This is a genomic window from Bacillus sp. KS1 (genome assembly GCF_020075515.1).
GTDB lineage: Bacteria > Bacillota > Bacilli > Bacillales > Bacillaceae > Bacillus > Bacillus velezensis.
This window is the reverse complement of record NZ_JACAWW010000022.1, coordinates 1-115,343: the sequence shown is the minus strand read 5'-3', so window position 1 is coordinate 115,343 and position 115,343 is coordinate 1. Positions and strand designations below refer to the sequence as shown.

The following is a 115,343-nucleotide window of genomic DNA, read 5'->3' as shown; positions in this document are numbered from 1 at the left end:
TCCAGTTTTTCGGAATGGTGAAATTTCGTATCCGTTCCTCTCGTTAAACCGATGACGTTCACGCCGTCCTCGACCGCTTTAATGACGACAAAATCACTTGAATGCTTTGAATTCATATCTGCACCCTCTATCATTATTAATCCGCACGTTTAATATGTTCTAACACTTCGGAACGCGCCGCTGCGTCATCTTTAAAAATGCCTCTTACAGCGGAAGTCACTGTTTTTGCGCCCGGCTTTCTTACGCCCCTCATCGTCATGCACATATGCTCAGCTTCGACGACAACCATGACGCCGTGGGGATCTAAGGTCTCTACGATGCTTTCTGCAATCGTTGAAGTGATGCGCTCCTGCAGCTGCGGGCGTTTTGAGACGGCTTCCACCGCCCGCGCCAATTTACTCAGGCCCGTCACTTTGCCGCCGCGCGGAATGTAGGCAATATGCGCTTTTCCGTAAAAAGGAACAAGGTGATGTTCACACATGGAATGAAACGCGATATCTTTTACAAGAACAAGCTCCTCATGGTCTTCTCCGAAAACGGTTTTAAAGTGTTCTTTCGGGTCTTCATTTAATCCCGAGAATACTTCCGCGTACATTTTTGCCACGCGTTTCGGCGTATCTAAAAGCCCTTCCCGGTCCGGGTCTTCTCCAATCGCCTCTAAAATCTGGCGAACCGCCTGTTCAATCTGTTCTTTATTAACTTCTTTCATTGTCTGTGTCCTCCACCATTGAATACATTTAATTTCGATTCTAGCACATTTGCCGCGCCAAAAGCAAAACGAAAGTCCTGCCCGGTGACCGAGGCTGCTTAAATATGAAAAGCCCCTTTATCAAGGGGCTTTTCTGTGAAGAAACAAAGTGTATGTATCAGATGCATACACGATCTATATTCACAATTATTTTCCTGCAACAGCGTCTTTAAGAGCTTTACCTGGTTTGAAAGCAGGTACCTTGCTTGCAGGGATTTCGATTTCTTCACCTGTTTGCGGGTTACGTCCTTTACGTGCAGAGCGCTCGCGCACCTCAAAGTTACCGAAACCGATCAGTTGGATTTTATCACCGTTTTTAAGTGCATCTAAAATCGTATCAAAAACAGAATCAACTGCTTTTGTAGCGTCTTTTTTAGACAATTCGCTTGCTTCAGCAACCGCATTGATTAGTTCTGTCTTGTTCATGCCTTTCACCTCCTCCCAAAAGGGTATCAAATCAGCAGTTTATTATCATTTCTTCACAGTTCAGCCTGATTCTAAACCTGTCTGATAAAAAATCAAAGCAGGGAAGAACAGACAAGTAAACGGCTTTTCAAAAGAAAACAGACACTTTGAGGAATGTTTGTCCAACAAAGTGAAGATTTTCTGTATGTAGAGTAACACATATAAAAAGCCATATCAAGCATTTTAAAGCCTCAATCCCTTGCTCGTCAAGGTTTTCACGTGTTTTACCGAACAAATATTCCTTTTTTTGCTTTTTTCCTCCTAATCCTTGATTGATTTCCAGTATCTAAAAAGAATAAAAAAAGACCCCCCGTTTCAGGAAGAGGTCCTTCAGCTTACAAAATAATGGCGATCAGGCCGCCTGAGCCTTCGTTAATAATTCTCTCCAGCGTTTCTTTCAGTTTATATCTCGCATTTTCCGGCATGAGTGACAGTTTTGCGGAGATTCCTTCTCTTACGATAGAGCTCAATGATCTGCCGAAAATATCGGAGTTCCAGATAGAAAGCGGATCATCTTCAAAGTCCTGCATTAAGTAGCGGACAAGTTCTTCACTTTGTTTTTCCGTCCCGATGATCGGCGCGAATTCACTTTCCACATCCACTTTGATCATATGAATGGACGGAGCGACCGCTTTGAGCCTTACTCCGAACCTTGATCCCTGTCTGATGATTTCCGGTTCATCAAGGCTCATATCGGCTAAGGCCGGGGCGGCAATGCCGTAGCCGGTCTGTTTCACCATTTTCAGCGCATCTGATACCTGATCATATTCTTTTTTCGCGTGGGCGAAGTCCTGCATTAATTCAAGCAGGTGGTCTTTCCCGCGGATTTCAACACCGACAACTTCTTTTAAAATCTGGTCATATAAATGATCCGGCGCATACAAATCAATTTCTGCGACACCCTGGCCAAGTTCGATTCCGGCCAGACCGGCGCTTTCAATAAACTCAAATTCACTGAAGTGGCCGACAACCCGGTCGACATCGCGCAGGCGTTTAATATCTTTTACGGTTTCTTTCACTGATTCCTGGTAGCTCTCTCTGAGCCAGTGATTTTCTTTCAGCACCATGACCCAGCTCGGAAGGTTGACATTGACTTCCAGTACAGGGAACTCGTAAAGCGCTTCTCTGAGGACGCTTAACACATCTGTTTCCCGCATGCTTTCAACACTCATGGCGAGGACGGGAATATCATATTTCGCGCTTAATTCAGCTCTGAGCGCTTCTGTTTCCGGGTGGTACGGTTTTACCGAGTTGATGACCATAATAAACGGTTTGCCGACTTCCTTCAGCTCGTCGATGACTCTTTCTTCCGCTTCCACGTAATCGCCCCGCGCAATATCGCCGATTGAGCCGTCTGTCGTAATGACGACCCCGATTGTGGAGTGTTCCTGGATGACTTTTCTCGTACCGATTTCCGCTGCCTCATGAAAGGGAATCGGTTCTTCGTACCAAGGTGTATTGATCATTCTCGGGCCGTTTTCATCCTCATATCCCTTCGCCCCGGGAACCGTATATCCCACACAATCCACAAGACGAATGTTGACATCAAGTCCTTCCGCGACATGAACGGACATGGCTTGATTCGGGACAAATTTTGGTTCTGTGGTCATTATCGTTTTTCCTGCTGCGCTTTGCGGAAGCTCATCCTGCGCCCGCGCTCGATCGGCCTCATTGCTGATATTCGGGAGCACCACGAGCTCCATAAATTTTTTAATGAATGTAGATTTCCCTGTACGGACAGCGCCAACGACTCCTAAGTATATATCGCCCCCTGTTCGTTCAGCGATATCCTTGAAAATATCGACCTTTTCCAAGTGATCCCCTCCCGGACTTCCTATCCTTATCATTTTTCATTCACCATTCTCCAATCAAATACAGGACACTATATGTGTATGACGTTGTCCTATTTCAATATGACATCTTTAGAAAATTTTCAGGCAGTCTTTTCTATCAAAATCAAAAAAACCTTTCTCCCTATTTGTATGCGCGGGAAAAAGGTTCATTCCTGTTTCGTTTGACTTTCTAAAAAAACGGGTTCCTGTTTTTCATTTACGGTGTATGTGACTGAAAAGGCCGGGACGAAAGGAGTCTCTTTCCATAAAATATCCTGAATTTCCGCGCCCGGTTTGATTTTCTTTTTGTTTTCCTTCAGGCAGCGGGCGAGATCGACGCGATAGTCGGCATAGATTTCTCCGTCAGCGCCGATTAAAAGCGGCAGAGACGTGCCTGAAACCGGACTTTTGACTGAAGGAGAGTCTTTCATGCCGAGCTTTTTTTTATTTAAAGTGAACAGCCCTTTTGAAACGGCGTCCTCATAGGGAGGATATGTATGCTTTTCCTGATACATTTTGACACGCAGCTTCATGTCGCGGATTGCTTCCGCCATTTGGAGATCGACCAGCTTGACGGTCGGCTTATGTTCCACATCGACAAGCACGTATTGGTACATTCCCCCGCTTTCATAAGCTGAGGCCGGCGGCTCCTCTATGTATCTGGGCGCGAGCCGCTTAAAATCTATCGGATATTTTTGATAGAGCGGTGTTTTCATATCTTTTGTCTGAATCGGCAGAAGCCCGCCGTTCGCCTTTTTAAATTCATCCACTGCCGCTTGCACCTGCTGAAGCTGATGTTTGTAAGATACTTTATTTTCAGTTTTTTTCGCTTCAGGGTACAGACAGCCGGACAGCAGAAGCACCGCCATTGCCGTTATGACGGCCATTTTTAACTTATGCATTCCGCGCCCCCTTTCGGCTTTATTCATTGACAGGCCCGCTGAAAACGACCATTAACACGATCAATCCCGAGATGAGCATGCAGGCATAAGCGAGTGAAGAAACCGCTGCTTTTATCAGTTTGTTTTTCACTTTGTACCTGCTGACATAAATAGAGGCCACCGCAACAAACATTAATCCCATAGCACCAAGCGCAAACCACATTTTCATCAATGCCACACTCACGTTCGTGCCCCCCGTCCCATCATTGTAAGCGTTATATTTCATTTTAATATACAAATGTTGAAAAGATCAACAGGTTTTCCATCTATTGAAAAAACAAAAAAACCGAAGCAAAGAGGGGGACTTTGCTTCAGTCAAGTTGACTATATTCACCTGTACGTCTGAGATACACTCTCTTGGACTTCGATGCTATAGTATGCGTAGATGCGTACGTCTGCATCCTCTTCTGCCTAAATCAGCAAATGTTTTAAGCGATTTCAGCCGGAGAGTTCTGCGTTTTGGACTTTCGTCACTTCAGAATATGCTGACGGCATGGTATTGTCACTTCACCCGGTTTTCGAATGTGTTGACCAAGTCTTCCATCTCATGGGTTTTCACTCTGGCCATTAAGGATTCTACGGCTGTTTCTACCTTCTGCCCGTTAAATAATACTTGGTGAAGCGCCTCTGTGATCGGCATTTTCACTTGGTATTTTTGAGACAGCTGATACGCAGCTTTCGTCGTCCGCACGCCTTCAACAACCATCCCCATCTTATCCAGGACAGCTTCCAGCTTGTATCCTTTGCCGAGCAGGTTGCCGGCGCGCCAGTTTCGGGAATGAACGCTTGTACACGTCACGATTAAATCGCCGACGCCAGTCAGGCCGGAAAAGGTGAGCGGATTTCCGCCCATCTTTGTGCCGAGTCTGGCGATTTCAGCAAGACCTCGGGTGATTAAGGCCGCTTTTGCATTATCTCCGTATCCCAATCCGTCTGTAATCCCCGCTGCAAGAGCGATGATATTCTTTAACGCTCCCCCTATTTCAACACCGATCATATCCGGATTGGTATAGACGCGGAAATGCTGGTTCATGAATAAATCCTGAACCGCTTCTGCAGCCTTGATATTTTTTGAAGATGATGTAACAGTCGTCGGGTGTCTTAATCCGACTTCCTCAGCGTGGCTCGGCCCTGAAAGCACGACGATGTCTTTTCTGTACTCCTCAGGCAGCTCCTCTTCCATTAATTCTGAAATGCGGAGAAGCGAATCCGGCTCAATTCCCTTGCTGACATGAACAAAAATCGATTGTTTCGGGATGTACGGCAGAGCCTTTTTCAGCACTTCCCGAATGGCTTTTGTCGGAACTGCCACAATGATGAAGTCAGCTCCTTTTAAAGCCTCGCTTAAATCAGCTGTACCGATGATAGAACTTGATAGCTCCACCCCCGGCAGGTAATCTTTGTTTTCATGCAGTTCGTTGATTTGATCGATCAATTCGGCACGGTGTCCCCACATCATGACTTGATGTCCGTTATCAGCCAGCACTAAAGAAAGTGCAGTGCCCCAGCTTCCCGCTCCAAGCATTGCCACTTTTTTCATCTCTGTATCACACCTTTTTATTTTCTTGCTCTTGCAAATATTTTAATTGGCGTACCTTCAAATCCGAAAGCATCCCGGATTCGGTTTTCTAAAAAGCGTTCATAAGAAAAATGCATCAGTTCCGGATCGTTGACAAAAACAACGAAGCTCGGCGGCTTAACAGCGACTTGAGTCGCATAGTAAATTTTCAGACGGGAGCCGTTGTGCGTCGGAGTCGGATTCATGGCGACCGCATCCATGATGACATCATTTAAGACATTTGTCTGCACGCGGAGAGAGTGGTTTTCACTCGCTTTAATAATCGCAGGCATGAGTGTATGAATCCGCTTTGTCGTCAGTGCCGACATAAACAGCACCGGCGCATAATCGAGAAATTGGAAATGCTCCCGAATATTCTGTTCAAATTCTTTCATCGTGCGCTCGTCTTTATCAACGGCATCCCATTTGTTTACGATAATGACGACGGCTTTCCCGGCTTCATGGGCGTATCCGGCGATCCGCTTGTCCTGCTCAAGGATGCCTTCTTCTGCATTAAGCACAACGCCGACGACGTCTGAGCGGTCAATGGCTTTTAACGCCCGCAGCACACTGTATTTTTCTGTTGTTTCATATACTTTACCCTTTTTTCTCATTCCCGCCGTGTCAACGATTACAAATTCCTGCTGATTGTAAGTGAACGCCGTATCCACTGCGTCTCTGGTCGTTCCGGCTACGTTGCTTACGATAACCCGCTCTTCGCCGAGCATCGCATTGACAAGGGATGATTTTCCGACATTCGGGCGGCCGATCAGGCAGAATTGAACGACATCATCACTGTACTTCGTCTCCGGAATGTTTTTAAAATGCTCGGCACAAGCATCGAGCAAATCTCCCAATCCTAAACCGTGTGTGCCCGAAATCGGATACGGTTCTCCAAAGCCGAGCGCATAAAAGTCATAGATGTTCGCTCTCATTTCGGTATTATCTAATTTATTAACGGCTAATACGACCGGTTTTTTCGTCCGGTACAGTATTTTTGCCACCTCTTCATCCGCAGACGTCACACCTTCGCGGCCGTTCACCATAAAGATGATCACATCAGCCTCGTCCATGGCGATTTCAGCCTGCTGGCGGATCTGTGTCAGAAACGGTTCGTCTCCGATATCAATTCCGCCCGTATCAATCAGGTTAAAATCATAATTCAGCCATTCCGCCGAACTGTATATCCGGTCCCGCGTCACTCCGGGGGTATCTTCTACTATTGAAATTCTTTCACCCGCAATCCGGTTAAAGATTGTGGATTTTCCCACATTCGGTCTTCCGACAATGGCTACGACAGGTTTACCCATAGTACCCTTCCTTTCAATCCAGCCGCTTACATTTTCACAAAAAATTGTTCAACCGGTTATTAAAAATCATCTTCGCTATGAAAAGAACCCTTCAAACAGAAGGGCTTAACTCATTTATTATATCAGTTTTCACTGAGATCACAATGTATTCTTCAAAATGTTTCGCATTCATGTAACAGTCTCCGTCTGTTTTCAAGACATTTTCGTCGCTCCTTTGCCCTGCTTTTTGCTTTTTTGGCTGATGCGCGCCGCAAGCTGTTCATATGTAGTCAGCCCGACGAGAAGAATCACTCCCGCCGAACAGCCTGAAAGCCATTTATAATCCCCGACGGCTGCCGCACCCGCAATATTGCGGATGACCGCAGCATACAATAGCTCCCCCTGGCACATGCCGAGAACAAAAAGACAAAGCCTCTCAGGGAACCGCCCCTCAACGGAAAGCGTAATAACGGTAAGCAGTATAACCGCCGCCCATTCAGGTTTTATGATAAACCAAACAGGGTCATATAATGCAAAAAGAAAAATAAAGCCGTACGCCGCAGCCGCCGTCAGATGAATCACAATATTACGGAGCCGTTTATGCATGCCGAGGCTTCCCGCATAAACAAATGCCGCAGCAAAAAACATGACATATGCCGCGTTCAGCGTAAAATAAGCCGTAATCTGATGTATGCTTGCCATCATATTAGTCAAAATAAAGACTGATACGTAAAAACGGCTTTTTGTTTTGGCAAAAATAAAAGTCGCAAGTATCCATAAAAACCACATTGACCAGTAATAATAAAACGGTTCCATAATCGCTCCTCCTCTGATCAGTATGGAGCGGGAACGCATTTTTTAAACCAATTATACCTGAAAGGAGCGGATAAGGATGGGAAAAGACAGACAAGAGAAAAAACTGAAAGCCTCCCGCCGGGTGGAATCTGATCGCGATGATTCGATTCACCATAAAGGAGCGACAAGCCTTGAGCAAAACGGGGAATTCCGAAAAAGAAAATCGTAAAAAACAGAAAAAGGCATGCGGGTCCGCATGCCTTTTAACGTCTGCTGAAACGGGATGTGTCAATTCCCCGTTCAGAAAGCCAGTGATGTGTGTCACCTTTTATGACCAAAGGCGCCTTTTGCAGTTGGGCAACCGATTGGCATCCGAGGGCGGTCATAATCATTTTCAGCTCTTGTAAAAGCGCCGTCATCTCGTCAAACAGGCCCTCTTCTCCTTTAGAGGTGAGAGCTTTCAGGAAAGTGCCCGCCATTCCCGCGCTGGAAGCACCGAGGGCAATCGATTTGGCGACATCCAGAGCACTTTGCAGCCCGCCGGATGCGATAATTGATTGATCAGCGGAGAGCGAATGGATTTCCGCTAAGCTTGCAGCAGTGGAAATTCCCCACGCATTAAAAAATTGAAGCGCCTTCTCTCTGCGCATGTTTTCGATCTTAGAGAAATTTGTACCGCCGTATCCGCCGGCATCAACTGCTGCTGCGCCAGCCTCAAATAACTGCCGTGCCGATTCCCTGCTCATTCCGAAGCCGACTTCTTTGACAAAAACGGGCACTCCCGCTTCCGCCGCAATCCGCTCAATACGGCCGAGAGCGCCAGTAAAGCTTCTGTCACCCTCTGGCATGACGATCTCCTGAATCACATTTAAATGAATCTGGAGGGCATCTGCTTGAATCATATCAACTGCCCTTTTCGCCTGCTCGGCATCCGCCTCACTGCCTAAATTGGCAAATATCAGCCCGTCCGGATTCTCTTTTCTGACGATCTCGTAAGAACACCGTTCGGAGGGATCTTTTAAAGCTGACATTTGCGAACCGACAGCCAGCGGCATGCCGGCTTTGCGCGCGGCTCTTGCCAGCGATCTGTTAATTTCGTATGTAAGCTGTCCGCCGCCGCCTGTCATCGCATTGATAAAAATCGGCGAACTGCTTGTGAGTCCGCCGATTTTCGTTGATATATCCACTTTTTCCAATGCTAGGTTCGGTAGGCTGACATGAACAAACGTAATATCATCAAGCCCCGTTTCCCGGTTTTGGCCGGTAGACAGCGCATGATTTATATGTTCTCTTTTTCGTTCTGCTCGTGTCACGTTTTATCACCAATTTATTTTAATTTATTAAGCTTGTCTCCGATTAAATCGCCAAGCTGGAAGCCGGTGCTCGGCTCTTCTTTCGCCTGGTATTGGCGGAAGTCCTCTTGATCGGCTTTCGGCGCTTCTTCAAGCTCACGCATGCTTAAGGAAATGCGCTCTTCGCTTTCGTTCACGTCAAGCACTTTCACTTTAACAGTCTGTCCTTCTTCAAGCACTTCATGCGGCGTTCCGATATGTTTATTGGAAATTTGCGAAATGTGCACAAGTCCTTCCACGCCCGGAAGAATTTCAACGAAGGCGCCGAAGCTTACAAGGCGCTGCACTTTTCCTTCAAGCACATCTCCCTGCTTTACCTTTTCGCCGACCTGGCTCCAAGGTCCCGGCAGCGTTTCTTTAATAGATAAAGAAATACGCTCGTTATCGCGGTCTACGGACAGTACTTTCACTTTTACGTCCTGACCTTCTTCCACCACGTCAGACGGTTTTTCGACGTGTGAATGAGACAGCTGCGAAATATGAACAAGCCCGTCAATTCCGCCGATGTCGACAAATGCGCCGAAATCAGTCAGACGCTGCACTTTTCCTTCAAGCACGCTTCCAACCTCAAGCGTTTGGAGAAAATCATGCTTTTTGGCTGTCTGTTCTTTTTCCACTACAGCCCGGTGTGACAGAATCACCCGGTTTTTATCACGGTCGAGTTCAACGACGATAAGAGAGAGGGTTTTCCCTTTATAGTCAGTGAAATCCTCGACGAAATGAGCTTCGACAAGTGATGCGGGAATGAAGCCGCGAACGCCGATATCAACGACGAGACCGCCTTTCACCACATCTTTCACTTCAGCTTCAAACACTTCTTTTGTGTCGAATTTTTTTTCAAGGTCTTCCCAAGCGCGGTCAGCATCAACGGCACGTTTAGATAAAATCAAAGCATCGTCTTCCACTTTTGTTACTTTCAGGTCAAGCTCGTCGTCAACTTTTACGACATCCGATGCTTTCTCTACATGAAGACTTGATAATTCACTGATTGGAATGATTCCGGACTGTTTGACATTGACAATTTCGACATCTACATGCTTGTCCTCTACCTTTGTCACAATCCCTTTTACTACATCTCCAACCTCTGGCACTTGAACATCAATTTGATTCATTTCCTCTGTCATTTGAATAACCTCCTTGGTCCAAACCTACACAGCTTAATTAATACGGTTTGAAAGCTGAACATGTGAATGTCCGCTTTTCAGCCGAATATGTATTAAAGAATCATCCAAAAAAGATTTTGAATGATCAATAAAAAGTTTTATTAGTATTAACTTCTAATAAATGGACTGGTTTGTCAAGCAATAACATCTTGTCTTTCGAAAAAAATTATAAAGCGCTCCGCCCGAAGTTAACGTGATTTCTGTTCGACGATCTCCAGAATTTTTCCTGCGACTTCGGCAATGCTGAGCGACGTCGTATCGATTTCAATCGCGTCTTCCGCTTTGCGCAGCGGGGAAACTTCCCTCTCTGAATCGAGTTTGTCGCGTCTGGCAATTTCTTCAATAAGCGTCTCGTAATTCACGTCATAGCCTTTTTTCTTATTCTCTTCATATCGGCGCTTCGCTCTTTCCTCTACGGACGCGAGCAGAAAAATTTTCACTTCGGCATCAGGCAGCACGTGAGTACCGATATCACGGCCGTCCATGACGACACCGCCTTTTTCTCCGAGCTGCTGCTGTCTTTTGACCATTTCTTCTCTGACGCCTTTATGCTTGGCGGCGATTGATACTTGGTTGCTGACTTCGTCTTTACGGATTTCTTCTGTCACATCTTCTCCGTTTACCAGAACGATTTGTCCTTCCGGAGCGGATACAAGCTCAATTTCCGTACGCTTCAGCAGCTCTGTAAGCGCGGCTTCATCGGTTAAATCGGCATTCTGCTTGAGCGCCGTATATGTAATGGCACGATACATCGCTCCTGTATCAATGTACACATATGATTTTCTCTCAGCCACTATTTTAGCAACGGTGCTTTTTCCGGCAGCGGCCGGCCCGTCGATCGCAATTGATAATTTCTTGTCCATAATCTCTCTCCTTGCTCTTTACTCCTCTATGGATTGTATCACGAACTGCCGGAAAAGGGGCGAAAAAATTGAGCTGATTTACCGCTTTACCGTTTCAATCCATTCTTTTTTCTCCATTTTATCAACTCCCTCATATTTCACAGCTTTCGAAATATAAGGTTCAATAGGCTGATAATGAAGCAAAAATTGCACCGCGCCCAAAATGATAAGCTGAATGCAGACCAATTTGACCAGCAGACGTTCAAACGTTTTCATACACGCGCACCTCCATTAGGATTAGTATGGAAAAGTGCGCTGCTGTTTATTCCGACAGACTGTTTCTTCTCTGCTGCAGCTGCGCGCGCATGCAATATTGGAGTAAAAGCTGCTGCGCTGCGGGGCCGATTTCTGTAAATTCAAGCGTCATTTTTTGTTTATCCGCCTTTTCATCATAAAAAATCCGCTGGGTAAGAGCCTCAGCCGTTATATCCGCCTTATTTTCCTTGCCGGGAAGAGAAAATGAGACATACAGCTTTTCACCTGGTTCCGCGGAAATATGCTCAGGCATCACAACAGCGATTCCGCCGGCGCTGATATTAGAGGAAACCGTTTGGAAAGCGGTTTTTTTCGCTTCCATTTTGACGGATACATCCAATACTGCGTCTGCACGGACGTATCGGCGTCTTTGAATCCGCTTCATTTCCTCCTGAGGGGGGATGTCCAATCCGATCATCGGGATGGGGTCTTTTTTCTTTCCTTTGATTATGCTTTTAAATTGATACGGCACTTGGCCATCCCCCATAAATTCCGCTGTTATTTCCAATCCTTTGTGCAAAAAGACCGTCCGTCCCGAATCCAGATCGACGGGATATGAGATGTGCAGTTCGCCGTTTTCAACGCTTACTGCTTTGCTCCTCGCTTTTTTGGGCTCATTGTTCTCTATGTATTCAATCCAAATATAATCTCCGACAGCTATCATGGGCCTTCACTCTTTCATTATTTATGCTTTTATTAAAGCATGTAACGAAAAAAAGGAAAAGACTTTTAGTCCTTTCCTCCTTTATTTTTATAGGTCTTTATATATAGGTTCTGCACTTTTTAACTTTTCTATTTTTTCCTCTTTTCCGTCGTCCGCATTAATGAACATTTGATACGTGTCTTTCCCGATCGTCCCGAGCATTTCGTAGCAAAGCACTTCCTGACCGAGTTCATTCGTGATCAGCGCCTGCCGCGTCTCCCGCACTTCAACATTTTTATTCAGCTTCGCTTTCGCTTCATCAGCTGACAAAGCGGGAGCCGGAATCGTTCTCGTGCGGTGCGCCGCCAGGTAATCACGCGCGGAAAAACCGACGACTTCACCATCATCCAGCGCCACTTTCATTCGGATGGCTTCCGGATAAATGCGGACATTTTTCTCCACGGGGATAAAAGAAAAGACGCCGATGTTATTATATTGCGCGCTTTCATCAATTTCGAGGCCTTTTGTTTCATATCCATTTTTCTTTAAAAACGCGACGGCCCGGTTAGATGCTTCATTGAGGCTGATCTTTTGTTTCTTCACGGCCCGTTTTTGAATCAAATAAACCGGATGTCCGCCTTTTTGGGTAATATCCATATAGATAAAAGACTTGTTGTCGGCGTCTTTCATGCGGATGCTGTATACGTCCCGATTCGTCTTCCTGCCGCTTTTGACCACTTTAATTGAATAATTATGATCAGGCGCAAACCGTTGCGCGATTTTGACCGCTTCTTTTTCCGTAATTTGTTTTCCTTTCAGATGCGTAAAACCTTTTCGTTCTGTATTTGCTCCCGTAAATGTGGGGCTGATGCTGTCTTCAGAAAAAGCGCCTACATTTTTTTCGACTGTTTTAAAGCTGTCAACGATCGTATTATCGCTTTGTTTTTTGTCAGAGGCGAGCGCCATCTCAACATCCATCCACCGTAAATTTTTGCTCATGACGAGATGCTGAACGCTGCGGAGCTGGTTTTGAATGTTCTCCGCCTGTTTGTACAGGCTGTTCAGTGTTGTATATTCTTTCTTATCAAGCGGTTTTTGGTCTAAATCCCGGACGGATGTTTTATAGCTGAAATCTCCTATGTTGGATAAAAACTCCTCCGTCTTATTAAAAGGCATAAGAGTCAAGGGCAGCTGGCTCACATTGTTATGAGCTTCAGATGTTATTCTCCATACATCAATGAGCGCCGGAGACAGAGATTTTTTACTGTTCATCGCAAGCGTCGTCCCGATTTTGTCGTGAAGCTGATCTACATGGTACGTCAATTCATGAAAAGCCCTTTGATAATTATTTTCCGCATGCAGAAGGACCGCATCTTTTTCCTGATGCTCTTTATATCCCCAATATCCGGTTGCGGCAATCACGACACCGAGAATAGCGATAATGATTCCTCTAATCATGTTAACACCTCATTTTTCGTACTTTTACTCACAGAAAATGTGTTTTCCGATTCTTTTTATCTGCGGACGTCCCCAAATCCATTTGCTTGTCGCCGTATCAGGATTGAAATAATAAATCGCGTTTTCAGAAGGGTCCCAACCGTTGATCGCATCAAGAACCGCTTCTTTTGCTCTTTCATTCGGCTGCATGTATATTTGGCCGTCGGCAACGGCGGTAAACGCGAGCGGTTCGAAAATGACACCGGCCACCGTATTCGGAAATAACGGGCTTTTAATACGGTTTAAAATAACCGCGGCGATGGCAACCTGTCCTTCAAACGGCTCACCGCGTGCTTCCCCGTACACAGCCTGCGCCAAAAGATTGATGTCGTTGTTTGAGAAACCGCCAGGCATATTGGCCGCTGTCGTATTTTGCTTTTGATTTGACTGACCGCCTGTATTGTTTTGCGGCTTTTGAGCAGGCTTATTCGTTCCCGCAGCCGGCTTCTGCGTTCCGGCTCTCGGTTTTGTTTGGTTTTCCAATGGGACGTTGCCATAATGAGTGAACGTATTCCCTTTTTGGATCTGCTCCATTACATATTCACGGTAATATTTTGATTTAGAGATCAGCACCTGTTTGGTTTTCGCGCCGACGAGGCCGTCAACCGGCTTCATGCCGAATTTCTCCTGAAAATTCCTCACGGCCCAGTATGTGGTCCAGCCGTAAACACCATCGATTTTCCCGTTATAAAATCCGTTATATTGAAGACGGGCCTGCAATTCTATAACATCATCACCCGTCGCGCCTCTTTGAATCACTTGATTTGAAAACGCATGAACCGTTTCATGATGATCGAATAAAGCGGCGGCGAAAGAAAATAGAATGAGACATGCCATAAAGGCTCCTTTGCACTTCATCTCTTCAAGCCTCCTACTGCAAAATTTAAAGTGTACCCGTATTGTCTGTCACGAGGTTATTTTTATGCACGTTTCCTTCTTATCCCCTGTCAAGGCATAAAAAAGAAACCGCACGCGACGCGCGGTTTCTTCACACTTGGATCATATTGACGGAGCGTGCTTTTTTTGCCTTTCGCAGCCCGAACCACCATAAAAACAGCATAAACGGCAGCATATAATATACCCAATGATTGAGGGCGGTAAGAATAAAATCGTAAGAACCGTGCAGACATGAAGGCACAGTCAGCGAAATCACAAGCCATTTGACACGGGCTTTTTTCTGCGAAAAGCGGGCTTTTCCGAGGTAAAATCCCATAATCACTCCGATCAGCGCATGGCAGGAGACCGGCAGAAGCGCCCTTATGAAAGCATGCTCAACACCGTGGCCGAATAAATACAGAATATTTTCAAGCGTGGCAAAGCCTAAAGACACACTGGCCCCGTAAACGATTCCGTCATAATGCTCATCAAAATGAGCATGCGGGTACACACTGATCATCAGAACGAACCATTTCACCGATTCTTCCAGAAATCCCGAAGACAAAAACGAAACGAAAAAGCTTCCTCCCCCCACATGCTCTTTTTCAAGAACATATTGGATAAACATGGTCGGAAACACAAGGACAACCCCGAGAAAAAAAGACCTCAGCACCATATGTACGGGTTCATTGTCATACTGATCTTTTAAATAAAAATAGCTTAACAGCGCAATGCCGGGAGCAATTCCTGCAGAGATGATTGCAAACATCAGGCAACCTCTTTCCTTTATATTCCTATATCTATCGTACCATGTTGTTCATATTTTTACATCTTTCAATTTTTTTAAAAAAGAGCATATGAATGATCATATGCTCTCTGCACCCAGCCGTTTTGATATTTCATTTGCGATCAAGCCGCCGTGAAAACGGCCGTTCTCGATAAAAATTTCGTTGGCGTTATTTCCAGCCGCAATGACTCCGGCGATAAAAACACCATCAACATTTGTTTCCATCGTTTCTTCCCGGAAAAACGGCCGGCCTGATTCAGCATCAATCTGCACACCGATTTTTTCGAGGAAACCGTGATCGGGATGGTATCCCGTCATGGCAAATACGAAATCGTTTTTCAGCCGGACCGTCTCATTTCGGCCGGAGCGGAAAATGATTTCATCTTCCGTCACTTCTTCAAGACAAGCGCCGAATTCCATCCGGATTGTGCCGTTTCTGACGAGGGCCTCAAACTCAGGCAGAATCCACGGCTTGATGCTCGGGGAGTACTCATGTCCTCTGTAGAGCACCGTGACGCGCGCACCGGACTTCACCAGTTCCAAAGCCGCGTCCACACTTGAGTTTTTCCCGCCGATCACAGCAACATCTTTATCAAAATAAGGATGGCCTTCTTTAAAGTAATGAAATACCTTAGGAAGCCCTTCACCCGGTATGTTCATATAATTCGGATGATCGTAATATCCTGTCGCAATGATACAAAACGGAGTGAGATAGCGGTCTTTTGATGTCTCTACAAGAAAACGGCCGTCTTCCTGTTTCGTTACGCGCTCCACCGTTTCAAAGGCGTTTACGCGCAGCTCTTTTCTTCTGACAACCTCTCTGTAGTAAGAGAGAGCCTGTATTCGGACCGGTTTTCTGTTTTCCGTAATAAAGGCGACATCGCCGATCTCCAATTTTTCACTTGAACTGAAAAAAGTTTGGTGGGTCGGATAGTTATAAATGCTGTTTACGACATTCCCTTTTTCGATCACAAGCGCGTTCACGCCAATTTGCTTCAGATGTATAGCCGCCGATAATCCGCAAGGACCTCCGCCTATTATAATTGCTTTTTCTTCTGTCATGTCCTTCAACTCCTGCGATTGGCATTTCCATCATAAGTTTCCACTCATATAAAAAATCTCCTATATTATCATAGGAGATTTTTTTTGTTTATGCAAACGATTGGTTTATATCCAGCCTCTGAAACGCGAAGCCTCCGCCATTTTCCGCACGCCGACCATGTAAGCCGCAAGCCTCATGTCAATCCGGCGGTTTTGGGACATTTCATAAATATTATTAAACGATTTTATCATCATATTTTCCAGTTTTTCCTCGACTTCTTCTTCACTCCAGTAGAAGCCCTGGTTATTTTGAACCCATTCGAAATAAGAAACCGTTACACCGCCGGCGCTCGCCAGAACATCGGGAACCAGCAGCGTTCCTTTGTCTGTCAGGATTTTCGTTCCTTCCAGTGTCGTCGGTCCGTTTGCCGCTTCTACAACGATTTTCGCTTTGATGCGGTCAGCGTTTTCTTCTGTAATTTGGTTTTCAATCGCCGCCGGGACAAGTATATCACAGTTCAGCTCAAGCAGCTCCTGATTCGTAATGGTGTCATTGAAAAGTTTCGTCACCGTTCCGAAGCTGTCTCTGCGGTCAAGCAGATAATCAATATCAAGACCGTCCGGATCGTAAAGGCCTCCGTACGCGTCAGAAATTCCGACAACTTTCGCGCCGGCGTCATGCATAAACTTGGCCAGATAGCTGCCCGCGTTTCCGAAACCTTGTACGACGACGCGCGCGTTCTGAATATCGAGACCTTTTTTCTTGGCCGCTTCTTTTATGCAGATGGTGACGCCTTTTGCCGTCGCTGATTCCCTGCCGTGGGACCCGCCGAGTACAAGCGGTTTTCCCGTAATAAAGCCGGGTGAGTTAAATTCATCAATTCTTGAATATTCATCCATCATCCAAGCCATAATCTGTGAGTTTGTAAATACGTCAGGTGCCGGGACGTCTTTAGTCGGTCCGACAATCTGACTGATTGCTCTGACATATCCCCTGCTCAGCCTTTCAAGCTCTCTGAATGACATATTTCTCGGATCACAAACAATTCCGCCTTTACCACCGCCATAAGGAAGATCAATAATTCCGCATTTTAAACTCATCCAGATGGAAAGTGCTTTCACCTCTTTTTCAGTTACATTCGGGTGAAAACGAATGCCGCCTTTTGTCGGACCTACGGAATCATTGTGCTGCGCACGATAGCCTGTAAATATTTTCACAGACCCGTCATCCATCCGAACAGGAATTTTAACCGTTAATAATCTGAGCGGCTCTTTCAGCAGTTCATACACTTCTTCTGGATACCCCAATTTTTCCAGAGCTTTATGTATTACGGTTTGGGTTGATTTTAATACATCATGTTTGTCTTCTTCATTATGACCGGTGAATCGATCGGCTGCCATTTGAGTTAACCTCCTAAAATCTTCTGTTTCTCTCATGCTCCCTTTCAGTGACTAGTATACACCTTCAATATCTCCGTGCATAGAAGAAAGACAATGATTTTTCCATTATTTCGCTTAAAAAAAGACGGCCGCTGAAAACAGCTGCCGTTTCAAATCTTCTTTATGAAAAATGTTTCTGGATGGTCTCCACAGCATTGCCGTCCATGATGAGTTTTCCGTACTCATGGAGCCTGTAAATCGTAATTGTCGCCGGGTGTCCGTATTCAGCCAGCACCGCGATGACGCCTTCGGCGGAACGGGAGCCGAGGTCTTCAAGGCTTACATAGTATTGGTTCTCATAGTGGTAGACGGTGCCGCCGGTAATCCCGATTCGGTGAAGGCTTCCGGCAAGCTGAATGATATCTTCAAACGAATGAAACTGATAAATAATATCCGGGCTTTCGTCAAGTTTGACCTGCATCTCGATATAATCATCGTCATATTCGTCATCTTCTGCGTCCGCGTCATGATTTTTCGTTACAATCACAACCATGCCTTGTGCCTGAAGAGAATATACTTCCACCGCGATCGGACCATTCGCTTCAAAGCCGAGCTCTGTATTTGCTTCATTCATCATATCTTTAAATAACTGGTGGACTTTAAACGAGTCCTTCCAGAGGTCTTCTTTTGTCAGTCCCCGATCAGTCAGATCGTCGAGGGTTAAAAAGATTTTAATCTTATTATAGTTCAGACGCTCAAGCCGCATAATGTTCCCTCCTGCCTCTTCTTGCACACAAATCATATAACACAGTATATGAATAAATGAGTCATAGGTTCTTAATTTGTTATCAGTTTACACCGTGTACAGCGGGAAGACAAGCAGAATGCCGTTTTTTATCACAGCGGCCGGGTTTGTTTCAGGAAGACGGCTCATCCGGTCCGCACAGCGTAATCATATGCGTCTCCGGTTTCGCCCCGAGCCTCAGCGGAACTTTTGTCGTCCCGTAGCCGTTGCTGATCAGGTAATGCGCTTTTTTTACCGTTCCCGTCCCGCCCAATTCGTACGGCCCGAACCGGCCGAAACGGATTTGGCCGCCATGCGTATGGCCGCTGAACACAGCGTCAATCCCGTCTGACTCCCTCATCTGCTCATGGATGTCGGGGTTATGGCAAAGCAGGAGGTTTACTTTGTCGGCATCCGTATATCTGATTGCAGAATCGTAATCATCCATCATCATCCTGATATCATCCACGCCGCAGATCGTAACGGTTTCCCCTTTATAAGCAAACTGAACCGATTCATTTCTCAGCGGGATCACATTGTATGCCCGTAAAAGAGAGAGCAGTTTTTGCTGGCTGACCTCGTAATCGTTATTCCCCCACACATACATGACAGGCGCGAGAGCCGTCAAACGTTTGATGTTTTCTTCAATTCTGGCGTAAGGAACTCCGCCCTCCGCCAAATCACCGCCGAGCAAAACGGCATCCGGCTTATAACCTGCCGCTTCGCGGAGAAGCTTTTCATCAATTAAACGGCGGTGCACGTCAGATATAAAGAAGATGGTGAGCGGCTTCATCCCCTTCATTTTATCAAGCGTAAATGTATGTGTTTTCAGATGGCTGCCGCTTGCCGTTTTGTACATAACGGCCGCCATAACCGCAGCCGCTCCCGCCAATGAGCCGAGAATTCCCGCTGTAAGCTTCATAAACGCACTCTCCATTCTGTCATTGTCTTACATTAGACGGACAAACAAAAAAAGACGTTTCTATCCTTTCCGGAAAACGCCTCATTTTATTTGCTTTCAAAATAAAGATTGATATCATACCGATGTTTCATCAAGTGAAAAACAGATTCTCTCGCCCTCCATTTTTCAGGCTGGGGCCATAAATCCGTGCTTTTTTGGATAATTTCACATCTCAATTTATGAAATTCACCCTCAGCTTTTTCTTCCTTTTTTTTAAAATAATAAGAAGTGCAATACGCAAAAGCGGAAGCCATAATCCAGCACAAGTAAACCGTATGGCCTAATATTTCCTGCAGAATCAGCTGCGGAGAGGCTTGGGGGGCATTAAAGCTTTTAAACATCAGCAGTATGCACATCAGGGAAAAACAAACGAGGGACGCCCACTGCCATCTTCGGCATTGCGCGGCATAATTTTCGTATTTTAATTTCCGTTTCACCAGCGCCTGAAGCATTTGTTTCGTCGGTCCGTCAGCAAATCGGTCTAATTGCTTCCATAAAGAATCCATGCGCTTCACACCTTGTCCGTTTTCATTGGTACACTATATGAAAAACGCGGTGAAAACATGCATTTATTTTAATCAGACAGCGGAATGTTCAGAACCTGGCCGGTGTACACGTCGTTTCCGTTTAATCCGTTGTAGCTGCGGATTTTTTCTTCGCCCGCCCGGCTTTTATAATATTTCATTGAAATGCGGTAAAGCGTTTCTTTCGGCTGTACAGTATGCTGTACGGTCCGCACTTTTTTCGGGACAGTCCCGGCTTGATCACTCGCGGCAGCCGGAGCCGCTTTTTCACGGACAGCCGGCGGAGACTGCTGTTTTGTCTCCGCGTATTCGGTGTCTGTCGGCTTTACTTGTTTTTCTGAGGGCGTTTCCGTTTTTTCAGGTGTTTTTTCACTTGGTTTTTCACTTGGTTTTTCTTTCGTTTTTTCAGATGCAGCCGCTTCTTTCTTATCTTTGTCGTCAGACTTTTTTTTCGGTTGTTCTAAAAGAGCGGTTTCTGACGTTTCTTTCTGAGCGCCTTTCGGAATAACGGCAGGCGCGCTTTCACTGTGGTCTATGAAGACATCTTCATAGTCCTTCGGGTCAAATCTGCTGCTGTTCGTCATATAAAGAAGACCGAAAAAGACACCGATTGTTACGATAATGAACAGGACGGTCAGAAAAGTGAACAGCGGCGTTTTTGTTTTGGTTTTTTCCTTCACCTGCTCTTCCTTTTTTTTACGCTCCTCTTTTACAGATTGTCTTGTCGGGAGGCTGTCTTCAAGATATTCAATTTGTTCATCCGCGGCCGCGGCAACCTGCTGCTCGGCACGCAGCTGAGCTTTTCTTCTTTCAACTCTTGACATTTCCGTCATGCAAACCCCTCCTAACATATTGAAAACGGATCTGACAGGCAAATACCGCATCAATAATAAAATGCGCTGTAACCGGAACGAATAAATTGCCGGTCCATTCATAGATAAGCCCCAGCAAAAGACTGATGCCCGCAACCATCATAAACAGAAGCCACTTCGCCAAGTATCTGAAATGAAGCACCGTAAAAATGAAGCTGGCGGCCCACAAGCCGATATGTGTCTGCAGAACGCCTCTGAACAAAATCTCTTCGCTGAACGAAATGAGAAGCGTCAAAAACAAAATGTGCAAAACCGGCCTGTTCTTAAAAAGCAATACATTAATGCCGCCGTCATCATATAAATGCGAAGGACACCATTTCATCACCGCCAGATCGGCAAAAATGACAAGGACAGCAAGAGTTACACCGTACCATATGATATTATCGTCACGTATATGCCACAGCTTTAAAAAATCGTGAATGTCGGTAAAAAAGAAAAAGCCGATAACAGCTGAAACCGCCAATATGAGCAATTGGGTGGCATACAGCTGCATCACAATCTCCCGGTCTGAGAGCTGCCGGATCAATTCGCTTTGCCGTCTCAGCTGAACTCACCCGCAGACTCTGAACCGAAAATCCGGCCTAATTCCAGCTTCCAATCTTCAAACCGTTCCATATTTTTACGTTCTCCTTTTTGCTCGTACGGAGCCAGATCAAGTCCGCAGCTGCTGCAGCATTGTCCGGTTTGACCTTCAGGCTCATACGGTTCATCAAAATAAGACAGCAGCGCTTCTCTTATACATTCTTTCCGCTCTAATAACGCTGAAAAACGATTCATTTTACGCAGCTTCTTTTCCACGCGGTATGTCAGTTCTTCCTGCAGCTGCTCTTTTGTTGTTTTTCCTTGCAGATACAGATGGACGGCCGTTCGCGCCTGTGTTTCCTGGACGCCCTTATTGATCAGAACGTCCCGAAGCTTTCGTTCATCACCCGTACCGGCATCCCGTATGACGGCCAGAATACCTTCCAGGTCATAATCAGACAGGCTTTCTGTCTGAATAATCTGCTGCTGAAGCTCGGTATCGCCGGGCGCCCTCAGCAAAATACTGACACTCGGGCTGCCGTCGCGTCCCGCTCTGCCGATTTCCTGCATAAAGGCCTCAGCCGTTTGGGGAGGATAAAAGTGAATGACAAAGCGGATATCTGACTTATCCACACCCATACCGAACGCATTGGTACAGCAGATGCAATCAAGCTGGTTATGGATAAATTGCTGCTGGATCAAGATTCTGTCCCCTGTATCCATTCCGCCGTGATAATAATCCGTCCGCTTTCCCGTTTTTTCATTCAGCTCAGCCGCAAGCTCTTCCGCCCATTTCCTGGTCGGACAATATATGATACCCGGGCCTTCAAGCTTTTCGGCAAGCTCCGTGAGCCTGCTTATTTTCTCGGCATTATCCGCCAAATGTTCTGCCGCCAGGAGAATATTCGGCCGGTTGACTGAATAAAGATGACGCACCGCATGCTCAAGTCCGAGCACATCCGTCACGTCTCTGAGTGTTTCTTTTGTCGCTGTTGCGGTCAGCGCCAATACAGGCGGCTTTCCGAGTGCCTGCCTGAAAGGCCCGAGCTTCGAGTAATCAGGCCTGAAATCATGTCCCCATTCTGATATGCAATGAGCCTCATCAATAACAAATAAACTGACCGGAACGTTTTTCAAACGGTTCAGTACATAAGGTGAAGAAAGGGCTTCAGGGGACATATAGAGAAATTTATACCTGCTGATGTTGCTGAGAATAAAATGCCGCTCTGCGGAATTCAGCATGCTGTTTAATGCAGCAACCCGCTTTTCTCCTTTCGCTTTCAGCTGCTGCACCTGATCTTCCATTAATGATAGGAGCGGCGAAATAATCAGCACCAGCCCGTCCATCATGTAACCCGGGAGCTGATAGCATAATGATTTTCCCCCGCCGGTCGGAAGCATGGCGATCGTATCTTTTTTTTGGAGCACGCTAGTCATAATCTCTTCCTGCCCTTTTTTAAAGGAATGCAAACCAAAATACTTGGATAAAGCTTTATGCAGCTCAGTCATGCTGATTCACCGTCTTTGCCAGCGCCAGCCTGATCTGGAAATAGCTGAAGCGCATCTGCATTCCTTCGCGAATCCGTTTAATTTTATTCGTTTGATGCTGTTTTGCAAATGCCGTTATCATACGCTGTTCCTCTTCAGAAAGATACTGTTCTATAAAAAATGCAGGCTGATGCAATGATATTTCTACGATATGATCTTCGATTGTGGCAGTTTTTAAATTTCTGACCGCGGCGATCCGTTCAATCGGAAACCCTTTTTCCAACAGCTCAAAGGTTTTTCTGGCAGACTGCGTCAGCGCGCTTTCCGCCTGCAGATCGGACAACAGCTCGCGCAGAGCGGGATATGCACATTGCGGAAGCGATTGAATAACATAATGTACCGCTCCCCAAAACTGGACGGACACATACCATTCATCTTCGTTCAGCTGGAGAGCGAGCTGCTTATTCGTTTTGCCGATTCTGTTGAATGAAGTTAAAGAATAGACAAAAATAAGCGCCTGCCGTTCACTTACGCCTTGCAGAAGCTGAAACAGCGCGTCATGCATTTGGACGGAAAGCTCTTTAGCATCTCTGTTTTTCCGCATGAACCGTTTGACCCATCTCAGCGTCTGCACATCGTTGGTAACCGGGATATATTGACTGCATTGATGCTCTTTGTTTGACAGGACTTGAATGAGCAGGGAAAGCCGCCTCCACAGGGTGACGGCAGGCGTTTGATAATTCGCGCCGTGGCAGTGCTTCGGCCAAGGCCGCTCGGCAAACGCCCGTTCAAGCCTTTGAACGCCGCGCGCAGTCACTTTCCACGTTCCCTCTTCTTTTCCGGCTGTGATGTATGAGCTTTCGGTGAGTTTATGCAAAGAAGACGCAATATCGCCGCGTTCACACTGTGAAGCCATGCCGAAATATTTAGCGATCTGAAATAAGCCGGCATCCTGAATGGTTTGAGACGACTTTTTTCCTTTTAATAAATGAAACACAGCACTCGGAGTCCGTTCGCCGTCTATTTTGTCCAGACAGTCGAGAACCACGATATCAAAGTAGTTTATCGCCAATCTAAACACACCTACATTTCTTCTGTGACAAGTTTCGTTTTTTGGTTCTTTTTATTTTAACAGATTTTCATATAAATTTGACGTTTAAAGTCATCTTTTAGGGGGAAGTGCTAAAGAGAATCCCTTATGTGATAAGCATTCTCAATCATTTTTCTGTTGAAATTTGACACTAACATCATTACAATAAGTAAGAGGAATAGGTGTTATATTTAAAAATATATAAGGTAAACCATTTGTTCCAACACGAACAATCTGGGAGGTTTTATTCATGGCAAAGTACACAATTGTAGATAAAGATACGTGTATTGCATGCGGCGCCTGCGGAGCTGCGGCACCAGACATTTATGATTATGATGATGAAGGCATTGCGTTCGTTACGCTTGACGAAAATAAAGGCGTCGTCGAAGTTCCGGAAGTTCTGGAAGAAGATATGATTGACGCATTTGAAGGATGCCCTACTGATTCAATCAAAGTTGCGGATGAACCGTTCGAAGGCGACCCGCTGAAATACGAATAAAAAAGCCCTCCCCGTGAGAGGAGCTTTTTCGTCCTGAATAAGACTCCGGCTGTTATCGGCCGGAGTCTTATTTTTTGCCGATCAGCACAAACAAAAAAGCGTCCGGCTGTTTTCACAGAGCGGACGCTTTCAGTCTTTATTGTGTTTGGATGCTGCGTTTTTGTTCAATCCAAGGTTTCAGCTTCGTAAAGATGAACGTAAAGACGATGGTGATGATAATGCCTTTTACAATGTTAAACGGCAGAATTCCTGCGACAACCGCCGTTTTTAACTGGCTGTTTGACAGTGCCGGTGAATGTAAAAACCAAGTATACGCGGGCAGGATAAGAATATAGTTCAAAATACTCATCAGCACGGTCATCGCTGCGGTTCCGGCCAGCAGGCTCACCGCAAGACCTTTTGCAGAATTGAGCTTTTTAAACATAAACGCCGTCGGCAGAATAAACAGCGTGCCCGCGATAAAATTGGCTGCCTGCCCGACAGGCACGCCGGCCATGCTTCCTTGAATGATATACTGCAGAATATTTTTAATCGCTTCAACCGCAATCCCCGCCGCAGGCCCGTAAACCAAAATGGCGATAATTGCAGGAACGTCACTGAAATCAATTTTCAAATAATCCGGCAGACCCGGAAACGGGAAATTTAACAGCATAAGCACAAAAGCAATACTGCTAAGCATACTGATGACAACTAATTTTTTTACTTTCACAATGCTCTCTCCTTTTCGATCAAATCTCTCGAAAAGAGGAAAGGTTCTTTTGCGCCCCAATAAAAAAACCGCTTTTGTTAAAAAGCGGGAGCTTACTAAGGCTTGGCAAAGAAACGTTTGATATAAGCATCAAAACGTCTGCTGAACCTCCATCTTCTCCCATCCAGACTATACTGTCGGCTCCGGAATCTCACCGGATCCTGCCGCCGAAGCAGCTCGCGGGCTTAGAGCATGATGCTCATCACCGCCGGTAGGGAATTTCACCCTGCCCCGAAGATTGATCTTATGAATTTATTCACATTATATATGATCAAATTGCAATTGTATAGAGAACTGCTCAAATTTAAATAAAATATTGGGGAAGCCCAATTTAAGCTGATTCAGCGGTTTCCTTTTCTCCTTTACTGCGTCAATACACATTGACACTCTATTGAGAATATGATAAATTATCAGATATTTAGTCAGCTAAACTAGGAGGAAATCTAACAATGTTTCGAGTTTTGGTCTCAGATAAGATGAGCAATGACGGCTTAAAGCCGCTGATGGAATCAGACTTTATAGAAATTGTTCAAAAAAACGTCGCGGATGCAGAAGATGAATTACATACCTTTGATGCCCTGTTAGTCCGCAGTGCCACGAAAGTAACCGAAGAATTGTTTAAAAAAATGACCTCTTTAAAAATCGTCGGCAGAGCCGGTGTCGGCGTAGACAACATCGACATTGATGAGGCCACAAAACATGGGGTTATCGTGATAAACGCGCCGAATGGAAACACCATTTCAACGGCAGAGCATACATTCGCGATGATTTCTTCATTAATGAGACACATTCCGCAAGCCAATATCTCAGTAAAATCTAGAGAATGGAACCGGACGGCTTTTGTCGGGGCGGAGCTCTACGGAAAGACTTTAGGCATTGTCGGTCTGGGCCGGATCGGAAGCGAGATTGCCCAGCGCGCCAGAGCGTTCGGTATGACGGTTCATGTATTCGATCCTTTCTTAACCGAAGAGAGAGCCGGCAAAATCGGCGTAAACAGCCGGACATTCGAAGAAGTGCTTGAAAGCGCGGATATCATTACCGTCCACACGCCTTTAACAAAGGAAACAAAAGGACTGCTTAACAGAGAAACCATTGCCAAAACGAAAAAAGGCGTCCGTCTTATCAACTGCGCAAGAGGCGGTATTATTGATGAAGCGGCGCTTTTGGAAGCGCTGGAAAGCGGCCATGTCGCAGGCGCTGCCCTTGACGTGTTTGAAGTGGAACCGCCAGTTGAATCAAAGCTTCCCGACCATCCGCTGGTGATCGCCACACCTCACTTAGGCGCTTCAACGAAAGAAGCACAGCTGAATGTCGCGGCACAGGTTTCTGAAGAAGTGCTGCAGTTTGCAAAAGGTCTGCCTGTCATGTCAGCGATCAACCTGCCTGCGATGACGAAAGATGAATTCAAAAAAATCCAGCCTTATCACCAAATTGCTGATAAAATCGGAAGTCTCGTATCACAATGTATGAAGGAACCCGTCAAAGATGTTGCGATTCAATATGAAGGCACCATCGCCAAACTTGAAACATCATTTATTACAAAAAGCCTGCTGTCCGGTTTCTTAAAACCGCGTGTAGACTCAACGGTCAATGAAGTGAACGCCGGCGGTGTAGCAAAAGAACGCGGAATCAGCTTCAGCGAGAAGATTTCCTCCAATGAATCAGGATATGATAACTGCATCAGCGTAAAAGTAACCGGAGACCGGAGCACATTTACGTTAACGGCTACGTATATCCCTCACTTCGGTGAACGAATCGTTGAACTGAACGGCTTTAATATTGACTTAAATCCTGCCGGCCACCTCGTTTATATCCAGCACCAGGATACGACTGGTGTAATCGGACGCGTAGGACGCATCCTCGGCGATAACGATATCAATATCGCTACCATGCAGGTAGGCCGTAAAGAAAAAGGCGGAGAAGCCATTATGATGCTTTCTTTTGATAAACATTTAGATGATAAAGTCGTCAATGAGCTGACTTCAATTCAGGATATTGTTTCCGTTAAACTGATTGACCTTCCGTAACCAACAAAAAACCCAAAACATTCATATGTTTTGGGTTTTTTACGTTTAATGGCTTGGAAGCGGATTAGGCGCGGCAGGCACAGCGATAGGTTTTGTCACATCATAATTACCGATTTTCTTTGTATGCGCATGTGTGAACAGCACCTCAGAATAACCGAATTCCTTCGCAGTTAACAGAAGCCCTTCGATCATTAAAATCCCTTCCAGCGAATCTTCAACCGTATGTTTTTCGGACAATTGAATCCGCAGCTGCTCGCCGTCTTTCCTTTCCGATACCGATGCAATCGCATCTGCTTCTATAATGCTCGCGGTCTGTGAGCCTCCGTCTGTTGTCTTCATCCCGTCAATAGCCTGATATACTGAATAATAGGTTTGTTCAGACGGGATGAGATACTCTTGTCCCAGACTGTCGCTGTAAGAAAAATACGCCCGGTTTGTCTGTTTATGTACGGACATCTCAGCGGAAATGCCGTAAGATTTATAAAAATCCTGTCCGGCTCCGTTTTGAACCTTTTTCAATTTAATCCGCTCGTAAGGACTCCATGTCAAAGTCTCTTTCAGCATCTTTTTCAATAAGTCAGCATCGGCAACTGATTCGATAGAGAACCGTCCGTTTACCTGCACAAGCAAGTCCTTCTTATCCGCCGTTACCTGCACACCGTCCAAAAGGTTCGGCACAGACAGGAAGGATTCGGGCACTTCTAGGTTTTCCGCTTCGGATAAAGCCTCTGAAACCGATTCATCCGGCTTCTTTTTTTCAAAACTGACCGGAATGACGGCGGATGTTTCTGAATCGGCAAATGCCAAGGTAATGTAATTGTTTTTGTTTTGGTTTGAGACGACGAACGTCTTCTGATCCGGCGGCTTGACAGAAGCTGACTGACTGGCTTTTTCAGTCTGGCGGCTGTCAGCGGTAAGATCACCGGAAGATTTGTTTGTCATCAAGTGAGGAGATATAATCAGAGCGATGCACAATGCGCAGACGCCGGCTGCGGCGGGGCCGATCCAGCTTCGGGCCGGTTTTTTCCTGTACGGTTTACCTGTTTCAATATTCCGGTAAATGGCCTCGGGTGAACGATGATCTCTAACCGCCGGAAGTTGTCTTAACAACTCCTCTACTCTTTCTTCGTTCCAATATGACTTCATCATCCATTAGCTCCTCCCTCAAAAGCTCCATCTGTTTCCGAAGTATTTTGAGCCCTCTGTGTTGGGTCGTTTTGACTTTGCTTTCCGAGAAGCGGAGAGCGGCGGCTGTTTCCTGAATGGAATATCCCTGAATAAATCTCAAGATAATAACAGCTCTTTGATCAATGGTGCAATGATCAAGCGCGGTATAAATTTCCCGGACGTTTTCATGCTGTACGGCGAGTTCGTCCGGAAGCAAATGCTGATCTCTGACATCTTGTGTATCCCAATCAAACGTACCCATAATACGCTGTCTGATCGTCTGCTGCTTGCGGAACCAGTCAATCGCCACATGGCGTGCGATGGATAACAGCCATGTTTTTTCACTGCTTCTTCCTTCAAATGTATGATAGGAATTCAAGACGCGGATATACACTTCCTGCGTCAAATCTTCAGCCTGCGACTTATCTTTTACCATATAAAATAAAAATTGATATAAATCTTGATGGTATGCATCATATAATATCTGAAAGGTTTCTTCCATGGGAAACCCCTCCGTTCACTTTTTTGTCGTAAAAATGCGTTGAAAAGTTACATTACAACTATATTACGAGAAACTGGAATTTGGAAGGGAATTTATATTAACATATTCTTAAATTTTTAAAGGAGAAACAAATAAAAAACACCCGCAGAACATGCGGGTGTTTCGTATGGAACAAGATTGTTCGTCAATTTCAGACGTCATCCTGCACTTTTGTCGGAATATAAAATGTAAACGTCGTCCCTTTGTCGATGCTGCTGTGAACCGCAATTGAGCCGCCGTGGGCTTCCACGATATTTTTTACGATGGCGAGTCCGAGTCCGGTCCCCGCCCTGCCTCTTGTTCTTGCTTTGTCCGCTTTATAAAAACGTTCAAAAATAAAAGGCAGGTCTTCTTCCGGTATTCCAGAGCCGGAATCTTTGATATCGATTTTCAGTCCGTCTTTTACGGTCTGAGCCGCGATATGAACGCTTCCGCCTGACTCCGTGTGGCGCAGCGCATTATCTATAAGGTTGGTAAACACCTGTTCCATTTTATCTTCGTCAAAGACACACTCCGGCTGAGACACCGAGATGTCTTCTGTGAGCGAAACGCCTTTTTCCTTCGCTACCCCGGAAAATTTGCGGGAGATCTTCTCCAGAAATTCATGCAGGTTTACCGTTTCATAGTGCAGGCCCGTATGTCCGGATTCCATTCTGGCCAAATCCAGCAAATCATTGACGAGCCGGCCCATGCGAAGAGATTCATCATAAATGATCTGCGCGATTTCTTTTTTCTCCTCTTCGGTGCTTGCAATGTCGTCCACTATTGCTTCACTGTATCCCTGCAGCATAGAAATCGGGGTTCTGAGCTCATGACTGACATTGGCAATGAAGTCTTCACGCAATTTATCGAGCCTGCGCTCTTCGGTCATATCACGGAGCACGGCCACGGCGCCGCGGACGTGTGATTCCGCATAAAGAGGCGACATCAATAAAACCCATGACCTTCCTTGAAGCGTCATTTCAATCATTTGCTCTTTTTCTGTGTTCACTGCATTTTGAAATAGCTCTTTTGCTTCAGGGGGAAGGTTATCTCCTTCTTTAATGTTCATGTTCTGCTCATAATACCATGCCTGCAGAAAACGTTCGGCCGGCGGGTTGGTCACCAAAATGGTGCCGTCGATATTAATGGTGATGACCCCGTCTGCCATACTGCTTAAAATATTGGACAGCTGTTCTTTTTCCTGATTCAGCGCGTTAATATGGAAATTGAGCTGCCGTCCCATCTGATTAAAGGCAATGGCCAGTTCCCCGATTTCATCTTGGGTCAGAATCGGAATTTTTGTATCAAACTTTCCTTTCGCCAAGTCTTGGGCGCCTTCCCGCATTTTCCGAAGGGGATATGTCACCCTGCTGGATAAAAAGAACGCGAAAAACGTTGTCAAGACGATGGCAATGCCCGCCGCAAGAAAAATATAGCGTGTTGTATGTTTCGTCGTATCTTTGACGGCAAGCAGCGATTGGGATAAAAAGACCATGCCTTTTTTGCCGTCTTTTTCATACGGCACTCCGACGATCAGCCGTTCGTTATCCGAACCGGCATTGTTGGGGACCGCACGTTTGCTTACTTTTTTGCGGTCTGTCAGCGCCTTGTGCAGATCCCGGTCATGTTTGATCTGCTCTAATGTAATAGAGGATAAATGATTATCGTCATTGGGCGAATACCAGACATGCTTATCATCCTGAATGATCGCGATGCTCGTTAAATTGTCCGCCAGTTCCCACGTGATGGATCTGGCAAGCGGCTGGTCTTCATGATTTTCTATTATGACCGCAATTTTATCGGCAAGCTGCGTTAAATCTTTTTCCGCTTCTTCAACGTGGTAATTTTCTATAAATTCCAGAAGCAGCACCGTTAAAATAAATAAAACAATTAACACGAGTGAAAGAATGGTAAACCAAAGCTTTCCTACTACGCTTTTCCAAAACTTCATTCAGCGCCTACCTCAAATTTGTATCCGACTCCCCATACGGTGACGATTTTTTTCGCCGCTCCCGGGGACACTTTATTTAATTTTTCACGGAGCCGTTTGACATGGGTGTCCACCGTTCTGAGGTCTCCGAAAAATTCATACTGCCACACTTCTTTTAAAAGCTTTTCCCTGTCGTACACTTTGTCCGGTGTTTTCGCCAGGAAGTACAACAGTTCATATTCCTTCGGCGTCAGGCTCACCTCCGTGCCGTCCGCAGTCACCCTGTGAGCATCGTGATCAATGGATAGATGCGAAAAGACGAGCACATTTTTTGTCGGGGTATTGGCTGTCAGATAAGATGTTTGGGAAGCCCTTCTTAAAAGCGCCTTTACCCGAAGCACCACTTCTCTCGGGCTGAAAGGCTTGACGATATAATCGTCCGTACCCGCTTCAAACCCCTGGACGCGGTTGGCTTCTTCCCCTTTTGCCGTCAGCATGATAATCGGCGTCGCTTTTTTTTCTCTGAGCTGCCGGCATACTTCGATTCCGTCCGTTCCCGGCATCATTAAATCCAAGAGCACCAGATCATAATCTGATGCCAGCCCCATTTTAATGGCCTCGTCGCCGTTTTCCGCTTCTTCAATCACATAGTTTTCCCGTTCAAGGTACATTCTTAAAAGGCGTCGAATTCTGGCTTCATCATCTACTACTAATATTTTAGTTTCATTTGTTTGATCCATCGTTTTCCCCCTGCTTTCCTTCTGTTACTTTCATTTTAACAAACTGTGCGGCAGCTTGAGAACTGTATCGGCTTTTTGCATCTATGCGTACGAATGAAGTCCGGCAAGCACGAGATTCACAAAAATCAAGTTAAACATAATAATGGCGAAGCCGATGACGGCAAGCCACGCGGACTTTTCGCCATGCCAGCCTCTTGACAGCCGCAAGTGCAAATACGCTGCGTAAAATAAAAAGGTGATCAGCGCCCATACTTCCTTCGGGTCCCAGCCCCAAAAACGCGTCCATGCAAGCTGCGCCCAAATCATCGCAAACACAAGCGCGCCGAGTGTGAATACCGGAAAACCGATGGAAACAGCGCGGTAGCCGACTTCATCGACCAAGTCCAGATTCACATTTTTGACGAGCGGGCTGATAAGAGCGCTGATTCTCTTTCTGAATATCAGCCTGAGGCCACCGTATAAAACGAGACCTGCGCCAAACGACCAGATCACCGTATTGACCTTTCTGCCTGAAAAAATGGCCGGAAGCTCAATAAGCGGCTTCATTGCGCCTTCCGTAAGCAGTTCTCCCTCATGCGGGCCGACAAGCGCAGGCATATCATATATCATGACGCTTTTGGCTTCTTTTTTATCCACCCAATTAAATTCAGCTTTGTAGTCCGCCAGCCGGAATGCCGACGTGACGGCGATAAATGCCACGGTCGTCACGAGTATAAACATGATGACTTCAATCCAGAACGTTTTTTTGCCCGGTCTGGATTGGTCGACATGCTTTAACAGGAAAATGACGCCGGCTACAAAACTGATCGCAAGAATCGCCTGCCCGAGCGCCGCCGTCGTGACGTGAATGTACAGCCAATTGCTCTGCAGTGACGGAATAAGCGGCGTGATGTCTGTCGGAAACATGCTTGCATATGCGATAAGCAAAAGCGCGATAGACAATGTGAACATGCCTAATGAAGGCAGTCTGTAAATAAAGTAAATAATAATAAAAGCGAGAACAAGCATCATGCCGAATGACGTCGTAAATTCAAACATATTGCTGACAGGCGCATGTCCGCTTGCCGACCATCTCGCAATGAAGTAGCCGAGATGACAAAGAAATCCGAAAATGGTTAACGTGATTCCGATAGCCGACCAGCGGCCCTTACCGTCCTTAGCACCTTTTGTTCCCCGGATGGCGCCGCCGAAAACCGGGACGGCAATTAAATAAATCAAAAAGGCAGCATAAAGAAAATTTGCGCTCAGCTCCGCCATGACACCACTCCTTTTTCACTAGGCCTGATTTTTGGCCAATTCTTTTTGATCGGCCGGCTCTTGAATCCCGGTCCCGCTAAGAACAAATTCGATATCCTTTTTCAGACCGAACCAGTTTTTGTTCGTATGTCCCGCCACAAGCACTTCATGATCACCTGTTTTGATCCAGATCCTTCTGTGCTGCCAGTACATTCCTTGAATGACGCCGATCATAAAGATCGCGCCGCCGACGGCAAGCACCCATAAGGTTAAGTCTTTTCTGACGGTGAGTCCTGTAATGTTTTTCGTTTCCACATGGTCGAATTTTAATTTGTACTTGTTACTTTCGGAACCTTCAACAGTCTGCTGAATCGCAACAAAACTTTTCTCCCCTTTCGGCTTGTCAGGAGCCGTGATTTTAAAGACAAAAGCCGGATTGTTAGGAACCTTCGTTTTCGTGCTCGGTTCTCCGTCCTTGTTAAAATAAAAATCAGGAAGATAACTGGCGATCTGCACTTTGTAACCGTTACCAAGATCATAGTCCGTGTCGGGATCAAGAAGATTGATCTTCAGTTTGCCGAATGACTGTTTTGTTTTTTGGTCGATCAGCTGAAATACCATCTGATCGAGCTGGTTTTCTTTATAGTCCACCTGATACACAGAATAGGAGTCAAAGCGAAGCGGTTCATTGACGCGGATATTGTTTTCTTTGACTCTTTTAAGCTTCGGCTTTTCGCCGAATACAATGTCGCCTTCCCTCTTGTACAAAACCGCGTCCGTTGTGAAGGATTTGGCGACTTTGCCGTTTCCGGCTCTGTCAATGGCGTCGGCGAATACTTTTTTCTCAGTGTCTTTGTTATATGTCTGCATCGTGAACCGGTTGTTTTTTAAGTAATACTTGCCATCAGTACCGGGGATCTGAGCGGTTTCGCCTTCACGGACCCAGAGCGTTTCATCGACATACATACCGGGTACAAATCTCAGCATGGCTCCGATCAGAAAAATGATCAGACCGATATGATTGACGTAGGGCCCCCACCTTGAAAAACGGCCTTTTTCCGCCAGAATGCTTCCCTCTTGTTCTCGCACTCTATAATGCTTTTTTTTCAATCGTGTTCTGAGGCTATCAGCCGCATCCCCGCTCAGCTCGGTTTCTGTCCGGCTGTATAGACGCTGCCTCTTCAAAAAGACCGGATTCCGCCGAACTCCTTGATTTTTCAGTGCCCTGTACAAAGGAATCACCCGATCCAGGCTGCAGATGACCAGTGATATGCCAATGGATGCGATCAGGAGCATATACCACCATGAGCCGTACAGGTGATGAAATCCCAGCAGATAATACAGTTGGCCGATTATGCCGTACTGCTGTTCATAATATGTATCCGGCTGGGCGCCCGGCGGCAGATAAGCTTCCTGCGGAAAAACCGTGCCGAAAGCAGACGCCGCCAGAGTAATGACGATCAGCCATATTCCGACTTTTACGGAAGAAAAGAAGTTCCATACCTTATCTACGATTGTTTTGTTATATGTTTGCGAACGCCTTGCGCTGCCGTCGTACCGCATATCCGCAAGCAGCGATTTTTGATCATCAAGCGGCTTCCCGCACGACTCGCATAAAACCGTCCCGGCTGGATTCACGTGCCCGCATTCACATTTGACCTTTTTCATGAAGACGCCTCCGGCTTAATTAAATTCATATAGTCATGAACCATGCGTTCTGTCATCGTGCCGGTCACCACTTTCACGACGTTTCCGTCGGGATTGATCAAAAATGTCGTCGGAATAGGTGATACGCCGTACGCGTCCAGCACTTGCCGGTCAGTATCGAGCGCAACCGGGAAATTGACGCCGTATGTTTTCATAAAATTATGTACTGCAATCTTTGATTCGCCGACATTTACCGCAACCACCTCGACACCGAGGTCTTTAAAATGCTTGTATTGATTCTCCATGTAGGGAAATTCCTGCTTGCACGGCTCGCACCACGTTCCCCAGAAATTCAGAAAAACGCCTTTTCCTTTTAACTGACTCAGTTCTATGAGTCTGCCCTCTGTATCTTTCAGCGCGAAATTCGGGGCTTTGGACCCCTCAGATATACGCTCGCCGTTTGTGTAAACAGCATTATAGATGGTATATCCGAGCGCGCAGAGTAAGATGAGAAGGATGCCGGTCCGAATGAATAAACGCCGCCGTTTTTTGTTCATTGTACACTGCTCCCCTCCCCTGCCTGCAAATCCATTCAATTATATCATCAACACGTTTTGTAATTTTTGAAGGTTATGTGAAAATTAGAAAGCGTTTTTACCGTGTTCAGCTAAAGCCCGCAGCCTTTTCACCTCATGCGGCGACAATTCTCTTGCGTCTCCTGTGCGCAGGCCTCTTAAATCTAAAAATGCGTATTCTTCACGTTTTAGTTTCAGCACGTCATGACCGATCGCCTCGAACATGCGGCGGACCTGTCTGTTCCGTCCTTCATGAATCGTCAGCTGAATGATGCTCGTCTGCTTTCTTTTGTCCAGGGAAAGCATTTTCGCTCTGGCCGGCGCCGTCTTGCCTTCTTCAAGCTGAATGCCGCGCTCAAGCTTTCTCAGAAGTTCCTTGGAAGGAATCCCCTTCACTTTGGCGACGTACGTCTTATCAATTTCGTATTTCGGATGCATGAGTTTGTTGGCAAACTCGCCGTCATTGGTCAGCAATAAAAGTCCGCTCGTATCATAATCAAGCCTGCCGATCGGATAAATGCGCTGCGGCACTTCTTTGAAGAAGTCGGTCACCACTTTCCGCCCTTTGTCGTCATCAGCTGCTGAGATCACTCCTCTCGGTTTATAAAGCAGAAAGTACACGGGTTCTTCCCGCTCCACCTTTAATCCGTTTACTTCAATCTGATCAGAACCGGTCACTTTTACGCCGAGCTCTGTTATTACTTTTCCATTCACCTTTACTTTTCCTTCTTTTATCAGCTCTTCCGCCTTTCTGCGTGATGCCACGCCGGCATGAGCAATAACTTTTTGCAGTCTTTCCATGTCGTTCACCTCAAGTATAATCTTACTTTTTTCCCCCTGAACAAACAAGCTTTTTCAAGGAGAGTTATTTTGATATATAAAAAGCGCCTGATTTCAGGCGCTTCCAAATAATAACGTAACTATGATGATTGATGCAACCACCCCGATCAAATCAGCAAGAAGACCAACCTTTAAAGCATCCCCCATTTTTTTGATGCCGACCGCCCCGAAATACACCGTCAGGACATACAGCGTCGTGTCAGTCGATCCCTGCATGACCGAAGCCAGCCTGCCGATAAATGAATCAGGCCCGTACACGGCGATCAGATCTGTCGTCATGCCGAGCGCCGCCGTCCCCGAAATCGGGCGGATCAGAGCAAGCGGCACAACTTCTGCGGGAATGCCGAGCGCTGTAAAGAAAGGCTTGCACACCCCCATGACAAAATCCAGCGCGCCCGAGGCCCGGAATACGGTAATCGCCACCAGCATCCCGACCAAATACGGAATGATGGAAAACGCAATCTCAATTCCTTCTTTTCCGCCTTCAACGAATGATTCATACGTCGGCACTTTTTTGATCGTGCCGTATATCAATATACCGGCGATAATAATCGGAATCATGGCTAAAGACAGCCAATTCACCATTTCCATTCGCTTACCTCCCTTTTCTTTTGCGGCGGTACCAGAAGTAGCGGTCAATGAAAATCGCGCCGATTCCCGAAATTAAAGTCGCTAAGATGGTCGGCCCGACGATATCGGTCGGTGATTTCGCCGAGTAAGCCATGCGCACGGCAATGACGGTTGTCGGTATCAATGTAATACTCGAAGTATTTACCGCCAAAAAGGTAATCATGGAACGGCTGGCCTCAGACTTACCTCCATTCAGCTTTTTCATCTGCTCCATGGCTTTAATGCCGAGCGGTGTCGCCGCATTTCCCAGTCCGAAAAAGTTTGCCATGAGATTTGATAAGATGTACCCCATCGCCGGATGATCAGGGGGAATATCGGGAAACAGCTTAGAGATAAACGGGCGGCACATTCTGCTGAATATATCCAAAAGGCCGGACTGCTCGGCTATTTTCATCAGGCCGAGCCAGAAGACGAGCACGCTCATTAATCCGAACGAGATCGTAACCGCTTCTTTCGCTCCTTTAAAAACAGCTTCATTCACATCCTGCAAGGTACCGTTAAACATCGCAAAGACAAGTCCGATTACCGTCAGACATACCCAGATTAAATTGACCATGACGAACCGCCCGCCGCGCTCATAAACAGGCTCGTAAACGTCTCAATGAAATGCTTTTTCGGTTTTTTATGGCGCTCGTTTTCATAATAGACGGGAATCTTGGCGATCACTTTCCCATCATGCATAACAGTCATCCGGCCGACGACATCAGGAATGAGAGAGGCGTCCTTTTTCCAGGCTTTTTTCGGTTTTATTAAGGTTGTGCGGATTTTTACATCGTCGATTTCATCCTCTTTTAATAAATATTTGACATCCCGGGCAATAAAAGCGTGTTTTCCGTAAAACGTCTTTTTCAGCTTCGGGATGCCGCCTTTTTTAGCGACGACATAGGTTTTATAGTGCTCAAAGACATAATTAAACATATTCATATGGTCATCCCAGTCATCCGGATCATTTATGGTGACCGCGATGAGATCCGTTCCGTCTTTTGAAGCCGTCGAAACGAGCGTCCGTTTCGCGATTTTTGTGTAACCCGTTTTTCCGCCTGTGCTGTAACGGTAGAGCCCAGTCAGAAGCTTGTTTTTATTTTTCCATACCCGGTCCATCGTTTCTGCCTTATACACTTTTGTGCCTGAAACGGTCCGGTATTCCTTGATTTTCATCGCGTATTTAGTCAAAAGCGCCATGTCATACGCCGTTGAATATAAATTTTCATGGTCGTCCAGTCCGTGCGGATTTTGAAATTTTGTATTTTCCATCCCGATTTGCTCGGCTTTTTTGTTCATCATAAATACAAAACCGTCAAGGCTTCCGCCGACATATTCAGCTATTGCTGCAGCGGCGTCATTTCCTGATCTCAGCATAAGCCCGTATACAAGATCTTTCAGCTTTACTTTTTGTCCCGGCTGAAGATAAATGGCTGAGCCTTCCGTTTTTACGGCATTCGGGGAAACCGTCACGGTCTCTTCCATCTTTCCTGATTCAATCGCCAGCACCGCCGTCATGATTTTCGTAATGCTTGCAATCCGCCGCTTATGATGTTCATCCTTGGCGAATAACACCCTGCCAGATGCTCCGTCGATTATAATCGCGCTTTTTGCGCTGACATGTATTTGGGCATGTGCCGTATTGCCGTCTGTAATGGAAAAAAGAATAACAAAAGTCAAAAGAAATACGGCAGCTTTTTTGAGAAAGCGCATGAATGCTCACGTCCTTGTTGTGGGTTTGTACAAGTTTATGCGCATGTCCATGACTTATGAATACCAATTGCATCACTTTCACATAAAAAAACTCTCCCAAAAGGAAGAGTTTTTATCTGACTGATGCCATATTTGAGCCTGATGCTTCATATTGCGCTAATTCTTCCCGCATGCGCAGAAATTCACTGCTGAGCGAAAGCAGAAGGCTCCGCAGCGAGTCCGGCACTTGCTGGTAGAATTCAATCGCGCTTTGGCCTGTATAAGCGGCGCGGCTGTTTTCGTACCATGTATCCTTTTTCGGCATGAAAAACTCTTCCACGCACTGATGATACACTTTATACAGCGTTTTTTCCGCTCTCACCTCATGAAACGGCTCCTGCATTAAAAGCCGCCTGCAGGCTTCCTGGGCGCCTTCGCAAAAGACGGTCATCCTCCTCAGCACACTGAGCACGTCGCGGCAGTATGCCTCATCCGCCTCTCCTTGAGCCCGCATCTCCGGCAATGTTGTATGATTTAAATAGCTGCTGACCATCGTGACAACCTCGGCTAAAAATTCACCAGTTTCTTCAGTATGGGCCCTCACAATCGAATTTCCCATTTCCGTCCGTTTCCTTCCTCTCTTGTACGTCGTCATTTGCGTCATTCATCAATGGCCTTTCCCTACTATCGTATGATGAAAAACGATTATTATTTAATATCCTCAAAAGTTTGGTTGAAGTTTTCAAAGAATAAATCGGCTTCCTCCTGGAGAACGTCTTCCTCCGCATTTTCAGGAAGCGGCGGGAGCTCCTCCAATGTTTTTAAGCCGAATTGTTCAAGAAATACCGGTGTCGTGCCGTATAAAATCGCCCGGCCGGGACCGTCGGCGCGGCCCACCTCACACAGCAGCGCTTTTGACACGAGGCTGTGCAGAATCCGTTCAGACTTCACGCCCCGGATATCTTCAATTTCCGCCCGTGTGATCGGCTGCTTGTACGAGACGATCGCCAGCACTTCCAAAGAAGCCTGTGACAGCCCTTTTGACGGCACTTCGATTAGTTTTTTCAAATAAGGCACGAATTCTTTTTTCGTTCCAAGCATATACGTATCCGCATATTCAGTAAGCTCGATGCCTCTGTCGTCTTCCTTGTACTGAGCGGCCACTTCTTCCATGATTCCGGCCAGTTCCGCTTCTTCTATTTCAAGCACCGTCACCAATTGCTTTTTGGTCAGCCCTTCATCACCCGCCGCATACAGCAAGGCTTCCACAATCGCTTTCCAATTCACGATATCAAGCGCCATGAATGGATTCACTCCCCGTAATGTATATATCTGAAAAGTTTTCTTCCTGTTCAATGATAATCTGCTGATTTTTCATCAGTTCCAGGACTGCTAAAAACGTCACGACGAGATGGTCCTTTTGCCGAGAAGGAAAAAGCTCCGTGAAGTTTATTCTTCTCCCCGCCGTTTTTAAGCTTTTTACGATTTCGTTCATTCTGTCTTCAATCGGTATTTCCTGTCTTGTAATGGTCGTTTCTTTCGGCCGCGTGATTTTTTTACGCTGAAGCACCTTTTGAAACGCGCCGATCATGTCATAAACGGTCACCGACAGTTTCTGCTCGGTCTGTTTGATTTCTTTTGCATACTCACTTAAATCACTCGGCGGCTTTGTAAATGACTTTTGTCTTTCTTCTTCCCGCTCTTTTAAATCCTTCGCAGCGGTTTTATACTTTCTATACTCAATCAGCTTTTCAATCAGCTCGTCCCGTGGGTCTTCTTCTTCAAGCATTTCGTCTTCAAACAGCTCTTCCTCTTGTTTCGGAAGCAGCATTCTGCTTTTAATGCTGAGAAGCGTCGCCGCCATGACCAGATATTCACTGGCGACATCAAGTTCAAGCTCTTGCATTGTATGTACATATAATAAATATTGTTCAGTAATGGTTGCCACGGGTATGTCGTATATGTCGATTTCAAGACGGTTAATCAGATGAAGCAACAGGTCCAATGGGCCTTCAAACGTATCAATTTTCACTTGATATTCTACCATTATCTCACCATTTTCAATATCACTCTCATTGCCGGAAAAACTGGCTACCCTTTAGTATAATCCACCGAAATGCTCTCGTCCAATACTTTTATATACGTCCTCCGTTATTTAGAAAATACTGAAAAAGAAGATATACGCCTATACCTTTAAAGGCGGATGCACATATGATAGCCGTGTAAACTTGAAACAAAGGGAGGCTGATTTCACATGAGCGGAGCTTGTTTCGGCGGAGGTTTTGCATTAATTGTCGTTCTGTTTATTTTGCTCGTTGTCGTAGGAGCATCTTACATCTGCTAGTTCCTCAGGCTTCAGGCACCAAGCCGCTCTTTTTTCCTTTTCATAGCGCTGTGGTACACTGGTTTTAGCATAAAAGGAGGAAGCGGCTTGTATCCTAAAGCTTATATCGGCTTTTTGGCCGAATTTCACGCATCAAGAGATTATTTTGAGTGTCATGAACTGTTAGAGGAATATTGGAAAGAAAGCCCGGCTGAAAAGCGGAGCATTCATTGGGTCGGCCTGATTCAGCTTGCCGTCGCTCTGTATCACCAGCGCAGGGGAAATGAAGCTGGGGCGAAACGGCTGATTGCCAACAGCTTACGTATTCTCCGGTCTGAAAAGCAGGCGGTCTGTTCTCTCGGTCTCAGCCATCCGAAGCTGATTGAGCTGATAGAAACGCTGGCAGACGATATAGAAGCGGGCCAGCCTTATAAAAGTGTTATGCTGCCGATTACAGATGAAGCCCTGAAAGAAGCGTGTCTTGCCGAATGCCGCCGAAAGGGCTATACATGGGGGCAAGAAGGCGTATCAGATACCTTTCTTATTCATAAACACCGCCTGCGGGACAGGACGGATGTCATTAAGGAACGCGAACGGGAAATTGAGAGAAGAAAAAAAAGCAGAGGCTGACAGTCAGCCCTGCTTTTTCTATATCAAAACAGCTCCCGAAACCGTGAAGATTCCGGGAGCATTTGTCAGTTATTATATGAGATATCCTGATCTTTTTGATGTTGACAGCGTTCAAAAAAGCTTTGCGTTAATTCATTCGGAACGAGTGCCTCCGTTTTGAACAGACGTTTTAAGGCGTCCATCATTTGCTTTCCGATTCCTTGATGGCGGTGAGAAGGATTCACGCTGATATGCCGGATTTCAACTTCTGAGTCCTTTTTTTCGACTCCGATCGCTCCGACGATATCTTCATCCTCTTTCCAAAGAAAGAGCTGGCGGCCAGTATCCGTTTCATAGTCCTTTATTGTCTGCTGAAGCTGCTTGAGATCTTTTTCATTCGGCATAAATGACAGAAGACCCATCGCAATCTTTTCAAACGATTTTTTATAACGAATTAACATAAAAACCCCTCTGTATCCAAAATGTCCATTCATGTCCTATCAAACGGATACATAAAGGCGATCCGTTTCCTCACATTATATCATTTTCGCCGCTGTTTTAAACGCTTTTCAACAAATTATTCAAATGAACGGTTTAAGTTTGCCATTTCAATGGCAGATACCGCGCAATCCGCTCCCTTATTTCCTGCTTTTGTTCCGGCTCGTTCGATGGCCTGCTCAATGGTTTCAGTCGTCACGATGCCGAAGATAACCGGGACGCCCGTCGCCGTTCCCGCCTGGGCAATGCCTTTTGCCGCTTCATTGCAGACATAGTCATAATGCGTTGTCGCTCCTCTGATAACCGTGCCGAGCGTAATGACGGCATCGTATTTTTTCGTTTCCGCCATTTTCTTTGCCGCAAACGGGATTTCAAACGCTCCCGGCACCCAAGCGACGTCAATGTCGTTTGATTCTACACCGTGGCGAAGCAACGTGTCTTCCGCTCCGCTTAACAGCTTGCTCGTAATAAATTCATTAAATCTGCCGACGACGATTCCGATTTTAAGTCCTGTTCCTACTAGGTTTCCTTGTATGATATTCATATGTTATCCATCCTTTTTTGTGAGATTTGTTTTTAGAAATGAAGCAGATGTCCAAGTTTTTTCATTTTGGTCTGTAAATATTGCTTGTTATGCTCACTCGCTTCCATTTGAAGCGGCACCCGTTCTGAAATGCTGAGACCGTATCCTTCGAGGCCGGCGATTTTCCGGGGGTTATTGGTTAAAAGTTTCATATGCTGAACCCCTAAGTCGCGGAGAATCTGGGCGCCGATGCCGTAGTTGCGCAGATCAGGCAGAAAGCCGAGCGCTTCGTTCGCTTCAACCGTGTCATACCCTTGTTCCTGCAATCGGTACGCCTTCAGCTTATTGATTAAACCGATTCCTCTGCCTTCCTGGCGCAAATACAATAGAACGCCGCGGCCTTCTTCAGCAATTTGCGCAAGCGCGGCATGAAGCTGAGGTCCGCAATCACAGCGATGGGATGCAAACACATCGCCCGTCAGGCATTCTGAGTGCACTCTGACAAGAACGGGTTCGCTGTTAAACGGGACATCCCCCATGACAAAGGCGAGATGTTCTTTTCCGTCAACCTCGTTTGTATATCCGTAAACCCTAAACGTGCCGAAGTCAGTCGGCAGCGTAATATCAACTTCTCTGTTCACAAGTGTCGTAATGTTGTAACGGTACTCTATTAAGTCTTTTATCGTAATCATTTTCAGCTGGTGGCGTTCGGCGATTTCGGCTAACTCCGGCACTCTGGCCATTGTGCCGTCTTCATTCATAATTTCACAAATGACGCCCGCTCCCTGAGATCCGCAGGCTTTTGCAAGATCAACGGCTGCTTCCGTATGGCCGGCCCGCTTCAGGACGCCTCCTTTTTTTGCGATTAAGGGGAAAATGTGGCCCGGACGCTGAAAATCGTCAGACACAGATTCTTCGTTCAACAGCGCCTGAATGGTAAAGGAGCGTTCCTGCGCGCTGATGCCCGTTTTTGTCAGCCTGTGGTCAATACTGACTGTAAACGCGGTCTCATGTGAGTCCGTATTATGATCGACCATCGGGTGAAGATCCAGCCGGCCGGCGATGTCTTCAGACAGCGGCGTGCAGATCAGGCCTCTCCCATGGGTCGCCATAAAATTAACCACTTCCGGCGTGGCATGCTCAGCCAGCGCTACGAAATCTCCTTCGTTTTCTCTGTCTTCATCATCGACAACAATGATGACTTCACCTTTTTTCAGCGCCTCTAACGCCTCTTCTATCGGATGAAACATATCGATCTTCCTTTCTAAAAGCCGTTCTCGCTTAAAAAGGCTTCCGTGATAGTTTGATTGCTTTTCGTTTGTTCTGTTTTGTGCAAAAAGCGGTATAAGTATTTGCCGATCATGTCACACTCAATATTTACGGTCGATCCGACTGTTTTCGTCTGAAAAATCGTTTCTGAGATGGTATGCGGAATGATGGATACCGTTACGCTTTCGTCTGATAAACCGAAAATCGTCAGGCTCACGCCGTCTACCGTAATTGAACCTTTCAATACGAGTGTTTTTGTCAATTCCGGCGAAAGTTTTAAATCGTAATAGACCGCGTTGCTTTTTTTCTCGATCCGCGTAATTTCCGCCGTTCCGTCCACATGCCCTGATACAAAGTGGCCGCCGAACCGTCCGTTGGCGGACATCGCTCTTTCCAGGTTTACTTTACTGCCTTTTGACAAGCCGTTCAGCGAAGTGGCTTTCACTGTTTCCGGCATGACATCAACCGTAAATTGATTGTCAGAAAATCCGGTTACGGTCAGGCAGATGCCGTTTACCGCAATGCTGTCGCCAAGCTTCACATCACTTGTCACTTTTGAAGCGGCGATGGTTAATGCCATGGAAAGGCCTGTCTTTTTGATTGCTTGGATCGTGCCTGTTTCTTCAACGATTCCTGTAAACATCGTCACCATCCTTTCCATCTTTAGGTATGGCCGTCAGTTTTATATCCGGCCCGATTTGGGTGATTTGTGTGAATTGTAAATGGGGGACATCTTTCATTGATTGAAAACCTTCACCGGAGATCAAGCTGGGAGCAAGCGTTCCTCCGATTAATTTAGGGGCGAAATAGAAATGAAGCTCTTGGAAACAGCCTTCCTTGACAAAACTTCCGTGTACGGATGCTCCGCCTTCCACATAAACGGACATTATGCCGTTTTCAGCAAGAATGCTGAGCACCTCAGGGACGTGAATGCGGTCTGTTTCCAGCGGAATAACTTTTATTCCGAGTGCGGTCAGCCGGTCTTTCTTTTGCACGTCTGCACCTTTGGCCGTAAATATCCATGTCGGCGCAGCGCCGTCAGTGAGCACATTTGCCGTTTCAGGAATGGTCAGCTTTGTATCGAGAATCACTCTGACCGGCTGCTTCACCGCATCGGGAAGCCTGCAGGTCAGGCTCGGATTATCAGCTTTGACTGTGCCTGCTCCGACAAGAATGCTTTGATGCGATTTCCTGTATTGCTGGGCATCAAGCCTTGCCGCCTCTGATGTAATCCATTTGCTGTCACCGGTTTCAGTCGCTGTTTTCCCGTCAAGGCTCGCGGCCGCTTTCAAGGTGACATACGGAAGTCCGGTCCGCATGAAGTGAAGAAACATTTTATTCAGCTCTTCTGCCTGCTGCCTGAGAAGTCCGGTTTTCACTTCGATGCCCGCTGCTTCCAGCATTCCGATGCCTTTTCCGGCTACAAGCGGATTCGGATCTTTTACAGCGATGAACACCCTTTTTATCCCCGACTTTATTATCAGTTCGGCGCATGGCGGTGTTTTTCCGTAATGGCTGCAAGGCTCCAGCGTCACATACAAATCGGCGCCTTTTGCGTGTCTGCCGGCCATATTAATCGCGTGAACCTCGGCATGCGCTTCTCCGTATTGCAAATGGGCGCCCATTCCGACGATCTGTTCGTTTTTGACGACGACAGCGCCGACAAGAGGATTGGACTGTGTCTGTCCTTCACCGCGTCTGGCAAGTTCTATTGCCGTATTCATATAATATTCTTCCATCATTATCCCTCCCTTCTTCCACGCAATTTGGCGTCAAAAAAGCCCCGAATGTTTACACAGTTCGGGGCTTTGCCAGTTTTAATCCATAGGAAATAAGACTATACAGTAAGTTTATTTTTTGCATAGCTTCTCTCATCCTTCTCCCATCCAGACTTTCACTGTCGGCTTCAGCTTTTCACTGAATCCACCGTATACAGATGCATACGGGTCACGGGCTGTAAAGCGCAAAACGCCTTATTACCGCCGGTCGGGATTTTCACCCAGCCCCGAAGGATACAATCAATATTTTTTTGTCCTTATCCGCTATTATAACATCCTTTGCGGCAGGCGCAATGAATTTGCACCTAATTATTCAGAAAAATAAAAAGCGCCCTTTTCTCATAAAAGGCGCCTTTATTTATTCGTTCACTTTGACGACCTTCAATAAGCCGTCAATCCGGTTTGATTTGCTGAAATACGCTTTAATCTTATCTCCCTTTTTCACATCGGAGAGATCCTGCTTCAGCTTGTCGCCGTTAAAAATGATTTTTGTGCCGTTTTCTGCCGTACCGTGGTACTCAGTTCCTTCGATTTTCGTAATTTTATATGTTTTGACTGTATATTCTTCTTTTTCCTGGGACAGGGTTTGTCCGATTGCAGTCGGCACGTCTTTCAGTTCAATATCGTTTATGACCATATAACCGCCCGCTAATAACAGCAGCAGTACAAGTAAAATGGCTGCTTTTGTTTTAATTCTTCCCATTTTTCTACCTCCAGCCCGTATCAATCTATTCATTACTATGTCATATTCCTTTTGTTCATGAATAGAAAACCGTTCTTCCCTGCGTGAGTTATTCATATAACGTTTCATAAAGGGAAGATGTTTCATGTATCTGTAAAACTTTCTATCTATTAAATAGATATACGAATTTATGTTCTGTTTTTGAGGGTGGAAAGATAAATTTATATAAAAAAAGCAGTTTTCCTCATGAAGAAAACTGCCTGTACGGTTTATTTCGTCTTGCGAATTTCGTTAAACGGGAAGAAGACGAATTTTGATGTGCCCGCTATTTGTTTTTTCGTAAAAAGACCGAGGCCGTTGCGGCTGTCCATAGATTCTCTGCGGTTATCACCCATGACGAAATATTTGTCGTCCGGCACCTTCACCGGGCCGAAGTCTTCTGTCAGCCGGTCATAGCCGTCTTGCTTCGCCTTGTGCTTGTTTGCCGCTAAATACGGTTCGGACACTTTTTTGCCGTTGATATACAGCTGATCGTTTTTCATTTGCACCGTGTCGCCGGGGAGTCCGATAATCCGTTTGACATAGTGTTCATTTTCTCCGTTCAGCACGACGATCTGGCCGCGTTTGAAGTCGCTTATGTATTTGACCGTCATATTGACAAAGATTCTCTCGCGGTCATGCAGCGTCGGATCCATTGATCTTCCATCAACGAGATAAGGGGCAAATAAAAAGTTTCGGATGAGCAGTGCCAGAACGACAGCGATGATAATGGCTTTCGCCCAATCAAGTACGGCGCTTTTTTTAGAAGTTTTTTCTTTTTCTGATTTCAAGTGATTTCCTCCCATTAGCCATGGTCGTTTTTATTTTACCATGAATCCCTGCACAGAGGGCAAATAAGCCCCGCACCTCATCCATTTTTTTCATTTTATAAGCCGGATCTGCTGATTTTACGGTATTTCACGAAGCTTCCGATCCGCCAAATGCACAAATACACAAAAGCAAGTTCCATCGTTAAAACGGCGAATTCCGCAGCGTCAATGTTTTTGAAATATTGGCTGAGCACGATACGGATCGCAATAATCGCGATAATGACATATTTAAAGTTTTTATTCCGCTTGGAGTAGACAAAGCCGTCTTCCCGGATTTCATAGGCGGTTTGCGACAGCATGATGACGCCGAATACCGCGCCTAACAGTCCGGCGATGGCGAGCTCCCAAAGAGCGGGAAAATGAAACGGCTTTCCCGGGATATTCATGAGCTGGCTGATGCTGAATGTGAAAATGACGGCGATAATCAAAAGCGGGAGAATGATGCCGAAGCCGCCGCCTTTAATCGGCCTGTTCCCCTTTTTCACCCTGAACCAAATAATAAGTGCGAGAATAATAATGACAAATAAAACGGTTGCCAATTGAATCAACGTTTCTACCTCTTTTCATTGTTGTAATCGGTCTTTATCACTATACCAGAGGAACTGCTATCGTTCATATATGTATTTTTTCATGATTTACACATGAGAATTTTCATATACATAAAAAAACCCGCCTGAAAAAGGCGGGTTTTCCGTCATTATCCTTCTACACGGATTTCTTTCATTTTGTCTCCGTTAGACATGTTTTTCGCATGCTCTAAACCGCTTGTCACTTTTCCGAATACAGTATGAACGCCGTTTAAATGCGGCTGCGGCTCATGTACGATGAAGAATTGGCTTGAACCCGTGTCTTTACCGGCATGCGCCATCGATAAAGAACCGGCTTCGTGCTTATGCGGATTGCCTTCTGTTTCACATTTGATCGTTTTTCCGCTTCCGCCCATGCCTGTCCCAGTCGGATCTCCGCCTTGGCTGACAAAGCCCGGAATCACGCGATGGAAAATAACGCCGTCATAAAAGCCCGTATTCGCCAGGTTTTCAAAGTTAGCGACTGTATTAGGCGCTTCATTCGGATAAAGTTCAAATTCGATTCTGCTGCCGTTTTCCATTTCGATGTAACCAGTTTTCATTCTCATTCCTACTTCCGTATTGTTTTTTGTCAAAGCCTTCTTCAATATGAATTTCAATTGTAAGCCGGCTTTCTTTTTGATATTCTTTTGAAGGAAGAGGCCTCTGCTCTTCTTTTCGCGGCTATTATACCACACCTTCAGCCGGAAAACGAATCTCCCCGCTTCCGCAGAAAGAAAATGAAACCAGAACAGCTTCACAGCCGTCTATGTATCGGAACTGCTTCACGCAGGCCCTCACAAACCGCTTCAAAACGGCATTTGTGAAAAGAAGGAGGTTAACCGCTTTGAAAAAAATGTGGATTGGATTGCTGGCGGCGGCCGTTGTATTGTGCACAATACCGAAAATCAGCCTGGCCGATGCCGCAGTCGGAGATGTCATCGTCACACTGGGGGCGGATCTGTCAAACGAAAACCGTCAGAAAGTGCTTGACGAATTAAATGTCCCTGATAACGCGACAAAAGTGACGGTCACGAATAAAGAAGAACATGAATATCTGGGAAAATATATATCGAATGCCCAAATCGGCACAAGAGCCATCTCTTCATCATCCATCACGGTGGCAAAGAAAGGGTCCGGGCTTGACGTTAAGACCCATAATATCGATTCCATCACGGATGAAATGTACTTAAACGCCCTGATGACAGCAGGAGTGAAAGATGCGAAAGTATACGTGACGGCGCCGTTTGAGGTATCAGGCACCGCAGCATTAACGGGAATCATCAAGGCATATGAAGTCTCATCAGACAAAGCGATTTCAGAAGATGTAAAACAGGTCGCCAACCAAGAGCTTGTTACGACATCAGATCTCGGGGATAAAATCGGGGATAAAAACGCCTCCGCGCTCATCGCAAACATTAAAGATGATTTCGCGAAAAACGGTGTGCCCGATACAAAAGAAGGAATCGAGAAAAAGGTCGATGATGCGGCTTCAACCCTTAACATTACACTGACTGACGCTCAAAAAGACCAGCTCGTTTCATTGTTTAATAAAATGAAAAATGCCAAGATTGATTGGGGCCAAGTCGGCAGCCAGCTCGATAAGGCAAAAGACAAAATCACGAAGTTCATTCAATCCGATGAAGGCAAAAGCTTTGTTCAAAAAGTCATTGATTTCTTCGCTTCGATTTGGAATGCGATCGTGTCTGTATTCACAGGAGACAGCGGATCAAGTTCTAACAGCTGAATGCAAAAAGAGACCGGACGCCATTGTTCCGGTCTCTTTTTTATTTATTGTTTGACCCCCGTCTTAAACGGCAGATCCAGTTTTACAATGTCTTCATAAGTTTCCCTTCTAATGACAAGATGCGCTTCGCCGTCTTCCACAAAAACGACGGCGGGACGCGGAATGCGGTTGTAGTTGTTAGCCATGCTGTATCCGTACGCTCCCGTGCAGAAAACGGCGAGAAGATCGCCTTCTTTCACTTCCGGAAGATCTATATCCCAAATGAGCATATCACCGCTTTCACAGCACTTACCCGCGATGGATACCGTTTTGTCGTGGTGTTCTCCGATTCTGTTTGCCGATACGGCTTCATATTTCGCCTGATACAGCGCAGGACGGATATTATCGCTCATGCCCCCGTCAACCGCTGCATATTTACGGGTGCCGGGCACTTCTTTTTGCGAACCGATGGTATAAAGCGTCGTTCCGGCGTCTCCGACGAGCGAGCGTCCCGGTTCAATCCAAATTTCCGGAATGTCAAAAGCGTGCAGCGCTGCGTTTTCTTTTACCGCTTCGATAATTTTTTCCACATAAACGGCGGGATGAAGAGGTTCATCCTCCTCCGTGTAGCGGATCCCGAAGCCGCCCCCTAAATTCAGCACTTCAGAGACAAAGCCGAATGATTCTCTCCATTCATTCAGTTTTGCGAAGATTTTTTCTGCGGCCAGCACAAAGCCCGCCGTATCAAAAATTTGTGATCCGATGTGGCAGTGAACACCGAGAAGGCGGATATGGTCTGACTGTAATACTTGTTCAATCGCCTTTTCTATTTGCCCGTTATGCAGATCAAAACCGAATTTGGAATCTTCCTGTCCCGTCGTAATATAATCATGCGTATGCGCCTCTACCCCCGGAGTGATGCGCAGAAGCACATCCATTGTGCGCCCTGATTTGCGGCACAGTTCCGCGAGTAAGGATATTTCATAAAAATTATCAACGACAATGCAGCCGATTTGATGATCGAGCGCCATTTTCAACTCTTCTTCGCTTTTGTTATTGCCGTGAAAGTGAATCCTGTCAGCCGGAAAACCAGCCGCAACCGCCGTAAACAGCTCTCCGCCGGATACAACGTCCAATGAGAGCCCCTCCTGCTCAGCGAGCTGTATCATCGCAACGGAAGAAAACGCCTTGCTCGCGTACGCGACCTGCGCCTTTAAATCCGCATCAATGAATGCCTGTTTAAAGCTTTTAGCGCGCTCACGTATTAAAGCCACATCGTAAACATAAAGAGGCGTGCCGTAATGCTCCGCTAAATACAGCGCGTCCACACCTCCGATTTCCAAATGACCTAGTTTGTTTTGTCTGCTTGTGCCATGTAAGAACAATGCTCATTCCCTCTTTCTGATCCGCATATGGGTGAAAAGGACAGCTTCTTTTGAGCTGTCCTTATACAAGTCCCGTATAAGTTAAGACATACAATATCATAATCTTCTGTCGGTTTCAATGCGATTATGAACCGCTTGGCTGCCTTTGACGGTCTTTCGGGTGAACAATGCTCGGCCTGACTTTCGCTCCCGGCACTGTCGTCCGGACGAGCACCTGCCACAGCGCCTTGCCGTTAAACGGTAAAAACGGCCATAAATACGGCGTATGAAACGAGCGGATATTCGCCATTATGATCAGCAGCAATGTAAAGCCTATCACAAAGCCTTTCACTTGGAAAATGGCCACGAGCACCATTAAGATGAGGCGTATCATTTTATTGGCGAGACTGAGCTCATAGCTCGGCGTGGTAAATGATCCGATGGCGGCGATCGATACGTACAGAATCACTTCTGCTGAAAACAGCCCCACCGCTATGGCGATTTGACCGATCAGCACCGCCGCAATCAGACCCATGGCGGTGGATAAAGCGGTCGGCGTATGGATCGCGGCCATCCTGAGAAACTCAATCCCCAAATCGGCCAAAAAGATTTGCAGAATGATCGGGATATGCGTATTTTTATTTAAACCGATAAAATCCAATCTTTCAGGCAGAAGAGACGGTTCAAGAACAAAGAGGAACCAGATCGGAAGCAGGACCGTTGAAGCGATAATACCGAAGAACCTGATCCATCTTAAAAATGTTCCCACTGAAGGCGCCTGCCTGTATTCTTCCGCATGCTGAACATGGTGAAAAATCGTTGTCGGCGTTATGATCACGCTCGGTGACGTATCAACGACGATGATGACGTGCCCTTCCAAAATGTGATTGGCGGCCACATCCGGCCGCTCCGTGTATCTGACCATCGGAAACGGGTTGTAGCCCTGTTTGACGATGAATTCTTCCACCGTTTTATCAGCCATCGTCAATCCGTCAATGTCAATCGCATTCACTTCGTTTTCGACGATGCTGACAAGGTCCGGATCCGCGATGTCTTCTATATACACAATGGCAAGATCGGTCTTAGAGCGCTCGCCGACTTTCGTAATTTTGACGCGGAGCCTTTCGTCCCTGATTCGTCTTCTGATCAATGCTGTATTAATGACGATATTTTCGATAAAACCGTCTCTTGCTCCGCGGACGACCTTTTCCGTATCCGGTTCTTCAGGTGTGCGTCCGGGGTAACTTCTGACGTCAACGATAAAGGCGAAGCCCGCGTCTTCAACGATAACGGCGACAAGTCCGGAAAGCACCTGATCCGTTACTTCGTCGAGCGTTTTGACTTTTTGGACCTGCTGATTGACAAGCCTGTTTTCAACAACGTCAATCGCTTCATCCGCATTCTCGTCATAATTATTGATGTCGACGAGCTGTTCCATTAAATGAACGATAAACAAAGTATCGGTTAATCCGTTGACAAAGTAAATCTGGACTTCCCGGTCTAATACTCGAACTTTGCGGACGCCGACATCATAGCTCGTTCCCATACCGACGCGGTCTTTAAAAAATTGTTCATTTTTTCTAGGATCCCGGTACACCTTGATCATGTTTTCCGGTTTTTCCGGCATGGCTTTCGCTCCTTTCTAAAATGAATTCGACCGCCTTCATCGTGATCGGCGAGCCTTTGGATATGTCATCTTTTCTCCCCATCTTTCCTATGTCGCCGATGCCCACAATGAGGGGAACGTCCAATTTATCCAGACAATACACCGTATCTCCGTTCATTCTGTGCTCGTCCATTTCTCTCATTCCGGTTTTATCGACGCCAAACTCCGTCACTTCTCCATCACGGTCAATGGAGACATCGACTTTCGTCCATTCAGCCTGATGGGTCTTAGAAGCGACCGCAATCACCCCCAGCACTTCAACGTCCTGATGTGAGGCGACATATTTCAGCGCCGTTTCGCCCGGCCCTTCCCCTTGCAGGCCTGAATCGTCAAACATGACAAACACCGGGTCATTCGGCGCGGCTTTAATCAGCTGAACAAGTTCGGGCCCGCTTCTCGTTGACGGATTGCCCTTTGATTGGGAAATACACCGTCCGCCTGCTTTTTCCGCTGCATATTCAATTGTTTTGGCGGCGTATACGTCCCCGTCTGTCACAAGAATGACCTTCCGTTTCGTCATCAGGCATTATCCTTTCGGTTTAAAAATAACGGCTACAAGAAATGCGAATAAAATCGCTGAAGATATACCGGCGGAAGTAAGTTCAAAAATCCCCATGGCAATCCCGATAAATCCATGCTCGTGAGCTTGATGCATGGCGCCGTGCAATAAGCTGTGACCGAAGCTGACGATGGGAACCGTCGCGCCCGCACCCGCGAATTCGATAAATTTGTCATATATTCCGAACCCATCTAACAAGGCGCCGATGACGACAAAAGTTGTCATCACATGGGCGGGTGTCAGTTTAAAAATGTCAAGCAGCAGCTGACCGATAATGCATATGATTCCCCCGCAAACAAAAGCCAACAGATATTCCATTTATGATGCACCTCCCGCCCGCTCAAATACCACACCGTGCGCGATGGTCGGAATGGTTTCCTTCTGCTGGATCATTGTCGGACTTAAAAGCGCTCCTGTCGCGACAACGAGTACCCTGTTTAGAGTCCCTGCTTTTAATTGATTAAAAATATGTGTGTACGTAACAAGCGCAGAGCAGGCGCAGCCGCTTCCGCCCGCAAACACCTGCTGGTCCGGCGTATAGATGAGAAGACCGCAGTCATCGTGTTTCGTTCCCACGGGATAGCCTTCTTCTTTGAGCAAATCTTTCACGATCGGCGAGCCGACGCCTGAAAGGTCACCCGTTAAAATCAGATCATAATCATCCGCCGTGCGGTTTAAGTCCTGCAGGTGCTGTTTGATTGTGTCGGCGGCAGCGGGCGCCATGGCGGATCCCATATCGAACGGATCTGTTATTCCGAGGTCGCTTACTTTTCCCACTGTTGCGCTTGTAATCTTGATATCAGAAGGGTTTTGGCTGATGATGACCGCCCCGCCCCCCGTGACCGTTGAAGTGGCGGTATCCGGTTTTTGCCCGCCATACTCCGTCGGATTGCGGAATTGCCGTTCTGCCGTCGCGTTATGGCTGCTCGTGGCTGCGATCGCTCGGTTCGCAAAACCGCCGTCAATGAGCGCGGATGCGACGGCAATCGTTTCCATTGAAGTCGAACAGGCGCCGAACAGACAGAGGAACGGAATTTTCAGATGTCTGGCGACGTAGTTGGCGGTCACATTTTGATTTAAAAGGTCCCCCGCGAGTAACAAATCAATATCGCTCTTTTTCAAATTCTGTTTTTGCAAAGCGGAGTTGATGGCATCTTCCATTAACTGACGTTCCGCCATTTCCCAGTTTTTCTGATTGCAGTGCATTTCATCGTATGTCTTATCAAACAGCGAACCGAGCGGGCCGTCTTTTTCTTTCGGTCCGGCGGCCGTCCCCGCCGAATTTACAAATAACGGGTTTTCAAATACCCAGGTTTGCTTTCCGGTCAATTTCATTTTTTCTCCTCCTACGAAAACAGTTTTTCACAAGCAAACCGTATCAGACCTACGATATAGGCTGCCACGACGCCGAATACAATGACGTTTCCCGCCAATTTAAACATGTTTGTCGCTACCCCGAGCACGAGTCCTTCACTTCTGTGTTCCAGAGCGGCGCTTGTCATACTGTTTGCAAAACCCGTCACCGGCACGGCTGAACCCGCTCCGGCAAACTGCCCGAGTCTGTCATAAATGCCGAATCCGGTCAAAAGGGCGGAAATTAAAATAAGAGTGGCGGCCGTCGGGTTGCCCGCTGTTTTTTCATTAAAATTAAAAAAGTGGATGTAAAAGTCTTGAAGAGCCTGTCCGATCAGACAGATCAAACCGCCGATCAGAAAGGCTTTGACGCAATTCCAAACATATGGCGGTTTCGGCTGATAGTCTTTCACTTTTGTTTTGTAATTTTCTTTTAAGTTTGTCACGTCGGTTCCTCCTTATGAATGATGGATAAAATACAGCCAATGAAATAAAGAGCCGGCTATTTTGCCGAACACAATGGCCATCAGCAATATGATGATTTTGCTGCCGAAGCCGATCCGTTTGGCAAGAATGGGAAGCACATTAAGCACTTCTGTAAGCGCGGCGGCCAGCATGCCGACAAACATACCGGCCAAAAGCCCGACCGGAACGGCCAGCCATTCAGATAAAAAAAAATGATTCATATTTAAGGTTTCCCAGCCGCCGAACACAGCTCCTGAAATAACAGCTCCTTCGTAGGCCTGTACAAAGCGCATTGTTTTTGTCAGCTGCATAAGGCGGGGGACGATTCCCATAACGGTTAAAAAAGCCACAAAGCCCGCACCCACGGTCAGCCCTCCGCCAAGCCCGACAAATATAACGAAAAGAATGCTAACGATCATGCAGATCTTTCATCGTCTCTTCATTTTCGTGCATTGCGACATAGTGATCGAGATCAAGCTGATAATTAAACATCTCGACTTCCAGCGGGCTTGGCTCTTCATTCAGGCGTTTTTTGAAGATGTGATTAAAAAAGACGATCATACCGAGACCGAGGCCGATGCTGTATGGAATCTGAAGCAGATACGGATATTCATTCCGTTCGCCCGTTATGATTTCATATAAGGCGATATGAACTTCTCTCATACTGACATCTTCATGAAAATTCATAATGGCAAGACATGAACCGATAAAAAGCAGGAGCCAGACACCGACAAATAAAACGGCTGACAGCTGCTTTTTTTGGTAATGGATTTCCACTATCGTTTCAGCGCCGCCGACGGTCTGTACATCAAGAGCGGGAAAAGCGGTATGAATGGTTTTCAGCACTTTTATGATGTCCAGCACGACGATATTTTTGTCTTTTTTCGTGACCTTATACAGCGGCAGTGCCGACAGTTTTTTTTTCAGCTTTTGCTGTCCCGCGATCTGCGCGGCGTCGCCGATTGTGATGATATCTCCGGTATGAGCCTTCACGCGGTGGCGAAGTCTGAGAAATATTCGTCTTTCCATCTTGCATCACCATCTTTCGGGTGGTTATATATGTAGTATGTGGTTCACTTTTGTTCTCATTCATCAGCGGCAAAAGACCATAATTTACCACCGATGCACAAATAAAAAAAGCCGGCCCGTAAAAGGTCAGCTTTCCGTATGATCCATCTGCACTTTAATCTGCTTTAATATTTTTTTCTCCAGCCTCGATACCTGGACTTGGGAAATCCCGAGCCGTTCGGCTACTTCCGACTGTGTCTGATCTTTATAATATCTCAGATAGACAATGAGTTTTTCCCGTTCTTCCAAATCACTGATCGCTTCCTTGAGAGCGATTTTGTCAAACCACTTCTCTTCTGAATGATCGGCGATCTGATCAAGCAGGGTGATCGGGTCTCCGTCATTTTCATACACGGTCTCATGAATGGATGAAGGCGCCCGCACCGCTTCCTGCGCAAGCACCACATCCTCCGCATCAATTTCTAAATGATCCGCGATTTCCTGGACGGTCGGCACTCTTCCGTATGTTTTTGACAGTTCATCTTTCGCCCGGCGTATTTTATTGCCGAGCTCTTTTAAAGACCTTGATACTTTGACGGTTCCGTCATCGCGGATGAAGCGCTGGATTTCTCCGATAATCATCGGCACGGCATAAGTTGAAAAACGGACATCATAGGACAAATCGAATTTATCAACGGATTTTAACAATCCGATACAGCCGATCTGAAACAGATCGTCCGGCTCATAGCCTCTGTTTAAAAACCTTTGAACGACGGACCACACAAGACGCATGTTTTTTTCTATGAGGAGGTCTCTTGCCTGCTGGTCGCCCTCTTGGCTCTTTTTGATTAATTCTTTGACTTCATGGTCCTTGAGCTGCGCGTTTTTGCTGTTTTTCTTAACCTCCACATCCATAACAAATCTCCTTAATTACAAAGCGCTTTGCTTTTTGATAGGTGTTTTGTTAAGCGTATCGTTGTTCCCATCTCCGGCGAGGAATCAATCGTGACATCATCCATGAAGTTTTCCATAATGGTAAAGCCCATTCCGGAGCGCTCAAGCTCGGGTTTTGTCGTAAAGAGCGGCTGGCGCGCTTCCTCAAGATCCGTGATCCCGAGGCCTTCATCACGTATGGTCAGATAGACGACATGATCCTCCAGCGTAACGGAGATGTACACCTTTCCGTCGCAGTTTTCTTCATAGCCGTGGATGATTGCGTTTGTTACCGCTTCTGATACGACGGTCTTGATTTCCGTCAGCTCATCCATCGTCGGGTCGAGCTGTGCGATAAAAGAAGCAACTGTTACGCGCGCAAACGATTCGTTCTGACTGAGGGCTGAAAATTCAAGATGCATCTCGTTTTTCATGATGCCACCCCCAACGTTAAAAGCGCTTTTTGTTCTGATTGTTCGAACCTGATGATTTTAAACAGGCCGGACATGTCAAACAGACGTCTCACCGCGGGCGAAATCGCGCACACGACCATTTCTCCGCCGAGCTGTTTAATTTGTTTATAACGCCCTAAAATCACGCCGAGGCCGGAGCTGTCCATGAAGGTAAGATCTTCAAGGTTCAGCACGATGTGACGGATGCTGTCAGCCTCCAGCGATTCAGTAACCTTTTGTTTTAATGATTCTGCCGTATGATGGTCGAGTTCACCTGTTAATCGAATACAAAGCACGGATTCTTTGACATGAAAGTCAATTCCAAGGCTCATGCTCATTCCTCCTTGATATGATCGGATAATGAGTGTTTCGATTTTCGGGAAAGCAATTCCTTCACTATGACAAAACTAGTGCCCGTTCGCCACGATTATTTAAATTTTGTCCAATCTCCCATCGTCCGCTTCAGAAAAGTGAGAAAACCCGCTTTTTCCATGTCGTCTTTTGCCGTGACCGGGCTTTCGACGAGCACCTTTCCGTCTTTTTTCAGAACGAGGCTGCCGAGCACCTCTCCTTTTTTAACCGGAGCCGTTACATTGCCGTTGATTTTCACTTCTTTTTTTACTTTGTCCATGTTCTCTCCCTTTTTGGCCAGAAGAGAAATCGGCTCAGATGTGGTCAGCTTGATCAGTTTCTTTTTTCCTTTTTTCACTTTTACCGTTCCGACGATTTGATCCCGTTTGTACAGCGGGTGTGTTTTGAACTGGCTGAAGGCGTAATCAAGCATTTTGGTTACTTGGGCATTTCTTTCTTTCGGAGTGCTGGCTCCGAAAACGACAGCAATGACCCTCATATTTCCTTTTTTAGCGGTGGCGGTTAAACAATACTTTGCTTCGCCTGTAAAGCCCGTCTTCACGCCGTCTACACCCGGATAAAATTTGATCAGCCGGTTTGTATTGACGAGCCAGAACTTTTTGTCTGTATTTTCTCTTAAATAATCCTCATACGTTCCCGTAAATTGAGTGATTTTATCATACTTTAATAATTCCTTCGCCATTTTCGCCATGTCATAAGCAGAGCTGTAATGGTCTTTTTCGGGCAGTCCCGTCGGGTTTTTGAAGGAGGTATCTTTCAATCCCAATTCTTTTGCTTTTTTGTTCATCCGGCTGACGAAATCCTCTTCTGAACCGGCGATATACTCCGCCATTGCGACAGATGCGTCATTTCCGGAAGCTATCGCAATTCCTTTGAGCATTTCTTTTACCGTCATTTCTTCTCCGGGTTCAAGGAAAATCTGTGATCCGCCCATGGACGCGGCATGTTCACTCGTCCTGACTTTATCGCTCATCTTTATTTTCCCTTTGTCAAGCGCTTCCATGATTAAAAGCATGGTCATGATTTTTGTCATGCTTGCCGGCGCCAGACGCTCCCGGCTGTTCTTGTTATAAAGAATGCTTCCCGTATCGCGTTCAATCAGCACGGCGCTTTTGGCTTCATGAGCGAGCTCCGATGTATGTTTTCCGTCCGGCTTTGCAAAAGCGGACGGTGCTGATGCCGTTAATAAAATGCCAATCAACAAAGTGGATATAAGACGTTTCATCTCCAAAGCCCTCCATTTCATAATCCTTTTTATTTTTTCCAAATCCGGTGGTTTTATACGCCTCATCTGGAAAATGTTTCGTGTTGAGGGCACAAAAAAACAGCTGCTTCCTAGGAAACAGCTGTCTGATGCTGACTTATTTTTGAGAACGTGCGACTACGGCTTTTACAAGCTTCAAAAAGCCGCCTTTTACTTTTTCCGTCATTTCCATTACTTCTTCATGGGATAACGGTTGGTCAAGAATACCTGCCGCCGCGTTGGAAATGCATGAGATGCCGAGCACGCGCATCCCCGCGTGGTTGGCGACGATGACTTCCGGCACGGTCGACATGCCGACAGCGTCAGAACCCATCGTTCTTAAAAACCGAACCTCAGCAGGCGTTTCGTAAGACGGCCCCGTAACAGCTGTATACACCCCTTTTTGAACAGGAATGCCCAGCTCATCGGCCGTTTTTTCAGCCAAGCTTGACAGCTCTTTGTCATAGGCTTCTGACATGTCCGGGAATCTCGGTCCGAATTCAGCTTCGTTCGGCCCGATTAACGGGTTGGTGCCCGTAAAGTTGATGTGGTCTGTAATAATCATCAGATCGCCGGCGCGGAATTCAGTGTTGATACCGCCGGCTGCATTCGTCACGACGAGAGATTCAACGCCGAGCGCCTTCATCACGCGGACGGGAAATGTGACCTGATCCATTGAGTAGCCTTCATAGTAATGAAAGCGGCCCTGCATCGCGATGACCTGCACACCTTCAAGCGTTCCCATCACAAGCTGGCCGGCATGGCCTTCTACCGTTGAGACCGGAAAATCAGGGATCGTTTCATATGTTAGCTTGACAGCCCCTTCAATTTCATCGGCCAATACGCCGAGCCCTGACCCTAAAATCAGACCGATCTTTGGTGTTTCTTTCACGTGTTCTTTAATAAATGCAGCAGCACGTTCGATTTTTTGTTTCAAAAAAAGTCCCCCTACTGTAATCTTGATAAAAAGCTTTTTCCGTATTCCGGCTTTTCCGTTTTGAAATTATCCGCAATGGTTGCCCCGATATCGGCAAATGTATCCGCAAGCGGCAGCTGTTCAGTGTGCTTGTGCTTTTTGCTGTACACAAGAAGCGGCACATACTCCCTCGTGTGATCCGTGCCGTGATGGACAGGATCATTGCCGTGATCCGCAGTGATGATAAGCAGATCGTCTTCTTTCATTTTCTCAAACACTTCCGGAAGCCTCGCGTCGAATTCCTCGAGCGCTTTTCCGTACCCTTCCGGATCGCGGCGGTGTCCGTACAGCGCGTCAAAATCAACGAGGTTGGCAAAGCTCAGGCCCGTGAACTCTTCACCGAGCGTTTCAATCACTTTGTCCATGCCATCCATATTAGATACCGTGCGGCGGGAAGATGTAATGCCTTCTCCGTCATAAATATCAGAAATTTTGCCGATGGAAATGACGTCTAATCCGCTGTCTTTCATTCCGTTCATTACCGTGCGGCCGAATGGTTTGAGCGCATAATCATGACGGTTCGGCGTGCGTTTGAAGCTGCCCGGTTCTCCGACGAACGGTCTTGCGATAATCCGGCCGACCATGTACTTCGGATCAAGCGTCAGTTCTCTGGCCGTTTCACAAATGCTGTACAGTTCGTCAAGCGGAACGACATCTTCGTGAGCCGCAATCTGCAGTACGGAATCTGCTGATGTATAAACGATCAGCGCACCCGTTTCCATATGTTCTTTTCCGAGCTCGTCCAGAATCGCCGTGCCTGAAGCCGGCTTATTTCCGATGATTTTCCGTCCTGAACGCCGCTCAAGTTCCTGAAGAAGTTCATCCGGAAATCCTTCCGGGAACACTTTAAACGGTTTTTCAATGTAGAGGCCCATAATCTCCCAGTGCCCCGTCATCGTATCTTTCCCGTTTGACGCCTCCTGCATTTTTCCGTAGTACGCAAGAGGGTGCTCCGTTTTTTCCACGCCCTTAATGTCTCCGATCAGTCCGAGACCGAGCTGCGCCATATGGGGCATATGTAAGCCGTTCATGTGCTCTGCGATGTGTCCGAGCGTATTTGCGCCTATATCATTAAAATCGGCGGCGTCCGGCGCTTCACCGATTCCGACAGAATCCATTACGATCAAAAATACCCGGTTATATTTGTATTCAGACATCATAAAAACCTCCTTTTCTTCCATCTGTCCATTGTAGCTTACAGAGGTCAGACAACTCAAGTATAAACCGTTTACATTCTTGTTGACAATGCCGATTCAAATAATTAGAACCTTCTCTGTATTCCGCCAATCCGGCAAAAAAGCCGCGGCCCCTCTGGCAGCGGCTCCTAAGCACGCGGATGATACTGTTTGTACACGTCCTTCAGCCTTGTTTTCGTCACATGCGTATAAATTTGCGTCGTGGAAATATCGGCATGTCCGAGCATCTCCTGCACGGCGCGCAGATCCGCGCCGTTTTCGAGCAGGTGCGTTGCAAAAGAGTGCCGAAGCGTGTGCGGTGTCAGCTCTTTTTTAATCCCCGCTTCAAGGGCGATTTTTTTCAGGTTTTTCCAGAATCCCTGACGGCTGATCTGCCTGCCGTGATGATTCAGAAAAAGCGCTTCGGTTACGTTTTTCTTTAATAATTTCCCTCTGGCTTTTTCAATGTATGCTTCTATCGCATGAGAAGCGGCTTCACCAATCGGCACAATCCGCTCTTTCCGCCCTTTTCCGAAGCAGCGGACAAATCCCATCGTCAAATGGACGTCGGATAATTTCAGCTCGATCATCTCGCTGACCCTGATGCCGGTCGCGTACAGCAGTTCAAGCATGGCTTTATCCCTGAGACCGAACGGGCTGTCAAGCTTAGGCGTGTCCAATAACCGCTCAACTTCGTGAAGCGCCAATACTTTCGGAAGCGTCCGCTCTGTTTTTTGTGTTTCAATATGTACCGAAGGATCTTTATCCGCGGCTTTTTCCCTTAACAGAAATTGATGAAAAGACCGGATTGACGCCAAATGCCTCGCAGACGTCTTGCCGGATTTTCCGGAGTCCTTTATATGCTTTAAATATTGAATAATATGAAGACGGGTCACATCATTCCATGAAGTGATCTGAAGGGTTTCAGTTAAGAAGAGAGAATAACTTTTCAGATCACGCTCATAGGACATCATCGTATTTTGGGACAGCCCTCTTTCAACCCTCACATAATGGATGAAATCCTTAATTTGATCCTTCACTCTTGATCTACTCCCCGTTTTGGTAAAAAAAGATCAATCGGCCGAACCAGCCGTCTTTCTCCTCATGTTCCGTTTTGGCCACTTTGACGGCGGAGCCTTCCGGTTTATCGTACCGATGATAGTTTTCATACTCTGAATTCACCCATATCATAGCATAATAGAACAGCGCGGTAAAACCTGTGAACAGAATAAACACTTTGATCGTATCCGCGGCTGTTTTTAGGAATCTGCCCATCTTTCGATCGACCCTTTCTTTTGGCGGCTGTTAGTACACCTTATGCCAATTTCAAAGGCTTTTATACATAAAAACAGCAAAAAACCCTTTCCTGGCAGAAAAGGTTCGTAGGCTTTTACTCTGTTTCATCCCCGCGGCAGCGGTGGCAGATTCCGTGAAAAGTCAATCTATGATCTTTAATTTTAAATTTCCAATCACGTTCAATCACTTCTTCAACGTCTTCAAGCAGATCTTCTTCAATTTCATCGACGGCTCCGCACTCCATGCACACCAAATGGTGATGAAAGTGAGCCGCGCCTTCTTTGCGAAGGTCGTAGCGGGATACGCCGTCCCCGAAGTTAATTTTATCAACGACTTTTAGCTCTGTTAATAATTCTAATGTACGGTATACTGTAGCGAGACCAATTTCAGGAGATTTCTCTTTTACGAGGAGGTATACATCTTCTGCGCTTAAATGGTCTTCTTCGTTTTCAAGCAGCACTCTTACCGTTGCTTCCCGCTGTGGCGTAAGCTTGTAGCTTGACGAGTGCAGCTGCTTTTTAATTCGATCAATACGGTTTTCCATGTCTTTCCCTCCTACGCCGCATTCCATGACTCATTATAACAAAATACGCGCAGAGTTCCAACTATAATTATTATAAACTGATAAATAAAAGTATTATTTTGTGATAATCATTCTAAAATATGCGTGATGACAGCTTTTCCATAAACAGCGGAGACACGTACGCCTCGAGCAGCGAAGCGATGACCGAGAAGAAAACGATGAGAATCAGCACGAAGGCGTAGCGTCCGAACCATTGGATCGGCGCGTCATGAAGGCTGCGTTTGACAAACAGCTGCCGGATCAGTTTCAGTGAAAAAGCGATGGAGCATGTCCCCATGATAAGATATGCCGGAATGAGAACGATGTTTTGCGGCAGAACCGAAATAAATGACAGGAAAAACCCGTTCATCCCCATTTGATTCACTAAAAAACCGACCGTGAAGCCGACGACGATTCCTTTTAAAAACACCATAATGAAAATAACCGGAAGACCGATCACGGAAATACCGAGGATCCACATCAGCCCCAAATATTTTACATCATGAAAGACGGCCTGCCAAAACATTTCTGAAGCGCCGGCATGTTTTCCGTCAGACAGCTGTCCGAAAAACTTGCTTAAATAGTAATACAAATCTTCTTTCTGCGTGATGGTCATGCTGTTGACGATGATTGCCCCGAAAATGACCCCCATCAAAAACAAGACGAACACAAATATATAAAGTGACAGATGATCCTTTACATGGCGAAAAAACAGTTCTTTGTACGATTGTTTTCTCATACCGCTTTCCTCCCGCTAATCTATTGACTTGATTTAGTAGATTGTATGAAAGAAAAGAGAAAACATGACAGAGAAATCATAGAAAGGCGCGAGATTCCGGCATAAAAAAGAACCCCCGTCATCACTCCGGTGATCATAGGGGTTCCTTTTTTTATGCTTTATTCTTTCAAGCCTGTCTTTTTTGGTTTTCGTCACTCTTTCATGGGTGCTGAAAGACGGCGCCGTCCCCCTTGACAGGACTGCGTCACGCATCCCGTTTCTTTTGAGATGCTCTCGCATTTTTTTCGTTTTGCTCTTCGCCATGTGCCAATCGCTCCTTTTTCCCTTTTCTTTATCATAACAAAAAAATCCAGATGTGTTCATGAATACGGCTCATGTTTCGACCGGTAAGCGCGCAGAGACGTTTTGGCAGATGAATAGCTCCCCATTGCGGCGTATCCGTAAAAAAACCCCATAAAAATCCCCGCATACACGTGTTCATGATGACCGAAAACGATAGACACAACATTTCCGGCAGCAAGGGCAATCGTGGGAACGAATATGCCTGGAACCCGGCAGAACACTTTGATCAGCTGTGTGACGCATAAGACGACCGGCACGCCGATCACAGCATCCCAAATATTTGTATGGATCAGCGGAAAATAATCCACATCGACACCTCTTTATTCCGTCTTTTGCTATCTGTTAGCCTGCCTAAGAATTCCGCTTCCTATTCATGATAAAAAAACAGCACCGGACACACATCCGGTACTGCAAGGGTTATTATTTTCCTGCCGCGGCCCGTTCTACGGCTGCTGATACGGCTTGATGCACGTCCGCATCCAAAGGCTGAGGCACGAGATCGCCGTGTTTTGTGCAAGAGGCGATGGCTTCTGCGGCCGCCACAAGCATTTCATGGTCGATTTTCTTGCTTTTGGCGTTCAGCGCGCCGCGGAAAATCCCCGGGAAGCCGAGAACATTATTGACCGAACGGCCGTCAGCTGCATAAGCGGCTCCGGCTTGTAATGCCTCTTCCGGTTCAATCTCCGGCTTCGGATTAGATAAGGCCAGAATGACATGTCCTTTTCTGACATCCTCTTTTTTAATGAGACCCGGAACTCCTGTGGTGCTGATCACAATGTCACACGTGTCCATTAATTCTTTGATGCTTCCAAGCGGCTGACCTCCGTACTGAGCGAGGCGGTTCATTGCGTCTTCTGACTTGTCCGTTCCGCAGACCGCTTTGACTCCGTATGCCATAAACATGCGGCAGATGGCGACGCCTGCCGCGCCGAGACCGATCTGACCGACCTTCGCTTCTTTTAAATCAAGACCGGCGCTTTTACAAGCGGAAATGGCGGCGGCGAGCGTGACGACCGCCGTGCCGTGCTGGTCATCGTGCATAACCGGAATGTCCAGTTCTTCTTTAAGGCGGTCTTCAATGTCAAAGCAGTGAGGCGAACCGATATCTTCAAGCAGAATTCCGCTGAACCCCGGAGAAATATGTTTTACCGTGCGAATGATTTCTTCCGGATCAGAGGTATCGAGCAAAATCGGAATTCCGCTGATACCCGCCAGCTGGTCAAAAAGCGCGGCTTTTCCTTCCATTACGGGCATTCCGGCGACAGAGCCGATATTGCCGAGGCCGAGAATCGCCGTGCCGTCGGTGACAATGGCGACAGAATTGCTGATTGTCGTATAGATGGACGCTTTTTCTGGCTCGTTTTCAATCAGTCTGCACACATCGGCGACACCCGGCGTATAAACACGGCCAAGCTCAGCCAATGTCCGGATCGGCATTTTGCTTTTCATCTGAATTTTACCGCCTTCATGAGCAGAGAGCACTTCATCTGAGACTGTATGAAGCCGGATGCCTTCACCGAGAGCTTCAATGGCTTGAATGATTTCCTGCAGCTGCTCTTCATTTTCAGCCTGCACCGTAATGTTGCGCATTGTGTAGTTCGGGCCGACTTTAACGGTTTCAACTTCCCCGATATCTCCGCCCATCACTCCGATGGCGGTTGCCACTTTTCCGAGATTTCCTGGAACAGTCGGCGTTTCAATCATTAACGTCCGAATCATATGCTTTGTAATCATGAAATGAACCTCCTAACCCAATTTTTGAGATTGCAAGGATTTTTCTTTCGTGTACCAAATGAATTTCCCCGTGTATCCGTACAATATTGCCAGTCCGATAGATACAAAACTGAGCCACATGAACGGCAGATAAGAAAATGTGGATACGCCGAGAATGCCGGCCATATAGATGCCGTTATCAGACCACGGCACCATCCCTGAAGTAAGCGTGCCGCCCACCTCTGCGTTCCGCGATAAAACTCTTCTGTCAAGTTTCAGTTTATCATAACTGTTCTCCATGATTTTCGGCGTCAGGATCAATGACACGTACATCGCACAGCCGAAAATGTTTCCTAAAAGGGCGACGATCAATGTCGAAAGCGTCACATTTCCCGGTGTGGTCAGCTTTTTCTCAAAAGTTGAGACAATCACTTTTAATACACCGAGCTTCTCAAGAATTCCTCCAAAACCAAGACCGAACAGGATAACGACTAACGTATCCAGCATACCGGTAATGCCTCCGCGGTTTAACAGGCCATTTAAAAATTCGACGTCCGTTTTAATAGAAAAACCATTATAAGCAGTCGCGATGGCACTGGCAAAATTCATTCCCTGAAAGACGGAAGCCCAGATTGCGCCAAGCAAAGCACCGATGACGATAACGGGCATAGACGGCTTTTTCAAAATCAGAAGGACAACGACGACAACAGCCGGAATGAGCATCCATATATGAATGTCAAACGTTTTCTGCAATGAAGATTTTAAAAATTCCACTTTGTCGAGATCAATATTTTTTCCGCCGTATATAAATCCCGTTACGGTAAATAGAATGGCCGTAATAATATAGGACGGAATTGACAGATACATCATCGCTCTGACGTGTGACAGCACATCCACCTTAGAAAGCGTGGAGGCAAGCACCGTACTGTCAGACAGCGGTGAAAGCTTGTCTCCGAAGTAAGCGCCGGACAAAACGGCTCCCGCTACGATCGGAAGCGGTATACCCATTCCCTCTCCGATGGCAATCATGGCGATCCCCGCGGTTCCCACGGTTCCCCACGACGTTCCGGTCGCAACGGACATAACGGAACAAATAACCAGTGTAGCCAGAAGGAAAACATGAGGATTAATAAACTCTAATCCATAATAAATTAACGTCGGCACAACGCCGCCGGCAATCCATGTCCCGATGAGCGCACCAACCGAAACAAGAATCAACACCGCTTCAAGACCGTTTGATATCCCGGTGACAATCGAATCCTGCAAGTCTTTATATGAATATCCCAGCCTGACTCCGAGAATAATAGCGAAAAACCAGGATATTAATAGTGCTAGCTGGATCGGCAAGTCTAAAAACACTGTGAACGATAAGACAAGTGCTAAAAACCCGAATAATAAGATAATAATTTCCAATAAATTCGGCAATCTGACCTCTTTCATAAGAAAATCCCCCTAGAAGAAAAAAGCTAAAACGCTTTCATCAAATGATATAACAAATTATACTATACTGCCTCATCCCTTTGTATGGCAACCGCCTATTCACTAAAAAACGTGAAAAGGCGGCTGTTGTTGCTTTAAAATTTATTTTTCTAATAGATCTTTTCCGGCAATTCCCGGTTTTGTCATTTCATACGGATTCAAAATGATATCCAATTCTTCTTCTGTCAGTACATCATTTTGAAGGCAAAGATCTCTTACAGATTGCCCCGTCATGATTGCTTCACGGGCAATTCGCGCAGCCGCTTCATACCCGAGGTGCGGATTGACCGCTGTAATGACGCCGACGCTTTTTTCCACGTATTGCTTCAGACGTTTTTCGTTGGCTTCAATTCCCGCCAGACAATGATCGGTAAATGAACGGAACCCGTTATTCATGATGCTGATGGATTGAAGCAGGTTAAATACGAGTACCGGCTCCATTACGTTAAGCTCCAGCTGGCCCGCTTCTGAAGCGAGGCAGATCGTATTGTCATTCCCGATGACCTGGAAGGCGATTTGGTTGATCAGCTCTGCCATTACAGGGTTGACTTTCCCAGGCATAATGGATGATCCCGGCTGACGGGCGGGCAGTGAAATTTCCGCAAGTCCCGCGCGCGGACCTGAAGCCATTAAGCGCAGATCGTTGGCGATTTTAGACATGTTCATCATGCATACTTTCAACGCGGCTGAAACTTCCGTATACGCATCAGTGTTTTGAGTGGCGTCAACCAAATGGCCGGCGCCGACAAGCGGCAGTCCGCTGATGTCAGCCAGGTGCTTCACAACCTGTTCTATGTAGCGCGGATCGGCGTTAAGTCCCGTACCTACGGCCGTTGCCCCCATGTTTACTTCATACAGATGCTGGCGGGATTGTTTAATTCGCTTTATGTCACGCTCAAGCACGCGGCTGTATGCTTCAAATTCCTGTCCGAGACGGATCGGCACAGCGTCCTGAAGGTGTGTGCGCCCCATTTTAATGACAGAATCAAATTGTTTCGCTTTATCTTTAAAGACACTGAGCATATGCGCCATCGTATCAAGGAGCTTATCCAAAAGTTTCAAGGTTGAAATATGGATTGCCGTCGGGAACACGTCGTTCGTCGATTGTGACATGTTGACGTGTGTGTTCGGGCTGAGGTGAATGTATTCACCTTTTTTATGCCCCATGATTTCAAGAGCTCTGTTGCCGATTACTTCGTTGGCATTCATGTTCATGGACGTTCCGGCTCCCCCTTGGATCGGATCGACGATAAATTGGTCATGCCATTTTCCCTCAAGAATTTCATCTGCGGCCTGTACAATCGCATTTCCGATTCCTTCATACAGCCGTTTTACATCCATGTTGGCAAGCGCCGCCGCTTTTTTGACGATGGCGAGCGCATTAATCATTTCTTCGTGGATGCGGTAGCCGGTAATCGGAAAGTTTTCTTTCGCGCGCAGCGTTTGGATTCCGTAATACACATCAGCTTCAATTTGTTTTTCTCCGAGAAAATCTTTTTCCTGACGATATTCTTTTTGCGCGTTTGTCATGCTAAAACCCTACTTTCTCTTTGTGGTAGTCATGTTTTTACAGTACAACGTCGTCTGCGATCGGTGTCTCCATAATGTTTTTGACTTCAGCCAAGTTGTGAGACTGGCCGAGCGCCCACATTAATTTCGGCACGATGGCTTCCGTGTTCATATTTCTGGAGCGGATAATAAGATCTTGATTGACTCTTCGGCCGACTTCATAGACGCTCATGTCCTCTCCTTCTTCAAGACATTGTGTCGTAATGACGACGACAATGCCGCTTTCAATCATTTCATTGACTTTGGCGAGAATGTCTCTTCCTTCAAACGGCACGCCGCCGCTGCCGTAGCTTTCAATGACGATTCCTTTGTACATGCCCTTTAATGCGTCAAACATTTCCGGTTTCAGCCCCGGGTGGAGCTTGAGCAGGCACACGTCCGTGCAAAGTGAAGTATTGACCGTAAAAGCATCGTCTTTTGGCATGTGCACTTGTTTGTTGTATTCAATTCCGTTTTCGGTAATAAACGCGATATACGGATAGTTAATGCTCTCAAATGCATCATAGCTTTTCGTTCTTAATTTAATGGCGCGTGTGCCTTGAATGACTCTGCCGTCAAATACGACGTATACGCCGCCCACCCCTTCACATGCGAAGCGGATCGCGTCCGTGATATTTTTTTTGGCATCGGTTTTTTGAAATGTAATCGGGATTTGCGAACCCGTAATGACGATCGGTTTATCAGCATGCTGAAGCATATAAGACAGTGCCGCTGATGTATAAGCCATTGTGTCTGTTCCGTGCGTAATGACGAACCCGTCATATGCGTCATACTTTTCTTTGACAGCATTTGCGATTTCGGCCCAGTATTCAGGCTGCATATTTGTGCTGTCGATGTTCATTAACGAATGGGTTTCCATCGTGTAATCGTTATCAAGTTTTGATACGTAGGTTAACAATTCGTCTGCTTTCACCCCGGGTGCAAGCCCGTTTTCTCCTTCGACTGAGGCGATTGTTCCTCCGGTTGTTAACAGCAATAATTTTTTCATACCCTGCACCTCTTCATCCATTTCTCAAGATGTGTTAAGCATTCGCTTTTCGCATACTTTTAATCAAATTATAGACAGACGAATGAAATTAATCAAGTGATTATTATTCAATTCGCGTACACTTTTGCATATCGATATGATATAATTTGCTCAAGTGAAAAGGAGCGGTTTTGAATATGAATTTAGATCGTTTAACTGAACTGAGAAAAAAGAAAAATTGGTCTCTTCAATATACGGCTGACCGTCTCGGCATCGCCAAAAGCACGTACGCCGGGTATGAATCAGGATACCGGCGTCCGTCATTCGAGGCGCTGGGCACGCTTGCCGATCTGTTTGACACGACGTGCGACGATTTATTGGGGCGCACTGAAAAAAAGGCGGAGCCGTTTGCCCAGACCATCGAATTAACAAACGCCGCACAAGGCCGCGGCACACTGACCGTTGACGGACAGCCGCTTAACCAGGATGAAATCATCGAATTGATTGCGTTTGTCCGCACGAAAAAGAAGGTGCAGGAGGAGCTCCGCTAAAAAACCGGCTTTTACGGCTTGATTCTGCCGTACGTCCCTCCGCCCCCGGCCTCAAGGACGAGCTGCCCGGTGCGCGCTTTATGAATGACAGCCGCTATTTTAGGCTGGACGACACGCGCCAATTCCTCTTCTTGCGCCTGATGAAGAATCGCCATCTCCGTTCCGAAAGCCCGCTTCAGTTCTTCTAACGTTTTTGGCCCGACTCCGGGAATGAACTGCAGCGGGATTTGATGAATATACGGCGGCCGCGGCACGCGGCTTTTTTTCGGTCCGCTCAGTTCCTCCAGCCGTTCACTGACCCCTTTTGTCATTGTTTTCCCCCCGCACTCCGGACATGCGGAAGCTCCTTTTTCAATCGGGCTGCCGCAGCGGTCGCAAGCCGTCCGGTAATACTTCCCGAGCTTCGGGTTCAGCCCGTAATTCGCCGTGATTTTTCTTCCGTCCTTCCCTTTTAAAGCCAGCGAAAATTCCGTGAAATTCGCTTCTTTAAGAAGCATTTCATTATATTCTCTGCCGATTTTTCCTAAGGAATGCGCATCAGAATTTGTTAAAAATGTATACGGATCAAGTTCTGTTACCCGCGAAGCCATGTCGGTGTCACAGCTTAACCCGAGTTCCGCCGCATCAATGAGCGCCGGGTCGAAAACTTCTGTCAAAGAAGATAGGACCCCTTTTCCGTACAGGCTTTTATGCGGGGTGAACATATGGGCGGGAATAAACAGCCCGCCCAATTCCTTTGTTTTCCTTTGAAGATTCAAACCGGTTTCATAAATGCGCTGGGAACTGAGATGGATATTTTTAAGCCTTTTTGCGAGCCACTCAGAAAACATCTTCATTTCGGCAAGAGCCGGCATAAAGACGAGAACGTGAATCGGCCCGCGGCATGTGTGATCATAGATTTCAAGCTCACTGCCCAACAGAAGCGTCGTATTCCGATACCGGATGCCGCCTTCTTTCAGCTCACGGTATCTGCCTTCATCAATTCCGCGCTCGATTTCTTCTATGACTTCCGGGGAATGGCAGTCGATGATGCCCAATAGTTCAATTCCCTTCCCCTCACTGGCTTCTTCTAAAATCCGGTGCAGCGTCAACGTTTTGGCCCCGGTGATTTTGACCGGTTTTCCCGTATAGGTGCGGCCGATATGAATATGCAGATCCGCATAGATGGTTTTCATCATTTTTCCTTCAGCGCTTCTTTCAGCTGGAGATACTGAATCGCGTACGCCGTTTTTGCGTCATACACCCTGCGGGATTCAATCAGCTTCACGGCCTCTTCAAGCGTGACCTGCATGACTTCGACAAATTCATCCTCATCCAGCTCTCGTTTTTCTTCCAGCGGCGAAAGCCCTTCCGCAAGAAAGAGATGCACGATTTCATCAGCAAACCCGGGTGATGTATAAAAAGCGGTGATTTTCGTCAAGGTTTCCGCCGTATATCCCGTTTCTTCCTCGAGCTCTCTTAACGCCGTATGTTCCGGCTCTTCCCCCTTTTCAAGCTTCCCGGCCGGAATTTCAACGATTGTCCGTTCCAGCGGCTTTCTGAACTGGTTCACCAAAATGATTTTTCCTTCCTCAGTCACCGCCAGTACGGCCACCGCTCCCGGATGTTTGACGATTTCCCGCTTGCTTGTTTTTCCGTTCGGGAGCTCTACATCCTCTAAGTAAAGATCTATGACTTTCCCGTCATACAGCTTTTTTTTCGCAAGTGTTTTTTCTTCTAAATGTTTCATCATGTCATCTCCCGTTCTGTCTCTCTATTATGCCTCATATATTTTATCATACATGCATGAGAGGGAGGTGCTTTTCGATTGAAGGTGTACCGGAAGGATAAGAGTATCGTATTGGTCGGAAAGGCGTGGGAAGTGCGGGCTAAACTGAAAGAATACGGACGGACATTCCGCTATGTCGGAGATTGGATCACCGGGCCTTAACAGTTGAAAACTTCGCGCCTTTATATTACGGTCAATAAAAGACTATAAAAAGGAGCGAAACGATGAGAAAACGCACACTGGGACATTCTGATTTAGAAATAAGCGAAATCGGGCTCGGCTGTATGTCGCTGGGCACGGATAAAGCTAAAGCGCTGTCTATTTTGGATGAAGCGATCGAGCTTGGAATCAATTATTTAGATACCGCTGATCTTTATGATTTCGGCAGAAATGAGGAAATTGTCGGGGAGGCCGTCAAAAACCGCAGGCACGACATCATTTTAGCCACGAAAGCCGGAAACCGCTGGAATGATGATAAAGACGGCTGGCATTGGGACGCTTCCAAAGGATACATAAAAGAAGCGGTCAAAAACAGCCTGCGCCGGCTGAAAACGGACTATATCGACCTTTATCAGCTGCATGGCGGCACGATGGAAGATCATATTGACGAAACGATCGAAGCATTTGAGGACTTAAAACAGGAAGGTGTCATCCGGTATTACGGCATTTCCTCGATTCGTCCGAATGTTATTAAAGAATATGTGAAAAAATCAAATATCACCAGCGTTATGATGCAATACAGCCTGCTGGACCGGCGTCCCGAGGAGTGGCTTCCCCTTTTAGAGGAGAACGGAATCAGCGTAGTCGCAAGAGGGCCTGTCGCTAAAGGGCTTCTTACGGAAAAACCGCTTGATCAAGCGGCCGCAAGCGTAAAAGAGAACGGCTATTTAACATATTCTTTTGCAGAACTGGCAAAAACCAAAAAAGCGATCAGCGCTGCCGCACCTGACTTGAGCATGACGGAGCTTTCTCTTCAATACTTACTGTCACAGCCGGCCGTCGCTTCTGTCATCACCGGAGCCAGCTCACTTGAGCAGCTGAGAGAAAACTGTTCGGCTGCAGAGGCCCGGCGTTTAAGCAGCCGGGAAATCAAAACCCTGCAATCTCATACAAAACGGGACGTATACGAAGCCCATCGTTCTTAAACAATAAACCGGCACCTTTTCAGATGCCGGTTTATTTATATTTGTGCCAATCGAGACTGCTTTCGTTCAGCAGCTCTTCAAAGCTTTTATGTTTTTCTTTTTCTTTTCGTTTTCTGATTTGTTCCGCCTTTTGCTGCGCCTGTTTTTTCTCGTCTTCTTCCTTCAGCTCACTTTTCATTTGCAAAAGCCTGGCCTTCAGATCTTCCTCCAGATCGTCTTTTAAGCTGTGTTTTTCTTTAGGCAGCTGTTTTTTCATCATTACGCCCCCCGTATCTGAATATGGTGAGGCAAGTGTACCACGGAGCGCCGGAGGCCGGCAACGTTCACGGTCCTGAAAAGCCGGAGGAAGGATTTTTCATATTAAAGGAGGGCACCTGTGTGAAAAAATGGCTGGCGGTGTTCGGTTCGGCTTGCGCAGTCTTTTTGGCTGCCGGATTCGCTTTTACGAATCTGATTATGTTTATGAAGAAAAAGACGGATGAAGAAATCATGAAAAGAGAAACGGCGGACGGGCATGACAGATTTGATTCCTTTCAGGCCATGGAAAAAGAAGAGGCCGTCATCTTGTCACGCCACGGATATGAGATCAGAGGCTTTTACATCGCCCCGCATCACACGGCAAACACCATGATTATTTGTCACGGCGTTACCGTAAATTCGTTCAATTCATTGAAATACATGGATTTATTTTTAGATTCAGGCTGGAATGTGCTCGTATATGACCACCGCGGGCACGGAAAAAGCGGCGGCAGAACGACGAGCTACGGCTATTTTGAAAAAGATGATTTGGAAGAAGCCGTGAATTGGGTGAGACACAAAACCGGAGACGTCGGTCAAATCGGCATCCACGGGGAATCGATGGGAGCGGTGACGGCCTTATTATACGCGGGCGGGCATCAGGATGAAAACGGCGCTGATTTTTATATTGCGGACTGTCCGTTCGCAAGCTTTCGCGATCAGCTCGCCTACAGGCTGAAGCGGGAGTTCCGGCTGCCTCCGTGGCCGCTTCTGCCTTTGGCTGATTTCTTTTTGCGGATGAGAGAAGGATACCGTATCCCTGATGTATCTCCTCTATCGGTTATCAGCCGAATCCGGCAGCCCGTGCTGTTTATTCACAGTAAGGAAGATGATTATATACCTCCCGCTTCTTCCGAATTGCTGCACCGCAGAAAACGCGGCCCTAAGATGCTCTATCTGGCCGAATCGGGCGGGCATGCCATGTCGTACACTAAAAATCCGGAGAGCTACCGTAAAGCCGTTCAAACCTTTTTAGATACCATGACGCAAACGTAAAAAAGCGAAAGAACGTATGCTGTTCTTTCGCTTTCCTATCATAAAACGTCGGTAATCCCGTCCATATTTTCTCCGATCCAGTCAATGGCGAGGTCGATTGTCGTAAACTCCTGCGCTTTGAAGGTCATCTCATCCTGAAGCAGCCAGACATCCTTCTGAACGGATTCAGCGCCTCCAATAGACCAGTGCAGCAGACTGTACGGGTGGTTGTTGTTCAGAAAGGATACCCACGTTTTATGCTGTGCCGTCTGTTTAATGGCTTTCAGCTTTTGATTCACTTTCCGTTTCTCCCTGCTTTACTAATATGCTCATTCTCGGGCTCAGCATCTCTGCCGGGCTTTTTAAGACGAGCGTTTTTGCCTTTTCATTGTAATCGATTGTCATTTCCTCGTCAAAAAACACTTTTTGTGAGGTCTGGATGTAAAGCGGAAGTCCGTTGGTTTCAATGGCTTCGCATTGTCCCGTTAATTCGTCCGCCAGCCAGATGGTCGGCACACCGCTCACCGCGCACCCGCAGCCTTCTGCGTCATAGCGGAGCTGCGCTTTTTTCCCCGGGTTGGCGTCCATCGCCTGCTGAAGTGTGTGTTTCGCCGCATCCGTCACATGTATTTGCATAGATGATCCTCCGTTTTTCATTTTCGCCATTGTAGCATACCGAGCCGCTGTATGCATTGTTTCTGCTTTCTTTACAGCAGCCCGCTCTCCCAGTCCTTTGCCTCTTGTTCAGCCGCCTTGATCCAGTCATTTTTCCCTTCACTATACTTTGCCATATCGTATGGGTATGTCTCAGCGAGGTGCCGTTTCAGTTCCATGTATTGAGCCGCTTTTTCAGGCTTTGCGGTGAGGTAATCCCGGAACAGCAGATGACGCTTCACGTCCGGATGGCCTGTTTCGTATATGTGGACGTGGTGTGTGCGCTTGTTGCCGCCTTTTTGAAAGAAACGCCGGCCCTCTATCCCGTTTTCCCCTTTCGCCTCATAGCCGAGTGCTTCCAGCTGCGGACTGAATCGGTCAGCGTCCGAAATATCTTTGACCTCCGCCAGTATATCGATGACGGGTTTGGCGGCCATCTGCGGGATGGAGGTGCTGCCGATGTGGCTGACAGAATGAAGTGCTGCGCTGAAGATTCGGATCAAGTCCGTCTTCTCTCTTTCAAACATTTCTTTCCATTCCGGCTTGTACGGAACAACTTCCGCTTTCCTCTTCGGATAAAGATGAAAAAACGAGAGGGTCAGCCCTTCCGGCGTCTCTATCTGTCCGGCTTCTGTGAACCCGGTTTTTAAATAGAGAGAGACTGCCGGAACGTTTTGGCTGGCGGTTGCCGCCTCTATTTTTTGGGCGTCCCGGTTCTCGTCTATCACAAATTGAATAAGCGCCCGTCCGATTCCTTTCCGAAAGCCTGAAGGATGCACCGTCAGCCTGCATATGACAAGGTCATATCCCTTTTTTTCATACGAAATGACGCCTGCAAGCTGATCTTTTTCCTTGAAACCGGCAAACGTCTCCCGTGACCGCTGTATATCATCGGGTGTTTCATGCAGGGCGGGAATGCCGAAAAAGCCGATCAGCTCGGCTTCTTTTTGATAAGAGCAGCGCTGAACCGCCGCAATTTCCCGCGCGGTCTGTTCTTGTGTATGTTGTAAAAATGTAATCAATCTTCCGCCCCTTTTGACGCAAACATCCGCTGTGACTCCGTCTTCGTAATGCGGACCGCGTACGCTTCATACCAGGCGGTTTTTCCTTTTTGTTTTGCCGCCTGGTGGTCAGTATGATCTTTCCACCTTTTAATCGCCTTCAGGCTGTCCCAGTAGGAAACCGTGATGCCGCAGCCGTTTTCCTCCCGAACGCTTTCCGCGCCTAAAAAGCCCGGCTGTCCGCCTGCCAAATTCATCATGCGCTCTGCCGTATGTTCATATTCCTCATCATATTTTCCCTTTATTGATGAAAAAATGACCGCATAGTAGGGCGGTTTGGGCGTGTCAGCTAAAAAACCCATATTCATCCCCCTCATATGTATTTCACAAACAGAATCCGGTCTTCTCCCGGACCGTCATAATTCGCAAAAACAGGGATTCCGTTTACGGTTTTGGTTCCTTTTTCAACTTCAAAGCCTAATTTTGTATGATAAGCGATTGATACTTTATTGACAGGTGCCGTCACGCAATTGACTTTTGTGCAGCCCCTTTTCTTCACCGTCTCCATAAATCGGTCGTAGAGCTGTTTTCCAATTTGCATTTTTCTGAAATCCGGATGCACACCCGAAAAATGAATGTAGGCTGTCTCAGGGTCTGATTGCGACTGAAACCCGATTAAAAAACCGGTCATTCCCTCCGGCCCGTACGTGATAAAGCTTGTGTCCTGAAAATGTTCAAAAAACAAGCGCGGCAGTTTGTCTTTCATCTGCCTGCCGCCCCACCATTCATTCAAAACAGACGTAACCATTTCATAGTCTTCAGAGGTAATTGTTCGAATATCCATTATCGATTGACTCTCCTTTTCGTCCGGCAAAATGAATGTCTGCTCTTCTCATTGGAATATAAAAAATTATATGTGGGTTGTTTGCAATTGTAAATGATTTCTTTTCAAGCAAACGAATCAGCACGTCTTCCAGCCGGGGAATGATTTACCAGTATAAACGTGATCATTGTTCGGGTACAATGAAAAACAGAACAAACGTTCCCGGAGGTTTTTTTATGGCTGATATTCTTCTTGTTGATATGCAATCGTTTTATGCGTCTGTGGAAAAAGCGGAAGCGCCTCATCTCAAAAGCCGACCCGTGATTGTCTCGGGAGATCCCGAAAGACGCAGCGGCGTTGTGCTTGCGGCTTGTCCGCTCGCCAAAAGATACGGCGTAAAAAATGCCGAACGGCTGTGGGAAGCGCAGGCCAAATGTCCCGACGCCGTTATTGTCCGTCCAAGGATGCAGCGGTATATTGATGTATCCGTCATGATTACCGAACTGTTTGAACGGTATACCGATCTTGTAGAACCCTACTCCATCGATGAGCAGTTTCTCGACGTGACCGGAAGCAGGCGGCTGTTCGGTGATCCTTTTACAATTGCCGAAAGCATTCAGCAAGCGATTATGCGTGAATTCGGAATTTATGCCCGTGTCGGCATCGGGCCGAATAAGGCGCTCGCGAAAATGGCTTGCGACCATTTTGCCAAAAAAAACGCATCCGGCATCCACAGATTGGATATGTCAAATATCAGGCAGGATCTGTGGCCGCTGCCGGTCGGAAAATTATTCGGCATCGGAAAACGGATGGAGCATCATTTAAGACGGATGGGCATCAGCACAATCGGCGGGCTTGCCGGGCACCCCGCCGAATTGCTGAAAAAACGCTGGGGCATTAACGGCGAATTGCTTCAGCGGACAGCCCGCGGCATCGATCCCTCTCCGGTCACCGTCAACACGCACAGCCGGCAAAAAGCGATCGGCCATAACATGACCCTCCCGAAAGACTACAGCCGCTTTGAGGATATTAAAGTCGTGCTGCTGGAGTTAAGCGAAGAAGTGGCCCGCCGCGCCCGTTTCAAACAATACATCGGCCATACGGTTTCGGTCAGCATCAGAGGCGCTGATTTTGAGTTCCCTTCAGGTTTTCACAGACAGAGAAAGCTGGTGTCTCCGACTAATTTCGGAATGGATATTTTTAAAGCGGCGGTCAAGCTCTTCAAAGAGCATTGGAACGGTGAGCCCGTCCGCAGCGCCGGCGTCTCCCTTTCCCAGCTGGAGCCCTGTGATTATGTTCAGCTGAGCCTGTTCGATGCTCAGGAAAAAAAGATCAGTCTCGGCAAAGTATTGGATGATATTCATGAGCGGTACGGCCCTGCGTCGCTCCTCCATGCCGCTTCACTGACAGAGGCCGGCCAAGCCTTTCACCGGGCTGAAAAAATCGGCGGGCACTACAAATAATTTGAGGTGATATACATGAATCCGAACAAATTAACACCCGGGTATAATGTCATGTGGGAATCAAGCCGGATGATGCTGCCCGAACATCGGGAGCAGCTGCTTGCAAAAAAACGAAAAGAACGGGAATTCCGGCCTCCGGAACTGAGCGAAGAGCAACTGAACGACATGAACCGCATCATTGCGGCGTCGATTGAAGAAGACAGGGCCATCTCGGTCACCTACGCTTCAGCACACGGTCCCCGCCGCTTTTGGGGATGGGTAAAACAAGTGAGGCATGACGAAAAACGTTTAAAAATCATAAACGATGAAGATGTGTTAACGCTGCCGTTTCATCGTATTCTCTCAGCTGAATTGGAATAAAAATCCTGCCCCAGCCTGACAGAAAATATGATAGAAGAGTGGGAGGATCACATGATATTTAGTAGAATAAAGAGGAATGACAAGAATAGGAGAATATATGATGGATCAATTTATAGAAAAAATGCTGGGACAAGCCCTCCGCCAGTATGGACGGAATGTGTCGACAGATCCGCTGAGCCCCTATGAAAAACAGAGTTTAAAAAAAGCTTTAGAAGAAAGAAGGAATGAAGAACCCGATGAGGATCTCCATGCCCATGTAGAAGATATTATCTACGATTACGTCACCAATCAGGGGCAGTTTTCCTGACACGGACGTTTATGCACCGGGCGATAAGGGAAACGTCCGAGAGTAAACCCTTAAAGATTGCGTGGTGCAGGATATGCCTATCGGGCCTTATTTCAGGATCGGCTATGCCGTTCTTCTGTTATTTCTCATCATTTATCTCGGAACATTAATAGACTTTTTGTTCCAGCCTGTTGTGATTACGGTTAAAACCTTGTTTCCGCCTATTGTATTATCGGGCGTCCTCTACTATTTGTGCCGCCCGCTCGTCAGACTGCTGCATGCGAAATTAAAGCTGCCCGAAGGAATCGCGATTTTAGCGATTTATGCGGGAACAGCCGGTCTTTTTGTCCTCTTCCTTTATACGGCGGGCCCTGCCGTTCAAAAACAGTTTACAGCCTTCACAGATCATATTCCGGAGCTTTCCGCAAAAGCTGAAAATTGGATCGGGCATCTTCAGGACAGCAAATGGTTTTCCCGGCTTCAGCATGGGGATTCCTTTAAAAAATTAGCGGACAAAGCCGCAAATTATTCCGGTTCAATCGCTGATTCTCTCAGCAGCCTGGCCGGTACGGCTGCCAATGCCGCCATCACCGCCGCCATTATTCCGTTTGCGCTGTATTACATGTTAAAAGAAGGAAACAAAGCCCCCCGGCGACTGCTGCGGCTTCTTCCGGAAAAACATCAAAAAGAAGGAAAACAAATCCTTCAGGACATGGATGAAGCTCTCAGTTCATACATACAAGGACAGCTGCTCGTCAGTTTTTGTGTCGGCGTACTCGTCACAATCGGCTATTTTATAATCGGGCTCGATTATCCGCTCGTTCTGGGCGCGTTCGCCATGGTGACAAACCTGATTCCGTTTATCGGACCTTGGATCGGCACATTTCCCGGAGTCATTGTCGGATTGTTCGATTCACCGACCGAGGCGGTGCTGGTGATTACGGTCGTCGTCATTGTCCAGCAGCTTGAAAGCCAGCTGATTTCCCCGCAAATTATGGGACGGAAGCTGGACATTCACCCGCTGACCATTATTTTTCTTCTGCTTGCCGCCGGCAAATTCTCAGGAATTGCCGGGATGCTGCTGGCCATTCCGGGATATGCGGCCGCAAAAGTGGTCATAAGCCACATGCAGAAACTATTCATTCTCAGAAAAAAACAAAGCTAAGAGAGAAATGATTCATCCCCATGTCTTCACACCGGTCAAAATGAAAAAACGGCGGGCTGAAGAAGCCCGCCGCACACGGAGGTAAAAAAGATGAACATCGGTGATGTCATTTTTCAATTGATTTCATTTATTGCAGCCGCGGTTTTCCTGTTTGCCGTGATATACGTATTCAGAAGCTTGAAGCAGCGCCGCATACAATTGGACAGAATCGAAAAGAAACTCGACGCGCTGCGCGAAGAAAAAAACGAAAAGTTATAGTTCATTCAGAAGCAGGAGCAACGAGCTCCACTTTTATCCGATCCGGGTCCTCCGTGTATACGGCGTAATGCGTGCTTCCGCCTGCATATGGATGGCGGCCCCTGTAAAGCACGGGGCATCCTCTGGCAAGCAGCTTTTCTGTCATCTCGTCAACCTGCTCTCTTGATGCAGCATGAAAAGCCAGATGGTTCAGCCCGACCCGGCATCTGTGGTACTCCGGTGTTAAAAAACGCTCCTCTGTCTGTACAAGCACAACATAAAATCCTGCGTTTTTCCAGCTGATGCCGGAGTCCCAATTTTGAAATTCCCTATAACCGAGCTCACCTAAAAACCATCCCCAAAACCGGGCGGAGGCTTTCAAGTCAGATACATACAATTCAATATGATGCATCATAATATTCGCTTCCTCCTCACATCACACCCGCCTTACCAGCACCTCTTCAACTTTATGGCCGTCACCTTTTCTCAAAATCAAATCCGATCTGAATTTTGTCGGCAGGATATTTTCATACAGATTCGGCCGGTTGACGCTCTCCCAAATGGAGGCGGCCATGGTATCCGCTTCTGCATCAGACAAATCCTTAAATTTATGAAAATAAGAAGCCGGATCCTGAAAAGCGGTTTCTCTTAAGAGGCGGAAACGCTCCAAATACCACGTGAAAATCCGGCTTTCTTCGGCATCCACATAGATCGAAAAATCAAAGAAATCGGATACAAAAATCCGCGGATCTTCCCTGTCGTCCTCTAATGTCGGCGACTGCAGGACATTGATTCCTTCGATAATAACGATATCCGCACCTTCGACAACCTCGACGGCGCCCTCTTCCCTGTCATAGGTAAGATGGGAATATACGGGCGCCTCCACTCTCTCTTTCCCTGACTTTATATCGTTCAGAAATTCAAGCAGCGCTTTCACGTCGTAGCTTTCCGGGAATCCCTTTCTGGACAGAAGGTTTTTCCTTTTTAATTCCGCCGTCGGATACAAAAAACCGTCGGTTGTCACCAGGCTCACCTTCGGCCTGTCCGGCAGACGGGAAAGAAGCTTTTGCAAAATTCTCGCCGTCGTGCTTTTGCCGACGGCGACGCTGCCCGCGATTCCGATGATAAACGGGATTTTCGCTGAATGCGGATGCTTCAGAAACACATTGACATGCTGATTCCGTCTTGCGGCAGACGTGACATGAAGATGGAGCAGGCGCACAAGCGGAATGTAAATCGTTTCCACTTCTTCCACCGACAGGTAGTCATTCAGCCCCTCTACGGCCTTGGCCTCTTCCTCTGAAACGGCAATGGAAAGATGGCCGCCGAATCCTGCCCACGACTCGCGGCTGTGCTGCGTATACAATGTATGTAAGTTCAATTCTTTACTTTTCACAATTCACACCAATCTCTCTGTATGGCTTTCCGATAAAAAAACAAACGCTTACAAAGATTGTAACGGAAAACCGCTTCACTGTCTGCCCATTTTTTTCAAAAATGAGGAACCGATCCGGCTGTACTCTTCCATTTCCTCCTCCGGAACCATGCTTCCGCCGGTGCTCCACACAAGGTGCACGGCATTTTCCATCTCAAGCCCCCGCTCTTTTATATAACGGTTTCCGGCTTCGGTCTGAACGACCTTGACGGCTCCGGCCAGTCCGGCGAGTGCAGAGGGTTCAAGGCTCTTATTCTCGGCCGCCCTTAATAGATAAAGCAGCGAAAAAAGCGTGCCGTCATCGGCGGTATAACAGCCGCTGAGTATAGGTTCCATCAGAGGGCCGGCCAGTCCGGACGGCCTTCCCACCGCGAGTCCGTCGGCGGCCGTTTGATTATCAAGACCGATATCCTGCACGCTGATTCCGTCATGCAAGCCGGAAAACAGTCCTAACAGCATACACGGTGAATGCGTCGGCTCACCGAAAAAAATATGGACATGCTCGCCATAGATCAGCTTTAGCGCAAGTGCGACGCCGCCCGGGCCTCCTCCGACCCCGCACGGCAAATAAACGAAAAGCGGTTCATCTGCATCAGGCTTTATGTTCATTTGATCGAGCTGCTTTTTCACACGGCTTCCCGCAACGGCATACCCCAAAAACAGATCCCGGGAATGTTCATCATCAATAAAATAACAATAAGGGTCCTGCTTCGCCTGCATGCGCCCCTCTTTGACAGCCAGACTGTAGTCTGCTTCATATTCGATGACGCGAACTCCCTTTTCCCGGAGCAGCTCCTTTTTCCACTGCTTTGCGTCACTGGACATATGAACGGTCACACAAAAGCCGAGCTTCGCGCCGATTATGCCGATACTCAGACCTAAATTGCCCGTAGAGCCGACAGCTATAGAGTATTTTGAGAAAAAAGCGGTAAACCGTTCTTCAGTCAATATACTGTAATCGTCGTCTGCTGAGAGCATTCCCGCTTTTACCGCGAGATCTTCGGCATGCTTCAGCACTTCGTAAATCCCGCCGCGCGCTTTAATGGAGCCGGAAATCGGAAGTTCGTCGTCGCATTTCAAAAGCAGACGCCCGGGGAAAGCCTGAGCGGCGCTGTGTTCCAGATGCTTCTTCATTTCATTAATCAAGACAAGCGGAGATTCAATGAGGCCCCCCTCCGCTCCCGTCTCCGGAAAAGCCGACGCGATATAAGGCGCAAACCGGCGCAGCCTTTCTTCCGCTTCGGCAATCTCCTTTTTCCATTCAGCGCCATGCTTTACTGGATCATCGGTTTTATGCGGATTGATCCAAAATACTTCACGCGCCTCCGCCATTTGCCTGACTAAAGGCTCTGCCATCAATGCCTTGTGTATATCCCGGTCGGACATTCCTTTTTCCCCCTTGTTACTTTTTCTTTAATGCGCGGCCGGCCAGTTTTTCTGTAAACGATGGGAAAAGCTGATACAGCTTCGTCCCGAGGCTCATCCATCGCGGAAGATTCATTTCCCGTTTATCCGTCAGAATCACGGATGTAATGCGCTCTGCCACATGGTCGGCATCAAGCATCCATCTGCCGACGCTTTTCACATAACCGCCCTCTTTATCTGCAATTGTAAAGAAGTCTGTTTTGATCGGACCGGGATTAACCGTTGTCACGGCTACACCCGTACCGGCCAGCTCAAGCCGCAGCGCGTTGGAATACCCTAACACGGCGTGCTTCGTTGCAGAATAAAGGCTTGATTTCGGCGTCGCCAATTTGCCGGCCTGTGAGGCGATATTGATAATATGGCCGCTTTTCGCATGAAGCATCACAGGAAGACAGGCCTTCGTACAGGCGATTAATCCGAAGACGTTGACTTCAAACATTGCCTTCATATCATCCAAAGATGAATCAGCGGCCGTTTCAAAAATGCCGAAGCCGGCGTTGTTGATTAATACGTCAACATGACCGATCAAACGCCTTACGTTTTCAGCCTCTTCTGCATGCCGGACGTCAAACGGGATGACATCACACTGTCCGCCGCGCGCGGTAATCGTCTTTTTCACTTCCTGCAAGCGGTCCTCCCGCCTGGCGGATAAAAAAACATGAGCCCCTTCTGCCGCGCAGGAATATGCAAGCCGTTCTCCGAGTCCGCCGGATGCCCCGGTGATCCAAATCCGCTTATCCGTTAATCTGCCCATTTCCTTCACCCCTTCACAGCTTTAAACATCAGAGTATTTCCCGACTGAAAGGATACAGCCTTCCCTTCGGCGGCCAGCACGTCAAGATGGCCGATCGTTTCTGACATCGTTAAAAACAATTCATTTTCATACACAGCCGGAAACAGCCGCCGGCATACCTGGAAAGCCGTCAGTGTTTCCTCTGACAACAGGCGCAGCACATATTCCGACCGGTTTCTCTGTTTTTCAAGCCGCCTGTCAAAAGCAGGCTTTACGTCTGTCAGCAGATCGCCGTGTCCCGGATATAAAAAGGACGGGTTTACGTCATACAGCCGCTTCATTGAGTTCAAGTAGTCGAGCATCGGGGCCGCGCGCACGCCCCCCTTTTCCGGAGCTTCCAGAATCGGATTGGTGGAGCTGTTGGACAAAAGCAGATCACCGCTGAACATTTCACCGCTTTTTTCATGGTAGAGCGCAATGTGAGAAGCGGCATGACCCGGGATTTCGAGCACCGTCCAGCCGTTAAGCCCGTCAATTTTTCCGCCTTCCCTCACTGTTTTCGTTAACGGACGGTTTGCAGAAAATAAGTATGACAGCTTAACTGTTTTATGTATGTCTTCAGGCGTCAGGGGAACGTCCATTTCAGTCATAAGCGACAGAAAAAAGTCCTCCTGCCGGGCGATATACGACTGATCCTGAGTAATGTACCTGTCATTCAGCGGATGCCCGATCACTTCCGTATCCTCAGAAAAAAGGTGCAGCAGACCCGAATGATCTGCGTGATGATGAGTGAGCACCACCTGTTCTATATCCGCCGCAGAAACCCCGTGTTCCTTAAGCTGCAATGAGAGCGATTCAGCCGCTTCCTTTGTATTCGGTCCGCAATCAATAAGGGTTAAGGCTTCATCTTTTACTAAATAAACGATAACGTCGCCGACTGCAAACGGAGTCGGCACACGTATCGGAATGATCTTTCTCGCTGCCATGTTTACGCTCCTTCGTTCTTTTCATTCCTGAATAATCATATTTTAGCGTTTTCTTTTCACTGTGTCATTATTGCCGCATATCGGAAAAAAAGATTGACATCCCGCTCTTGCGCATAGCATAATGAACAACAAACTAGAAAACACGGAACGCGATGACGAGGAACTAGTATATAAACAACGGCAGCAGAGAGCAATGTCCCCGGCTGAAAGACATTGCGGCCCTCTTGTTTACAGAACCTGCCCTCAGAGCGGTTAGGAAAACCTAAACGTATCCCCTCGTTACGGGATTTGAGCTGAGCACGGCTGATTCGTGCTAATGTAAGGTGGTACCGCGAAACCTTTTCGTCCTTTTTGACGGGAAGGTTTTTTTGTGTTTTGAAAAGAAGGAGGATTTATATGAAGAAAATCGGTTTTATCGGGGCCGGATCAATGGCGGAAGCAATGGTAAACGGACTGCTGCAAAGCGGAATGACAGCCCCCGGACATATATATATGACAAACCGGTCAAATGACAGCCGGCTTGAAGAGCTCCAAAAAACGTACGGAGTGAAACCGTGCCGGGATAAAGAAGAGTTTTTCAGCAATACCGACATTATCGTTCTCGCCTTTAAACCGAAAGATGCGGCAGAAAGCATTGAGAACATTCGCGAATACGTGAAAGATCAGCTTGTGATTTCTGTCATCGCAGGGCTGACGATTCACACGATTCAGCAATATTTCGGCAGAAAGCTCACCATCATCCGGGCGATGCCGAATACATCCGCGGCCATTCAGCAATCGGCGACCGGTTTTTCCGCAAGCTCCGAGGCGAGTGAAGCTGAAATCCGGACGGCAAAAGAGCTTCTGGAAACAATCGGAGAAGCGACGCGCTTTGAAGAAAAACACCTTGATGCCGTCACAGCCATTGCCGGAAGCGGTCCCGCCTATGTGTACCGGTATGTCGAAGCAATGGAAAAGGCCGCCCTTCAAGCCGGCCTGCCGGAAGAAACGGCAAAAGAGCTGATTTTACAAACCATGGCCGGGGCGACGGAAATGCTCAGAACAAGCAGCAAACGGCCTGAACGCCTGCGCAAGGAAATCACAAGCCCGGGCGGCACGACTGAAGCAGGCCTTCGCGCATTAGAAGAGCGCCGCTTTGAAGAAGCCATCATGCACTGCATCGCAGAAACCGCAGCCCGGAGCGCCGAAATTAAAGAACAATTCGCAGGCTCCGTTCTGCAAAAGACGGACCAGTGATAAAGCATGGGGCTTCCCATGCTTTTGTCATTCTGTTTAACTGCCGTATAAGCGGCTGATTCTCTCTTTTACTTCAGGAAGATGGAATGTGGCTTCGTGCATGTTCACCTCTTCCTCAACCGCTTTTGTCAGCTCTCTTTTGATCCGTGCGGTCACATTGGTTTTCAGCGCAACCAGTGAGGCTCTCGGTTTATCCGCCAGCAGCCGGGCTAATTCGCGGCCTCTTTGAAGGGCGTCTTTTTTCGGCAGCACTTCAAACGGAACTCCCCGTTTTTCCAGAGCGGCGCCGCTGAAATTCGCCGCCGTAAACAGCATTTCTTCCCCGAGGACAATTCCCAGTTTTTCAGGCACAATATACGTCGCGCCCATTCCCGGTGTAAATCCGTACTTCATATAATTACAAGAATAAAAACTCTCTCTGCTTAAAATCACGAAATCCGAGCTCAGACCGATCGTAAAGCCGGCTCCGATCGCATGCCCCTGCATGACGGAAATCACGGGAATCCTGCAATCCAATAAAAGACTGTGAAGCTTTAAATCTGTAAATTGGAGCTTTCCGCTCTGAATGGTCAAAAGCCCCTCCTGCGTTCCTCCCGTGCAGAAATAATTTCCGTAACCCGTCAGAAGGACGGTTTTATAGGACGGATGGGCATTGATGTCTTGGAATACCCGGTGCAGCTCTCTGACAAACTCTTCTGACAGCCCGTTTTTCCCGGCCGTATCCTGCATTGTGACCTGCACAATGCCCGGTTCTGTTTCCTGTACATCAATCATTGGATTCATGTTTATTCTCCGTTTCCTTAAAAATACTCAAGCCTTTCCGGCTCTGAGTGTTTCTGATATTAAGTCGTCCATTCATACTTTCTGTGAAACTCTTTTATTTCAGTCAGCACCAATCGTGTTTTTCCTTGATGCGCATTCGGGATGTCTGCTGCGGGCGCGGCATTTCTAGTGCCGAATTTTACGATGCCGCTGTCTTGGAGCAGCCGGTCATAATCAGCCATCGATAAACGGACGCGTTCATCCAAATGCCGGCTGATCTGAAATTGATTCTGCCGCGTACGGCTTTGCGGCATAACGACACCGCTGTAAAATTCAGAGCAGCAGCCCGAACCGTATGAAAAACAGCCGACGCGTTTCGGCGTTTCAAAAGAGCCGTTATCAATCGTGCTGGCAAGAGATAAAAATACGGTGGCTCCCATGATGTTGCCGACGCGCTGACAGTATTGAATCCCAGGCAGCACGCGTTGCTGAAAATCCGCTTCAATGTCTTGCGGCTTAGCCTTTGCCAATTTTCTCATCATCGTCCGATGCGCTCCTTTTACCATTCCGCCAAACGGAGTATGAAAAGAAAGATATTGAAATGTATTCTTATAATCCGCCCCGCTCACACGCTTTCCGTATTCCTGAAATGATTTTTCACAGCAGTCCAAATAAGACATGAGCGACAGATCAGCATCCCCCGCTTCACTATCCGGAATCGGGCGGCAGGTATCCATGACTTCATACCCGTAATACCCGCTTGCGCCTTGATCAAGCAAAAAGACATGAGGGGTGCTGCTGACTAAAAGCGCCACAGCTCCCGCCCCCGCACTCGGTTCGGCATAGGACCATTCCTCCGTCAACGCGTCACCGCCTTCAGCCACTAAAAAGCGGGAAATATCCGTTCCGATGATGAGCGCTTTCGCTCCCGGCGATGTTTGCGATAAGATGAAATTCACGCCCATTTGAAACCCGGCCGTTAAAGAATAGCAAGCCTGTTTCACCTCAAATAACCGGCAATTCCGCTTCAGCTGCAAATAATCATGGACATATGTACTGATGGATTTGCCAAAATCAATCCCGGATTCCGTACAGGTAATGACCATTTCAATCTGATTCCGTTCCTCTTCTGACAGAGAGTCGATAATCGGTTTTGCGGCATTTACGGCGAACGTAATCGGATCTTCAAACGGAAGCGCCACCACTTTTTCTTTCATCAGCAGGTTCTCAAACCTTTTTTTATCCAAGTTCCGATGTTCCGCAAGCTCCATGACGTCTACATACGCGGTTCCGCCAAACACGTTCATTGCTTCGATTCCTACATTCATTTCTCCAAGCCCCCAGAGTAAAGAGGCTTCCTGCGGAAGCCTCTTTTATTTTTTCGTTCAAAACTCAACAAGCAGCCTGTCAACGCCGTGAAATACAGGGCTCGGAACCAGATTCGGCTCTTGATCCTCAGTAAAACGCCATGCGGGCATCTGTTCAAAAAAGTGGGAAAGCGCGATTTTCGCTTCAAGCCGGGCCAGCGGCGCTCCTAAACAATAATGGCTGCCCTGACCGAATGACAGATGCTGATTCGGCTTTCGTCCCAAGTCAATCTGATCGGCATTTTCAAACTTCTTTTCATCTCTGTTCGCCGATCCAATCCACGCATACACTTTTTCTCCGGCCGGAATCGTTTTTCCGCCAATCTCGCTCTCAACCGCAGTGTAGCGGGTTACCCGCTGAATGGAAGGTCTGAGGCGGATGACTTCCTCAATAAAGTCAGGAAGGAGCGCCTTATTTTCAAGCAGCCGGGGCAGAATGTGCGGGAACTCCTTGAGACTGAGAAATGAATTTCCGATCACATTTTCCGTCGTTACGTGCCCCGCGACAATCAACAAGCCGCAAAAACCGATTAATTGCTTGTCTGACAGCGGCTCTCCGTCTAAATCAGCTGAAATTAAATGGCTGATTAAATCATTTTGCGGCTGTTTTCTCCGCTGTAAAATAAACTGCATGAAGTATCCGATCATCTGCTTTTGCACTTCATTCATTTTCTTTTCATCTTTTACATTCTGGCTTTGGTCGACCCAGCTTTTAAAGATATCTCTGTCTTTCGGAGGGAATCCTAGAAGCTCTGCGATCACGATAATCGGAAGCGGAAATGCGTAATCTTCAATAATGTCCATCCTGCCTTTTGAACGGACTGCCCGAAGCAGGTCATCAGCGATAGCGGCTATGCGCGGTGCAAGAGTCTCAACCGATTTCGGCATGAACGGCTGATTGACCAATTTTCTGAAGACGGTGTGTTCAGGCGGGTCCATTTTCAAAAGGCTGTCTTTGTTAATATGCCGAATCATTTTTTCCTGTTTGTCCGCACTTAAGTATTTATGATCGGAAGAAAAATGACTGTAGTCAGAAATCACCCGCTTCACTTCATCATAGGTGAAGATTTCCCAGCAATCTTCCTTTTCATTGTAATGAACGGGAGAGGTTTCTCTCATCGTTTGGTACCACTTGTACGGCTGCTGCTGTCTGATTTTTGTTAAACTGGTCATTTTCATTCCTCCAAGATGTGATCAAGATTTGAAATGACCCGCCGAAGCTTACGAGTAAACCCGGCGGGCGGATATGTGAATTTACGGTCTTGTTTTGGCGGGCTGCTTCAGCATCTCACCATGCACGTTCAGTATCTTTTCCTGCAGCTGCAGGAAGCTGTGTTCTGTCATTCCGTCTGCCGAATATAAAACGCCGCAAAATTCAGAAATCGTTTCGACTGCGCTGTCTTCAGCCAATAACGTCATATGGTTGGATACCGCCACATCCATGATGGCAATGTTTGTCATATGCTCTTCCCACTGGCTCCAATAGTTGACGAAATCAGCGGATAAAATATCAGCCCTGATTGTAAAATACGGATCAAGCTCACCCAAGAAAATACCGTTTTTATTTCGGAAATAATAGCATGTCACCCCGTTCGGATCCGGAAGCGGCAGGAGTTCGTAATCAGTGATTTCGTAAGCGTCCTGAACATTTATATTCTGCCTGATCAGATTTTTCACCAATGTGTCCGTCTTCGTTAACCCCCGCTGTTTGGCTTTTGCGATTAATTGCTCTAAAAATATGTCTTCATGAAGATCGGCATTCAGTTCATCACGATGAATCAAGGTTTTAGATATGCGTTCCGGATGTTGATAGATCGGTGCAAATAAAGCCATGTTCACCGTCTGCAGCATCATATTTTTATCAAATAATTCATCAGGAATGTTTATTTCCCGCGCACCCGCTGAGTCAAAGGAGTCGAGCATGACGATTGACTCAACGGTTTCTCCAGCCAGCTGCAATTGCCGTGTGACTTCATAAGCGAGCATGCCCCCTAATGAATAGCCGCCTACATCGTAAGGACCCCGGGGCTGCACGGTACGTATGAGCTTAACGTAATACTCGGCCATGTTTTTAATGCCGCGGATCGGTTCCCGTTCTGTCATCCACCCTCTTGCCTGAATTCCGTAAAAAGGACGCCCGGTCCGTTCGGCAACAGGCTGGTACAGCTCCACTGCCCCCAGCGCGGAATGAAACCAGAAAATCGGTCTTCCCTTTCCACCCGGGTTAAGACAGATCAGCTCGGGCGGTTCTTGATCATCTGTCTCTTCTGATATATCGTTTTGTTTCGTATGTTCTCCATGTACTTCCTCAGTGTCTTTCTGGACAGAACCGGTCAGATACCCGGCTAATGTTGCGATTGTCGGATATTCATAGACCAGGTTTGCCGTAATAGACGCTTGATAGGCTTTATTAATGGACTGAACCCATTCCACACCGATAATAGAATCCAGCCCCATATCAATGAATGCCTCATGCTCATCAATATCTTCCGGCTTCAGAAACAGGATGTCCGCAAGGCTTTCTTTGAGCTCTTTGCGCAAAGTGCCGTCAGCGATGCCGGCAAGGGGAGTTTCTGCTTCCGGGATTTGCGGACGTACCGCTGTTTCCTCCGCTTCAGCATACTCGGGTTTCTTTATTTGCCCCGCTATATATTCCGCAAGCTCCTTAAGCGTCGGGTGTTCATACACCTTATTGGCAGTAATCTCAGTGTGGTGCGTTTTATTTACTGTTTGTATCCATTCAACCCCGATAATGGAGTCAAGCCCCATGTCGATGAAAGGCTCATCAGCATCAATATCTTCCGGTGACAAAAATAAAATATCTGCCAGGCTTATCCTCAATTCTTCAAGCAATGTTCTATTGTCTTCGAAAACGGCTTTTTCTGGCTGCTGGACAGAAACAGTACCATCCAAAGGCTGTAACACGATCGGTTTTTGCAATGTCTCCGGTTCAAACGCTCTCATTTCGATCTCAGTTAAAGGAGTCAGAGAAAGCAGCCCTTCATGTTCAGGCTGCGGCGAAGACGGGAGAACGGTTTGCGTTTCAGACTTTTTCATGGCTTGACCTGGTAAAGAACTGTTTACATCAGCCGCCCAATACCTTTCTTTTAAAAACGGGTAGGCAGGAAGCGGCGTTTTATAATATTGCCCTCCGTCAAAAAGCCGTGTAAAAGGAAGATCATACCCTCTGCAAAAAAGGTCAGCGATATGTGCCAGGCTTTCTCTGTACTGTGCGGACGAAGCCGCCGAGCGGCACTGTTCAATGCATTCCATTCCGAATGTTTTCATTCCGGCTTCTTCTGCCGGCTTCTGATCCTTCAAATTGGACACAAACACACCCGGAAGCTCTCTTTTTACAAGCCACTCCGATAATACCCGCTTCAGTTCGTCCGCACTGCTTACGATACAGGCAAACCGGTGATGTAAATGCTTTCTGCCGAGCAGGAGCGTATAACTTATATTTCCCAGATCGCTGTCTTTGTTCTTGCTGAGTGAATCCAGCAGGCGTTCTGCCTGAATTTCCAGCTGACGCTCCGTCCGCGCAGATAAAGGAATGAGGCAGGCCGGTTTTGCCGGTGACCGGCGCACAGTTTGCGGCGCCTCTTCAATCACAAGATGGGCATTTGTTCCGCTGAATCCGAATGAACTGATGGCGGCTCTGCGCGGTGCATCCGGATTCCGTTCCCACGGTATCAGCTTTTCATTCACAAAAAACGGGCTGTTCGCAAATTGAATATGCTGATTGGCTTGATGAAAATGCAGGGAAGCCGGAATCTGCCGATGCTTCAGCGACAGCAGGATTTTAAACAGTCCGGCCATCCCCGCGGCCGCAGCGGCATGTCCGAGATTGGTTTTTACAGAGCCGATGGCGCAATATCCTTTTTTATCCGTATAGCGGCGGAAAGCGCGCGTTAAGGCGCCAAATTCGATCGGGTCGCCCAGTGCAGTGCCCGTTCCGTGAGCTTCCACCATTTGAATGGTTTCCGGATCAATGTGAAAAGTATCATAGACATGCCGTTCCAATCGTTCTTGAGATAGCGCGCTTGGAGCGGTGATTCCGTTTGTAGCGCCGTCCTGATTCATTGCAGAGCCTTTTATGACGCCGTACACATGATCTCCGTCACTAACAGCGTCGCTAAGACGTTTCAGCACCACCGCTCCCACGCCTTCCCCCGGCACGAACCCGTCCGCGCTTTGATCAAACGTATGGCAGCGTCCGGTCGGTGACAGCATATTCGCCTTATTTGACGACTGATAAAAAGCGGGAGTGGATTGAATGAAAACCCCGCCCGCCACCGCCATTTCCGTTTCTTTCATCCAAAGCCCCTGACATGCCAAATGAATGGCTGTCAGCGAACTGGAACATGCTGTATCAACAGTGATCGCCGGACCTTGTAAATTAAGATGATAGGCGATCCTTGCCGGAGTGACGGAATTGTGATTGCCCCAAAAAGCCTGCGCGGGCCCCTGCTGTTTAAAAATGGCCTGGTAATCTCCGCCGCAGGAGCCGGCATACACGCCGCATTCCCGGCCTCTTACCGAGTCCCCCGCATATCCCGCATCTTCAAGCGCTTTCCATGATTCTTCCAAAAACAGCCGCTGCTGCGGGTCCATATAGGTCGCTTCACGTCCCGATATATGAAAGAAAACGGGGTCAAAACATTCAATGTCCTCTATAAAACTGCCATACTGGCATTGGCTGTCAGAGACATCCCATCTGTCTGCTTTTTTAATCAGATCCCGTCCGGCGGCTAAGTGTTCCCAAAACTCATGGACATTCTCCGATTCAGCAAACCGCCCGCTCATCCCGATAATCGCGATCGGTTCTTTTTCAGGTAACACAGCTGCTGATTTTACTGTATCGGCCGGATCCTTTTGTTCGGGGCGGTACGTCATTTGATACGGCTCAGAAACGCTGATGACGATTTTCCCGATATTTCCGCGGTCATCCAGACAGTGATACGCTTCTTTTATGTCTTCAAAGGAAAAGATTTTTGAGATGACAGGCTGAATGACTCCCTCTTCCGCCAGCCGCTGCAGTTCCAATTGATAATCCTTGACCTGATCCGGATTTTGAAGGGACAGCTTCCGCAAATCCACGCTGTGAAACGATTGATTGTTATGAAGGACGGACAAGTCGACTGATTTAGCGGATTTCAGCGCAGTCATGGCAATTTCGATATATCTTCCGCCCGGCGCCAGGCAATTCATTCCTTTTTGCATGGCATCACCGGCCAGGGTATTAATGACAACATCCACCCCACGGCCGCCGGTCATTCGCATGATTTCCGTTTCAAAATCTTCTTCTAAATAGCAAATGGTATTGTGGACCCCGAGCGAATGCAAATACTCAATTTTTTTCTGTGATCCGGCCGTGGCATATATTTCCGCGCCGATATGCCGGGCCATTTGCACCGCGATCAGCCCCGTTCCTCCCGTCGCGGTCTGAATTAATATTTTTTCGCCTTTTTTAAGTCCGGCTTTCCGGAAGGCGTCTATCATTGTCACCGCCACGGTGGGAAGAGCGCATGCTTCTTCAAAGGTCAGCCGGGCCGGTTTATGATAGACTTGATGTTCTTTACATGTGATGAGATTCGCCTGAGATCCAAATTCCTCTCCCATGCCGACAATCACTTCATCACCTGGAATGACAGATGTTACATGCCTCCCTGTCTTGATCACGACGCCGCTTGCTTCAAATCCCGGAGTGAACGGATAAGGCGGCATCGTCGGGTACAGCCCTCTGACACAAAGCAAGTCTCCGAAGTTTAAAGAAAAGGCGCGGACGGCTATTTGAACTTCGTCATCTTTTGTCTCGGGCACTTCACTGCGGGCGATCGTCAGATCTTCAATGCCGCCCGGACGGTCAATCACAACCCGGAACATTCCCGAGTCATCGGACTTTGCGAAAGAAGGCGGGATACGTTCTTGTTTCGGTTTCTGATAACCGTTTTCCTTTCTTTCCGTCTGCAGAGGTTTTTCAGCAGGCCGTTCTTCCTGAAGCGCCGGGCGGATTTTCGCTCTTTCGGTCTCCAGAGAAGAGGCTATGATGGTTTCGTATTCTTCCGAGATATAACCGGTCAGCAGTTTCACATGATAGTAATCAAATAAAATCGTTGTCTGCAGTGTAAGATTCAAACGCTTATTAATCTCATTAATCACATTGACGGCCAAAATGGAATCAATGCCGTATTCAGAGAAATTCAGTTCTTCCTGAATATCCTCTTCTTTCATTTTTAATACATCGGCAATACTTGTTTTGATGACTGAGCGGACATGGGAAGCGACCGATTCCCCATCAGCCTTAACAGCTTGATGCTCCTCTGGGGCGCGGCTGCGGGAAACAGGCTGTGCGGGCTTTCGGAAAACTTCGGCCGGGACGGCGTATGGCTTTCTGCCGTCTCTGATCCCTTGCATCCGGACGAGTCCGTCACTCTCAGCTGCGATAATCTGCTGACCTAAATCATGAGCCGTTTCAGCAGGGAAACAAACCGCTCTGTATCCTTCCGAATGCAGCACACGCTCCCACGATTTTGGATATAAGCCGGGACTTCCCGGAATCCGAAGCTCAGCATCCTCACAGGACCACCAGCCGTCAAGCAGCCCGAAGGTTAAATGGGTAAAAACAGAACGATCGCTGATTTCGTTTATCAGAATCATCCCGTTGTATTTCAGGAGCGCTTTCAGACGGCGCAGTGTCAAACCGATATTTTTTGTGGCGTGAAGCACATTGGCGGCGATGACAATATCGTAAACACCCGTTTTGATATTTTGTGATTCGCAAGGCTCCTCCGCATTAAACAAGGCTGTTGTCAAATACGGCACATCAGGTCCATATTCCTGTTCGGCATGCATTAAAAAAGCTTTAGAAACGTCCGTATAACAATATTCCGCAATCTGTTTTGCAAATGGTTGCAGTTTTGTAAACAGCATGGCGCTCGTTCCGCCCGTCCCGGCCCCTACTTCTATCAGCCTGATACGGGCATCGGGGTGTTCTGTAAGATAGGCTTTCAGGTAAGCGGCCGCGGAATCTGCTAACACTTCATTAAAATAATCCGCAACCGGATTATGCTTATAAACACCTTCAACGAGCCGCATTGATGAATCGGGAAATACGATATCCGTAGCCGGACGTTCTCCTTTTAAAATGGAAGGCATCGCTTTTATCGTCGCCTCAGCCAATTCAGCTTGCGCAAGCTCCCCATTGGGAAGCAGGCGTTTATGGGCATTCCACTCATTCCAGACTGTGCGGCCGTCCGGGCGCTGATCCGTGAGAAGAGTGATCGTGTATCCGTCATACGCGATATATCCGCTTTCTTTTAATAGATTCAGGCTTTCTTCCAGCCATCTGCCGTATGTGCCGATCACGCCGGCGCTCCGCATGGATGCTGCAGGTGTAGTGACAGGCTCGCTGAAAAACCCGATTGACTGTAATTGGTAAAAGAGCAGTTTGCAAAGAAGTCTGTTCATATGCGCAACTCCATTTCTCGTTTTAAAGTCTCAAGCCGTTCATTCCGATCCGGATTTTGCCGCTTGACGCTTTCCATAAATGAAGGCTTCGGGCCGGATACAACCGATATTGCATCTTGATCCGTCAGCGCGGCTAAGCCGTGCGGAGCAGCTTTAATGAATGCCGCTTGACTGAACGGTTCTGATAGTAAGACTTCCAGCGCCTCCATTGCTTCATCGGGTTCAATAGAACCGATCCCTGACGCCTCCATCCGTTTTCTGTAAGACGGGTCTGATACAACGCCCAGACTGCCCCAATATCCCCAATTCATGACTTTCACTTCACAATCAAGCAAGGAAGCGATATGGCGGGCAAAGGCGTCTTGAAATGTACACCCTGCCGCATAGTTGCTTTGCCCGGCATTTTTTGTGAAAGAATTAACGGATGAGAAAAACAGCACAAAATCAAGCGGTTCTCCCTTAAAAGCTTCGATCATTCGGACGCTCGTATTCACCTTAGCTGAAAAAGCGTTTCTGAAAGAAGCTTCATCCATATTCGCCATACTTTTGTCGACAAGCGTTATCGCGGAATGGATGACTCCCGTTATATTGCCGTATTGCTCTCTTACGGAACGGACGGCAGCCTTAAGCGCTGCGGCATCTTGAGCATCAGCCTGTACATAATGCGGCGCGGAGCCTGATAGCGCCAGCCTGTCTATTTTGCTCTGAATCTCCTGATCCTTCGGCCGCCTGCCGATCCATATTATCCGTGCCTTGTAACGGGTGATCATGTATTTGCTCCATGCTTCTCCGATGCCGCCCGCTCCGCCGATGACAGCATAAACGCCGCCTTCTCTGTACGACATACGCGGAGCGGAACTTGTCAGCACCCGGACTGTTTTTTGCTTGTGCCAAGCTCCGTTACGGTACGCGGCAGCATTTCCGTCCGGATCTGGAGGGAGGCGCCAGATGTCTTTCATTTCAGACGAATCACTGTCTTCTTCTGCATCAATCAGCCTGATGTCCCAGTTCGGATATTCTTTTGCCAATGAACCGATCAAACCGTGTACACCTGCATGCTCAGGCTGCGGCAGATCACCCGGATACACGCACTGTGTCTGCCGGGTGACCGCCGTAAAGCTGATGTTTCGATTTCCATACCCGAGTGACAGCAGCGCTTTGATGAAACGGAAACATTGAATCACCCCATTCTCCTGCTCATCAAGCATTTCCTGACTGACGGATGCGGGTGCGAAACGATCCGGCGCAATCCATAAGAAATGGCGGATATCCTGATATCCGGCTGTCAATTCACGTAATGTTTGCTCGCTTGAATGATCCGGCGTCTCCGCCAGATGGGCGCGGGGCCACATTTTTGCCGCGGCCTTTATGGTATTTCCCGGCTTTCCGATGATCAGCAATTGTTCCTGATCAACCGCTCGATTTTCTTCCAGGGAAAAGAAAGTTTTGTCCCAAACAGGGGCAAGCATCGCCGTCTGAACTTCCTGCCGTTTGTTTTCGGTTTGGTTTGTCTGCCGGACAGCCCGGCAGGAGAAGCCTGTCAATCTCATACAAACAGCGCCGTTTTCATCACATAAATCAATATCCAGCGTCAGCGCTCCGTTATCTGACCGATCGCTCTGTTTGCGGACAAGCGCCCACATCGTTTTCTGAGTCGGCTGAAATATTTCTGCCTGCCTCAGGGAAAACGGCAGCATCGGAGTGTCTCCGGCAGTATCTGAACCGGCACCCAATGACGCCTGAAACGCGGCATCTAAAAGACTCGGGTGGATGACAAACTGATCGGCGGTACTGTCTGCCGATTCCGGCAGCGACAGCCGGGCTGCAGCGCCCCTCTCTCCGATCATCAGCTGATTAATTCCTTGATGGCTCGGCCCGTATATCATACCCGCATGCCGGAAAGCCTGATAAACCTCATCAGACGTCATAACCGATTGGCTGCAGCCGGACAGCCAGCCCTCTAAGTGAACTGACGGAACCGCTGCTATCTCTCCTGATACCGCGGTGCCTTTACTGTATAAAATCCGTTCTCCCCCGGGTTCTTCCGATAGGCTGTAAATCGTAAATTCAATGTCTTCATTTTCCTTAAGGATAAGGCTGATATGGACTTCTACATCCGTCCCCTTATGAACGACAGGCCTCATCCATATGAGATCTTTCAAATACAGTCCTTTACGTCCGTCCGGCACAGCGCATGCGGCACGCTCAACGGCCGCCCTGGCCATTTCGATCACGGCGGCTCCCGGGAGCACCTTCTCCCCATTGACTGTGTGATCAGTGAAAAAGAATTCCCGTCCGGTAAAAACGGATGTGAATTTCAGCTCCCACAGATCGGATGTGTTTTCATGAAGCAGCGGATGGATCACCGTTTTGCCGTCATCCCTTTTTGAAACCGCCTCGGCTTCATCTTGAATCCAGCATCTGACCTTTGCAAACGGATAGGCGGGAAGGCTGATTCTCCGGGGTTTTCGTCCCGAATATAACAAGTTCCAGTCCACATCGACTCCCTGCACCCACATGTTCAGCAAATGACCGTACTTTCTCTTTTTCAGCCATTTGACCATGGCTTCCTGCAAATCTTCATCAGATTCAAACACAGCAACTGTCTCATGATTTCGCTTCGCCCGCCCCCTGTAAAGATGCGGTGCGTTTTCATTTTCCAAGTACGATCTGAGCTTGTCCTCCAGCTCCTTAAGGGAGTCCGCAATGAGAGCCAGCCGCTCATCCATCGCTTCCCGCCCCGCTTGTAAAGTGTACGCGACATCAAATAAGTCCGGCTTATCCGTATGCTTCTTTTGAAGAAAAGCAAGAAGGCGCTCCGCATATTCTGTCAGACGCTCCCCATTTTTCGCAGACAGCAGAATGACAGCCGGCTCTTGGCTGCTGATTGTTTGTTTGACAGGAGCCTCATATTCTTCAATAATGATATGCGCGTTAGAACCGCCCGCACCAAAGCTGCTGATCCCCGCCCTGAGCGGCTGTTCTTCTCCGTCTGCTGAAATCCGTTTCCAATCTGTTAATTCCCGGCAGACGGAAAACGGCCCTTCGTCAAATTGGATATTCGGATTTAAAACATCCGCATGCAAAGATGGGGCGATTTGTTTGTGCTTCATCTGCAACAGCACTTTTGTGACAGCGGCGATGCCTGCTGCTGATTCCCCATGACCGATATTTGATTTGACAGACCCGATGAGACATGTTTCAGGAACATCACCGAATGCATCGGTTAAAGCCCGGATTTCAATCGGATCGCCTAATTTTGTCCCTGTCCCGTGCGCTTCCACATAGCTGATCTGGCCCGGAGATACCCCCGCTTCCTGTAAAGCTTGAGAAATGACTTCGCTCTGCGCCTTGGGGTTCGGTACGGTGTAACCGCTCGCTCTTCCGCCGTGATTAATGGCAGCTCCTTTAATGACGCCGTAAATCCGATCTCCGTCGTGTACGGCGTCTTCTAAACGTTTAAGAAGCAGCACCCCGACTCCTTCTGCCGGAATATAGCCGTCACCCCCGGCGCCGAAACTCCCGCAGTGTCCTTTAGATGAGATGAACTGCCCTTGGCTCAGCATGAAGTACTTGTTAGGATGAACGGTGAGATTCACTCCGCCGGCAAGCGCCGCGCGAATCCGATGATCCCGCAGATCCCGGCACGCCATGTACAATGAAGTCAGAGAACCCGAACACATCGTATCGACCGAAATGCTCGGCCCTTGAAAATCACAAAAATAGGAGACACGGTTAGCAATGGATGAAATCCCGCCGGGGAGCCCGATATGCCGTCCTTTCACTCCCGCTTCAGCCGCGAATAGCGGGTATTCCTGATACATGACACCGGCATACACACCTACCTGACGGCCCAGTTCAGGTGATGTCCTCGTATATCCCGCATCCTCCATCGCCATCCACGCATGCATTAAAAACAGCCGTTCCTGAGGATCAAGGTGTTCCGCTTCACGGGGGGAAATCTTAAAGAACTCAGGATCAAAATCGGCGATCCCGTCAATGAATCCGCCCCATTTGCTGTAGATCGCTCCCGGCGCCGTCCGGTCCTCGGAAAAGTAATGTTCCCATTTCCAGCGGTCTTTCGGAATTTCGGTAATACAATCCTTTCCTTGTTTGAGATTTTCCCAAAACGCATTGATATCATCGGCCTGCGGATACTTGCCGGAAATTCCGACAATGGCAATATCCAGCGGGTTTCCTTTCGTTTTCTGACGGCTTTGATTCCCGGACGGGGCAAAAGACGCATTTTCAAGCCGATTTGGCTGAAGCACTTCTTTCACAGACGCGTTTTTCAATTCCGCCAGCTGTTCTCCGGTATGGCTGAGGACTGCGGCGTCAAATGAGAGAAACCCGTCTTTTTTATGTTTGATTGTATTCACCACATAGACGGTATCAGACATGACAGGTCCGTAAAGCGTCAGCCTCTCAATCATGAGCGGGACGTGAATCCGCTTTTTCAGCTGCAATTCTTCTTCACCGAGCGACATATAACAAGAATTCAATATAAGCGGGTCAAATGCAAAGTGATGCAGATCGCCTTTTTCTTTTTTTCCTGATAAGTCCAGCTGCAATAAAAAGGAGCTCTCACTCATTTTGTATCCCGCCGTTACCGTTTTCAGCATAGGGCCTATCGTGAAGCCGGCAACCGAATCGTACAGACGGGAAATGACATCCGGCGCCACCTTTTGTGCATGCGACTTCATTTGTTCAATGTCATATGATTTTTTCACGGGTGCCTCTATACCTCTGCTTATTTCTCCTTCGGCACACGTCTTCCGGCTTTCTTTACCTGAAACAGAGCAGCTTGCGGTAAAGCGTTCGGCACTCTTTTCTGCTGCAAATGAAATGTCAATATGTGCGGCCTCTCCCGTCTCCAGCGTGACGGGCCCGCCCGTAAAACGGATATCTTTCAGCTCGGCGGGATACGTGCCGGAATGAGACGCTCCGGATGCTTCAAGCACCAGACACGGATACACTACACCCATCAGTGCCGGTTTGCTGAAAACCAGATGATCCTGAAGGAATGCTTCATGTTCATAGAAAGTAAATGTCTGACTCCCTGATTGCGTTTCAGAGACCGGTGCTGCATTCGCGACAAGGCCGGATGATTCATCTGTTCCTTTTGTTTTTATGTCTTCAAGCAGTTCGGATATGCTGCTGCATTCAAATAAAAGAGTCGGATTCAGCCGCAGATCAAACGCCTCTTCGATGTCTTTAATAATGGCCAGAAGCTGTGACGATTCAAGGCCTAATTCAAAAAACACGGTGTGCGCATCATTTCTTGTGACAGGACGGCCTACGTATGTTGAGAAAATGCGGTATAAGGTTTCCTCCATCTGCTGAACGCCTGGTATCAGCTGCCGGTCTGTCCGCACCTTTTTGGCTGTCAGGCCGAGCAGTGAAGCAATATGCGCACCGCTGAGGTTGTAAAAGTCAATATCCATTTTCACCATTTCAGACGGCGTGCCGGACTTTTTCGAAATCACCGCGTAACAGCGCTCCGTAACGGTCTCAGCGGCAATAAACGAATCATAATAAATCGGTAAAAACAAACCGGCGCCTGCAGCTGTCTGCAATACGCCGGAGGCCATGGCGGCACCGTCCATCAGCGCGGGGTGAAAGAGAGCGCCGGGGAGATTTTCCTGGCATGAATCAGACTGCCGAATATCAAGGAAACATTCCTCTTCATTTGCATAGATCTCTCCTTCCGGCTTCATCAGCCCGTCATGCGACAGTCCCCGGCTTCTCGCGTCTTCGTAAACCGTATGCAAAGAGACTGATGGAAGTGCGGCTTGTTGTTTTTTCTCCCCTGCGTCAAGGCGCCTATCTGATGAGAAAACCCCTTCATGCACCTCCGCTGATAAGAAAACCGTCCCGGAATCCGCCCCGCAAATCGAGGCAGTCCAGAACTCCTTTTCTTTACTGAATATGACACTCACATCAAGCCGCTCTGACCGTTTCACTGATAAAGGATGATAAATGGTCACCCGTTTCAGACAGATGGAACGGAATGAAAGATCAAGGCTTTGCTTTGCCAGCTGATACAGCATATCAATATAGGCCAGACCAGGCATGACAGATTCGCCGTGAACAAGATGGTTTTTCATAATGGGATGTTCTGCCGTCAGGCGCAGATTCACTGTTTTTTTCATGGTTAGTCCCCTTTTAAAAACGTCACGTTGTCACCTGCCAAAACGAGTCCGCAGGTGCAGTGCTTGTCTCTGCTTTTTTCTCATATTTCTTTAAAAGATCCGCAATGTCCGTTTTTTCATTACTTGTTTTTTCCGCTTCATTCTCCGTGCTGTTCCAGCCGCCCAAAAGGGGGTAGTGTTTTTTTCTGAATTCCGGCGGCTGAGGCGCCCGGTGATGTTCCCGCTGCCTTTCACCTCTGTATTCTTCAACGAGGATATGAGCATTTGTCCCGCCGTCAGGAAATGAACTCTGAGCTGCGACGCGGGGTTTCTTCTCTGAATGCCAATCAACGGGTTCACGATTAAAATGAATACGCGACGCTTCAAAGTCATAATGTTCAAATGGCTCACGCGCTGATAAGAAAGGCGGAATCCGCTTATGATAGACGCTCAGCACACATCGGATGAAGCCCGCAAGACCTGAAGACAGAAGCAAATGCCCTACATTCGGTTTCACCGATCCGATCCGGCAGGACAGAAGCGCTTTCCGGTTCAGCTGATAGACATCTGAGAGCGCCTTGATTTCCACCGAATCAACGATTGGGGAACCGCCTCCGTTCACTTCTATATATCCAATGTCTTCGGGCGACTTTTCCGCCATGTCAAGCGCAGTTTGAATGGCGTCTCTCTGCGCTCTTATATTCGGTGAACCGGGACCGAGCGTCCGGCCGTCATTGTTTACCGAGACGGCTTTTATGACGCCGTAAATACGGTCTCCGTCCCGCACCGCATCGCTCAATCGTTTGATAAAAACCGCCCCCGCTCCTTCTCCGAGCACTTCTCCCGCTGATTCACGGTCGAATATATGAAACACGCCGTTCTCATTTAAAATATGGCGTGCTCCGAATAACCGGTGCGCGGACGGAGATAAGAGCAGACTCACCGAACCGACTAAGGCCGCGTCAATCCTTCCGGCCAAAAGGGCGTCTTTTGCAAAGGACAGCCCGATCAGCCCTGAGGAACATGCTGTATCCACGACAAGGCTCGGTCCTGTGACATTCAAAAATCGTGAAATGTTGGCCGCCAAATAGTTTTGCCCCGCCCCCAAAATCGGGTTAGGCGCCTGCAGGATATGTTCCATACCGGCTGAAGGCTGCGCCCTGCCGCCGATGTACACGCCGACTTTCCGGCCCGATAAATCCTTTTGGCCGTACCCGGCATCATAAACGGAATGAACCGCTTCTTCTAATATGATCCGCGCCTGCGGGTCCATAATTGCCGCGTCTTTTTCAGAGATGCCGAAAAAGCCTGCATCAAACATGTCGATATCATCAATCCACCCCGCATAATCCTTTGCATTTGCTGTTGCATGCCAGCGCGATGCGGGGACAGGCCGAATGGCGGTGTTTCCTTTCATCAGCAGCTCCCAAAAAGCATCCGTTCCGCCCGCCCCTGGAAAACGGCAGGACATACCGACGACGGCAATATCGTCTTCGGTATCCGCTTTCGGCTTTATGGATGTTCTCTCTTCAGCGGCGGCGGTTAAATCAGGCTGGACGTCCCTGTCTTGAACGAAACCATTTTCTTTTGTCACAAAATCGGCTTCATGATGCGCTGCGAAATAGTCAACCATTTCTGTAATCGTTTGATATTGAAGCATTAAGGAAGGTGTTAACTTTATGCTGATCCGTTTTTGCAATGATTGAACCAATTCCGCAAAGAGTATTGAGTCAATCCCGTATTCATCAAACGGCATATCATCTTTTATCTGCTCATCCGTCATTTTCAGTTCTTCACTGAAGACGGTGCGCACCCATTGACGAATCATATCCTTCACCTTTTGGTCACCGGCAGTGCTTTTTTTCACGGGAGCTTCAGATTTCTTCACCCTTAGAAGATCACCAAAATCAGCCTCACTGTCTTCTGGAACACAAGGAATTCCGCAGCTTTGTCCGTTTAAAATGATGTAATCTAAAAACTTCAGTCCGTCTTCGGCAGACAGCCTGGAAAGTCCTGATTTTTGATAAGCAGGTGTTTCCGGCAGGCCTTCAGCCATGCCGGTTTCTTTCCAGACGGGCCATTGAACGGCTTTAACAAACACGTTTCCTTTACCTGCTTGATGATTTGCAAAAGAGTCCATAAACGAATTAGCCATCGCGTAGTCACTTTGCCCCGCAGCAAGCGAAGGGATCAGGCCCGAAACGGATGAGAACAAAATAAAAAACGACAGCGGCTCATTCTGAACAGCTTCATAGAGACCGCGAAGCCCTGTTACTTTCGGCGTGCAAACGCTCTCGATTTCAGTTTCGGTTTTGTTATAAAAAGCGGGGTGTTCTCCCATTGAACCCGCGCAATGAAAAACGCCGGTAATCGATCCCATCGTGCCGCGGATACTGTCCGTCATTTTCCGGAGCCCCTTTTGATCCGTAAGAGAAACGCTGTAATAGCGGATCTCCGCGCCCTGCTCGGCTAACCTCTGCATCCGCTCGGCTTTTTCCGGGAGAATGCCATCCTTTTTCATGTCTGCCCACTTTGAGGAATCGGGAAGCGGCTCCCGCCCCATGATGACCAGTTTCCTGCATCCGCGTGAAACGGCATGCTCCGCCGCAATTGCGCCGATCCCGCGCGATCCGCCCGTTATTAACAGCACATCATCAGACGAATAGGAAAACTCAGGCGCCGCCGAAACATTCATACCCTGCTTCAGAAACGGCACATAACGACGATTCAGCCTGTAGCAGCATTCACTGACGCTTTTGGCCCGCGGCTGTAAAAATTCAGTCTCAATCTGTCTGCTTAATTCTTCTGTATGCTCAATCTCACAATCGCTATCTATCGTAAAAGAATGAATGTTGGCATACTCAGCGCCCAGCATCCGGTACAGCCCCGCCGTTTTCGCCCCTTGCATCAGAGGTTTACTTTCCTTGAAAGGCTGGAGGCGGTGTGTCACTTGGCTGAACACAGCGCCGCTATGACGGAATGATTCAAGAGCCTGCTGTAAAAAGGCAAGCTTTCCGTGTTCTATCTCTTCCTGCCGTTCATATTCCGCGTCATATGCGGTTATGTCGACGACCCCGAGTATCTGTTTGTTTTGAAGAGACTCCCGCACTCTGCCGTAAAGGTTTCGCCCCGATGCGGCGGCGTAATAATCGGCGCCGTCTTTTGCCTGATGGATGAAGCAGATCGTTTCAATATGGCTGTTTCCTTTAAAAAGAGCATCGGCCAATCGACGCGTCTTATCAGTTGCAAGTATCATTACTGTTCCTGATAATGCTTCAGATTCCGCCGGATCTTGCTGCTTCCAGTCTTTTTGAAGAATGATCTTTTGGTTTTCCGCCGGTTCGTCTGTCTGTTTCCGGATATCCGCGGGCACAGGCACCCAATACCGCTCCTTCGCGAACGGATATACAGGAAGGCTGACCCGTTTCGGTTTCTCTCCTTCGTATAACAGGCTCCAGTCAACGGCGGCTCCTTTTGCCCACTCAGTGAGCAATCTGGAATATTGCCTGTTTTTCAGCAGCCCGGCCATCCCTGCTGATGAAATATCATCTTGAGCACGTCCGCGGAAACACCCTTCAATTTCTGTTTTCCGTTCAAGCACATCCTTCAGTTTCGCTTGCAGGCCGCAAACGGATGTAACGATCAATGCCAGCCGTTCAGGCATCGCTTCTCTGCCTGTTTGAAGCGTGTAGGCCAGGTCTTTAAGGTTGACTTCTTTTTCCCGTAAAAAGCGGTCATACCGTTTGACATATTCTAATAGGCGTTCTTCATTTTTTGCCGAAAGCAGAAACAGAACCGGCTCGTCTTCCCGTATATTTACCGATTTCTTTTCAGCCTGCGGCGGCAGATATTCTTCTATGACAAAATGGGCATTGCTCCCGCTGGCGCCAAAAGAACTTAAACCCGCTCTTCTCGGCTGGTCAGAATGTGACGGACGTTCCCATTCTTCCAGCCGGTCCGCCACATAAAACGGCGTGTCCGGAAACGGAATATGGGGATTCAGCGTGTCCGTGTGCAATGACGGAAAGATTTCTCCATGCTTCAGCTGCAAAAGCACCTTTGTTAACCCGGCGATCCCGGCGGCTCCTTCTAAATGGCCGATATTTGATTTGGCAGAGCCGATGGCGCAAAACCGCTTCTTGTTTGTCCATTTGCGGAAAGCGCGGCTCAGCCCTTCAATTTCAATCGGATCACCCAAAGACGTGCCTGTTCCGTGGGCTTCAATATAGCTCAGTGTCTCCGGATCAATGCCGGCACTCTGAAAAGAATCTGTAATGACTTCCGCCTGTGATGCCGGATCAGGCACGGTCAAACCGGATGTTTTTCCGACATGGTTTAAAGCGGAGCCTTTTATGACGCCATATATCGGACAGCCCATTCTTTCCGCTTCTTGAACGGTTGTCAGTAACACCGCGCCGACGCCTTCTCCCGGCACATAGCCGTCACCGCCGTCGGCGAAGCTTTTGCAGACGCCTTCTGAAGACAGAAATCCGGCATTCGCCAAAAACGCATATTTATGCGGGTGTGTGACCGCATTCACACCGCCGGCAATGGCAAATTCGCACTCCCCCCTTTTTATGCTTTCACATGCCAAATGTATGGATGTGAGCGAAGAAGAGCACATCGTATCAACAGCCATTGACGGTCCTGTAAAGTTCAGGCAGTGAGACACAATATTCGGAACAGAGGCAGGCGTCACGCCCATAGACAGCGGTGTGCCCCGCTGTGTAATTTCAGCCCCGAACAGCTCATAATGGCTCCAAAACACACCTGCGAATACCCCGACGCGTTTTCTCTTTTGGAAAGATGGCCCGCGCGCCGTTCTGTCCTGATAAAAACCGGCATCTTCACAAGCTTCCCAAGCCGTCTCTAAAAACAGCCGCGCCTGCGGGTCCATCATTTCAGCCTGGCGCGGAGTCAGATTGAAAAACAGCGGATCAAAGCTGTCTATGCGATCTAAAAATCCTCCGTAACGGTAGAACTGATCTGCTTCATATGAGAAAGAATAACCTTTCCATCTGTCTTTCGGCATTGTTGTGATACAGTCTTTACCTGAGCGCATATTTTTGTAAAATTCATCGATGCTTCCCGCCTGCGGGTATCTTCCCGCCAATCCGATTACCGCAATATCGTGCTTTTCTGTGTGTCTCTCTTGTTTTCGGCTTCTTCTCTTGACAGCTGCGTTGGATAATGAAGATCCGTTCTTGTCTCCCTTTGGACCCAATCGGCCCATGCTTTCAGTTACAGCGGGCTCCTTCCCGTATAAAATAACAGATTGCAGCTTGCCGAGACGCAGCATATATTCAAGTGAAGCCATCCCTTCCCCGGCCGGAAGCGGGCTGGTGCCGGTTGCATCATTCATGATCTCTTTCATCAAGCTGTCAACCTGCATGCCGCCATCTTCCCAAAGCGGCCAGTTGATCGTCATAGAAGCCCCGGTCCGTTCGCCTTTTTCCGCTTTGCAATCGCGATATTTCATATATTCATCCATAAAAGCGTTCGCTGCGGCATAATCTGTCTGGCCCGCATTTCCGGCCAACGCCGAGAATGAGGAAAATACGGCGAAAAATTCAAGCGGTTCATGCCGTGAAGCTTCGTCGGCATGAATCAGGCCGCTGATTTTCGGCAGGAACACCTGCTTCAAGTCAGAACTGTCTTTTTGGATGATAAATTGATCTTTTAAAACACCGGCACAATGAAAAATACCCGTCAGCCGGCCGAAGGTTTCTGTAATCTGAGCAAATGCCCGCTCTGTTTCGGCTTTATTGCCGATGTCCGCTTGAACGTAAAGAACTTCTGCGCCCAATGCTTTCAGTCTGCTGATCTTCTCAGACTGTTCCGGCGAACGGCCGATGAGTGCGAGCTTCACCTTTTCCTTTTCTGCAAGGTGACGGGCAAGCAGAAATCCAAGACCGCCGAGACCTCCTGTAATGACATATACGCCGTTTTGTTTCCAAGGAGACTGTGTCTGCCCGTCCAGTTTCTCAATACGTTCGAACAATCTGATCTGCCGCATATTGTCTTTGTACCGAATGTCTGCGCAGCCTGCATAAGAGCAGTCTGCTTCAGTTCTTATCATTGCGGCCGTCTCACTGGGCAATCTCTCATTCTTGTCACAGAAGGTGATCACCTGAGTGCGAAGAGCCGGATTTTCAAGATGTGCCGTTTTCAGCATAGCCCCGAAAGCGGAAGAAAATGCCGCTCCATTCTCAACGGCGCATACAAGCTGAATCAATGTATGTTCTTTCGGATGGTCTGTCAGTTCCCGTTTGAGCATACGAAATATGCGCTCGGCATCTGCTTCAAACTGCTCATCTGCAATCTCATGCTCCCTTTTCAGTTCTATCACTTCCGCTTCCGGGCAATGTGCGCCGAGTTCACCGGTGAGACGGGGTTCTGCATCGGCAGCGATAATGAGATGACGGGTGTGTTTTTGCCCGTTCTGCACCGCCGTTTCCAGCGGATGACCTTTCCAGACGGGTTCAAAAAACAGAACCTCATCAGCGATGTCAGCATCTGATGTATGCCGTTCTTCGGCCGAATCTTTCAGCACACTGCCCGCTTCATTGATAAGGTAATCCGCAAGGCGGCGGACAGATGAATATTCAAAAAGCAGTGTCGGATAAAACTGCTGCTGAAAAGTCTGCTCTAATATCTTTACGAGCTTCAGCAAATGCGCCGAGTCAAGCCCCATATCATAAAAGCCTTTCCTCACATCAATATCCTGTGCCGGACGATTGATCAGCCTGGCGATTTCCGACTTTATGTAAGTCACCATGTTTTGTTCCGGCGTTTGCTGTTCAGGCACGTCTTCTGCGGCCACAGGACTTTCGAGCTCTCCACGGCCGCTTCTGTTCTGCTGAGGCGGCTTCTCTTTGTCTATCAGATGGGTAATCATATTCGCTTGTCTGACCCTTTTTACTGTCAGTTTCTCACATTCGGCCAATACGTTCCCTGCTCTGTCGTAAATCGTGAAGTCGGCCGAATAAACATCAGGTTCGCTGTCTGATACGCCGCTTTCAGTGCGGCTGTTTTTCGCAGAATAAGTGTAAATCGTTTTCGGAAACGGCTGATACATGCAAAAACGATTGATCATAAAAGGAATATAAGGTGTGTCATTTTGCTTTTGGGCCGACAATGCAAAGGAAGAGCCGGCAAGGGTGGACGCATCTAAAAAAGCCGGATGCGCCTTAAATTTCTCCCGGAATCCTTCAGCCAAATCACTCAGAGTGAGCTCCATTAATTCTTCTTTATCCTGAAGCTGATAAACGGCCCCTTCATTTTTCATAAACTCGCCATGTTCAATATGGCTTCTTCTTGCAATTCCGTAAATGTCATGCATGTCCCATTTTCGGCTTGCGTTTTTCATGAACGCTTCAATATTCAGTTCTTTTGCCCGGGGCGTGTCTTCTTGCAAATAAAGCTGGCATTCCATATTCTCATCCCGGTTTCCGCCAAGCGGTGTGCCATTTTTTGCTTTTTCGCTAGTGATCTCAACTTTCCAGCTGTCACGCGCCGGCGTAAAGGTCACATACAGGTGTTTATCAAACTCTTCAGATGTTACAACAGGCTGCTTAAAAATAATCTGTCTTAATTCTATAGGCCGTTCACCGAGGTACCCGGCGGCGAGCCGATACAGCATATCTATTAAAGTCACGCCCGGGAGAACGCGGATTTGATGAACGCGATGATCCCGGACGATATAATTCGTATGGCTGATTTTCTGCAGGAACGTTTTGACTTGATCGGTGGCAACTGCCAATCTATCACACCTCGCTTATTTCAAACATTGCTTCTGTGCCCGCCTCATTTTCTTCCGCTTCGGGCAACTGTGCTTTTTCAGGCCAATACCGCTGTTTTCGGTATACTGTCTGGCCGCCTTTCGGTTCCATGGCCGCTTTTCGCTCTTTCGGAATTCCTTCGTTGCTGACAATGATATGGGCGTTATTCCCGCCCAAACCAAACGCGCTGACCCCGGCCCTGAGTATCTCTTTCTTTCCGTTCCACCGCTTCAGCTCAAGCACAGGATAAAGCGGTGAATCATTAAATTGAAAGCGGGGGTTCGGTTTATGGCAATGCAAAGTCGGCGGCAGTTCTTCATTGGCAATCGCCAGCAAAACTTTGATGATTCCCGCCGCGCCCGCCGCACTCAGCAAGTGGCCGATATTGCTTTTGACGCTTCCTACACCGCAAAATTGTTTTTCATCGGAATAAGCAGACAAGACATTGGTTAATCCCTTTAATTCAATAGGGTCGCCGATCAATGTACCGGTTCCGTGCGTCTCTACGTATGTCATGGTGTCCGGCTCGATTTCCGCTGAGTGAACCGCCTGCTCAATCAAGTCCTGCTGCGCCCGGGGATTCGGCGTCGTCACCCCCATTGTGCTGCCGTCATTATTTATCGCAGAGCCGTCAATAACGCCGTATATTTTATCTTCGTCTTCTATCGCTTTTTCGAGCGGCTTCAGCATCAGCACACCGCAGCCCTCTCCGATTCCTGTTCCGTTCGCATCGGCATCGAAAGATTTTGAACGGCCGTTTGGCGATAAGATTCTCGCCGCGCTCATTGTGAGAAAAGGTTTTTCATCAAGCAAAATGTCAACCCCGCCCGCAAAGGCCGCTTCCGCTTCTCCATTTTGAATTGCCTGCACGGCCAAATGAATTGCCGTCAGCGAACTGGAGCAGGCCGTATCTACGACCAGGTTGGGCCCTGTAAAGTTATAAATGTGCGCCATATGTGCGGTAATAAAATTTTGCCCCGCGCCAATAATCGCGTCTTTTTGCAAATATTGAAATTTCTGATGAAACGCACCTGCCCTTGCACCGGCAAAAACGCCGATACGGCGGCCCCAGAGATCCTCTTTTTGATAACCGGCATCGGCCAAAGCTTCCGCGCTCACTTCGAGCCACTGCCTTTGCAGCGGGTCTATCATCGGTGCCAGCGTTTCTGAAATATTAAAATACTCCGGGTCAAATTGATCAATATCGTGAATAAAACCGCCCCATTTACTGATGCTTTTTCCCTCTTGATATTCACCCGGCTGATAGTGTTCCCCGGCGTTCCATCTGTCCGGCGGAACTTCAGTGACGGCATCCGTTCCGCTGCGGAGATTCTTCCAAAATTCTTTTATATCCCCCGCTTTCGGAAAATGACAGGCCATGCCGATGATCGCAACCTTTCCCCGTTTCTCAGGCTTATCTGCCGTTTTTTTGCTCCGTTTCGGCGTCTTCTGCAAAGGAACCTTCTCCGCGGAAACTGCTGCATCTGCCGAAAAAGCTTCCGGACAATGTGCGGCTAAATAATCCGCGAGCTGTTCTATGGTAGGGTGTTCCAGAAGGACAGTCGGATCAATTGAAACGGACGGCAGTTTTTGATCAATCTTTGTCAGTACTTGCGCCAGAAAGATTGAATCCATTCCGTATTCCTGAAAAGGCACATCGATATCCATATGCGTTTCATCGATACTCAGCTCTTTTGCCAAAAGCGACCTCAGCCAAGATTGAATATCAATCCGGTTATGTTCCCGTTTTTTTGTTTCAGGAGGTTTGGAAGATGCTTTCATTCCTTTATGGGCGGCTGGCTTGGCGTTTTCCAGCGCTTTGATGTCCCAATCATGTTTCACTTGTGCCGGCAGCACGACAGCTCCGGGTCTTTCTCTTAAAATGTAATCAAGCATCTTGAGACCTTCCGCGTCAGAATGCCGCAGCAATCCCGTTTGCTCATAAATCCCGCTTTTTGTATCCCTGCTCATGCCCGTCTCATCCCATGCCGGCCATTGTATGCTGATGATGCCGCTCTCATTGTTTTCTGCAAAATAGTCCATGTAAGAATTAGCCATCGCATAATCGCTCTGTCCCGCCGCAAGAATCGGGACGGCTGCCGAGACAGATGAAAACAGGACGAAAAATGCCGGCGCATCATCCTTTACACTCTCATACAGACTGTGAAGGCCGTCTGCTTTCGGGGCGAGCACCCGCGCGATACTGTCTTTGGATTTGCGGAGAAAAGCAGGGTTTTCACGGTCCGCAATTCCCGCGCAATGCAGAATGCCTCCGACAGGTCCGAGCGTTGAGGTTACCTCTTTTATAAGCCGTCCGACTGCCTGCTTATCCGTCAGATCAACTGCTGAGACGCACACTTTTACGCCTTGTGATTCCAGCTGCCGGATAAGCTGTATTTTTTCCGAAACGACAGGGTCTGTTTGCTCAAGATCCCACTCGGTTTTCGGCGGCAGCTCCTTTCTGCCTGTCAAAAGCAGTTTCTTCACACCGTATGCGGAAACGAAATGCTTGGCGCATAAAGCGCCGAGTCCGCGCGTTCCTCCGGTTATCATCAGGACGGCGTCTTTTGGAAACGCAGTCCGGTCTGTTTGCACGGCTTCTGGTTCAATCTGATCAGTCTGCCGAAGAACATAGCTGAAGCGCATGCCGTCCCTGCAGCAAACAGCAGATTCTGTAAAGTCTGATTCAATTTCTTGTTTAATAAAAGCGGCTGTCTGCTCCAGCGGCTCTTCATGATCAATATCGGCGTGACAGGTGAGAATATGGCTGTATTCATGCCGCAGCATGCGATAAAGCCCCGCTTTTTCAATACCATGCATAGCGGCCGCCTTATTTTTGAAGGATTCAAGCCCTTTTGTAAGATAAAGCATTTTTATGTTTTCTTGTCCGCGGCCGTATTCAATCAGCTGCTGCAGCGATGCCACCCAGCTGATGTCCTGCCGCTTTTGTCGGGAGCCGCAGCCGGTGAAGTCAATAAACCCCGAATAGATGGCCGCATTCGGATCCTGTAAGAAAGAGATGAGCTGATTTTCCTGCACAATGTCAGCATCATTCAGCTGTTTTTTCACCTCGGCGGCAAGGTCTTTTGTATCCTCGGAGACGATGAGCGCTATTTTGCTGTTGAACGGCTCGGATGAAGACACTGCCTCGCAAGGCTCCCATGTTTTTTGCAATAATACTGTTTTTTGATTCGAAAGCGGCAGCTGCTCCCGTTTCGGCACCCAATAGCGGTCGGCTCTGAACGGATAGGAGGGCAGGCTGATGCGGCGCGGCTTACTGTCCGTATACAGATGCTCCCAATCCGTGTCAAATCCGTTTGCCCAGAGCCGTAGCACTTTCCTGTATTTCTTTTTCTCAAGCCAGGCGCTGACCAGGTCAGCAGCGTCTTCATCGTCTGAGAACATGGAGATCGTGTTATTCTCGCGTTTTTTACGGCCGCTGATGATATCTTCGCTGTTTTTTCCCAATAGAAACGCGTTCAGTTTTTCAGTCAGTTCCTCTGCGGAGCCTGCAATGATTCCCAGCCTCGCTTCCATCGCATCCCGTCCGGTCTGCAGTGTGTATGCGGCATCTGCAAGATCGATATGGCGGGATGATCCGTTTTGGATAAAATCGCGAAGGAGACGCGCTCTTTCTTTCAGCCGCTCTTCATTTTTAGCCGACAAAACAAAAAGAGATGACGCTTTCTCAGGGGTTTCCTGCTGTTCCGTCTCACTTTTGCCCATGTATTCTTCAATAACGATATGCGCATTGACACCTCCGAAACCGAATGAGCTTACACCCGCCCGGCGGGGCAGGACCCGGCCGTTTTCATCACGCAGCGCTTCCCACTCCTTTGTTTCTGTCACAATGTAAAACGGGCTGTCCTTCAATTTGATATGGGGATTGATGTTCTCGCAATGCAGACTTTTGGCGAGCGTCCGATGTTTCAGCTGCATCAATACTTTGATAACGCCCGCAATACCTGCTGCGAGCTCCAAATGTCCGATATTTGTCTTCACTGAGCCTATCCCGCAATATCCGCCCGGAGCCCCGTCTGTTTGGAAAGCTTTTTTCAATGCATTGATTTCAATCGGATCGCCGAGTGCCGTCCCTGTTCCGTGCGCTTCTATATAAGTGATCGTTGACGGGTGAATACCGGCTTTTTGATAAGCGCTTTTCAGCACATCCGTCTGAGCCTGCGGATTCGGCGCGGTAAGTGACGCTGAGCGTCCGCCGTGATTTTCCGCTGTACCGCGGATGAGGCCGTAGATGTGATCCCTGTCACGCTCAGCCTCTGAAAGCTTTTTCAAGACAATCATGCCGGCACCCTCTCCTCTGACATAACCGTCAGCCTGATCGGAAAATGTTTTGCAGCGCCCGTCTTCACTGAGCATGCCTGCTTTTTGAAAACCGATATGCCCTTCAGGCGTGACGATCGTGTTGACGCCCCCTGCGACCGCCATATCACAATCTCCCGTTTCAATGGCTTTTACCGCGCGGTGAATGGCGACTAAAGAGCTTGAACAAGCGGTTTCTACCGGCTCGCTCGGCCCGTGGATATCAAGAAAATAACTCATCCGGTTCGGCCCGACGGACGGCACGATTCCGGTCATCGTGTACCCCTCGACAGGAAGACCCGCCTTATTGATTAAAGTTTGATACCCGCTTCCCAATGTGCCGGTGAAAATGCCGGTTTTTGTTCCGGCAATCTGTTTTGCTGAGTACCCCGCGTCTTCAATGGCTTTCCACACATACATCATTAATAGACGCTGCTGAGGATCCATCATTTCAGCTTCTTTCGGAGATATCCCGAAAAACAGCGGGTCAAACCCGGCGATTCCATCTATAAAACCGCCCCATTTAATTGACGTTTTATTTGCATCCGCTGCCGGATCGCCGTAATATTCGCGCCAATCCCAACGATCTCGGGGAATTTCTGTGATGCAATGCTCCCCTTTTTGTAAACGTGTCCAGAATTCATCTATGTCTTTCGCCTGCGGAAAAATACCGCTGATTCCGATAATGGCTATCGGTTCGGTTTTTTCTTCTGATTTTCCTTTTACGGATACGGGCGTTTCCCGCTTGACATGAACGGCCGCCGGAGTTTCAGCTTTTCTTATCCCGGCTTTTGGAGCGGTTTTTAAACTCTCTCTTTCTAAGCCGCTGAATGCTTCTTTCCATTCAGATATCAAATGACCGCTCAGTTTGCGCAATGTCGGAAATTCAAAAAAGATAGTCGGGCTGAGCTCAAGCTGATAAGACCGATTTAGTAAGTTTGTAAATTCAGTGAAGATGATTGAATCAAATCCGTATTCCGTCAGTTCGCTGTCAGCCTCAATATCTTTCATGCTTACCTTTAAAAGATCTGATACATGCCGTTTTAGTTTCTCTTGAACCCGATCTTTCAGATCTGCTGCATCTGCCGCTGCCGGAGCCTGTCCGGCGGCGCTTTGTTCTTCACGCAGGTCGAAAATATGCCTGCGAATCCGCTTTTCGTCTCCTTCTGCCACCATGACCTGGTGGCCACCGGAGGCAAAAGCGGCGTAAAGCGCCTGGATGCCTGAGGCCGATCGCATGGCTTTTATTCCGGTCTGTTCATACATCAACCGCTCTGTCTCTTTGTCCACGCGCATACCGCCCTCTTCCCAAAGCGGCCAGTTGACAGACAGGGTCTGCCCGCTCCGCTCGTTGTCCCGCACGAGACGGTTCCGGCGGGCTGCATAAACATCCATAAATGCGTTGGCTGCCGCATAACCGGCCTGCCCCGGATTTCCCATGCCTCCCGCCAAGGAAGAAAACAGAATGAAAAAGTCCAGCCGCACATCTTTCGCTGCTTCATCAAGATTGATAAGCCCTTTCACTTTCGGCGCCATGACGGTCTTCCGTTCGTTTTCTGTCTGGTTCAGAATGTAATTGTCGGCGATCACACCGGCGCCGTGAATGATCCCGTCGAGTGTTCCATGCTCCTCCTGTATGCCGCGGACGAGGGCGATGACCGCTGCCCTATCTGTCACATCAACCGGTTTATACAGTACGCGGGCACCCGTCGCTGCCAAGCGCCGTAAGCGGGCGGAGCGCTCTTCATCAAGCACTTCTGCCCTCCCCGTTAATACGAGGACGGCGTTTTTGACGCGGGAGGCTATTTCTTCAGCGAAAATCAGGCCGATGCCGCCCGCTCCCCCGGTGAGGAGGTAGACCCCTTCGTCTTTCCACGGAACGGCGCCGCTTTGAG

Annotated in this window: 110 protein-coding genes and 2 riboswitches (1 of these 112 running past the window's edge); of the genes, 16 read left to right on the top strand and 94 right to left on the bottom strand. The window is 47.7% G+C overall.

All coding sequences use genetic code 11. The annotated features are described in order from the left end of the window. The 9 genes from mtrB to HWY38_RS17180 form a co-directional block, all read right to left on the bottom strand. Window positions 1-116 carry the 5' portion of a trp RNA-binding attenuation protein MtrB gene (mtrB, locus tag HWY38_RS17220; protein ID WP_003153449.1) on the bottom strand. The gene continues 112 nt to the left of window position 1, outside the view, so only the first 116 of its 228 coding nucleotides appear in the window; the start codon lies at window positions 114-116; its stop codon lies off the left edge, out of view. Window positions 117-136: 20 nt separating this feature from the next. Further along, window positions 137-709: a GTP cyclohydrolase I FolE gene (folE, locus tag HWY38_RS17215; protein ID WP_003153448.1), complete on the bottom strand. Its 573-nt coding sequence runs from the start codon at window positions 707-709 to the stop codon at window positions 137-139. 186 nt (window positions 710-895) lie between these two features. Further along, window positions 896-1,174: a non-specific DNA-binding protein Hbs gene (gene hbs / locus HWY38_RS17210; RefSeq protein WP_003153447.1), complete on the bottom strand. Its 279-nt coding sequence runs from the start codon at window positions 1,172-1,174 to the stop codon at window positions 896-898. A 374-nt stretch (window positions 1,175-1,548) separates the two neighbouring features. Next, window positions 1,549-3,027, bottom strand: a complete 1,479-nt coding sequence (spoIVA, locus tag HWY38_RS17205) for a stage IV sporulation protein A (protein WP_007409454.1) — start codon at window positions 3,025-3,027, stop codon at window positions 1,549-1,551. Window positions 3,028-3,212: 185 nt separating this feature from the next. Next, window positions 3,213-3,947, bottom strand: coding sequence for a hypothetical protein (locus HWY38_RS17200; protein ID WP_007612249.1), 735 nt, complete (start codon window positions 3,945-3,947; stop codon window positions 3,213-3,215). A gap of 19 nt (window positions 3,948-3,966) precedes the next feature. After that, window positions 3,967-4,170: a DUF2768 domain-containing protein gene (locus HWY38_RS17195; protein ID WP_224182254.1), complete on the bottom strand. Its 204-nt coding sequence runs from the start codon at window positions 4,168-4,170 to the stop codon at window positions 3,967-3,969. A 318-nt stretch (window positions 4,171-4,488) separates the two neighbouring features. Next, window positions 4,489-5,526, bottom strand: a complete 1,038-nt coding sequence (locus HWY38_RS17190; protein ID WP_003153434.1) for an NAD(P)H-dependent glycerol-3-phosphate dehydrogenase — start codon at window positions 5,524-5,526, stop codon at window positions 4,489-4,491. A gap of 17 nt (window positions 5,527-5,543) precedes the next feature. After that, complete coding sequence (gene der / locus HWY38_RS17185; protein ID WP_003153433.1) at window positions 5,544-6,854, bottom strand: ribosome biogenesis GTPase Der; 1,311 nt, start codon at window positions 6,852-6,854, stop codon at window positions 5,544-5,546. Between the two features lie 192 nt (window positions 6,855-7,046). Next, window positions 7,047-7,649: a hypothetical protein gene (locus HWY38_RS17180; protein WP_012117870.1), complete on the bottom strand. Its 603-nt coding sequence runs from the start codon at window positions 7,647-7,649 to the stop codon at window positions 7,047-7,049. 76 nt (window positions 7,650-7,725) lie between these two features. On the opposite strand from HWY38_RS17180, the gene HWY38_RS17175 reads away from it, so the two are divergent. Next, window positions 7,726-7,857 (top strand): YpzI family protein, encoded by a 132-nt coding sequence (locus HWY38_RS17175; protein WP_003153429.1) that lies wholly within the window; start codon window positions 7,726-7,728, stop codon window positions 7,855-7,857. A 34-nt stretch (window positions 7,858-7,891) separates the two neighbouring features. On the opposite strand, the gene fni is transcribed toward HWY38_RS17175, so the two are convergent. The 17 genes from fni to HWY38_RS17090 form a co-directional block, all read right to left on the bottom strand. Beyond that, complete coding sequence (gene fni / locus HWY38_RS17170) at window positions 7,892-8,941, bottom strand: type 2 isopentenyl-diphosphate Delta-isomerase (RefSeq protein WP_224182253.1); 1,050 nt, start codon at window positions 8,939-8,941, stop codon at window positions 7,892-7,894. A gap of 14 nt (window positions 8,942-8,955) precedes the next feature. Beyond that, a complete protein-coding gene (gene rpsA / locus HWY38_RS17165; RefSeq protein ID WP_007612259.1) occupies window positions 8,956-10,104 on the bottom strand; it encodes a 30S ribosomal protein S1 in 1,149 nt (382 codons plus the stop codon). Window positions 10,105-10,331: 227 nt separating this feature from the next. Next, window positions 10,332-11,006 carry a (d)CMP kinase gene (gene cmk, locus HWY38_RS17160; protein WP_224182252.1) on the bottom strand — a complete coding sequence of 225 codons (675 nt, stop codon included), beginning with the start codon at window positions 11,004-11,006 and terminating at the stop codon, window positions 10,332-10,334. 78 nt (window positions 11,007-11,084) lie between these two features. After that, window positions 11,085-11,261 (bottom strand): YpfB family protein, encoded by a 177-nt coding sequence (locus tag HWY38_RS17155; protein ID WP_003153420.1) that lies wholly within the window; start codon window positions 11,259-11,261, stop codon window positions 11,085-11,087. A 46-nt stretch (window positions 11,262-11,307) separates the two neighbouring features. Beyond that, the gene (locus tag HWY38_RS17150; RefSeq protein ID WP_224182251.1) at window positions 11,308-11,964 is read right to left on the bottom strand and encodes a flagellar brake protein; all 657 of its coding nucleotides are present in this window, start codon (window positions 11,962-11,964) and stop codon (window positions 11,308-11,310) included. A gap of 87 nt (window positions 11,965-12,051) precedes the next feature. Beyond that, on the bottom strand, window positions 12,052-13,401 hold the full coding sequence (ypeB, locus tag HWY38_RS17145) for a germination protein YpeB (RefSeq protein WP_038458997.1): 1,350 nt from the start codon (window positions 13,399-13,401) through the stop codon (window positions 12,052-12,054). Between the two features lie 24 nt (window positions 13,402-13,425). After that, window positions 13,426-14,298: a spore cortex-lytic enzyme gene (sleB, locus tag HWY38_RS17140; protein ID WP_224182250.1), complete on the bottom strand. Its 873-nt coding sequence runs from the start codon at window positions 14,296-14,298 to the stop codon at window positions 13,426-13,428. 130 nt (window positions 14,299-14,428) lie between these two features. Next, window positions 14,429-15,085, bottom strand: coding sequence for a glutamic-type intramembrane protease PrsW (gene prsW / locus HWY38_RS17135; protein WP_007612268.1), 657 nt, complete (start codon window positions 15,083-15,085; stop codon window positions 14,429-14,431). 96 nt (window positions 15,086-15,181) lie between these two features. Then, complete coding sequence (locus tag HWY38_RS17130; RefSeq protein ID WP_024085539.1) at window positions 15,182-16,165, bottom strand: YpdA family putative bacillithiol disulfide reductase; 984 nt, start codon at window positions 16,163-16,165, stop codon at window positions 15,182-15,184. A 105-nt stretch (window positions 16,166-16,270) separates the two neighbouring features. Next, complete coding sequence (gene gudB, locus HWY38_RS17125; RefSeq protein ID WP_224182249.1) at window positions 16,271-17,545, bottom strand: NAD-specific glutamate dehydrogenase; 1,275 nt, start codon at window positions 17,543-17,545, stop codon at window positions 16,271-16,273. 160 nt (window positions 17,546-17,705) lie between these two features. After that, the gene (locus HWY38_RS17120) at window positions 17,706-18,290 is read right to left on the bottom strand and encodes a genetic competence negative regulator (RefSeq protein ID WP_003153412.1); all 585 of its coding nucleotides are present in this window, start codon (window positions 18,288-18,290) and stop codon (window positions 17,706-17,708) included. 151 nt (window positions 18,291-18,441) lie between these two features. Beyond that, on the bottom strand, window positions 18,442-19,230 hold the full coding sequence (locus HWY38_RS17115) for a metallophosphoesterase (protein WP_224182248.1): 789 nt from the start codon (window positions 19,228-19,230) through the stop codon (window positions 18,442-18,444). 86 nt (window positions 19,231-19,316) lie between these two features. Further along, window positions 19,317-19,775 carry a YpbF family protein gene (locus HWY38_RS17110; RefSeq protein ID WP_007409443.1) on the bottom strand — a complete coding sequence of 153 codons (459 nt, stop codon included), beginning with the start codon at window positions 19,773-19,775 and terminating at the stop codon, window positions 19,317-19,319. A gap of 68 nt (window positions 19,776-19,843) precedes the next feature. Continuing rightward, a complete protein-coding gene (locus HWY38_RS17105; RefSeq protein ID WP_101669885.1) occupies window positions 19,844-20,626 on the bottom strand; it encodes a LysM peptidoglycan-binding domain-containing protein in 783 nt (260 codons plus the stop codon). Next, complete coding sequence (locus tag HWY38_RS17100) at window positions 20,604-21,191, bottom strand: CPBP family intramembrane glutamic endopeptidase (protein WP_007409441.1); 588 nt, start codon at window positions 21,189-21,191, stop codon at window positions 20,604-20,606. Before HWY38_RS17100 ends, HWY38_RS17105 begins: the two co-directional genes overlap by 23 nt. 14 nt (window positions 21,192-21,205) lie before the next feature. Beyond that, the gene (locus HWY38_RS17095) at window positions 21,206-22,696 is read right to left on the bottom strand and encodes a RecQ family ATP-dependent DNA helicase (RefSeq protein WP_224182247.1); all 1,491 of its coding nucleotides are present in this window, start codon (window positions 22,694-22,696) and stop codon (window positions 21,206-21,208) included. Beyond that, window positions 22,689-23,747, bottom strand: coding sequence for a helix-turn-helix domain-containing protein (locus HWY38_RS17090; protein WP_224182246.1), 1,059 nt, complete (start codon window positions 23,745-23,747; stop codon window positions 22,689-22,691). The genes HWY38_RS17095 and HWY38_RS17090 overlap by 8 nt, the downstream gene beginning before the upstream one ends. A 268-nt stretch (window positions 23,748-24,015) precedes the next feature. On the opposite strand from HWY38_RS17090, the gene HWY38_RS17085 reads away from it, so the two are divergent. Further along, window positions 24,016-24,264, top strand: coding sequence for a ferredoxin (locus tag HWY38_RS17085; protein ID WP_003153403.1), 249 nt, complete (start codon window positions 24,016-24,018; stop codon window positions 24,262-24,264). Window positions 24,265-24,400: 136 nt separating this feature from the next. On the opposite strand, the gene HWY38_RS17080 is transcribed toward HWY38_RS17085, so the two are convergent. After that, window positions 24,401-24,973, bottom strand: a complete 573-nt coding sequence (locus HWY38_RS17080) for an ECF transporter S component (RefSeq protein WP_003153402.1) — start codon at window positions 24,971-24,973, stop codon at window positions 24,401-24,403. 147 nt (window positions 24,974-25,120) lie between these two features. Next, a riboswitch (FMN riboswitch) is annotated at window positions 25,121-25,255 on the bottom strand. 206 nt (window positions 25,256-25,461) lie between these two features. Between HWY38_RS17080 and serA the strand changes: the two genes are divergently transcribed. Beyond that, complete coding sequence (gene serA / locus HWY38_RS17075; RefSeq protein WP_007409437.1) at window positions 25,462-27,039, top strand: phosphoglycerate dehydrogenase; 1,578 nt, start codon at window positions 25,462-25,464, stop codon at window positions 27,037-27,039. Between the two features lie 45 nt (window positions 27,040-27,084). Here serA and HWY38_RS17070 read toward each other — a convergent pair whose 3' ends face one another. From HWY38_RS17070 to HWY38_RS17005, 14 genes are all read right to left on the bottom strand, one after another. Then, entirely contained in the window at window positions 27,085-28,149 is a 1,065-nt protein-coding gene (locus HWY38_RS17070; RefSeq protein WP_224182299.1) for a sugar dehydratase, read from the bottom strand. Continuing rightward, the gene (gene sigX / locus HWY38_RS17065; protein WP_003153399.1) at window positions 28,124-28,708 is read right to left on the bottom strand and encodes an RNA polymerase sigma factor SigX; all 585 of its coding nucleotides are present in this window, start codon (window positions 28,706-28,708) and stop codon (window positions 28,124-28,126) included. Before sigX ends, HWY38_RS17070 begins: the two co-directional genes overlap by 26 nt. A gap of 190 nt (window positions 28,709-28,898) precedes the next feature. Continuing rightward, a complete protein-coding gene (locus HWY38_RS17060) occupies window positions 28,899-30,680 on the bottom strand; it encodes an ATP-binding protein (protein ID WP_007409435.1) in 1,782 nt (593 codons plus the stop codon). Next, a complete protein-coding gene (gene resD, locus HWY38_RS17055; protein WP_003153397.1) occupies window positions 30,677-31,399 on the bottom strand; it encodes a DNA-binding response regulator ResD in 723 nt (240 codons plus the stop codon). The genes HWY38_RS17060 and resD overlap by 4 nt, the downstream gene beginning before the upstream one ends. Window positions 31,400-31,480: 81 nt before the next feature. Further along, window positions 31,481-32,656: a c-type cytochrome biogenesis protein CcsB gene (gene ccsB / locus HWY38_RS17050; protein ID WP_224182245.1), complete on the bottom strand. Its 1,176-nt coding sequence runs from the start codon at window positions 32,654-32,656 to the stop codon at window positions 31,481-31,483. Between the two features lie 18 nt (window positions 32,657-32,674). Next, window positions 32,675-34,303 carry a cytochrome c biogenesis protein ResB gene (locus HWY38_RS17045; protein ID WP_224182244.1) on the bottom strand — a complete coding sequence of 543 codons (1,629 nt, stop codon included), beginning with the start codon at window positions 34,301-34,303 and terminating at the stop codon, window positions 32,675-32,677. Next, entirely contained in the window at window positions 34,300-34,839 is a 540-nt protein-coding gene (gene resA / locus HWY38_RS17040) for a thiol-disulfide oxidoreductase ResA (protein WP_014418277.1), read from the bottom strand. Before resA ends, HWY38_RS17045 begins: the two co-directional genes overlap by 4 nt. A gap of 84 nt (window positions 34,840-34,923) precedes the next feature. Continuing rightward, complete coding sequence (rluB, locus tag HWY38_RS17035) at window positions 34,924-35,658, bottom strand: 23S rRNA pseudouridine(2605) synthase RluB (protein WP_007612296.1); 735 nt, start codon at window positions 35,656-35,658, stop codon at window positions 34,924-34,926. A gap of 93 nt (window positions 35,659-35,751) precedes the next feature. Beyond that, entirely contained in the window at window positions 35,752-36,288 is a 537-nt protein-coding gene (locus tag HWY38_RS17030) for a spore maturation protein (protein WP_224182243.1), read from the bottom strand. Window positions 36,289-36,292: 4 nt separating this feature from the next. After that, window positions 36,293-36,883, bottom strand: coding sequence for a nucleoside recognition domain-containing protein (locus HWY38_RS17025; RefSeq protein ID WP_003153385.1), 591 nt, complete (start codon window positions 36,881-36,883; stop codon window positions 36,293-36,295). Beyond that, window positions 36,871-38,022, bottom strand: a complete 1,152-nt coding sequence (locus HWY38_RS17020; RefSeq protein WP_003153383.1) for a D-alanyl-D-alanine carboxypeptidase family protein — start codon at window positions 38,020-38,022, stop codon at window positions 36,871-36,873. Before HWY38_RS17020 ends, HWY38_RS17025 begins: the two co-directional genes overlap by 13 nt. Window positions 38,023-38,134: 112 nt before the next feature. Beyond that, window positions 38,135-38,620, bottom strand: a complete 486-nt coding sequence (locus tag HWY38_RS17015) for a DUF3907 family protein (protein WP_003153380.1) — start codon at window positions 38,618-38,620, stop codon at window positions 38,135-38,137. An 89-nt stretch (window positions 38,621-38,709) separates the two neighbouring features. Continuing rightward, window positions 38,710-39,303, bottom strand: a complete 594-nt coding sequence (scpB, locus tag HWY38_RS17010) for an SMC-Scp complex subunit ScpB (protein WP_007409428.1) — start codon at window positions 39,301-39,303, stop codon at window positions 38,710-38,712. Continuing rightward, window positions 39,293-40,048: a segregation/condensation protein A gene (locus HWY38_RS17005; protein ID WP_007409427.1), complete on the bottom strand. Its 756-nt coding sequence runs from the start codon at window positions 40,046-40,048 to the stop codon at window positions 39,293-39,295. Before HWY38_RS17005 ends, scpB begins: the two co-directional genes overlap by 11 nt. Window positions 40,049-40,255: 207 nt before the next feature. On the opposite strand from HWY38_RS17005, the gene HWY38_RS17000 reads away from it, so the two are divergent. Both HWY38_RS17000 and HWY38_RS16995 read left to right on the top strand, forming a co-directional pair. Beyond that, window positions 40,256-40,345: a YjcZ family sporulation protein gene (locus tag HWY38_RS17000; protein ID WP_003153376.1), complete on the top strand. Its 90-nt coding sequence runs from the start codon at window positions 40,256-40,258 to the stop codon at window positions 40,343-40,345. A gap of 87 nt (window positions 40,346-40,432) precedes the next feature. Further along, entirely contained in the window at window positions 40,433-40,954 is a 522-nt protein-coding gene (locus tag HWY38_RS16995; RefSeq protein WP_174747082.1) for a DUF309 domain-containing protein, read from the top strand. Between the two features lie 65 nt (window positions 40,955-41,019). On the opposite strand, the gene ribT is transcribed toward HWY38_RS16995, so the two are convergent. From ribT to HWY38_RS16950, 9 genes are all read right to left on the bottom strand, one after another. Then, complete coding sequence (gene ribT / locus HWY38_RS16990; RefSeq protein ID WP_003153373.1) at window positions 41,020-41,394, bottom strand: GNAT family N-acetyltransferase RibT; 375 nt, start codon at window positions 41,392-41,394, stop codon at window positions 41,020-41,022. Window positions 41,395-41,510: 116 nt separating this feature from the next. Further along, the gene (ribE, locus tag HWY38_RS16985) at window positions 41,511-41,975 is read right to left on the bottom strand and encodes a 6,7-dimethyl-8-ribityllumazine synthase (protein ID WP_003153372.1); all 465 of its coding nucleotides are present in this window, start codon (window positions 41,973-41,975) and stop codon (window positions 41,511-41,513) included. 32 nt (window positions 41,976-42,007) lie between these two features. Beyond that, complete coding sequence (locus HWY38_RS16980; RefSeq protein ID WP_003153371.1) at window positions 42,008-43,204, bottom strand: bifunctional 3,4-dihydroxy-2-butanone-4-phosphate synthase/GTP cyclohydrolase II; 1,197 nt, start codon at window positions 43,202-43,204, stop codon at window positions 42,008-42,010. A gap of 14 nt (window positions 43,205-43,218) precedes the next feature. Beyond that, entirely contained in the window at window positions 43,219-43,866 is a 648-nt protein-coding gene (gene ribE / locus HWY38_RS16975) for a riboflavin synthase (RefSeq protein WP_007409425.1), read from the bottom strand. Next, window positions 43,847-44,962: a bifunctional diaminohydroxyphosphoribosylaminopyrimidine deaminase/5-amino-6-(5-phosphoribosylamino)uracil reductase RibD gene (gene ribD / locus HWY38_RS16970; protein ID WP_105937563.1), complete on the bottom strand. Its 1,116-nt coding sequence runs from the start codon at window positions 44,960-44,962 to the stop codon at window positions 43,847-43,849. The genes ribE (HWY38_RS16975) and ribD overlap by 20 nt, the downstream gene beginning before the upstream one ends. A gap of 131 nt (window positions 44,963-45,093) precedes the next feature. Further along, window positions 45,094-45,240, bottom strand: a riboswitch (FMN riboswitch). Window positions 45,241-45,359: 119 nt separating this feature from the next. Then, window positions 45,360-45,704 (bottom strand): hypothetical protein, encoded by a 345-nt coding sequence (locus tag HWY38_RS16965; protein ID WP_007409423.1) that lies wholly within the window; start codon window positions 45,702-45,704, stop codon window positions 45,360-45,362. Window positions 45,705-45,952: 248 nt separating this feature from the next. After that, a complete protein-coding gene (gene lepB, locus HWY38_RS16960; RefSeq protein WP_032861567.1) occupies window positions 45,953-46,528 on the bottom strand; it encodes a signal peptidase I in 576 nt (191 codons plus the stop codon). Between the two features lie 80 nt (window positions 46,529-46,608). Beyond that, window positions 46,609-47,100 carry a CcdC protein domain-containing protein gene (locus tag HWY38_RS16955; protein WP_224182242.1) on the bottom strand — a complete coding sequence of 164 codons (492 nt, stop codon included), beginning with the start codon at window positions 47,098-47,100 and terminating at the stop codon, window positions 46,609-46,611. 149 nt (window positions 47,101-47,249) lie between these two features. Continuing rightward, a complete protein-coding gene (locus tag HWY38_RS16950) occupies window positions 47,250-47,681 on the bottom strand; it encodes a peptidylprolyl isomerase (protein ID WP_003153363.1) in 432 nt (143 codons plus the stop codon). A gap of 284 nt (window positions 47,682-47,965) precedes the next feature. On the opposite strand from HWY38_RS16950, the gene HWY38_RS16945 reads away from it, so the two are divergent. After that, window positions 47,966-48,865: a DUF1002 domain-containing protein gene (locus tag HWY38_RS16945; RefSeq protein ID WP_082998695.1), complete on the top strand. Its 900-nt coding sequence runs from the start codon at window positions 47,966-47,968 to the stop codon at window positions 48,863-48,865. Window positions 48,866-48,909: 44 nt separating this feature from the next. On the opposite strand, the gene lysA is transcribed toward HWY38_RS16945, so the two are convergent. The 24 genes from lysA to HWY38_RS16825 all read right to left on the bottom strand — a co-directional run bounded on the left by lysA (window position 48,910) and on the right by HWY38_RS16825 (window position 69,098). After that, window positions 48,910-50,229: a diaminopimelate decarboxylase gene (gene lysA / locus HWY38_RS16940; protein WP_012117893.1), complete on the bottom strand. Its 1,320-nt coding sequence runs from the start codon at window positions 50,227-50,229 to the stop codon at window positions 48,910-48,912. Window positions 50,230-50,353: 124 nt separating this feature from the next. Continuing rightward, window positions 50,354-51,835, bottom strand: coding sequence for a spore germination protein (locus tag HWY38_RS16935; RefSeq protein WP_007612331.1), 1,482 nt, complete (start codon window positions 51,833-51,835; stop codon window positions 50,354-50,356). Then, complete coding sequence (locus HWY38_RS16930; protein ID WP_029326123.1) at window positions 51,789-52,397, bottom strand: stage V sporulation protein AE; 609 nt, start codon at window positions 52,395-52,397, stop codon at window positions 51,789-51,791. Before HWY38_RS16930 ends, HWY38_RS16935 begins: the two co-directional genes overlap by 47 nt. Window positions 52,398-52,400: 3 nt before the next feature. After that, window positions 52,401-52,751 (bottom strand): stage V sporulation protein AE, encoded by a 351-nt coding sequence (gene spoVAE, locus HWY38_RS16925; RefSeq protein ID WP_007409415.1) that lies wholly within the window; start codon window positions 52,749-52,751, stop codon window positions 52,401-52,403. Then, complete coding sequence (gene spoVAD / locus HWY38_RS16920; protein WP_044802121.1) at window positions 52,752-53,768, bottom strand: stage V sporulation protein AD; 1,017 nt, start codon at window positions 53,766-53,768, stop codon at window positions 52,752-52,754. 11 nt (window positions 53,769-53,779) lie between these two features. After that, a complete protein-coding gene (gene spoVAC / locus HWY38_RS16915) occupies window positions 53,780-54,232 on the bottom strand; it encodes a stage V sporulation protein AC (protein ID WP_003153353.1) in 453 nt (150 codons plus the stop codon). Window positions 54,233-54,244: 12 nt separating this feature from the next. After that, entirely contained in the window at window positions 54,245-54,670 is a 426-nt protein-coding gene (locus HWY38_RS16910) for a stage V sporulation protein AB (RefSeq protein ID WP_029326122.1), read from the bottom strand. Beyond that, window positions 54,660-55,280 (bottom strand): stage V sporulation protein AA, encoded by a 621-nt coding sequence (locus HWY38_RS16905; RefSeq protein ID WP_007409412.1) that lies wholly within the window; start codon window positions 55,278-55,280, stop codon window positions 54,660-54,662. Before HWY38_RS16905 ends, HWY38_RS16910 begins: the two co-directional genes overlap by 11 nt. A 126-nt stretch (window positions 55,281-55,406) precedes the next feature. Further along, window positions 55,407-56,174 carry an RNA polymerase sporulation sigma factor SigF gene (gene sigF / locus HWY38_RS16900; protein ID WP_003153348.1) on the bottom strand — a complete coding sequence of 256 codons (768 nt, stop codon included), beginning with the start codon at window positions 56,172-56,174 and terminating at the stop codon, window positions 55,407-55,409. Between the two features lie 11 nt (window positions 56,175-56,185). Further along, complete coding sequence (spoIIAB, locus tag HWY38_RS16895) at window positions 56,186-56,626, bottom strand: anti-sigma F factor (RefSeq protein ID WP_003153347.1); 441 nt, start codon at window positions 56,624-56,626, stop codon at window positions 56,186-56,188. After that, window positions 56,623-56,976 (bottom strand): anti-sigma F factor antagonist, encoded by a 354-nt coding sequence (gene spoIIAA / locus HWY38_RS16890; protein ID WP_003153343.1) that lies wholly within the window; start codon window positions 56,974-56,976, stop codon window positions 56,623-56,625. Before spoIIAA ends, spoIIAB begins: the two co-directional genes overlap by 4 nt. 95 nt (window positions 56,977-57,071) lie before the next feature. Then, the gene (locus HWY38_RS16885) at window positions 57,072-58,241 is read right to left on the bottom strand and encodes a D-alanyl-D-alanine carboxypeptidase family protein (protein WP_007612342.1); all 1,170 of its coding nucleotides are present in this window, start codon (window positions 58,239-58,241) and stop codon (window positions 57,072-57,074) included. A 136-nt stretch (window positions 58,242-58,377) separates the two neighbouring features. Continuing rightward, entirely contained in the window at window positions 58,378-59,196 is an 819-nt protein-coding gene (locus HWY38_RS16880; protein WP_007612343.1) for a purine-nucleoside phosphorylase, read from the bottom strand. Window positions 59,197-59,207: 11 nt separating this feature from the next. Then, the gene (deoB, locus tag HWY38_RS16875; protein ID WP_015417748.1) at window positions 59,208-60,392 is read right to left on the bottom strand and encodes a phosphopentomutase; all 1,185 of its coding nucleotides are present in this window, start codon (window positions 60,390-60,392) and stop codon (window positions 59,208-59,210) included. Window positions 60,393-60,559: 167 nt separating this feature from the next. Next, on the bottom strand, window positions 60,560-61,450 hold the full coding sequence (xerD, locus tag HWY38_RS16870; RefSeq protein WP_012117897.1) for a site-specific tyrosine recombinase XerD: 891 nt from the start codon (window positions 61,448-61,450) through the stop codon (window positions 60,560-60,562). Window positions 61,451-61,457: 7 nt separating this feature from the next. Continuing rightward, window positions 61,458-61,685 (bottom strand): YqzK family protein, encoded by a 228-nt coding sequence (locus HWY38_RS16865; protein WP_003153331.1) that lies wholly within the window; start codon window positions 61,683-61,685, stop codon window positions 61,458-61,460. Between the two features lie 115 nt (window positions 61,686-61,800). After that, window positions 61,801-62,250, bottom strand: coding sequence for a ferric iron uptake transcriptional regulator (fur, locus tag HWY38_RS16860; protein ID WP_003153330.1), 450 nt, complete (start codon window positions 62,248-62,250; stop codon window positions 61,801-61,803). Window positions 62,251-62,362: 112 nt separating this feature from the next. Next, the gene (gene spoIIM, locus HWY38_RS16855; protein WP_007409404.1) at window positions 62,363-63,007 is read right to left on the bottom strand and encodes a stage II sporulation protein M; all 645 of its coding nucleotides are present in this window, start codon (window positions 63,005-63,007) and stop codon (window positions 62,363-62,365) included. Between the two features lie 33 nt (window positions 63,008-63,040). Continuing rightward, window positions 63,041-63,310, bottom strand: a complete 270-nt coding sequence (locus tag HWY38_RS16850; protein WP_317986223.1) for a hypothetical protein — start codon at window positions 63,308-63,310, stop codon at window positions 63,041-63,043. Window positions 63,311-63,366: 56 nt separating this feature from the next. Then, on the bottom strand, window positions 63,367-63,657 hold the full coding sequence (locus HWY38_RS16845) for a hypothetical protein (RefSeq protein WP_003153325.1): 291 nt from the start codon (window positions 63,655-63,657) through the stop codon (window positions 63,367-63,369). Window positions 63,658-63,769: 112 nt separating this feature from the next. Further along, window positions 63,770-65,083, bottom strand: a complete 1,314-nt coding sequence (locus HWY38_RS16840) for an NAD-dependent malic enzyme (RefSeq protein WP_007409402.1) — start codon at window positions 65,081-65,083, stop codon at window positions 63,770-63,772. Between the two features lie 12 nt (window positions 65,084-65,095). Beyond that, window positions 65,096-66,502 carry a Na+/H+ antiporter NhaC gene (gene nhaC / locus HWY38_RS16835; RefSeq protein WP_017418075.1) on the bottom strand — a complete coding sequence of 469 codons (1,407 nt, stop codon included), beginning with the start codon at window positions 66,500-66,502 and terminating at the stop codon, window positions 65,096-65,098. Window positions 66,503-66,643: 141 nt separating this feature from the next. Further along, window positions 66,644-68,071, bottom strand: coding sequence for an aspartate ammonia-lyase (aspA, locus tag HWY38_RS16830; protein ID WP_003153322.1), 1,428 nt, complete (start codon window positions 68,069-68,071; stop codon window positions 66,644-66,646). Window positions 68,072-68,108: 37 nt separating this feature from the next. Further along, window positions 68,109-69,098, bottom strand: coding sequence for a type I asparaginase (locus HWY38_RS16825; protein WP_003153321.1), 990 nt, complete (start codon window positions 69,096-69,098; stop codon window positions 68,109-68,111). Between the two features lie 176 nt (window positions 69,099-69,274). On the opposite strand from HWY38_RS16825, the gene HWY38_RS16820 reads away from it, so the two are divergent. Continuing rightward, window positions 69,275-69,628: a helix-turn-helix domain-containing protein gene (locus HWY38_RS16820; RefSeq protein ID WP_007409399.1), complete on the top strand. Its 354-nt coding sequence runs from the start codon at window positions 69,275-69,277 to the stop codon at window positions 69,626-69,628. A gap of 11 nt (window positions 69,629-69,639) precedes the next feature. Here the strand turns inward: HWY38_RS16820 and HWY38_RS16815 are convergent, their stop codons facing one another. Both HWY38_RS16815 and HWY38_RS16810 read right to left on the bottom strand, forming a co-directional pair. Beyond that, the gene (locus HWY38_RS16815; RefSeq protein WP_224182298.1) at window positions 69,640-70,803 is read right to left on the bottom strand and encodes a TIGR00375 family protein; all 1,164 of its coding nucleotides are present in this window, start codon (window positions 70,801-70,803) and stop codon (window positions 69,640-69,642) included. After that, window positions 70,803-71,357 (bottom strand): NUDIX hydrolase, encoded by a 555-nt coding sequence (locus HWY38_RS16810; protein WP_003153317.1) that lies wholly within the window; start codon window positions 71,355-71,357, stop codon window positions 70,803-70,805. Before HWY38_RS16810 ends, HWY38_RS16815 begins: the two co-directional genes overlap by 1 nt. A gap of 78 nt (window positions 71,358-71,435) precedes the next feature. Between HWY38_RS16810 and mciZ the strand changes: the two genes are divergently transcribed. Continuing rightward, window positions 71,436-71,558: a Z-ring formation inhibitor MciZ gene (mciZ, locus tag HWY38_RS16805; protein ID WP_003153315.1), complete on the top strand. Its 123-nt coding sequence runs from the start codon at window positions 71,436-71,438 to the stop codon at window positions 71,556-71,558. Window positions 71,559-71,620: 62 nt separating this feature from the next. Further along, on the top strand, window positions 71,621-72,541 hold the full coding sequence (locus HWY38_RS16800) for an aldo/keto reductase (protein WP_224182241.1): 921 nt from the start codon (window positions 71,621-71,623) through the stop codon (window positions 72,539-72,541). A gap of 31 nt (window positions 72,542-72,572) precedes the next feature. On the opposite strand, the gene HWY38_RS16795 is transcribed toward HWY38_RS16800, so the two are convergent. Continuing rightward, the gene (locus tag HWY38_RS16795) at window positions 72,573-72,797 is read right to left on the bottom strand and encodes a YqkE family protein (RefSeq protein ID WP_007409396.1); all 225 of its coding nucleotides are present in this window, start codon (window positions 72,795-72,797) and stop codon (window positions 72,573-72,575) included. A 122-nt stretch (window positions 72,798-72,919) separates the two neighbouring features. Here HWY38_RS16795 and HWY38_RS16790 point away from each other — a divergent pair, with 122 nt between their 5' ends. Continuing rightward, window positions 72,920-73,834 (top strand): alpha/beta hydrolase, encoded by a 915-nt coding sequence (locus HWY38_RS16790; RefSeq protein WP_224182240.1) that lies wholly within the window; start codon window positions 72,920-72,922, stop codon window positions 73,832-73,834. A gap of 38 nt (window positions 73,835-73,872) precedes the next feature. Here the strand turns inward: HWY38_RS16790 and HWY38_RS16785 are convergent, their stop codons facing one another. The 5 genes from HWY38_RS16785 to HWY38_RS16765 form a co-directional block, all read right to left on the bottom strand. Beyond that, window positions 73,873-74,112, bottom strand: coding sequence for a DUF2552 family protein (locus tag HWY38_RS16785; RefSeq protein ID WP_003153307.1), 240 nt, complete (start codon window positions 74,110-74,112; stop codon window positions 73,873-73,875). Next, window positions 74,087-74,449 (bottom strand): iron-sulfur cluster biosynthesis family protein, encoded by a 363-nt coding sequence (locus HWY38_RS16780; protein ID WP_014305346.1) that lies wholly within the window; start codon window positions 74,447-74,449, stop codon window positions 74,087-74,089. Before HWY38_RS16780 ends, HWY38_RS16785 begins: the two co-directional genes overlap by 26 nt. A 71-nt stretch (window positions 74,450-74,520) precedes the next feature. Beyond that, window positions 74,521-75,489: a GNAT family N-acetyltransferase gene (locus tag HWY38_RS16775; protein ID WP_224182239.1), complete on the bottom strand. Its 969-nt coding sequence runs from the start codon at window positions 75,487-75,489 to the stop codon at window positions 74,521-74,523. Then, window positions 75,486-75,830, bottom strand: coding sequence for an antibiotic biosynthesis monooxygenase family protein (locus HWY38_RS16770; RefSeq protein ID WP_224182238.1), 345 nt, complete (start codon window positions 75,828-75,830; stop codon window positions 75,486-75,488). Before HWY38_RS16770 ends, HWY38_RS16775 begins: the two co-directional genes overlap by 4 nt. An 11-nt stretch (window positions 75,831-75,841) precedes the next feature. After that, entirely contained in the window at window positions 75,842-76,312 is a 471-nt protein-coding gene (locus tag HWY38_RS16765; RefSeq protein ID WP_007612374.1) for a GNAT family N-acetyltransferase, read from the bottom strand. 215 nt (window positions 76,313-76,527) lie between these two features. Here HWY38_RS16765 and HWY38_RS16760 point away from each other — a divergent pair, with 215 nt between their 5' ends. The 5 genes from HWY38_RS16760 (at window position 76,528) to HWY38_RS16740 (ending at window position 79,823) form a co-directional block, all read left to right on the top strand. Further along, window positions 76,528-77,754, top strand: a complete 1,227-nt coding sequence (locus HWY38_RS16760) for a DNA polymerase IV (RefSeq protein ID WP_038459040.1) — start codon at window positions 76,528-76,530, stop codon at window positions 77,752-77,754. 15 nt (window positions 77,755-77,769) lie between these two features. Continuing rightward, the gene (locus HWY38_RS16755) at window positions 77,770-78,114 is read left to right on the top strand and encodes a YolD-like family protein (RefSeq protein WP_224182237.1); all 345 of its coding nucleotides are present in this window, start codon (window positions 77,770-77,772) and stop codon (window positions 78,112-78,114) included. 100 nt (window positions 78,115-78,214) lie between these two features. Next, complete coding sequence (locus HWY38_RS16750; protein WP_003153294.1) at window positions 78,215-78,421, top strand: YqzH family protein; 207 nt, start codon at window positions 78,215-78,217, stop codon at window positions 78,419-78,421. Between the two features lie 73 nt (window positions 78,422-78,494). Further along, window positions 78,495-79,565 carry an AI-2E family transporter gene (locus tag HWY38_RS16745; protein ID WP_130570835.1) on the top strand — a complete coding sequence of 357 codons (1,071 nt, stop codon included), beginning with the start codon at window positions 78,495-78,497 and terminating at the stop codon, window positions 79,563-79,565. Between the two features lie 90 nt (window positions 79,566-79,655). Continuing rightward, window positions 79,656-79,823, top strand: a complete 168-nt coding sequence (locus HWY38_RS16740; protein ID WP_007612383.1) for a DUF4083 family protein — start codon at window positions 79,656-79,658, stop codon at window positions 79,821-79,823. A 1-nt stretch (window position 79,824) separates the two neighbouring features. Here the strand turns inward: HWY38_RS16740 and HWY38_RS16735 are convergent, their stop codons facing one another. The 5 genes from HWY38_RS16735 to HWY38_RS16715 form a co-directional block, all read right to left on the bottom strand. Next, a complete protein-coding gene (locus tag HWY38_RS16735) occupies window positions 79,825-80,214 on the bottom strand; it encodes a VOC family protein (RefSeq protein WP_224182297.1) in 390 nt (129 codons plus the stop codon). Window positions 80,215-80,238: 24 nt separating this feature from the next. Continuing rightward, window positions 80,239-81,198, bottom strand: coding sequence for a type I pantothenate kinase (coaA, locus tag HWY38_RS16730; RefSeq protein WP_003153290.1), 960 nt, complete (start codon window positions 81,196-81,198; stop codon window positions 80,239-80,241). 75 nt (window positions 81,199-81,273) lie between these two features. Further along, the gene (gene dsdA, locus HWY38_RS16725) at window positions 81,274-82,623 is read right to left on the bottom strand and encodes a D-serine ammonia-lyase (RefSeq protein ID WP_224182236.1); all 1,350 of its coding nucleotides are present in this window, start codon (window positions 82,621-82,623) and stop codon (window positions 81,274-81,276) included. 16 nt (window positions 82,624-82,639) lie between these two features. Beyond that, the gene (locus HWY38_RS16720) at window positions 82,640-83,416 is read right to left on the bottom strand and encodes an SDR family NAD(P)-dependent oxidoreductase (protein WP_017418085.1); all 777 of its coding nucleotides are present in this window, start codon (window positions 83,414-83,416) and stop codon (window positions 82,640-82,642) included. A gap of 5 nt (window positions 83,417-83,421) precedes the next feature. Then, window positions 83,422-84,381, bottom strand: a complete 960-nt coding sequence (locus tag HWY38_RS16715; protein ID WP_224182235.1) for an MBL fold metallo-hydrolase — start codon at window positions 84,379-84,381, stop codon at window positions 83,422-83,424. Between the two features lie 396 nt (window positions 84,382-84,777). On the opposite strand from HWY38_RS16715, the gene proC reads away from it, so the two are divergent. After that, window positions 84,778-85,617 carry a pyrroline-5-carboxylate reductase gene (gene proC / locus HWY38_RS16710; protein WP_012117916.1) on the top strand — a complete coding sequence of 280 codons (840 nt, stop codon included), beginning with the start codon at window positions 84,778-84,780 and terminating at the stop codon, window positions 85,615-85,617. Between the two features lie 36 nt (window positions 85,618-85,653). Here proC and HWY38_RS16705 read toward each other — a convergent pair whose 3' ends face one another. From HWY38_RS16705 to HWY38_RS16675, 7 genes are all read right to left on the bottom strand, one after another. Beyond that, window positions 85,654-86,400, bottom strand: coding sequence for a polyketide synthase (locus tag HWY38_RS16705; RefSeq protein WP_014305356.1), 747 nt, complete (start codon window positions 86,398-86,400; stop codon window positions 85,654-85,656). A 59-nt stretch (window positions 86,401-86,459) separates the two neighbouring features. Next, the gene (locus tag HWY38_RS16700; RefSeq protein WP_044802111.1) at window positions 86,460-87,707 is read right to left on the bottom strand and encodes a hydroxymethylglutaryl-CoA synthase family protein; all 1,248 of its coding nucleotides are present in this window, start codon (window positions 87,705-87,707) and stop codon (window positions 86,460-86,462) included. A 57-nt stretch (window positions 87,708-87,764) separates the two neighbouring features. Beyond that, window positions 87,765-88,919, bottom strand: a complete 1,155-nt coding sequence (locus HWY38_RS16695; protein WP_224182234.1) for a cytochrome P450 — start codon at window positions 88,917-88,919, stop codon at window positions 87,765-87,767. An 81-nt stretch (window positions 88,920-89,000) separates the two neighbouring features. After that, on the bottom strand, window positions 89,001-95,216 hold the full coding sequence (locus HWY38_RS16690; RefSeq protein WP_224182233.1) for a beta-ketoacyl synthase N-terminal-like domain-containing protein: 6,216 nt from the start codon (window positions 95,214-95,216) through the stop codon (window positions 89,001-89,003). Next, on the bottom strand, window positions 95,213-101,368 hold the full coding sequence (locus HWY38_RS16685) for a type I polyketide synthase (protein ID WP_224182232.1): 6,156 nt from the start codon (window positions 101,366-101,368) through the stop codon (window positions 95,213-95,215). Before HWY38_RS16685 ends, HWY38_RS16690 begins: the two co-directional genes overlap by 4 nt. A gap of 22 nt (window positions 101,369-101,390) precedes the next feature. After that, window positions 101,391-109,109, bottom strand: a complete 7,719-nt coding sequence (locus HWY38_RS16680) for an SDR family NAD(P)-dependent oxidoreductase (protein WP_224182231.1) — start codon at window positions 109,107-109,109, stop codon at window positions 101,391-101,393. A gap of 4 nt (window positions 109,110-109,113) precedes the next feature. Next, window positions 109,114-115,343 (bottom strand): SDR family NAD(P)-dependent oxidoreductase (locus HWY38_RS16675; RefSeq protein ID WP_224182230.1); only part of this gene is annotated, 6,230 nt, incomplete at its 5' end.

Bases quoted from the DNA above. Each gene is read 5' to 3' on its own strand.
- folE (WP_003153448.1), bottom strand. From the start codon at position 709: ATGAAAGAAGTTAATAAAGAACAGATTGAACAGGCGGTTCGCCAGATT.
- hbs (WP_003153447.1), bottom strand. From the start codon at position 1,174: ATGAACAAGACAGAACTAATCAATGCGGTTGCTGAAGCAAGCGAATTG.
- HWY38_RS17200 (WP_007612249.1), bottom strand. From the start codon at position 3,947: ATGCATAAGTTAAAAATGGCCGTCATAACGGCAATGGCGGTGCTTCTG.
- HWY38_RS17190 (WP_003153434.1), bottom strand. From the start codon at position 5,526: ATGAAAAAAGTGGCAATGCTTGGAGCGGGAAGCTGGGGCACTGCACTT.
- der (WP_003153433.1), bottom strand. From the start codon at position 6,854: ATGGGTAAACCTGTCGTAGCCATTGTCGGAAGACCGAATGTGGGAAAA.
- HWY38_RS17180 (WP_012117870.1), bottom strand. From the start codon at position 7,649: ATGGAACCGTTTTATTATTACTGGTCAATGTGGTTTTTATGGATACTT.
- HWY38_RS17175 (WP_003153429.1), top strand. From the start codon at position 7,726: ATGGGAAAAGACAGACAAGAGAAAAAACTGAAAGCCTCCCGCCGGGTG.
- rpsA (WP_007612259.1), bottom strand. From the start codon at position 10,104: ATGACAGAGGAAATGAATCAAATTGATGTTCAAGTGCCAGAGGTTGGA.
- cmk (WP_224182252.1), bottom strand. From the start codon at position 11,006: ATGGACAAGAAATTATCAATTGCGATCGACGGGCCGGCCGCTGCCGGA.
- HWY38_RS17155 (WP_003153420.1), bottom strand. From the start codon at position 11,261: ATGAAAACGTTTGAACGTCTGCTGGTCAAATTGGTCTGCATTCAGCTT.
- HWY38_RS17150 (WP_224182251.1), bottom strand. From the start codon at position 11,964: ATGATAGCTGTCGGAGATTATATTTGGATTGAATACATAGAGAACAAT.
- ypeB (WP_038458997.1), bottom strand. From the start codon at position 13,401: ATGATTAGAGGAATCATTATCGCTATTCTCGGTGTCGTGATTGCCGCA.
- sleB (WP_224182250.1), bottom strand. From the start codon at position 14,298: ATGAAGTGCAAAGGAGCCTTTATGGCATGTCTCATTCTATTTTCTTTC.
- prsW (WP_007612268.1), bottom strand. From the start codon at position 15,085: ATGTTTGCAATCATCTCTGCAGGAATTGCTCCCGGCATTGCGCTGTTA.
- HWY38_RS17130 (WP_024085539.1), bottom strand. From the start codon at position 16,165: ATGACAGAAGAAAAAGCAATTATAATAGGCGGAGGTCCTTGCGGATTA.
- gudB (WP_224182249.1), bottom strand. From the start codon at position 17,545: ATGGCAGCCGATCGATTCACCGGTCATAATGAAGAAGACAAACATGAT.
- HWY38_RS17120 (WP_003153412.1), bottom strand. From the start codon at position 18,290: ATGCGGCTTGAGCGTCTGAACTATAATAAGATTAAAATCTTTTTAACC.
- HWY38_RS17115 (WP_224182248.1), bottom strand. From the start codon at position 19,230: ATGAAGCTTACAGCGGGAATTCTCGGCTCATTGGCGGGAGCGGCTGCG.
- HWY38_RS17110 (WP_007409443.1), bottom strand. From the start codon at position 19,775: ATGGATTCTTTATGGAAGCAATTAGACCGATTTGCTGACGGACCGACG.
- HWY38_RS17105 (WP_101669885.1), bottom strand. From the start codon at position 20,626: ATGACGGAAATGTCAAGAGTTGAAAGAAGAAAAGCTCAGCTGCGTGCC.
- HWY38_RS17095 (WP_224182247.1), bottom strand. From the start codon at position 22,696: ATGACTGAGCTGCATAAAGCTTTATCCAAGTATTTTGGTTTGCATTCC.
- HWY38_RS17085 (WP_003153403.1), top strand. From the start codon at position 24,016: ATGGCAAAGTACACAATTGTAGATAAAGATACGTGTATTGCATGCGGC.
- serA (WP_007409437.1), top strand. From the start codon at position 25,462: ATGTTTCGAGTTTTGGTCTCAGATAAGATGAGCAATGACGGCTTAAAG.
- sigX (WP_003153399.1), bottom strand. From the start codon at position 28,708: ATGGAAGAAACCTTTCAGATATTATATGATGCATACCATCAAGATTTA.
- HWY38_RS17060 (WP_007409435.1), bottom strand. From the start codon at position 30,680: ATGAAGTTTTGGAAAAGCGTAGTAGGAAAGCTTTGGTTTACCATTCTT.
- resD (WP_003153397.1), bottom strand. From the start codon at position 31,399: ATGGATCAAACAAATGAAACTAAAATATTAGTAGTAGATGATGAAGCC.
- ccsB (WP_224182245.1), bottom strand. From the start codon at position 32,656: ATGGCGGAGCTGAGCGCAAATTTTCTTTATGCTGCCTTTTTGATTTAT.
- HWY38_RS17045 (WP_224182244.1), bottom strand. From the start codon at position 34,303: ATGAAAAAGGTCAAATGTGAATGCGGGCACGTGAATCCAGCCGGGACG.
- resA (WP_014418277.1), bottom strand. From the start codon at position 34,839: ATGAACAAAAAACGGCGGCGTTTATTCATTCGGACCGGCATCCTTCTC.
- rluB (WP_007612296.1), bottom strand. From the start codon at position 35,658: ATGGAAAGACTGCAAAAAGTTATTGCTCATGCCGGCGTGGCATCACGC.
- HWY38_RS17030 (WP_224182243.1), bottom strand. From the start codon at position 36,288: ATGGAAATGGTGAATTGGCTGTCTTTAGCCATGATTCCGATTATTATC.
- HWY38_RS17025 (WP_003153385.1), bottom strand. From the start codon at position 36,883: ATGGTCAATTTAATCTGGGTATGTCTGACGGTAATCGGACTTGTCTTT.
- HWY38_RS17020 (WP_003153383.1), bottom strand. From the start codon at position 38,022: ATGCGCTTTCTCAAAAAAGCTGCCGTATTTCTTTTGACTTTTGTTATT.
- HWY38_RS17015 (WP_003153380.1), bottom strand. From the start codon at position 38,620: ATGGGAAATTCGATTGTGAGGGCCCATACTGAAGAAACTGGTGAATTT.
- scpB (WP_007409428.1), bottom strand. From the start codon at position 39,303: ATGGCGCTTGATATCGTGAATTGGAAAGCGATTGTGGAAGCCTTGCTG.
- HWY38_RS17005 (WP_007409427.1), bottom strand. From the start codon at position 40,048: ATGGTAGAATATCAAGTGAAAATTGATACGTTTGAAGGCCCATTGGAC.
- HWY38_RS17000 (WP_003153376.1), top strand. From the start codon at position 40,256: ATGAGCGGAGCTTGTTTCGGCGGAGGTTTTGCATTAATTGTCGTTCTG.
- ribT (WP_003153373.1), bottom strand. From the start codon at position 41,394: ATGTTAATTCGTTATAAAAAATCGTTTGAAAAGATTGCGATGGGTCTT.
- ribE (WP_003153372.1), bottom strand. From the start codon at position 41,975: ATGAATATCATACAAGGAAACCTAGTAGGAACAGGACTTAAAATCGGA.
- HWY38_RS16980 (WP_003153371.1), bottom strand. From the start codon at position 43,204: ATGTTTCATCCGATAGAAGAGGCGTTAGAGGCGCTGAAAAAAGGTGAA.
- ribE (WP_007409425.1), bottom strand. From the start codon at position 43,866: ATGTTTACAGGAATCGTTGAAGAAACAGGCACGATCCAAGCAATCAAA.
- ribD (WP_105937563.1), bottom strand. From the start codon at position 44,962: ATGGAAGAATATTATATGAATACGGCAATAGAACTTGCCAGACGCGGT.
- HWY38_RS16965 (WP_007409423.1), bottom strand. From the start codon at position 45,704: ATGGGAAGAATTAAAACAAAAGCAGCCATTTTACTTGTACTGCTGCTG.
- lepB (WP_032861567.1), bottom strand. From the start codon at position 46,528: ATGGGAGGAAATCACTTGAAATCAGAAAAAGAAAAAACTTCTAAAAAA.
- HWY38_RS16950 (WP_003153363.1), bottom strand. From the start codon at position 47,681: ATGAAAACTGGTTACATCGAAATGGAAAACGGCAGCAGAATCGAATTT.
- HWY38_RS16935 (WP_007612331.1), bottom strand. From the start codon at position 51,835: ATGCCGGAAAAACCGGAAAACATGATCAAGGTGTACCGGGATCCTAGA.
- spoVAE (WP_007409415.1), bottom strand. From the start codon at position 52,751: ATGGAATATCTGTTGGCTTTTGTTTGCGGGGGAATCATATGCATTATC.
- spoVAD (WP_044802121.1), bottom strand. From the start codon at position 53,768: ATGAAATTGACCGGAAAGCAAACCTGGGTATTTGAAAACCCGTTATTT.
- HWY38_RS16910 (WP_029326122.1), bottom strand. From the start codon at position 54,670: ATGATCGTTAGCATTCTTTTCGTTATATTTGTCGGGCTTGGCGGAGGG.
- HWY38_RS16905 (WP_007409412.1), bottom strand. From the start codon at position 55,280: ATGGAAAGACGAATATTTCTCAGACTTCGCCACCGCGTGAAGGCTCAT.
- sigF (WP_003153348.1), bottom strand. From the start codon at position 56,174: ATGGATGTGGAGGTTAAGAAAAACAGCAAAAACGCGCAGCTCAAGGAC.
- spoIIAB (WP_003153347.1), bottom strand. From the start codon at position 56,626: ATGAAAAACGAGATGCATCTTGAATTTTCAGCCCTCAGTCAGAACGAA.
- spoIIAA (WP_003153343.1), bottom strand. From the start codon at position 56,976: ATGAGCCTTGGAATTGACTTTCATGTCAAAGAATCCGTGCTTTGTATT.
- HWY38_RS16885 (WP_007612342.1), bottom strand. From the start codon at position 58,241: ATGAAACGTCTTATATCCACTTTGTTGATTGGCATTTTATTAACGGCA.
- deoB (WP_015417748.1), bottom strand. From the start codon at position 60,392: ATGTCTGAATACAAATATAACCGGGTATTTTTGATCGTAATGGATTCT.
- HWY38_RS16865 (WP_003153331.1), bottom strand. From the start codon at position 61,685: ATGGGCAGATTCCTAAAAACAGCCGCGGATACGATCAAAGTGTTTATT.
- fur (WP_003153330.1), bottom strand. From the start codon at position 62,250: ATGGAAAACCGTATTGATCGAATTAAAAAGCAGCTGCACTCGTCAAGC.
- spoIIM (WP_007409404.1), bottom strand. From the start codon at position 63,007: ATGAGAAAACAATCGTACAAAGAACTGTTTTTTCGCCATGTAAAGGAT.
- HWY38_RS16850 (WP_317986223.1), bottom strand. From the start codon at position 63,310: ATGGCGAAGAGCAAAACGAAAAAAATGCGAGAGCATCTCAAAAGAAAC.
- HWY38_RS16840 (WP_007409402.1), bottom strand. From the start codon at position 65,083: ATGATTACAAAGCATATGATTCGGACGTTAATGATTGAAACGCCGACT.
- nhaC (WP_017418075.1), bottom strand. From the start codon at position 66,502: ATGAAAGAGGTCAGATTGCCGAATTTATTGGAAATTATTATCTTATTA.
- aspA (WP_003153322.1), bottom strand. From the start codon at position 68,071: ATGACAAACGCGCAAAAAGAATATCGTCAGGAAAAAGATTTTCTCGGA.
- HWY38_RS16825 (WP_003153321.1), bottom strand. From the start codon at position 69,098: ATGAAAAAATTATTGCTGTTAACAACCGGAGGAACAATCGCCTCAGTC.
- HWY38_RS16820 (WP_007409399.1), top strand. From the start codon at position 69,275: ATGAATTTAGATCGTTTAACTGAACTGAGAAAAAAGAAAAATTGGTCT.
- HWY38_RS16815 (WP_224182298.1), bottom strand. From the start codon at position 70,803: ATGAAAACCATCTATGCGGATCTGCATATTCATATCGGCCGCACCTAT.
- HWY38_RS16810 (WP_003153317.1), bottom strand. From the start codon at position 71,357: ATGAAACATTTAGAAGAAAAAACACTTGCGAAAAAAAAGCTGTATGAC.
- HWY38_RS16800 (WP_224182241.1), top strand. From the start codon at position 71,621: ATGAGAAAACGCACACTGGGACATTCTGATTTAGAAATAAGCGAAATC.
- HWY38_RS16795 (WP_007409396.1), bottom strand. From the start codon at position 72,797: ATGAAAAAACAGCTGCCTAAAGAAAAACACAGCTTAAAAGACGATCTG.
- HWY38_RS16780 (WP_014305346.1), bottom strand. From the start codon at position 74,449: ATGCAAATACATGTGACGGATGCGGCGAAACACACACTTCAGCAGGCG.
- HWY38_RS16770 (WP_224182238.1), bottom strand. From the start codon at position 75,830: ATGGGTTTTTTAGCTGACACGCCCAAACCGCCCTACTATGCGGTCATT.
- HWY38_RS16765 (WP_007612374.1), bottom strand. From the start codon at position 76,312: ATGGATATTCGAACAATTACCTCTGAAGACTATGAAATGGTTACGTCT.
- HWY38_RS16760 (WP_038459040.1), top strand. From the start codon at position 76,528: ATGGCTGATATTCTTCTTGTTGATATGCAATCGTTTTATGCGTCTGTG.
- HWY38_RS16755 (WP_224182237.1), top strand. From the start codon at position 77,770: ATGAATCCGAACAAATTAACACCCGGGTATAATGTCATGTGGGAATCA.
- HWY38_RS16750 (WP_003153294.1), top strand. From the start codon at position 78,215: ATGGATCAATTTATAGAAAAAATGCTGGGACAAGCCCTCCGCCAGTAT.
- HWY38_RS16745 (WP_130570835.1), top strand. From the start codon at position 78,495: ATGCCTATCGGGCCTTATTTCAGGATCGGCTATGCCGTTCTTCTGTTA.
- HWY38_RS16740 (WP_007612383.1), top strand. From the start codon at position 79,656: ATGAACATCGGTGATGTCATTTTTCAATTGATTTCATTTATTGCAGCC.
- HWY38_RS16735 (WP_224182297.1), bottom strand. From the start codon at position 80,214: ATGCATCATATTGAATTGTATGTATCTGACTTGAAAGCCTCCGCCCGG.
- dsdA (WP_224182236.1), bottom strand. From the start codon at position 82,623: ATGTCCGACCGGGATATACACAAGGCATTGATGGCAGAGCCTTTAGTC.
- HWY38_RS16720 (WP_017418085.1), bottom strand. From the start codon at position 83,416: ATGGGCAGATTAACGGATAAGCGGATTTGGATCACCGGGGCATCCGGC.
- HWY38_RS16715 (WP_224182235.1), bottom strand. From the start codon at position 84,381: ATGGCAGCGAGAAAGATCATTCCGATACGTGTGCCGACTCCGTTTGCA.
- proC (WP_012117916.1), top strand. From the start codon at position 84,778: ATGAAGAAAATCGGTTTTATCGGGGCCGGATCAATGGCGGAAGCAATG.
- HWY38_RS16705 (WP_014305356.1), bottom strand. From the start codon at position 86,400: ATGAATCCAATGATTGATGTACAGGAAACAGAACCGGGCATTGTGCAG.
- HWY38_RS16700 (WP_044802111.1), bottom strand. From the start codon at position 87,707: ATGAATGTAGGAATCGAAGCAATGAACGTGTTTGGCGGAACCGCGTAT.
- HWY38_RS16695 (WP_224182234.1), bottom strand. From the start codon at position 88,919: ATGACCAGTTTAACAAAAATCAGACAGCAGCAGCCGTACAAGTGGTAC.
- HWY38_RS16690 (WP_224182233.1), bottom strand. From the start codon at position 95,216: ATGAACAGACTTCTTTGCAAACTGCTCTTTTACCAATTACAGTCAATC.
- HWY38_RS16685 (WP_224182232.1), bottom strand. From the start codon at position 101,368: ATGAAAAAAACAGTGAATCTGCGCCTGACGGCAGAACATCCCATTATG.